This is a genomic window from Streptomyces sp. WAC04114, from assembly GCF_019733245.1.
GTDB lineage: Bacteria > Actinomycetota > Actinomycetes > Streptomycetales > Streptomycetaceae > Streptomyces > Streptomyces massasporeus_A.
Map to the genome: position 1 here is coordinate 1 of NZ_JAIGQA010000003.1, position 113,941 is coordinate 113,941.

At 69.5% G+C, this 113,941-nt stretch carries 102 protein-coding genes, 2 tRNA genes, 1 pseudogene and 1 riboswitch (1 of these 106 cut by a window edge); of the genes and pseudogenes, 47 read left to right on the top strand and 58 right to left on the bottom strand.

What is annotated here, in order from left to right:
* A pseudogene (locus K4G64_RS01720) lies at nt 1-235 on the top strand (serine/threonine protein kinase); the annotation flags it as partial.
* A gap of 27 nt (nt 236-262) precedes the next feature.
* Here K4G64_RS01720 and K4G64_RS01725 read toward each other — a convergent pair.
* Together K4G64_RS01725 and K4G64_RS01730 are read right to left on the bottom strand one after the other, a co-directional pair.
* A complete protein-coding gene (locus K4G64_RS01725) occupies nt 263-1,540 on the bottom strand; it encodes a hypothetical protein (protein WP_221754240.1) in 1,278 nt (425 codons plus the stop codon).
* Between the two features lie 221 nt (nt 1,541-1,761).
* Nucleotides 1,762-1,890, bottom strand: coding sequence for a DLW-39 family protein (locus tag K4G64_RS01730; protein WP_003999697.1), 129 nt, complete (start codon nt 1,888-1,890; stop codon nt 1,762-1,764).
* 338 nt (nt 1,891-2,228) lie between these two features.
* Here K4G64_RS01730 and K4G64_RS01735 point away from each other — a divergent pair, with 338 nt between their 5' ends.
* Entirely contained in the window at nt 2,229-2,603 is a 375-nt protein-coding gene (locus tag K4G64_RS01735) for a DUF6344 domain-containing protein (protein ID WP_221754241.1), read from the top strand.
* Between the two features lie 98 nt (nt 2,604-2,701).
* Here K4G64_RS01735 and K4G64_RS01740 read toward each other — a convergent pair whose 3' ends face one another.
* From K4G64_RS01740 to dnaA, 10 genes are all read right to left on the bottom strand, one after another.
* The gene (locus tag K4G64_RS01740; RefSeq protein WP_221754242.1) at nt 2,702-3,196 is read right to left on the bottom strand and encodes a hypothetical protein; all 495 of its coding nucleotides are present in this window, start codon (nt 3,194-3,196) and stop codon (nt 2,702-2,704) included.
* An 82-nt stretch (nt 3,197-3,278) separates the two neighbouring features.
* Nucleotides 3,279-3,355: transfer RNA gene (locus K4G64_RS01745), tRNA-Ile, on the bottom strand.
* Nucleotides 3,356-3,465: 110 nt separating this feature from the next.
* Nucleotides 3,466-4,272, bottom strand: coding sequence for a DUF3566 domain-containing protein (locus K4G64_RS01750; protein WP_221754243.1), 807 nt, complete (start codon nt 4,270-4,272; stop codon nt 3,466-3,468).
* A 19-nt stretch (nt 4,273-4,291) separates the two neighbouring features.
* Nucleotides 4,292-6,886 carry a DNA gyrase subunit A gene (gene gyrA, locus K4G64_RS01755; protein WP_031105342.1) on the bottom strand — a complete coding sequence of 865 codons (2,595 nt, stop codon included), beginning with the start codon at nt 6,884-6,886 and terminating at the stop codon, nt 4,292-4,294.
* A 42-nt stretch (nt 6,887-6,928) separates the two neighbouring features.
* Nucleotides 6,929-8,989: a DNA topoisomerase (ATP-hydrolyzing) subunit B gene (gene gyrB / locus K4G64_RS01760; RefSeq protein WP_221754244.1), complete on the bottom strand. Its 2,061-nt coding sequence runs from the start codon at nt 8,987-8,989 to the stop codon at nt 6,929-6,931.
* 432 nt (nt 8,990-9,421) lie between these two features.
* Entirely contained in the window at nt 9,422-9,985 is a 564-nt protein-coding gene (locus tag K4G64_RS01765) for a DUF721 domain-containing protein (RefSeq protein ID WP_221754245.1), read from the bottom strand.
* Complete coding sequence (recF, locus tag K4G64_RS01770; protein ID WP_142161934.1) at nt 9,982-11,103, bottom strand: DNA replication/repair protein RecF; 1,122 nt, start codon at nt 11,101-11,103, stop codon at nt 9,982-9,984. The genes K4G64_RS01765 and recF overlap by 4 nt, the downstream gene beginning before the upstream one ends.
* Nucleotides 11,104-11,134: 31 nt before the next feature.
* Complete coding sequence (gene gnd / locus K4G64_RS01775) at nt 11,135-12,010, bottom strand: phosphogluconate dehydrogenase (NAD(+)-dependent, decarboxylating) (RefSeq protein ID WP_097217915.1); 876 nt, start codon at nt 12,008-12,010, stop codon at nt 11,135-11,137.
* 206 nt (nt 12,011-12,216) lie between these two features.
* Nucleotides 12,217-13,347, bottom strand: a complete 1,131-nt coding sequence (dnaN, locus tag K4G64_RS01780; protein ID WP_221754246.1) for a DNA polymerase III subunit beta — start codon at nt 13,345-13,347, stop codon at nt 12,217-12,219.
* A 1,058-nt stretch (nt 13,348-14,405) separates the two neighbouring features.
* Nucleotides 14,406-16,526: a chromosomal replication initiator protein DnaA gene (gene dnaA, locus K4G64_RS01785; RefSeq protein WP_221754247.1), complete on the bottom strand. Its 2,121-nt coding sequence runs from the start codon at nt 16,524-16,526 to the stop codon at nt 14,406-14,408.
* A 374-nt stretch (nt 16,527-16,900) separates the two neighbouring features.
* Here dnaA and rpmH point away from each other — a divergent pair, with 374 nt between their 5' ends.
* From rpmH to K4G64_RS01830, 9 genes are all read left to right on the top strand, one after another.
* Nucleotides 16,901-17,038, top strand: coding sequence for a 50S ribosomal protein L34 (gene rpmH, locus K4G64_RS01790; protein WP_005482975.1), 138 nt, complete (start codon nt 16,901-16,903; stop codon nt 17,036-17,038).
* 21 nt (nt 17,039-17,059) lie between these two features.
* A complete protein-coding gene (gene rnpA / locus K4G64_RS01795; RefSeq protein ID WP_078615240.1) occupies nt 17,060-17,431 on the top strand; it encodes a ribonuclease P protein component in 372 nt (123 codons plus the stop codon).
* The gene (yidD, locus tag K4G64_RS01800; RefSeq protein WP_221754248.1) at nt 17,428-17,802 is read left to right on the top strand and encodes a membrane protein insertion efficiency factor YidD; all 375 of its coding nucleotides are present in this window, start codon (nt 17,428-17,430) and stop codon (nt 17,800-17,802) included. Before rnpA ends, yidD begins: the two co-directional genes overlap by 4 nt.
* A gap of 3 nt (nt 17,803-17,805) precedes the next feature.
* The gene (gene yidC / locus K4G64_RS01805) at nt 17,806-19,098 is read left to right on the top strand and encodes a membrane protein insertase YidC (RefSeq protein ID WP_221754249.1); all 1,293 of its coding nucleotides are present in this window, start codon (nt 17,806-17,808) and stop codon (nt 19,096-19,098) included.
* Nucleotides 19,099-19,113: 15 nt separating this feature from the next.
* On the top strand, nt 19,114-19,626 hold the full coding sequence (locus tag K4G64_RS01810; RefSeq protein ID WP_185008428.1) for a R3H domain-containing nucleic acid-binding protein: 513 nt from the start codon (nt 19,114-19,116) through the stop codon (nt 19,624-19,626).
* 125 nt (nt 19,627-19,751) lie between these two features.
* On the top strand, nt 19,752-20,468 hold the full coding sequence (gene rsmG / locus K4G64_RS01815; protein ID WP_221754250.1) for a 16S rRNA (guanine(527)-N(7))-methyltransferase RsmG: 717 nt from the start codon (nt 19,752-19,754) through the stop codon (nt 20,466-20,468).
* A 265-nt stretch (nt 20,469-20,733) separates the two neighbouring features.
* The gene (locus K4G64_RS01820; RefSeq protein WP_221754316.1) at nt 20,734-21,810 is read left to right on the top strand and encodes a ParA family protein; all 1,077 of its coding nucleotides are present in this window, start codon (nt 20,734-20,736) and stop codon (nt 21,808-21,810) included.
* Nucleotides 21,807-22,907, top strand: a complete 1,101-nt coding sequence (locus K4G64_RS01825; RefSeq protein WP_221754251.1) for a ParB/RepB/Spo0J family partition protein — start codon at nt 21,807-21,809, stop codon at nt 22,905-22,907. Before K4G64_RS01820 ends, K4G64_RS01825 begins: the two co-directional genes overlap by 4 nt.
* Nucleotides 22,908-23,231: 324 nt before the next feature.
* Nucleotides 23,232-23,849: a GNAT family N-acetyltransferase gene (locus K4G64_RS01830; protein WP_221754252.1), complete on the top strand. Its 618-nt coding sequence runs from the start codon at nt 23,232-23,234 to the stop codon at nt 23,847-23,849.
* 88 nt (nt 23,850-23,937) lie between these two features.
* Here K4G64_RS01830 and trxA read toward each other — a convergent pair whose 3' ends face one another.
* The 7 genes from trxA to K4G64_RS01865 all read right to left on the bottom strand — a co-directional run bounded on the left by trxA (nt 23,938) and on the right by K4G64_RS01865 (nt 33,711).
* On the bottom strand, nt 23,938-24,270 hold the full coding sequence (gene trxA / locus K4G64_RS01835) for a thioredoxin (RefSeq protein ID WP_097217897.1): 333 nt from the start codon (nt 24,268-24,270) through the stop codon (nt 23,938-23,940).
* A gap of 45 nt (nt 24,271-24,315) precedes the next feature.
* A complete protein-coding gene (gene trxB / locus K4G64_RS01840) occupies nt 24,316-25,284 on the bottom strand; it encodes a thioredoxin-disulfide reductase (RefSeq protein WP_221754253.1) in 969 nt (322 codons plus the stop codon).
* 166 nt (nt 25,285-25,450) lie between these two features.
* Complete coding sequence (locus K4G64_RS01845) at nt 25,451-26,368, bottom strand: anti-sigma factor (protein WP_221754254.1); 918 nt, start codon at nt 26,366-26,368, stop codon at nt 25,451-25,453.
* Complete coding sequence (gene sigM, locus K4G64_RS01850; protein ID WP_221754255.1) at nt 26,365-27,090, bottom strand: RNA polymerase sigma factor SigM; 726 nt, start codon at nt 27,088-27,090, stop codon at nt 26,365-26,367. Before sigM ends, K4G64_RS01845 begins: the two co-directional genes overlap by 4 nt.
* A gap of 27 nt (nt 27,091-27,117) precedes the next feature.
* Nucleotides 27,118-28,812, bottom strand: coding sequence for a protein kinase family protein (locus tag K4G64_RS01855; RefSeq protein WP_221754256.1), 1,695 nt, complete (start codon nt 28,810-28,812; stop codon nt 27,118-27,120).
* Nucleotides 28,813-28,952: 140 nt separating this feature from the next.
* Nucleotides 28,953-31,247, bottom strand: a complete 2,295-nt coding sequence (gene murJ, locus K4G64_RS01860) for a murein biosynthesis integral membrane protein MurJ (protein ID WP_221754257.1) — start codon at nt 31,245-31,247, stop codon at nt 28,953-28,955.
* A 43-nt stretch (nt 31,248-31,290) separates the two neighbouring features.
* Complete coding sequence (locus K4G64_RS01865; protein ID WP_221754258.1) at nt 31,291-33,711, bottom strand: DUF6049 family protein; 2,421 nt, start codon at nt 33,709-33,711, stop codon at nt 31,291-31,293.
* A gap of 280 nt (nt 33,712-33,991) precedes the next feature.
* Here K4G64_RS01865 and K4G64_RS01870 point away from each other — a divergent pair, with 280 nt between their 5' ends.
* Nucleotides 33,992-35,437, top strand: a complete 1,446-nt coding sequence (locus tag K4G64_RS01870; protein WP_221754259.1) for a CCA tRNA nucleotidyltransferase — start codon at nt 33,992-33,994, stop codon at nt 35,435-35,437.
* A 117-nt stretch (nt 35,438-35,554) separates the two neighbouring features.
* Here the strand turns inward: K4G64_RS01870 and K4G64_RS01875 are convergent, their stop codons facing one another.
* From K4G64_RS01875 to K4G64_RS01890, 4 genes are all read right to left on the bottom strand, one after another.
* Nucleotides 35,555-36,067 (bottom strand): hypothetical protein, encoded by a 513-nt coding sequence (locus K4G64_RS01875; protein WP_221754260.1) that lies wholly within the window; start codon nt 36,065-36,067, stop codon nt 35,555-35,557.
* Nucleotides 36,068-36,190: 123 nt separating this feature from the next.
* Nucleotides 36,191-37,453 (bottom strand): MFS transporter, encoded by a 1,263-nt coding sequence (locus K4G64_RS01880; protein ID WP_221754261.1) that lies wholly within the window; start codon nt 37,451-37,453, stop codon nt 36,191-36,193.
* Nucleotides 37,454-37,540: 87 nt separating this feature from the next.
* Complete coding sequence (locus K4G64_RS01885; protein WP_221754262.1) at nt 37,541-38,623, bottom strand: inositol-3-phosphate synthase; 1,083 nt, start codon at nt 38,621-38,623, stop codon at nt 37,541-37,543.
* A 44-nt stretch (nt 38,624-38,667) separates the two neighbouring features.
* Nucleotides 38,668-39,354 carry a PadR family transcriptional regulator gene (locus K4G64_RS01890; protein ID WP_221754263.1) on the bottom strand — a complete coding sequence of 229 codons (687 nt, stop codon included), beginning with the start codon at nt 39,352-39,354 and terminating at the stop codon, nt 38,668-38,670.
* Nucleotides 39,355-40,140: 786 nt separating this feature from the next.
* On the opposite strand from K4G64_RS01890, the gene K4G64_RS01895 reads away from it, so the two are divergent.
* Complete coding sequence (locus tag K4G64_RS01895) at nt 40,141-42,417, top strand: transglycosylase domain-containing protein (RefSeq protein ID WP_221754264.1); 2,277 nt, start codon at nt 40,141-40,143, stop codon at nt 42,415-42,417.
* A gap of 124 nt (nt 42,418-42,541) precedes the next feature.
* Nucleotides 42,542-44,056 (top strand): glycosyltransferase family 87 protein, encoded by a 1,515-nt coding sequence (locus K4G64_RS01900; RefSeq protein ID WP_221754317.1) that lies wholly within the window; start codon nt 42,542-42,544, stop codon nt 44,054-44,056.
* A 102-nt stretch (nt 44,057-44,158) separates the two neighbouring features.
* On the opposite strand, the gene K4G64_RS01905 is transcribed toward K4G64_RS01900, so the two are convergent.
* The 3 genes from K4G64_RS01905 to K4G64_RS01915 all read right to left on the bottom strand — a co-directional run bounded on the left by K4G64_RS01905 (nt 44,159) and on the right by K4G64_RS01915 (nt 46,866).
* Complete coding sequence (locus tag K4G64_RS01905) at nt 44,159-45,190, bottom strand: alanine racemase (RefSeq protein WP_030847092.1); 1,032 nt, start codon at nt 45,188-45,190, stop codon at nt 44,159-44,161.
* Nucleotides 45,191-45,271: 81 nt separating this feature from the next.
* Nucleotides 45,272-46,393 carry a peptidoglycan bridge formation glycyltransferase FemX gene (femX, locus tag K4G64_RS01910; RefSeq protein WP_030847094.1) on the bottom strand — a complete coding sequence of 374 codons (1,122 nt, stop codon included), beginning with the start codon at nt 46,391-46,393 and terminating at the stop codon, nt 45,272-45,274.
* Between the two features lie 167 nt (nt 46,394-46,560).
* Nucleotides 46,561-46,866 (bottom strand): hypothetical protein, encoded by a 306-nt coding sequence (locus K4G64_RS01915; protein WP_221754265.1) that lies wholly within the window; start codon nt 46,864-46,866, stop codon nt 46,561-46,563.
* Between the two features lie 263 nt (nt 46,867-47,129).
* Here K4G64_RS01915 and rpsF point away from each other — a divergent pair, with 263 nt between their 5' ends.
* The 4 genes from rpsF to rplI all read left to right on the top strand — a co-directional run bounded on the left by rpsF (nt 47,130) and on the right by rplI (nt 48,832).
* Complete coding sequence (gene rpsF / locus K4G64_RS01920) at nt 47,130-47,420, top strand: 30S ribosomal protein S6 (RefSeq protein ID WP_030847098.1); 291 nt, start codon at nt 47,130-47,132, stop codon at nt 47,418-47,420.
* A 71-nt stretch (nt 47,421-47,491) separates the two neighbouring features.
* Complete coding sequence (locus K4G64_RS01925; RefSeq protein WP_221754266.1) at nt 47,492-48,085, top strand: single-stranded DNA-binding protein; 594 nt, start codon at nt 47,492-47,494, stop codon at nt 48,083-48,085.
* Between the two features lie 45 nt (nt 48,086-48,130).
* Nucleotides 48,131-48,367 (top strand): 30S ribosomal protein S18, encoded by a 237-nt coding sequence (gene rpsR / locus K4G64_RS01930; RefSeq protein ID WP_003949403.1) that lies wholly within the window; start codon nt 48,131-48,133, stop codon nt 48,365-48,367.
* 18 nt (nt 48,368-48,385) lie between these two features.
* Nucleotides 48,386-48,832, top strand: coding sequence for a 50S ribosomal protein L9 (gene rplI, locus K4G64_RS01935; RefSeq protein ID WP_190900757.1), 447 nt, complete (start codon nt 48,386-48,388; stop codon nt 48,830-48,832).
* 196 nt (nt 48,833-49,028) lie between these two features.
* On the opposite strand, the gene K4G64_RS01940 is transcribed toward rplI, so the two are convergent.
* Nucleotides 49,029-50,366 (bottom strand): MATE family efflux transporter, encoded by a 1,338-nt coding sequence (locus K4G64_RS01940; RefSeq protein WP_221754267.1) that lies wholly within the window; start codon nt 50,364-50,366, stop codon nt 49,029-49,031.
* Nucleotides 50,367-50,826: 460 nt separating this feature from the next.
* On the opposite strand from K4G64_RS01940, the gene dnaB reads away from it, so the two are divergent.
* The 3 genes from dnaB (at nt 50,827) to K4G64_RS01955 (ending at nt 53,276) form a co-directional block, all read left to right on the top strand.
* On the top strand, nt 50,827-52,308 hold the full coding sequence (dnaB, locus tag K4G64_RS01945; RefSeq protein ID WP_221754268.1) for a replicative DNA helicase: 1,482 nt from the start codon (nt 50,827-50,829) through the stop codon (nt 52,306-52,308).
* 230 nt (nt 52,309-52,538) lie between these two features.
* The gene (locus K4G64_RS01950) at nt 52,539-52,841 is read left to right on the top strand and encodes a hypothetical protein (protein ID WP_221754318.1); all 303 of its coding nucleotides are present in this window, start codon (nt 52,539-52,541) and stop codon (nt 52,839-52,841) included.
* Nucleotides 52,842-52,880: 39 nt separating this feature from the next.
* Nucleotides 52,881-53,276, top strand: coding sequence for a hypothetical protein (locus K4G64_RS01955; protein WP_221754269.1), 396 nt, complete (start codon nt 52,881-52,883; stop codon nt 53,274-53,276).
* Between the two features lie 91 nt (nt 53,277-53,367).
* Here K4G64_RS01955 and K4G64_RS39755 read toward each other — a convergent pair whose 3' ends face one another.
* Nucleotides 53,368-53,496: a hypothetical protein gene (locus K4G64_RS39755; protein ID WP_260459868.1), complete on the bottom strand. Its 129-nt coding sequence runs from the start codon at nt 53,494-53,496 to the stop codon at nt 53,368-53,370.
* Nucleotides 53,497-53,547: 51 nt separating this feature from the next.
* Here K4G64_RS39755 and K4G64_RS39760 point away from each other — a divergent pair, with 51 nt between their 5' ends.
* On the top strand, nt 53,548-53,946 hold the full coding sequence (locus K4G64_RS39760) for a hypothetical protein (protein ID WP_260459869.1): 399 nt from the start codon (nt 53,548-53,550) through the stop codon (nt 53,944-53,946).
* Between the two features lie 75 nt (nt 53,947-54,021).
* A complete protein-coding gene (locus K4G64_RS01965; protein WP_221754271.1) occupies nt 54,022-55,407 on the top strand; it encodes a serine hydrolase in 1,386 nt (461 codons plus the stop codon).
* A 57-nt stretch (nt 55,408-55,464) separates the two neighbouring features.
* Here K4G64_RS01965 and K4G64_RS01970 read toward each other — a convergent pair whose 3' ends face one another.
* Both K4G64_RS01970 and K4G64_RS01975 read right to left on the bottom strand, forming a co-directional pair.
* Nucleotides 55,465-55,917 carry a GNAT family N-acetyltransferase gene (locus K4G64_RS01970; protein WP_221754272.1) on the bottom strand — a complete coding sequence of 151 codons (453 nt, stop codon included), beginning with the start codon at nt 55,915-55,917 and terminating at the stop codon, nt 55,465-55,467.
* Between the two features lie 57 nt (nt 55,918-55,974).
* Nucleotides 55,975-56,439 (bottom strand): MarR family winged helix-turn-helix transcriptional regulator, encoded by a 465-nt coding sequence (locus tag K4G64_RS01975; RefSeq protein WP_221754273.1) that lies wholly within the window; start codon nt 56,437-56,439, stop codon nt 55,975-55,977.
* Between the two features lie 142 nt (nt 56,440-56,581).
* On the opposite strand from K4G64_RS01975, the gene K4G64_RS01980 reads away from it, so the two are divergent.
* Both K4G64_RS01980 and K4G64_RS01985 read left to right on the top strand, forming a co-directional pair.
* The gene (locus K4G64_RS01980) at nt 56,582-57,790 is read left to right on the top strand and encodes an MFS transporter (protein WP_221754274.1); all 1,209 of its coding nucleotides are present in this window, start codon (nt 56,582-56,584) and stop codon (nt 57,788-57,790) included.
* 69 nt (nt 57,791-57,859) lie between these two features.
* Nucleotides 57,860-58,282: a heme-binding protein gene (locus K4G64_RS01985; RefSeq protein ID WP_221754275.1), complete on the top strand. Its 423-nt coding sequence runs from the start codon at nt 57,860-57,862 to the stop codon at nt 58,280-58,282.
* Nucleotides 58,283-58,366: 84 nt separating this feature from the next.
* On the opposite strand, the gene K4G64_RS01990 is transcribed toward K4G64_RS01985, so the two are convergent.
* Nucleotides 58,367-59,230, bottom strand: a complete 864-nt coding sequence (locus K4G64_RS01990; protein ID WP_221754276.1) for a GNAT family N-acetyltransferase — start codon at nt 59,228-59,230, stop codon at nt 58,367-58,369.
* A 594-nt stretch (nt 59,231-59,824) separates the two neighbouring features.
* Here K4G64_RS01990 and K4G64_RS01995 point away from each other — a divergent pair.
* Nucleotides 59,825-61,426: a globin domain-containing protein gene (locus K4G64_RS01995; RefSeq protein ID WP_221754277.1), complete on the top strand. Its 1,602-nt coding sequence runs from the start codon at nt 59,825-59,827 to the stop codon at nt 61,424-61,426.
* 8 nt (nt 61,427-61,434) lie between these two features.
* Here K4G64_RS01995 and K4G64_RS02000 read toward each other — a convergent pair whose 3' ends face one another.
* The 5 genes from K4G64_RS02000 to K4G64_RS02020 form a co-directional block, all read right to left on the bottom strand.
* Nucleotides 61,435-61,917 (bottom strand): NUDIX domain-containing protein, encoded by a 483-nt coding sequence (locus K4G64_RS02000; protein ID WP_031102717.1) that lies wholly within the window; start codon nt 61,915-61,917, stop codon nt 61,435-61,437.
* A gap of 122 nt (nt 61,918-62,039) precedes the next feature.
* Nucleotides 62,040-62,945: a LysR family transcriptional regulator gene (locus K4G64_RS02005; RefSeq protein WP_221754278.1), complete on the bottom strand. Its 906-nt coding sequence runs from the start codon at nt 62,943-62,945 to the stop codon at nt 62,040-62,042.
* A gap of 197 nt (nt 62,946-63,142) precedes the next feature.
* On the bottom strand, nt 63,143-64,282 hold the full coding sequence (locus K4G64_RS02010) for a cystathionine gamma-lyase (RefSeq protein WP_221754319.1): 1,140 nt from the start codon (nt 64,280-64,282) through the stop codon (nt 63,143-63,145).
* A gap of 104 nt (nt 64,283-64,386) precedes the next feature.
* A complete protein-coding gene (locus K4G64_RS02015) occupies nt 64,387-64,881 on the bottom strand; it encodes a low molecular weight protein-tyrosine-phosphatase (RefSeq protein ID WP_221754279.1) in 495 nt (164 codons plus the stop codon).
* Nucleotides 64,882-64,887: 6 nt separating this feature from the next.
* Nucleotides 64,888-65,265 (bottom strand): phage holin family protein, encoded by a 378-nt coding sequence (locus K4G64_RS02020; protein ID WP_221754280.1) that lies wholly within the window; start codon nt 65,263-65,265, stop codon nt 64,888-64,890.
* Nucleotides 65,266-65,325: 60 nt separating this feature from the next.
* On the opposite strand from K4G64_RS02020, the gene K4G64_RS02025 reads away from it, so the two are divergent.
* The 4 genes from K4G64_RS02025 (at nt 65,326) to K4G64_RS02040 (ending at nt 67,607) form a co-directional block, all read left to right on the top strand.
* Nucleotides 65,326-65,643: a cupin domain-containing protein gene (locus K4G64_RS02025; protein WP_221754281.1), complete on the top strand. Its 318-nt coding sequence runs from the start codon at nt 65,326-65,328 to the stop codon at nt 65,641-65,643.
* Nucleotides 65,644-65,807: 164 nt separating this feature from the next.
* Entirely contained in the window at nt 65,808-66,020 is a 213-nt protein-coding gene (locus K4G64_RS02030; RefSeq protein WP_020271174.1) for a DUF5326 family protein, read from the top strand.
* Between the two features lie 320 nt (nt 66,021-66,340).
* Nucleotides 66,341-67,075: an IclR family transcriptional regulator C-terminal domain-containing protein gene (locus tag K4G64_RS02035; protein ID WP_308122193.1), complete on the top strand. Its 735-nt coding sequence runs from the start codon at nt 66,341-66,343 to the stop codon at nt 67,073-67,075.
* A gap of 97 nt (nt 67,076-67,172) precedes the next feature.
* Nucleotides 67,173-67,607, top strand: coding sequence for an SsgA family sporulation/cell division regulator (locus K4G64_RS02040; protein WP_030849994.1), 435 nt, complete (start codon nt 67,173-67,175; stop codon nt 67,605-67,607).
* 151 nt (nt 67,608-67,758) lie between these two features.
* Here the strand turns inward: K4G64_RS02040 and K4G64_RS02045 are convergent, their stop codons facing one another.
* Nucleotides 67,759-69,456: a YibE/F family protein gene (locus K4G64_RS02045; protein ID WP_221754282.1), complete on the bottom strand. Its 1,698-nt coding sequence runs from the start codon at nt 69,454-69,456 to the stop codon at nt 67,759-67,761.
* Between the two features lie 72 nt (nt 69,457-69,528).
* Nucleotides 69,529-69,718, top strand: a riboswitch (TPP riboswitch).
* Here K4G64_RS02045 and thiC point away from each other — a divergent pair.
* Entirely contained in the window at nt 69,711-71,513 is a 1,803-nt protein-coding gene (gene thiC / locus K4G64_RS02050; protein WP_260459872.1) for a phosphomethylpyrimidine synthase ThiC, read from the top strand. It overlaps the preceding riboswitch by 8 nt.
* A gap of 185 nt (nt 71,514-71,698) precedes the next feature.
* Here the strand turns inward: thiC and K4G64_RS39765 are convergent, their stop codons facing one another.
* Nucleotides 71,699-71,902, bottom strand: coding sequence for a hypothetical protein (locus K4G64_RS39765; protein ID WP_260459873.1), 204 nt, complete (start codon nt 71,900-71,902; stop codon nt 71,699-71,701).
* A gap of 207 nt (nt 71,903-72,109) precedes the next feature.
* Between K4G64_RS39765 and K4G64_RS39770 the strand changes: the two genes are divergently transcribed.
* Nucleotides 72,110-72,238, top strand: coding sequence for a hypothetical protein (locus K4G64_RS39770; RefSeq protein ID WP_260459894.1), 129 nt, complete (start codon nt 72,110-72,112; stop codon nt 72,236-72,238).
* A gap of 191 nt (nt 72,239-72,429) precedes the next feature.
* Here the strand turns inward: K4G64_RS39770 and K4G64_RS02060 are convergent, their stop codons facing one another.
* From K4G64_RS02060 to K4G64_RS02070, 3 genes are all read right to left on the bottom strand, one after another.
* Nucleotides 72,430-73,296, bottom strand: a complete 867-nt coding sequence (locus K4G64_RS02060; RefSeq protein ID WP_221754283.1) for a hypothetical protein — start codon at nt 73,294-73,296, stop codon at nt 72,430-72,432.
* 182 nt (nt 73,297-73,478) lie between these two features.
* A complete protein-coding gene (locus K4G64_RS02065; protein WP_260459874.1) occupies nt 73,479-74,570 on the bottom strand; it encodes a metallophosphoesterase in 1,092 nt (363 codons plus the stop codon).
* Nucleotides 74,571-74,847: 277 nt separating this feature from the next.
* Entirely contained in the window at nt 74,848-75,960 is a 1,113-nt protein-coding gene (locus K4G64_RS02070) for a LacI family DNA-binding transcriptional regulator (protein ID WP_221754285.1), read from the bottom strand.
* Between the two features lie 431 nt (nt 75,961-76,391).
* Here K4G64_RS02070 and hisC point away from each other — a divergent pair, with 431 nt between their 5' ends.
* Complete coding sequence (gene hisC / locus K4G64_RS02075) at nt 76,392-77,471, top strand: histidinol-phosphate transaminase (protein WP_221754286.1); 1,080 nt, start codon at nt 76,392-76,394, stop codon at nt 77,469-77,471.
* 73 nt (nt 77,472-77,544) lie between these two features.
* On the opposite strand, the gene K4G64_RS02080 is transcribed toward hisC, so the two are convergent.
* Nucleotides 77,545-77,937 (bottom strand): cyclophilin-like fold protein, encoded by a 393-nt coding sequence (locus tag K4G64_RS02080; protein WP_221754287.1) that lies wholly within the window; start codon nt 77,935-77,937, stop codon nt 77,545-77,547.
* 149 nt (nt 77,938-78,086) lie between these two features.
* Here K4G64_RS02080 and K4G64_RS02085 point away from each other — a divergent pair, with 149 nt between their 5' ends.
* The 4 genes from K4G64_RS02085 (at nt 78,087) to K4G64_RS02100 (ending at nt 85,605) form a co-directional block, all read left to right on the top strand.
* Nucleotides 78,087-79,595, top strand: coding sequence for a cytochrome ubiquinol oxidase subunit I (locus K4G64_RS02085; RefSeq protein ID WP_221754288.1), 1,509 nt, complete (start codon nt 78,087-78,089; stop codon nt 79,593-79,595).
* 20 nt (nt 79,596-79,615) lie between these two features.
* Nucleotides 79,616-80,620 (top strand): cytochrome d ubiquinol oxidase subunit II, encoded by a 1,005-nt coding sequence (cydB, locus tag K4G64_RS02090; protein ID WP_221754289.1) that lies wholly within the window; start codon nt 79,616-79,618, stop codon nt 80,618-80,620.
* A 12-nt stretch (nt 80,621-80,632) separates the two neighbouring features.
* Complete coding sequence (gene cydD / locus K4G64_RS02095) at nt 80,633-84,121, top strand: thiol reductant ABC exporter subunit CydD (RefSeq protein ID WP_221754290.1); 3,489 nt, start codon at nt 80,633-80,635, stop codon at nt 84,119-84,121.
* Nucleotides 84,122-84,531: 410 nt separating this feature from the next.
* A complete protein-coding gene (locus K4G64_RS02100; RefSeq protein WP_221754291.1) occupies nt 84,532-85,605 on the top strand; it encodes a M23 family metallopeptidase in 1,074 nt (357 codons plus the stop codon).
* A gap of 18 nt (nt 85,606-85,623) precedes the next feature.
* Here K4G64_RS02100 and K4G64_RS02105 read toward each other — a convergent pair whose 3' ends face one another.
* The 4 genes from K4G64_RS02105 to K4G64_RS02120 form a co-directional block, all read right to left on the bottom strand.
* Complete coding sequence (locus K4G64_RS02105) at nt 85,624-86,493, bottom strand: HAD hydrolase family protein (RefSeq protein ID WP_308122190.1); 870 nt, start codon at nt 86,491-86,493, stop codon at nt 85,624-85,626.
* A 154-nt stretch (nt 86,494-86,647) separates the two neighbouring features.
* On the bottom strand, nt 86,648-87,550 hold the full coding sequence (locus tag K4G64_RS02110) for an LLM class flavin-dependent oxidoreductase (RefSeq protein ID WP_221754293.1): 903 nt from the start codon (nt 87,548-87,550) through the stop codon (nt 86,648-86,650).
* A 110-nt stretch (nt 87,551-87,660) separates the two neighbouring features.
* Nucleotides 87,661-88,209 carry an RNA 2'-phosphotransferase gene (locus K4G64_RS02115; protein ID WP_221754294.1) on the bottom strand — a complete coding sequence of 183 codons (549 nt, stop codon included), beginning with the start codon at nt 88,207-88,209 and terminating at the stop codon, nt 87,661-87,663.
* 165 nt (nt 88,210-88,374) lie between these two features.
* Nucleotides 88,375-90,132 carry an SDR family oxidoreductase gene (locus tag K4G64_RS02120; RefSeq protein WP_221754295.1) on the bottom strand — a complete coding sequence of 586 codons (1,758 nt, stop codon included), beginning with the start codon at nt 90,130-90,132 and terminating at the stop codon, nt 88,375-88,377.
* A 179-nt stretch (nt 90,133-90,311) separates the two neighbouring features.
* On the opposite strand from K4G64_RS02120, the gene K4G64_RS02125 reads away from it, so the two are divergent.
* The 6 genes from K4G64_RS02125 to K4G64_RS02150 all read left to right on the top strand — a co-directional run bounded on the left by K4G64_RS02125 (nt 90,312) and on the right by K4G64_RS02150 (nt 94,543).
* Nucleotides 90,312-91,280 carry an ABC transporter ATP-binding protein gene (locus K4G64_RS02125; RefSeq protein WP_189590592.1) on the top strand — a complete coding sequence of 323 codons (969 nt, stop codon included), beginning with the start codon at nt 90,312-90,314 and terminating at the stop codon, nt 91,278-91,280.
* Nucleotides 91,270-92,187 carry an ABC transporter permease gene (locus K4G64_RS02130; protein WP_221754296.1) on the top strand — a complete coding sequence of 306 codons (918 nt, stop codon included), beginning with the start codon at nt 91,270-91,272 and terminating at the stop codon, nt 92,185-92,187. The genes K4G64_RS02125 and K4G64_RS02130 overlap by 11 nt, the downstream gene beginning before the upstream one ends.
* Nucleotides 92,184-93,095 carry an ABC transporter ATP-binding protein gene (locus K4G64_RS02135; protein ID WP_221754297.1) on the top strand — a complete coding sequence of 304 codons (912 nt, stop codon included), beginning with the start codon at nt 92,184-92,186 and terminating at the stop codon, nt 93,093-93,095. The genes K4G64_RS02130 and K4G64_RS02135 overlap by 4 nt, the downstream gene beginning before the upstream one ends.
* Before the next feature lie 9 nt (nt 93,096-93,104).
* On the top strand, nt 93,105-93,824 hold the full coding sequence (locus K4G64_RS02140) for an ABC transporter permease (protein ID WP_221754298.1): 720 nt from the start codon (nt 93,105-93,107) through the stop codon (nt 93,822-93,824).
* Nucleotides 93,825-93,924: 100 nt separating this feature from the next.
* A complete protein-coding gene (locus K4G64_RS02145) occupies nt 93,925-94,152 on the top strand; it encodes a hypothetical protein (RefSeq protein ID WP_190900694.1) in 228 nt (75 codons plus the stop codon).
* A 304-nt stretch (nt 94,153-94,456) separates the two neighbouring features.
* Nucleotides 94,457-94,543: transfer RNA gene (locus K4G64_RS02150), tRNA-Ser, on the top strand.
* A gap of 60 nt (nt 94,544-94,603) precedes the next feature.
* On the opposite strand, the gene K4G64_RS02155 is transcribed toward K4G64_RS02150, so the two are convergent.
* The 9 genes from K4G64_RS02155 to K4G64_RS02195 form a co-directional block, all read right to left on the bottom strand.
* Nucleotides 94,604-95,422: an HAD family hydrolase gene (locus tag K4G64_RS02155; RefSeq protein WP_221754299.1), complete on the bottom strand. Its 819-nt coding sequence runs from the start codon at nt 95,420-95,422 to the stop codon at nt 94,604-94,606.
* Entirely contained in the window at nt 95,419-96,696 is a 1,278-nt protein-coding gene (gene serS / locus K4G64_RS02160; protein ID WP_221754300.1) for a serine--tRNA ligase, read from the bottom strand. The genes K4G64_RS02155 and serS overlap by 4 nt, the downstream gene beginning before the upstream one ends.
* Nucleotides 96,697-97,237: 541 nt before the next feature.
* On the bottom strand, nt 97,238-98,170 hold the full coding sequence (gene pheA, locus K4G64_RS02165) for a prephenate dehydratase (protein ID WP_031104065.1): 933 nt from the start codon (nt 98,168-98,170) through the stop codon (nt 97,238-97,240).
* Nucleotides 98,171-98,232: 62 nt separating this feature from the next.
* Entirely contained in the window at nt 98,233-99,522 is a 1,290-nt protein-coding gene (gene efeB, locus K4G64_RS02170) for an iron uptake transporter deferrochelatase/peroxidase subunit (RefSeq protein WP_221754301.1), read from the bottom strand.
* 6 nt (nt 99,523-99,528) lie between these two features.
* Nucleotides 99,529-101,610, bottom strand: coding sequence for a copper resistance protein CopC (locus tag K4G64_RS02175; protein WP_221754302.1), 2,082 nt, complete (start codon nt 101,608-101,610; stop codon nt 99,529-99,531).
* Between the two features lie 13 nt (nt 101,611-101,623).
* Nucleotides 101,624-102,103 (bottom strand): copper chaperone PCu(A)C, encoded by a 480-nt coding sequence (locus tag K4G64_RS02180; protein ID WP_221754303.1) that lies wholly within the window; start codon nt 102,101-102,103, stop codon nt 101,624-101,626.
* The gene (locus tag K4G64_RS02185) at nt 102,100-102,753 is read right to left on the bottom strand and encodes an SCO family protein (RefSeq protein ID WP_221754304.1); all 654 of its coding nucleotides are present in this window, start codon (nt 102,751-102,753) and stop codon (nt 102,100-102,102) included. Before K4G64_RS02185 ends, K4G64_RS02180 begins: the two co-directional genes overlap by 4 nt.
* 89 nt (nt 102,754-102,842) lie before the next feature.
* Complete coding sequence (locus tag K4G64_RS02190; RefSeq protein WP_221754305.1) at nt 102,843-103,586, bottom strand: YcnI family protein; 744 nt, start codon at nt 103,584-103,586, stop codon at nt 102,843-102,845.
* 166 nt (nt 103,587-103,752) lie between these two features.
* Nucleotides 103,753-104,574, bottom strand: a complete 822-nt coding sequence (locus K4G64_RS02195) for a hypothetical protein (RefSeq protein WP_221754306.1) — start codon at nt 104,572-104,574, stop codon at nt 103,753-103,755.
* A 244-nt stretch (nt 104,575-104,818) separates the two neighbouring features.
* Between K4G64_RS02195 and K4G64_RS02200 the strand changes: the two genes are divergently transcribed.
* A complete protein-coding gene (locus K4G64_RS02200; RefSeq protein WP_185008317.1) occupies nt 104,819-105,283 on the top strand; it encodes an ATP-binding protein in 465 nt (154 codons plus the stop codon).
* Nucleotides 105,284-105,344: 61 nt separating this feature from the next.
* On the opposite strand, the gene K4G64_RS02205 is transcribed toward K4G64_RS02200, so the two are convergent.
* Nucleotides 105,345-108,338, bottom strand: coding sequence for a glycine--tRNA ligase (locus tag K4G64_RS02205; protein WP_221754307.1), 2,994 nt, complete (start codon nt 108,336-108,338; stop codon nt 105,345-105,347).
* Between the two features lie 200 nt (nt 108,339-108,538).
* Here K4G64_RS02205 and K4G64_RS02210 point away from each other — a divergent pair, with 200 nt between their 5' ends.
* Nucleotides 108,539-109,441: a triphosphoribosyl-dephospho-CoA synthase gene (locus tag K4G64_RS02210; RefSeq protein WP_221754308.1), complete on the top strand. Its 903-nt coding sequence runs from the start codon at nt 108,539-108,541 to the stop codon at nt 109,439-109,441.
* Here the strand turns inward: K4G64_RS02210 and K4G64_RS02215 are convergent.
* Nucleotides 109,431-110,921, bottom strand: a complete 1,491-nt coding sequence (locus K4G64_RS02215) for an aminopeptidase P family protein (protein WP_221754309.1) — start codon at nt 110,919-110,921, stop codon at nt 109,431-109,433. The genes K4G64_RS02210 and K4G64_RS02215 overlap by 11 nt on opposite strands.
* Nucleotides 110,922-111,007: 86 nt before the next feature.
* Complete coding sequence (locus K4G64_RS02220) at nt 111,008-112,522, bottom strand: PP2C family protein-serine/threonine phosphatase (protein ID WP_221754310.1); 1,515 nt, start codon at nt 112,520-112,522, stop codon at nt 111,008-111,010.
* A 502-nt stretch (nt 112,523-113,024) separates the two neighbouring features.
* On the opposite strand from K4G64_RS02220, the gene K4G64_RS02225 reads away from it, so the two are divergent.
* Both K4G64_RS02225 and K4G64_RS02230 read left to right on the top strand, forming a co-directional pair.
* Nucleotides 113,025-113,690 carry a bifunctional DNA primase/polymerase gene (locus K4G64_RS02225; protein WP_221754311.1) on the top strand — a complete coding sequence of 222 codons (666 nt, stop codon included), beginning with the start codon at nt 113,025-113,027 and terminating at the stop codon, nt 113,688-113,690.
* A gap of 55 nt (nt 113,691-113,745) precedes the next feature.
* Nucleotides 113,746-113,941 carry the 5' end (the start) of a hypothetical protein gene (locus K4G64_RS02230; RefSeq protein ID WP_221754312.1) on the top strand. Its footprint extends 467 nt past the window's final position, so 196 of the gene's 663 nt are visible here — the first part of the coding sequence; the start codon lies at nt 113,746-113,748; the stop codon falls past the right edge of the window.

Here is a 113,941-nt window from a genome sequence, read left to right on the forward strand (position 1 = left end):
CCCGCCGGTGTACTCCGGCCCGCCCTTGCCCCCTGCGGAGCAGTACCGCACGGAAGCCTCCACGGCGTCGTACACCGCCCGGAACCCGCAGACCCAATCGGTCGGCCAGACACCGTCACGGCACCGGGCACAGCGGCGTTCCCACGCCGGGCCTCCGGCCAAGGTGGCGGTGCCGCTGCTGCTCCTCGCGCTGGCCTGCTACGCGGTGGGCTTCTGGGCCCTCACCCGCATCTGAGGGGCCCTGCGACAGACCGGGGGCCTCTTACGTCGTGGTCCTCCGCCTGACCATCACGGTCCACACCCCGAGCCCCACGAGCAGGGCGCTCCCGGTGCCGATGCCGCCCACGGCGAGGGCCCTCATGGCGGTGTCGTCGCCCGCGGCCACACCCTCCGCGGCCGCCTCCCGGTCGTCGTCCGAGACCTCGAAGACGCCGTTGGGCACGGACTCCCCCGCGTAGTCGGGCCCGCTCCGGGGCTCCCCGCTCGTGCGGACGCGCAGTGTCATCACGAACGGCCCGTCCCCGAAGGTGTCCGCGACGGCCTCCGAGAGGTGGGCGACGAGGTAGTAGGAACCGGCGAAGCGCAGCGCTCCGACCTGTGAGGTGGCGGCGTAGCGGTTGGCGTGGTCGACCGGTGGAAGGGGAGGCAGGCTTCCGGCCTTCTGGTCGCCGTCGTAGAAGACCCCCACGTCGGCGACGCGACCGCGAGCGGGGTTGTAGAGATCCAGGTCGAGCGCGTCGGACGTGTAGCCGGTGCCGCCGGAGTCCGAGCTGCCGAGCTCCGCGGTGACGGACACCTGCTGCCCCCAGTCGACCGGCACCTCGTAGAAGAGGGTCTGGCCGGGCCGGATGTCGTCCCGCCAGACTCCCTGGTCGATCGGGGTCGCCGCGCTGAATCCCGCGCCGCCCTTCCGGCGCTCGGGCTCCCCCTGGAGCGGCTGGGGCGTGGCGGAGTTCCACGCCTCGGGCGCGCTGGTCGCCCCGGTCTTCGCCTCCGCGGGTTCCGTCATCGCGAGGAGTTCCAGATCCCAGGTGTCCGGCGAGGACCCCTCACCGTCGGGGTCGGCGCGCTCCACGGACACGAAGTAGGCGCCGGCCTTCCGGCACAGCGGCCTGCCGGTGTCGCGTCTGCCCCAGGCCGCGATGGGGTGGGGGCTGCGGGCGGCCCCGAATCTCGCGGTGTCGACGGAGCAGGTGTTGCCCTCGGCGTCCTGCACGGTCACCTTGACCCCGTCGATGACGGAGACCGTGCTGCCGGGTGAGGGGACGGCGGTGACGGAGACGTACGCGTTCGACGTGGCGTCGAGGTCGAGGCGGTAGCTGACCTTGCCGCTGCTCGGCAGGGAGCTCCGGTAGGTCTCGCCGGGCTTCAGCAGGGCGGCGTCTCCGGTGCTGCGCGCTCCCTCGACGCTCTGCGCGCCGTCGGCGAAGGCGTACGGGCTCGGTGTGCCGGCGGCTTCGCCGGCGGCGGCGGCCTGTCCCGGCACCATGGCCACTGTCGTCCCCAGCACGACCGCCGCGGCGCCGACGCGCAGGGCCACCGCCGGACTGCTGCGCCACGCCCCCGTGCGCCGACCCCACGCCGTACGACACCGTCCCGTACGACACCGACCCCTCACGCGCCACCCCTCACCGTCGCCGGTCCCGAAGCCGTGCCACCGTGGCCCATCCTGCCGCGCCGGCCGGGTTCACGACCGGCCCTCGGCACACAAAACCCCGACCGCGAGGCGGCCGGGGTGTGCTCGGTCTGGGTTGGGGTGACTCACGAACCCGTGGGCACGGAGTCAGTCGCCTCCGTCCACAGATCCTGCTCGGCGCGATCCGCCTGGATCTGGCGGTACACGAGGAGCCCGCCGATGGCGGCCAGTGCGACCAGGAGAAGCTTCTTCACCGCGCGACCTCGTCTTTCGTTGACGTAGGGGACCTCTGGCGCCCGACTATACACACCGACCGATACCGATCGGTGACCTGAGTCGGCCCTCAACTCCCGTCCCGGTGACCGGGATAGGAAGCGGAGCACACCGCTCCGATCGGAGGGTGATCACACCCTCACGGACGGTTACTTTGGCCCCTCTTCTCTACTCTCCTTACCTTTTCTCCGCTCTTGGGGCCATCCGGGTGGTGTTCATCTGAACATCGACGCGCCACGGGTCAAGGTCCACCACTTCTCGACCCTCATACACATGATGAGGAAAGTACGCAAATCGCCCAACCCGAAAGTGAGGGGCCATGGCCCGGAACAAGGTCATGAAGGTGTGGACCGCCATCGTCACCGCATTCATCGCGCTGTGCACGGCGCTCGGACTCGTCACCACGACCGCCGCCGCGGCCGTACCGCAGACCGAGCAGAAGAGCAACAGCAACGGCAACGGCAACGGCGCGAGCATCCCGCAGCAGCGGACGGCGGCACCGGCGACGTTCCCCCGGTCCTCCCCCAGGGCCCTGCCCCCCACGATGAAGCAGCGCATCCGCGCCGAGGCCCACGGCAAGACCCCCCGCTGCCGACACCGCTCGCCCGCGGACACGGCGTCCTCCCCCGGCACCGACTGCACCGACGAGGACCCCGACGCCGACGCGGACCATCTCACGCCCCTGAAGCGCTGAACCCCGGAACACGACCCAAGCGATCTGCGTACAAAGCCCGGCAGCTCGACAGAGCGGCCGGGCTTACGCATGTCCTGCCGCAGGGACCGGGCCCTGGATCAGGACGTGCGATCAGAACACTTAAAACTGAACCCCAAAGCGCTCATCAACGCTTGCACCAGGTCTTCCGCGAAAGGATCCGCCTCGGCGGCGAGCACCGCAGCCACCGCATCGGTGTCTGGTTCACGGCCGGCCTCTCTCGCCCAGTCTGCTGCGAGGGGGGCGGCGTCCTTGTTCCGTTTCAGCACCTGCTCTGGAGCGCCGTACGAGTCTCGCGCCATCTGCGGCGACAGCACGCACTCCCACCTCGGCCCCTTCGGGCTGGCTGCCTCCACCGCCGCCACATCACTGTCAAACACCTGGGCGACGAGCACGGGGGCCTGCGTCTCCTGCGCGATCGAGTCGGCGGGTCTCCCACCGCCGTGGAGTTGCACGATCTGCCAGGCACCGTCTTGAGCCGACCAGGACAGGTCACCGCCTGCCTGCCGCATCGCAGGCAGCTCTGCCAATGGCCCCTCGCACCGGGCCACCACGAAAGATCCGAAGAATCCCATGAGCCATCGGCTGACCGTCGCTGTCGGTGTCAACCGGAGGTGCCAAAAGACCCCCAGCCGTATCGACTGGGGGTCTCTTCGCTGGTGGGGCTAACAGGATTTGAACCTGTGGCCTCATCCTTATCAGGGATGCGCTCTAACCAACTGAGCTATAGCCCCGCCGCGCTCTGCGGTGTGTCCCGCGCGCTGACTCCTGAAGATTAGCGCACGACATGGGCAGTCCCAAAATCGGTTGTCGGGGCACCGTCAGGGCAACGACAGAGGTGACGTCACTCGTCCTCGGCGAGGGTCAGCTCGACACCGCCCACGAAGCCCGCGGACAGGTTGTAGATGAACGCGCCGAGTGTCGCGAGGGCGGTCGCCAGGACGACGTCGATGACCGCGATGATCGACGCGAACATCAGGACGTTGGGCAGCGACAGGAAGGCCTGCAGGTCGAAGCCGTTGGACTCGTTCGAGCCGGTGGCCTCGGAGATCGTGCCGCCGACCGTCGAGAAGACGCCCATCGCGTCCATGACCATCCACAGCACGGCGGACGCGACGATCGTGCAGATGCCCAGGGCGATGGAGAGCAGGAAGCTGACCTTCATCACCGACCACGGGTCGGCCTTCGCCACCCGCAGTCGCGCCTTGCGGACGCGCGGAGTGGTGCGCGCCCCCGTGCGAGGGCGCCGTACGGCGCCGGCAGCGGCGCCCCCGGCCGCCCCGGCCGCCGCCTGCTGCGCCGGGTAGGCCTGCGGCGGGTGGTACGGCCCGGCCTGCTGCTGCGCCTGCCGTTCCCCGGGCAGGGGCGAGGCCGTGGCCGGCTCCTGCGCGGCCGGCTGCGGCTGCGCGGCGGAGGCGGACGGGCCCGAGCCGGGCTTGTTCTTCTGGGTCTGCGGACCTCGGGTGTCCGTCACAGTTCCCCCCTGTGATTCATGCGCGTCAGGCGAGGGCGTGTCCTTGGTCGGGGACTTGATCGCCTTCAGGTTGGTCGTGTGCGGGTCCGCCGCACGCGCGGCGGAGCCACGGCCGCCGTCGTCCGCTTCCGTACCCCTCGGGGTTCCGGCCGGTCCGGCGCCCGTGGCTCCGCTCACGCTGACTCACTCCTCGTGCCTACTCGGCCGAGGGCGCCTCACCCTCGTCCGTGCCGGTGGTCACGGCGCCTTCGGCGGTCTCGTCGACGACCACGTCGCCGTCGACCTCCTCCGCCTCGCGCCCCGCCTCGGCGTTGCGAGCGATGCCCACGACGGCATCGCGCTTGCCCAGATTGATCAGTTGGACGCCCATGGTGTCACGGCCGGTTTCCCTGATCTCGTTGACTCGCGTACGAATCACACCGCCCGACAGCGTGATGGCGAGGATCTCATCGGTCTCCTCGACCACCAGCGCGCCGACGAGGGAACCGCGATCCTCGACGATCTTGGCGGCCTTGATACCGAGGCCGCCGCGACCCTGGACGCGGTACTCGTCGACGTTGGTCCGCTTCGCGTACCCGCCGTCTGTGGCAGTGAACACGAACGTACCGGGTCGAACAACATTCATCGAGAGCAGCTCGTCTCCCTCGCGGAAGCTCATGCCCTTGACACCCGAGGTGGCACGGCCCATGGGTCGCAGGGTGTCGTCCGATGCGGTGAACCTGATCGACTGCGCCTTCTTGCTGATCAGAAGCAGATCGTCGTCTGCCGAGACCAGTTCGGCTCCGATCAGTTCGTCGTCCGAACCGTCCTGACCCTCGCGCAGGTTGATGGCGATCACACCGCCGGAACGGGGCGAATCGTAATCCTTCAGAGGCGTCTTCTTCACAAGACCGGCCTTGGTGGCGAGCACGAGGTAGGGAACCGCCTCGTAATCGCGGATCGCCAGGATCTCGGCGATCGCCTCGTCCGGCTGGAAGGCGAGCAGGTTCGCGACGTGCTGACCGCGCGCGTCCCGGCCGGCGTCGGGCAGCTCGTAGCCCTTCACGCGGTAGACGCGGCCCTTGTTTGTGAAGAACAGCAGCCAGTGGTGCGTGGTGGACACGAAGAAGTGGTCGACGATGTCGTCTTCCTTGAGCTTCGTGCCGCGCACGCCCTTGCCGCCGCGCTTCTGGGCGCGGTAGTCGTCGGTCTTGGTGCGCTTGATGTAGCCGCCCCGGGTGACCGTGACGACGATGTCCTCCTCGGCGATCAGGTCCTCGATGGACATGTCGCCCTCGTAGGGGATCAGCGTCGTCTTGCGGTCGTCGCCGAACTTCTCGACGATCGCGGCCAGTTCGGCGCTGACGATGCCGCGCTGGCGGACCGGGGAGGCCAGGATCTCGTTGTACTCGTTGATCTTCGCCTGGAGTTCGTCGTGCTCCTGGACGATCTTCTGGCGCTCCAGGGCGGCCAGTCGGCGCAGCTGCATCTCGAGGATGGCGTTGGCCTGGATCTCGTCGATCTCCAGCAGGCTCATCAGGCCGCCGCGGGCGATCTCGACGGTGTCGCTGCGCCGGATCAGCGCGATGACCTCGTCGATGGCGTCCAGGGCCTTCAGCAGACCGCGCAGGATGTGCGCCCGCTCCTCGGCCTTGCGCAGCCGGAAGCGCGTACGGCGGACGATGACCTCGATCTGATGCGTCACCCAATGGCGGATGAACGCGTCGAGCGAGAGCGTGCGCGGCACGCCGTCCACCAGCGCCAACATGTTGGCGCCGAAGTTCGTCTGCAGGTCGGTGTGCTTGTAGAGGTTGTTCAGCACGACCTTGGCGACCGCGTCCCGCTTCAGCACGATGACCAGACGCTGGCCCGTGCGCGAGGAGGTCTCGTCACGGACGTCCGCGATGCCGCCGATCTTGCCGTCCTTGACGAGGTCGGCGATCTTCTGGGCGAGATTGTCCGGGTTGACCTGGTACGGGAGCTCCGTGACCACCAGGCACTGGCGGTTCTGGATCTCCTCGACCTCGACGACCGCGCGCATGGTGATGGAGCCGCGGCCGGTGCGGTACGCCTCCTCGATGCCCCGGCGGCCGACGACGAGCGCGCCGGTCGGGAAGTCCGGGCCCTTGATGCGCTCGATGAGCGCGTCCAGCAGCTCCTCGTGGGAGGCCTCGGGGTTCTCCAGGTACCACTGGGCACCGGCCGCGACCTCGCGCAGGTTGTGCGGCGGGATGTTGGTGGCCATGCCGACCGCGATACCGGCCGAGCCGTTGATCAGCAGGTTCGGGAAGCGGGCCGGCAGAACGGTCGGCTCCTGGGAGCGGCCGTCGTAGTTGTCCGTGAAGTCGACGGTCTCCTCGTCGATGTCGCGGACCATCTCCATCGACAGCGGCGCCATCTTGCACTCGGTGTACCGCATGGCCGCGGCCGGGTCGTTGCCCGGGGAGCCGAAGTTGCCGTTGGAGTCGACGAGCGGCATGCGCATCGACCACGGCTGCGCGAGGCGGACCAGGGCGTCGTAGATGGAGGAGTCGCCGTGCGGGTGGTAGTTGCCCATGACGTCGCCGACGACGCGGGCGCACTTGTAGAAGCCGCGCTCGGGGCGGTAGCCGCCGTCGTACATGGCGTACAGGACACGGCGGTGGACGGGCTTGAGGCCGTCGCGGACGTCCGGCAGCGCACGCGAGACGATGACGGACATCGCGTAGTCGAGATACGAGCGCTGCATCTCCGTCTCGAGCCCGACGGGCTCGACGCGCATGGCCAGGGCGTCACCCTCGGGCGTCGTCACGGGAGTGTTCTCGTCGGTCATTGCTGGTGAAGGTCCTTCCTGGTGCGGTCAGCTGAGACCGACTCAGATGTCGAGGAAGCGGACGTCCTTGGCGTTGCGCTGGATGAACGCGCGGCGGGCCTCGACGTCCTCGCCCATGAGGACCGAGAACAGGTCGTCGGCCTGGGCGGCGTCGTCGAGGGTGACCTGGCCGAGGACGCGGTGCTCCTGGTCCATGGTCGTGATGCGCAGTTCCTCGGCGTTCATCTCGCCGAGACCCTTGAAGCGCTGCACCGAGTCGTCCTTGATGCGCTTGCCCGCGTTGCGGCCCATTTCGATCAGGGCGTCGCGCTCGCGGTCGGAGTACGCGTACTCGAAGTCGTCCTTCCCCCACTTGATCTTGTAGAGCGGCGGGCGGGAGAGGTACACGTGCCCGGCCTCGACCAGGGGCCGCATGAAGCGGAACAGGAAGGTCAGCAGCAGGGTGTTGATGTGCTGGCCGTCGACGTCGGCGTCGGCCATCAGGATGATCTTGTGATAGCGCAGCTTCTCGATGTCGAAGTCCTCGTGGACTCCGGTGCCGAAGGCCGAGATCAGCGCCTGGATCTCCTGATTCTGCAGGATCTTGTCGATCCGCGCCTTCTCGACGTTCAGGATCTTGCCGCGGATCGGGAGGATCGCCTGGTACTGCGGGTTGCGGCCGGACTTGGCCGAGCCGCCGGCGGAGTCACCCTCGACGATGAAGATCTCGCACTTGTCCGGGTCGTTCGACTGGCAGTCGGAGAGCTTGCCCGGCAGGGACGCGGTCTCCAGCAGGCCCTTGCGGCGGGTGAGGTCACGGGCCTTGCGGGCCGCCACGCGCGCGGTGGCCGCCTGGATGCCCTTGCGGATGATGTCCGCGGCCTCGTTGGGGTTGCGGTCCAGCCAGTCCGTGAGGTGCTCGTAGACGACCTTCTGCACAAAGGTTTTGACCTCGGTGTTGCCCAGCTTGGTCTTCGTCTGACCCTCGAACTGGGGCTCGCTCAGCTTGACCGAGATGATCGCCGTCAGGCCCTCGCGGATGTCGTCGCCCGTGAGGTTGTCGTCTTTCTCGCGCAGCAGCCTCTTGTCGCGCGCGTACTTGTTGATCAGCGAGGTCAGCGCGGCGCGGAAGCCCTCTTCGTGCGTACCGCCCTCGTGGGTGTGGATGATGTTGGCGAACGAGTAGACACCCTCGGTGTAGCCGCCGTTCCACTGCATCGCGACCTCGAGGGACAGGCTCTTGTCCTTGTCCTCGGCCTCCAGGTCGATGACGGTGGGGTGCACCAGGTCTCCCTTGCGGGAGTTGAGGTACGTCACGAAGTCGACGATGCCGCCCTCGTAGTGGTACGAGACGCTCTTGACCTCGTGCTTCTCGTCCTCGCCCGCCTCGTCCGCGCCGGCGGTGGCCTTCGCCGACTCGCGCTCGTCGGTGAGGTTGATGCGCAGGCCCTTGTTGAGGAACGCCATCTCCTGGAAACGCCGCGACAGCGTCTCGAAGGAGTAGTCGGTGGTCTCGAAGATGTCCGGGTCGGCCCAGAAGGTGACCGAGGTGCCGTGCTCGTCCGTGGCCTCGTGCTTGGCGAGCGGGGCCGTCGGGACGCCCAACTTGTATTCCTGGGTCCAGCGGTAGCCGTCGGTCTTGACCTCCACCGCGACCCTGGTGGACAGGGCGTTGACGACGGAGACACCCACGCCGTGCAGACCGCCGGAGACCGCGTAGCCGCCGCCGCCGAACTTGCCGCCCGCGTGCAGGACCGTCAGCACGACCTCGACGGCCGGCTTGCCCTCGGAGGGGACGATGCCGACCGGGATGCCACGGCCGTTGTCGACGACCCGCACGCCACCGTCGGCGAGGATCGTGACGTCGATGGTGTCCGCGTGCCCGGCGAGCGCCTCGTCGACGGAGTTGTCGACGACCTCCTGCACCAGGTGGTGGAGTCCGCGCTCACCGGTCGAGCCGATGTACATACCGGGTCGCTTGCGGACCGCGTCCAGACCCTCGAGGACGGTGATGGCGCTGGCGTCGTACGAGGCGGTCACCTCGCCGTTCGACGAGGTGACCGCGCCGGTGGTGCCGGCGTCGGTGGACGGAATGTTCTCGTTGGGGTTGCCGGAATCGGCCACGAAGCGCCCTTTCTGGCACAGCACGAGCCAGGCTCGTCGGCGGGTTGCCGGAGCGGCTGCGGCATGTTGCGTTGGTAAGCCTTGATCAGCGTTGCTCAGCTTTTCCCGGACGGTCCCCAGCGAGTGGGGCGGGATTGCTTCCAGTCTACCGGTAGCACTGACACTGATGGGGGTTTGCCGGTACCTGAGTCCGCATGTGCCGCCCTCGACGGGTCTTGTCCGACTCCCGATATGCGGATGGGGGCTCCAAGAGGCTCACGGAGGCACTCAGCGCTTCCGGCCGTCAACCCTTGGCTACTTCGGAGTCAGGTCGCGATTCGCAACCGTGTGCGGGCACACGACGAACGGGCCGCCGACGCTCCCAAAGAGCGGACGGAAGCCGTTGATGTGATGTCAGTCACGTGCTGTCGACGGGCGGGAAACCGGTGGAGATCAGCCGTAGGTATCGCCCGGACCGGTGCTGCCGGGGGCACGCAGCGGGCCGTAGCGGCGGGCCGGGCCGCCGGGGCCCTGCACCTTGATCAGCGTCACCCTGCCGTGGCCCAGGTCCTCGTTCAGGCGCGCGACCAGCGTGGGCGCGAGCAGCCGGAGATTGGTCGCCCAGGCCGTCGAGTCGCAGCGCACCGTCAGGACGCGCTCGTCCTCGTCGTACTTCTCCGGCACACAGTGCTTGGCGACGTCCTCACCGACGATCTGCGGCCAGCGGCCCATCACACCGCCCACCGCGGCCGGCGCCTCCCAGCCGCGCTCGGTGATCAGCCGGTTGATCGCGGAACCGAGCGCCATGGGGTCGCGCCCGTCAGCGCGCGCGCCGGAGCGCAGGCCGCCGCGGCGCGCCTGCTTCTTCTGCTGCGCCGCGTCTCCCCGCGCGCGTGCGGCCTCCTTGGCGGCGCGCAGGGCCACGCGCGCGAGGTCGACGCCGGAAGGCTCGGGCGACTTGGAGGGCCCAGCGGACGTGGAGGGCTCGGGAGCGCCGCCGGATGTGTTCTCCGTCATACCCGCTCCACCGTCCCCTCGGACACGGCGAACCGCGTCCCGGACAGCACATGCGGTACGTCGTCGTCGACCGCGGCCGTCACCAGGACCTGCTCGCCGGGCGCGACCAGCTCGGCGAGGCGCTCACGGCGACGGGTGTCCAGCTCGGCGAAGACGTCGTCGAGCACCAGCACCGGCTCGTTGCCCTCCGCCCTGAGAAGGTCGTACGAGGCCAGGCGCAGTGCCAGCGCGTAGGACCAGGACTCCCCGTGGGAGGCGTAGCCCTTGGCGGGGAGCTGGCCGAGCTTGAGCTGGAGGTCGTCGCGGTGCGGGCCGATCAGGGTGACGCCGCGCTCGATCTCCTGCTTGCGGGCCTCCGCGAGCGCGGCCATCAGCTGCTCGAAGAGGTCCTCGCGGGTGTGCGCCTCGCCCGGCGCGGACGGCTTGTACTCCAGCGCGATCGGGCCGCCACCGGGGGCGAGTTGCTCGTACGCCTTGTCGGCCAGCGGCTGGATCGTGGCGATCAGGTCCAGGCGCTGGGCGAGCAACTCGGCGCCCGCGCGCGCGAGATGCTGGTCCCACACGTCCAGGGTGGACATGTCCATGGTGCGGCCGCCGTGCCGGCGGGCCAGCGCCGCCGACTTCAGCAGGGTGTTGCGCTGCTTGAGGACCCGGTCGTAGTCGGAGCGGACCCCGGCCATGCGCGGGGAGCGCGCGGTGATCAGCTCGTCGAGGAAGCGCCGCCGCTCACCGGGGTCACCCTTCACCAGCGCGAGATCCTCGGGCGCGAACAGCACGGTCCGCACGATCCCCAGCACGTCACGCGGCCTGACCTGCGAGGACCTGTTGATCCGGGCCCGGTTGGCGCGCCCCGGGTTCAGCTCCAGCTCGACCAGTTGCTGCCGTTCGCCCTGCCGCACCTGGGCCCGGATGATCGCGCGCTCGGCGCCCATGCGGACCAGGGGGGCGTCGGAGGAGACCCGGTGGCTGCCGAGGGTGGCGAGATAGCCGACGGCCTCGACGAGGTTGGTCTTGCCCTGCCCGTTCGGCCCGACGAAGGCCGTCACCCCGGGGTCGAGCGGGACCTCGACCCGGGGGTACGAGCGGAAGTCGGCCAGCGACAGATGCGTGACGTGCATGGTCGTTTCGCCGACCTCCCTGGTTACTCGGTTACTTCTTCTCGACCGCGTGGCCGCCGAACTGGTTGCGCAGCGCCGCGATCATCTTCATCTGGGGCGAGTCCTCCTGGCGGGAGGAGAACCGCGCGAACAGCGACGCGGTGATCGCCGGCAGCGGCACCGCGTTGTCGATGGCCGCTTCCACAGTCCAGCGTCCCTCGCCGGAGTCCTGTGCATAACCCCGCAGCTCGTCGAGGTGCTCGTCCCCGTCGAGCGCGTTGACCGCGAGGTCGAGCAGCCAGGAGCGGATGACCGTGCCCTCCTGCCAGGAGCGGAAGACCTCCCGGACGTCGGTCACGGAGTCGACCTTCTCCAGGAGCTCCCAGCCCTCGGCGTAGGCCTGCATCATCGCGTACTCGATGCCGTTGTGGACCATCTTGGCGAAGTGGCCCGCGCCGACCTTGCCGGCGTGCACCGAGCCGGAGTCGCCCTCCGGCTTGAGGGCGTCGAAGACCGGCTGCACCTTGGCGACGTTCTCCTTGTCGCCGCCGTACATCAGCGCGTAGCCGTTCTCCAGGCCCCAGACGCCGCCGGAGACTCCGCAGTCGACGAAGCCGATGCCCTTGGCCGCCAGCTCCTCGGCGTGCTTCTCGTCGTCGGTCCAGCGGGAGTTGCCGCCGTCCACGACGACGTCTCCGGGCTCCAGCAGCTCGGCGAGCTGGTCGATCGTGGTCTGCGTGGCCTCACCGGCCGGGACCATCACCCAGATCACGCGCGGGCCGCTGAGCTTGCCCACCAGCTCTTCCAGGCTGTGGACGTCGGCGAGGTCCGGGTTGCGGTCGTATCCGAGAACGGTGTGGCCTGCGCGGCGGATCCGCTCGCGCATGTTGCCGCCCATCTTGCCGAGGCCGACGAGACCGAGCTCCATCAGTTGTGTTCCTTAGGTTCTGCGACGTGGCGTGGCGGCACGTGCGTACCGCGAGGCACTTTCGTACCCGCGTCCGAGCCTAAACCCGGACGCTCGCGCACATCTGTGGGCATACGCGCTCAGTCGTACGCCCTCACCTGCGGCTTTGTCCTCAGCCTGTGGACAACCGTTGATGATCCTCAGCGTCTCACCGGCCCCGGGTGGGCTCAGCCGCTGAGGCGCACCGGCATGATCAGGTACTTGTAGGCCTCGTCCGCCTCGGCGTCCAGCGCCGGCCTGCCGCTGAGCAGCGCGGGCTTGGTGGACGTCGTGAACGACAGCTGGGCCACCGGGGAGTCGATGGCGCTCAGGCCGTCCAGCAGGAACGTCGGGTTGAAGGCGATCGAGATGTCGTCGCCCTCGAGCTGGGCGTCCACCCTTTCCACAGCCTGTGCGTCGTCGCTGGAACCGGCTTCCAGGATGAGCACGCCCTGCTCGAAGCTGAGTCGCACCGGGGTGTTGCGCTCGGCGACGAGGGCCACGCGCTTGACGGCCTCCACGAAGGGGGCGGTCTCGATGACGGCGACGCTGTTGAACTCCGTCGGGAACAGCGTGCGGTACTTCGGGAGGTCGCCCTCCAGCAGGCGGGTCGTCGTACGGCGGCCGGCGCCCTCGAAGCCGATCAGGCCCTCGCCGGAGCCCGAGCCGGACAGCGCAAGGATCACCTGGTCGCCGCTGGTCAGGGCCTTGGCGGTGTCCAGGAGCGTCTTGGCGGGCACCAGGGCGACGGCGGAGGCGTCGGGGTTCTCCGGCTTCCACAGGAACTCTCGGACCGCGAAGCGGTAGCGGTCGGTGGACGCCAGCGTGACGGTGTCGCCCTCGATCTCGATGCGGACACCGGTGAGGACGGGCAGCGTGTCGTCACGGCCGGCGGCGATGGCGACCTGGGCGGCGGCGGAGGCGAAGACCTCGCCGGGGACCGTGCCCGTCGCGTTCGGCATCTGGGGCAGGGCCGGGTACTCCTCCACAGGCAGGGTGTGGAGTGTGAACCGGGACGAGCCGCAGACCACGGTCGCCCGTACACCGTCTGTGGAAATCTCCACCGGCCGGTTCGGCAGCGCGCGGCAGATGTCCGCGAGCAGACGGCCGGAGACCAGGACCGTGCCCTCCTCGTCGACCTCGGCCTCCACGGACACCCGTGCGGAGACCTCGTAGTCGAAGCTGGACAGGCTCAGCTGGCCTTCATCGGCCTTCAGCAGCAGGCCGGCGAGGACAGGCGCCGGCGGACGGGCCGGGAGGCTGCGTGCCGCCCAGGCCACTGCCTCCGCGAGTACGTCGCGTTCCACCCGGATCTTCACTGTTGCCGCCTCCTGCTGTTGCCGGCGCTTCTCGCTCTGCCTGGCCCTCGTCGTCTGTCTCGGTGTCGACGGTCCCTGTGAGGGGGAGGACACCGGGGACCAGTCTGACGCACGGCACTGACAGTAGGTGCCTCTCGGGGTCAAGTCGTGACGAGGGGCAGCCGGGCACCGAAGAGCGAGTTGTGCACAGGGCCCCCTTCGAAACGGATTCCCAGCTCTCTCTAGTCGGGAGTAGTAGTAGGGGCTGTGGATACCGTGGATAACCTCGTTTGCCCAGCTCAGGGCAGGAATTTTGTCCACGGGGCCTGTGGGTGGAGGCGGTGGACAACCGGGCGTATCTGTGGAGAACAGAAAGTTCTGCACACGCCGTGCACAGGGTGAGGCGAGTTCTCCCCAGCGCTGTCCCCAGCTTTACCCACCTTTCCCACAGCCCAACCCGGCACCTTCGTGTGAGGCCTTTCACTCGACTCGGTGAGGAGGCGCGTCGTGTTGCCGAACAGTGGACAGGCATGTGGAGAAGCGACCGTTTGCTGGGGACAACGGCCCCCAGCCTGTGGGCAGCCGGTGGACAACTTGGTGCACAGCCTGTGGATCATCTCGTCATCCACAGGCTGTGGAGATCCTTCGTCCACGAATCCACAGCCACCTGAGCTGGTCTGATGGTCTATCAACAGGGGCTGCTGTGGACACGATCTGGACAACTCCCCGGTCCCCAGGATGTGGACGGCAGAAAGTCCCCGAATCTGTGGAGGGAGGCCGTAACCCGGCGGTTAATCGAACAGCGGGTTGCGGTGAGGGTGCGGCGGGGTGCGCGCCGCGGGAGTCGGTGAGGGGGCTCGGCGGCCCGGAATCCGCGCCGTATGGCTGCCGCGGCGACCGGACAGGGCCCTGCGACACAGCGGTCCGCGGTGAGTGGCAGTAAGCGGCGGCAGTGAGCGGCAGTGCGCCGCAGCGAGCCTCGGCACAAGAAGTGGCGCGCCTCGGCACACGAAGAAGGGCGCTCCCGGAGAGTTCCGGGAGCGCCCTCAGCAGCGTTCTGCGGCGTGTGGCCGCCGCCGTCAGCCGTTCTTGATGCGGTTGGTCAGCTCCGTGACCTGGTTGTAGATGGAGCGGCGCTCGGCCATCAGGTTGCGGATCTTGCGGTCCGCGTGCATGACCGTGGTGTGGTCGCGGCCGCCGAACAGCGCGCCGATCTTCGGCAGTGACAGGTCCGTCAGCTCACGGCACAGGTACATGGCGATCTGCCGGGCAGTGACGAGGGCGCGGCCGCGCGAGGTGCCGCACAGGTCCTCGACGGTCAGCCCGAAGTAGTCCGCCGTCGCGCCCATGATGGCCGTCGAGGTGATCTCGGGTGCCGAGTCGTCGCCGCCGGGGATGAGGTCCTTGAGGACGATCTCCGTCAGGCCCAGGTCCACCGGCTGCCGGTTGAGCGAGGCGAACGCCGTGACCCGGATCAGCGCGCCCTCCAGCTCACGGATGTTGCGCGAGATCCGGGACGCGATGAACTCCAGCACCTCCGGCGGCGCGTTCAGCTGCTCCTGCACCGCCTTCTTGCGGAGGATCGCGATGCGCGTCTCCAGCTCCGGCGGCTGGACGTCCGTGATCAGACCCCACTCGAAACGGTTCCGCAGCCGGTCCTCCAGCGTCACCAGCTGCTTGGGCGGCCGGTCGGAGGAGAGCACGATCTGCTTGTTGGCGTTGTGGAGCGTGTTGAACGTGTGGAAGAACTCCTCCTGCGTCGACTCCTTGTCCGCGAGGAACTGGATGTCGTCGACGAGCAGGATGTCCATCTCGCGGTACCGCTTGCGGAAGCTGTCGCCCTTGCCGTCGCGGATGGAGTTGATGAACTCGTTGGTGAACTCCTCCGAGCTCACGTACCGCACCCGCGTGCCCGGGTAGAGGCTGCGCGCGTAGTGCCCGATCGCGTGCAGCAGGTGCGTCTTGCCGAGCCCGGACTCCCCGTAGATGAACAAGGGGTTGTACGCCTTCGCCGGCGCCTCGGCCACGGCGACCGCGGCCGCGTGCGCGAAACGGTTGGAGGCGCCGATGACGAAGGTGTCGAAGAGGTACTTCGGGTTCAGTCGCGCGGTGGGTTCGCCCGGGCCGGTCGCCGGCGCGGGCTGCGCGGCCAGCGGGCCGGGGGCACCGGTCGTCGGCAGGTTCGGGCCGACCGGGCCGCCCCGGTGGACGTGCCCGGAGCCGGCCGGCGGCTCGGGCAGCTCCCGGCGCACCGGGTCGCGCTGGTCGTAGTCGCCGCGCGACGTGTCGTAGTCGGGACGCTGCTGCTCATAGGAGGGGCGTTCCATGGGCTGCGGGCGGTAGTCCTGCGAGGGGGAGCCGTAGGCGTCCTGGGAGGGCGGGCCGTAGGAGTCCGAGGAGCCGTACGAGTCCTGCGAGCCGTACGAGTCCTGTCCGGGTGACGCGTACGGGTCACGCTCGGGAAAGCCGAGGCGCTGCTGCTGCCAGCCGTACTCGTCCTGCTGCGCGGGCCGCGGCCAGGCACCGGGCTCGGGGCGCTGGTACTCGGAGGGGTACGCGGGACGGGCCGTGGGAAGTTGATCTGCGCGCGTAGGCGGAAGCTGCTCGCCGCGGGTGGGCGGGAGCTGGTCACCGGCCGTCCCGGGCAGCTGCTCGGCACGGTGGCGGCCGTACCCCTCGTACCCGTCACGGTCCTGGCGGTCGTAGGGGCCGCGTTCCTGCCGGTCGTATCCGTCGCGTTCCTGCCGGTCGTACCCGTCGCGCTCGGGCCGGTCGTACCCGTCGCGCTGCTCGGCACGGTCATATCCGTCACGGCCGTCACGGTCCGGACGGTCGTATCCCTCGCGGTCCTGGCGCGCGGCCGGGAGCTCGGGCTCCTCGTAGCGCGGCTGGGGGCGCGGCGCCGGCGGGGCGGGGGGCTCGCCCGCGGAGTCGTCGACGGTGATCGCGATCCGGATCGGGCGGCCGCACTCGCGGCTCAGCGTCTCACTGACGATCGGCGCCAGCCGGCCCTCGAGTACGCCCTTCGCGAATTCGTTCGGTACGGCGAGCAGAGCGGTATCCGCGACGAGCGCGAGCGGCTGGCAGCGCCGGATCCAGTGCTCGTCCTTCCCCTCGACCCCTTGGACGCGGCCCTCCCCGAGGAGCTGCTCCAATACGCGTGGCCACACTGCGGCAAGATCGGCAGGTACGTCAGCCACAGGGCACGCTCTCTCACAGGTCCCACGAACGTGTGGTTCTGGGACGGCTCGGGATGTAAATCGGGTGGGGCAGGGATAAGGGAACGAATCGGAGTTCCGTCACGGTAGTCAGGGCGGCCGGTACGGTTCAAGTTGTTGTCCCCAGCCTGTGGACAAGTGTCTCCCGGCGACTCCTGGTTTGACCGGATGGCGTAGCCGCGCGTACCGTAACCAGGTCGAGTTGTCGATGGCTGCTGCCGCCTGCCTCCGATGGGCACAGATCATTTGGGTGATCGGTCAGCGGTGCACTCGGGCGTAACTGCGAGCTACTCGTGGGCGCACGGTGACAGCCAGGACGGCACCCCGCAACTACCGATTTCTTCTGGAGCCCCCGAGTGAGCAAGCGCACCTTCCAGCCGAACAACCGTCGTCGCGCGAAGACCCACGGCTTCCGCCTGCGGATGCGTACCCGTGCCGGTCGCGCGATTCTCGCGAACCGCCGCAGCAAGGGTCGCGCCAGCCTGTCCGCCTGATCCTGATCAGGTCGTGACGTCGTGCTGCCTACCGAGCATCGGCTGAGGCGGCGCGAGGACTTCGCGACCGCGGTACGACGAGGACGCCGGGCCGGACGCCCGCTCCTCGTCGTCCATCTACGTAGCGGTTCCACGGACCCGCACGCGCCTGGGGAGAGCGCTCCCCCGACGCGTGCGGGTTTCGTCGTGAGCAAGGCAGTGGGTGGTGCGGTCGTGCGGAACAAAGTGAAGCGCAGGCTTCGCCACCTGATGCGGGAGCGAGTCGCCCAGCTGCCCCCCGGTAGCCTGGTAGTCGTACGAGCGCTGCCCGGATCGGGCGACGCCGACCATGCACAGCTGGCCCGAGACCTGGATGCCGCTCTCCAGCGGTTGCTGGGAGGGGGCGCGCGATGAAGTACCCGCTGCTGGCTCTGATCAAGCTCTACCAGTGGACGATCAGTCCGCTGCTCGGGCCGGTCTGCAAGTACTACCCGTCGTGCTCCCACTACGGCTTCACGGCCATCGACCGGCATGGTGCCATCAAGGGAACGGCACTCACGGCCTGGCGCATCCTGCGATGCAATCCGTGGTCGCTGGGCGGTGTGGATCATGTCCCGCCGCGCAAGCGCCCGCGGTGGCACGAAATGCTGCGTAACACGTGGCGTGCACGCAAGGGCGGGCCCTCCGCCGCCGGACCGGCCACCGGGGGACAGACTTCTCCCACAAGTCCGTCCAGTCCTTCGGGCCCGGCCGCAGAGACACCGTCCCATGCCCAAGGAGCATGATTAGTGGACACGATTGCCAGCCTCTTCAGCTTTATCACCACACCCGTCTCCTGGGTCATCGTCCAGTTCCACTCGGTGTACGGCGCCATCTTCGGCCCCGACACCGGCTGGGCCTGGGGCCTGTCGATCGTGTCCCTGGTGATCCTCATCCGTATCTGCCTGATCCCGCTCTTCGTGAAGCAGATCAAGGCGACTCGGGCCATGCAGACGCTCCAGCCCGAGATGAAGAAGATCCAGGAGCGTTACAAGAACGACAAGCAGCGTCAGTCCGAAGAGATGATGAAGCTGTACAAGGAGACGGGTACCAACCCGCTGTCCTCGTGCCTTCCCATCCTGGCGCAGTCCCCGTTCTTCTTCGCCCTGTACCACGTGCTCAACAGCATCGCGTCGAACGACACCATCGGCGTGATCAACGAGAACCTGCTGCAGAGCGCGCAGAAGGCCCACATCGTCGGTGCGCCGCTTGCGGCCAAGTTCACCGACAGCGCGTCGAAGGTGGAAGCACTCGGTGCCTCCCTCACCGACGTCCGTGTGGTCACCGCCATCATGATCGTCCTGATGTCGGCGTCGCAGTTCTTCACCCAGCGCCAGCTGATGACGAAGAACGTCGACACCACGGTGAAGACCCCGTTCATGCAGCAGCAGAAGATGCTGATGTACGTCTTCCCGGTCATGTTCGCCGTCTTCGGCATCAACTTCCCGGTCGGTGTCCTCGTCTACTGGCTGACCACCAACGTGTGGACCATGGGCCAGCAGATGTACGTGATCCACAACAACCCGACCCCGGGTTCCAAGGCCCAGGCCTCGTACCTCGACCGTCTGACCAAGCACATCACGCAGCACAACAAGGTCGGCAAGCGCCGCGACCGGGCCATCGTCAAGGCGATCGTCGCCAAGGGCCGCGACCGCAACGAGTTCGAGCGCAAGTTCATCAACGGCCTGAGCAAGGCCGGCCTCGTCGCCCAGGCCGACGGCACCGTGATCAAGAGCGACAGCGCGGCCACGGCCCAGGCCGAGGACGGCACGCCGACCACCGCCGGCGGTGCCCCGAAGCGTCAGCAGCCCAAGCGGCAGAGCAAGTCGCAGCGGCAGCACGGCGGAGCCGGCGGCGCCAAGGCGGCCGGTGAGACCGACGTGCCGAAGACCTCGCTGACCAAGTCCGGCGAGCCCGAGGACACCAAGCCCGCCGCCGCTGCCAAGAAGGGCGGCGCGAAGCCCGCAGGCGGTACCCGCAGCAAGGCCCAGTCCGGACAGCGCAAGGGTCCGCAGCGGCCCAAGTCCCCGTCCAAGAAGTAAGAAGGAGTCCATCCCGTGACGGAAGGCACCACCTCCGCCGCTGCCGAGGGTGCAGACACCCTGACTCGCCTGGAGCAGGAAGGCGAGATCGCGGCGGACTACCTGGAGGGTCTGCTCGATATCGCCGATCTCGACGGCGACATCGACATGGACGTCGAGGCCGACCGTGCCTCCGTCTCGATCATCAGCGACTCGGGCGGCCGTGACCTGCAGAAGCTGGTCGGCCGTGACGGCGAGGTACTGGAGGCGCTCCAGGAGCTCACCCGTCTGGCCGTGCACCGGGAGACCGGCGACCGCAGCCGTCTGATGCTCGACATCGCGGGGTACCGGGCACAGAAGCGCTCGGAGCTGTCCGAGCTGGGCGCCAAGGCCGCCGCGGAGGCCAAGAGCAGCGGTGAGGCCGTGAAGCTGAAGCCGATGTCGCCCTTCGAGCGCAAGGTCGTGCACGACGCGGTCAAGGCCGCGGGTCTGCGCAGCGAGTCCGAGGGCGAGGAGCCGCAGCGCTTCGTCGTCGTGCTGCCCGCCTGATCGGCCTCTACTTTCCCCGGCCCCGTCTGTTGAGCAGGCGGGGCCGAACTTTGTCAGCCTGATAGTTCTGGTGGTTCTGGTGTCGGCGCCGGGTGCGCTGACGCGGTACGGAAGGACGGTCCCCCGTGACGGAGGCAGCGGAGCTTCCCCCCGCGCCCGAGGAGGCGCGCGAGGTGTTCGGTGATCGCTTCGCGGATGCGGTGCGGTACGCCGAGCTGCTCGCTGAGGCCGGCGTGCAGCGCGGCCTCATCGGCCCGCGCGAGGTGCCTCGCCTGTGGGAGCGGCACCTGCTGAACTGTGCGGTGCTCTCTGAGGTCGTTCCCGACGGAGTGACCGTGTGCGATGTCGGCTCGGGCGCCGGGCTCCCCGGCATTCCGCTGGCGCTGGTTCGCACCGACCTGAAGATCACGCTCCTGGAGCCGCTGCTGCGGCGCACCAACTTCCTCACCGAGGTCGTGGAGCTGCTCGGCCTCGATCATGTGACTGTGATGCGCGGCCGGGCCGAGGAGGTCATGGGGAAGATTCAGCCCGTGCATGTGGTGACGGCGCGAGCCGTCGCACCGCTGGACCGGCTCGCCACCTGGGGCATTCCGTTGCTGCGACCGTACGGGGAGATGCTCGCGCTCAAGGGCGACACCGCCGAGGAGGAGCTGAAGAGTGCTTCGGTGGCGCTGAGCAAGCTGGGTGCGGTGGAGACGTCCATCCTGCATGTGGGTGACGGCGTGGTGGACCCGCTGTCCACCGTCGTGCGGGTCGAGGTCGGTGAAAGTCCGGGCGGTGTGCGCTTCGCCGCGAAGCGCGCCAAGGCGGCACGCACGGGGCGGACGCGTCGGCGACGCTGATCCGTCCTGAGGACGAGACGTACTCCACACAAGCTGCCAAACCTATGCATGCCGGAGTGTCGCGGCAGTCCGGCCACGGCTGCTGTGCATCGTGTTTCACGTGAAACGTCGCTCACTGCTGCACGGCATCATCAGTCGTGGCCGCGCTGCGGCCGAACCCCGCGACCGAAAGCCTCTTGGTTCACTCGATGAGGGACCCGAGGTATCCACAGAGGTGGATTTCTCCACAGAACGCCAGGCCTCACTGGTTCACGACCCCGAAGACATGGGAGGCTCTGTTCATTGCGAGCCTGAAGTCGAGGAGAGTGAATCCTTGCGGTCCGACGCCAACATCGCGGGACCGATGACCGATCCGGTCCCCGGTCCCCGTACCGAGTCGATGGGGGCGGATGTTTCACGTGAAACACCGCCTCCGATGGACGACACTCCCATCGGTCGTGCTGCCCAACTGGCGGTGGAGGCTCTGGGTCGTGCCGGCGAGGGCTTGCCACGGCCCGAGCAGACCCGAATCATCGTGGTCGCCAACCAGAAGGGTGGTGTGGGCAAGACGACGACGACCGTCAACCTTGCCGCATCACTGGCGCTGCACGGTGGCAGGGTCCTCGTGGTCGACCTCGACCCGCAGGGCAATGCGTCCACCGCACTGGGTATCGACCACCACGCCGAAGTGCCCTCCATCTATGACGTGTTGGTGGAGAGCAGGCCTCTCTCCGAGGTCGTCCAGCCGGTTCCCGATGTCGAGGGCCTCTTCTGTGCCCCTGCCACGATCGATCTCGCCGGTGCGGAGATCGAGCTGGTGTCCCTGGTGGCACGGGAGAGCAGGCTGCAGCGCGCGATCCAGGCGTACGAGCAGCCGCTGGACTATATCCTCATCGACTGCCCGCCCTCACTCGGTCTCCTGACGGTCAACGCCCTCGTGGCGGGCCAGGAAGTGCTGATCCCCATCCAGTGCGAGTACTACGCGCTGGAAGGCCTCGGTCAGCTGCTGCGCAACGTCGACTTGGTGCGGGGGCACCTCAACCCCTCCCTGCATGTATCGACCATCCTGCTCACGATGTACGACGGCCGGACGCGTCTCGCGTCGCAGGTCGCGGAAGAGGTGCGCACCCACTTCGGCGACGAGGTGCTGCGCACGAGCATCCCCCGTTCCGTCCGTATCTCGGAGGCGCCGAGCTATGGGCAGACGGTCTTGACCTACGATCCAGGATCGAGTGGTGCCCTCTCCTACCTTGAGGCGGCACGCGAGATCGCGCTGAAGGGCGTTGGCATCAGCTATGACGCCACGCACGCCCATATCGGCGTACAGCAGAACGACCCGAGCATGGTGGAGGGCATCCAGTGAGCGAGCGACGAAGGGGGCTGGGCCGTGGTCTCGGTGCACTGATCCCTGCCGCACCGACGGAGAAGTCGGTGGCCCAGGCCGCGGCGGGGAACGCTGCTCCCGCGTCCCCGGCGGCAGTGCCTGTGCTGCCGAGCGATCGTGGGGTGGCCGCGGCGAAGGTGGCAACCCTGCCGACTGTTTCACGTGAAACAGAGGAGCCGGCGCAGCCGAGTGCCCCTGCCACGCCTGCGGCGCCCATCGGCGCGCACTTCGCGGAGATCCCCCTCGACTTCATCACGCCGAACCCGCGTCAGCCTCGTGATGTCTTCGACGAGGATGCGCTGTCCGAGCTCATCACCTCCATCAAGGAAGTAGGGCTCCTTCAGCCGGTCGTCGTGCGGCAGGTGGGTGTCGACCGCTACGAGCTCATCATGGGTGAGCGCCGCTGGCGGGCCTGCCGCGAGGCGGGGCTGGAGGCGATCCCGGCGATCGTGCGGGCCACCGAGGACGAGAAGCTCCTCCTGGACGCACTGCTGGAGAATCTGCACCGTGCGCAGCTGAACCCGCTGGAAGAGGCAGCTGCCTACGACCAGTTGCTCAGGGACTTCAACTGCACGCACGATCAGCTGGCGGACCGCATCGGCCGATCGCGCCCGCAGGTTTCCAACACCCTGCGTCTGCTGAAGCTCTCGCCGGCCGTGCAGCGCCGGGTCGCCGCCGGGGTGCTCTCCGCCGGCCACGCACGGGCACTGCTCTCCGTCGAGGACTCGGAGGAGCAGGATCGGCTGGCTCACCGCATCGTGGCCGAGGGCCTCTCGGTGCGGGCCGTCGAGGAGATCGTGACCCTGATGGGGTCGCGGCCTCAGAAGGCTCAGAAGCCCAAGGGCCCGCGCGCCGGCGCCCGGGTCTCTCCGGCCCTGTCCGACCTCGCCACACGGCTCTCGGACCGCTTCGAGACGCGAGTGAAGGTCGACCTGGGGCAGAAGAAGGGCAAGATCACCGTCGAGTTCGCCTCGATGGAGGATCTTGAGCGGATCCTCGGCTCACTCGCTCCTGGCGAGGGGCCGGTCCTGCAGAACAGCCTCTTGGAGGGCGACGCCGAAGAGCGCGCGTCCTGAGCCTCCGGCATGGAGCCTCTGCTGTGCAGGGAAACAGAGCGGGCCGTGTCCGGTGTGTGCCGGAACATGGCTCGCTCTTTCCTTTCTGGCGGTATCGATGGAATCGCATCGTGGATACGATGCGTCAGGTACGGCGCAACCACTCGGCAGCACCTCTGAAAGGGAGGCAGGGGCCATGCGAACCATGAGCCGCACCGGACTGGTGAGCGCCGGTTTGGGACTGGGAGCGGTCGGTGGGTTCATCGGCAGTCTCCTCAGGGAACGGAGCGCTCTGACAGCCGCCCGCGACGCGGTGGCGGGCGAAGGAAGCGAGGATCAGCCTTCATGGGCCGCCGGCTCGTACCGCTCACGCTGGACAACCTCCAGGACCTTCCCAAGCGTTGTCGCTCGTGTGTCTTCTGGGAGCTCGACGCAGTCAGCGGTGAGGCCGCGGTAAAGGAGGGCACCTCCGCCCCGGAGAAGGAAGCCTGGATCTCAGCGGTTCTGCTGGACTGGGGCTCCTGCGGCCGGGTCGTGTACGTCGACGACATGCCGGTGGGGTATGTGCTCTACGCCCCGCCCGCTTACGTCCCCCGTTCCACGGCGTTCCCCACGAGCCCCGTATCCCCTGACGCGGTGCAGCTGATGACCGCGTTCATCGTGCCCGGTTACCAGGGGCAGGGGCTGGGCAGAGTGATGGTTCAGACGGTCGCCAAAGATCTGCTGCGGCGGGGGTTCAAGGCGATCGAGGCCTTCGGAGACGCGCGCTGGAAGGAACCAGCCTGTGTGCTGCCCGCCGACCATCTTCTGGCGGTGGGCTTCAAGACGGTCCGCCAGCATCCCTCCCATCCGAGGCTGAGGCTGGAACTGAGGTCGACGCTCTCCTGGAAGGAAGACGTCGAGATGGCCTTGGACCGGCTCCTGGGAGCCGTGCAGAAGGAGCCGGCGCTGCGGCCGCTGTGAGCAGACAAACGAATGGGCCCACCCGGAAGGGTGGGCCCATTCGTGTTTCACGTGAAACACGCACCGTCGGTGTGACGCTGCAGCCGATTCACTCGGCGATGAACTCCTCGAGGTCGCGAACGATCGCGGCCTTCGGCTTCGCGCCCACGATGGTCTTGGCGACCTCGCCACCCTGGTAGACGTTCAGGGTCGGGATGGACATGACGCCGTACTTGGCGGCCGTACCCGGGTTCTCGTCGATGTTCAGCTTGACGATCTCGATCTTGTCGCCGTACTCGGCGGCGATCGCCTCGAGGGACGGAGCGATCTGGCGGCAGGGACCGCACCAGGCGGCCCAGAAGTCCACCAGAACAGGCTTGTCGCTCTTGAGGACGTCCTGCTCGAAGGAGTCGTCGGTCACATTCTTCAGGGTGCCGGCCACGGCGGGCTCCTTAACTGGTTGGTGCGTGGGGCGGGTAGGGGGAGGTCAGACGGAGGTCTTCTCGGGCTCGGGCTGCTCCTCGTCCGCCAGGGCGGCGAGGTAGCGCTCGGCGTCGAGAGCTGCGGAGCAGCCGGTCCCGGCCGCGGTGATCGCCTGACGGTAGGTGTGGTCGACCACGTCGCCGGCGCCGAAGACACCGGTCACGTTCGTGCGCGTCGACGGCGCGCTCACCTTCAGGTAGCCCTCTTCGTCCAGGTCAAGCTGGCCCTTGAAGAGCTCGGTGCGCGGGTCGTGGCCGATGGCGATGAAAAGTCCGGTCACCGGCAGGTCCGAGAGCTCACCGGTCTTGAGGTTGCGCAGCTTCAGACCGGAGAGCTTCGGGTCGCCCTGGATCTCGGCGACCTCGCTGTCCCACACGAAGGAGATCTTCGGGTCGGTGAAGGCGCGCTCCTGCATGGCCTTGGAGGCGCGCAGGGTATCGCGGCGGTGGACGATGGTCACCGACTTGGCGAACCGCGAGAGGAAGGTGGCCTCCTCCATCGCGGTGTCGCCACCACCGATCACGGCGATGTCCTGGTCCTTGAAGAAGAACCCGTCACAGGTGGCGCACCAGGACACACCGCGGCCCGACAGGGCGTCCTCGTTCGGCAGTCCGAGCTTGCGGTGCTGCGAGCCGGTGGCGACGATGACGGCCTTCGCCCGGTGCACGGTGCCGGCCGTGTCCGTGACAGTCTTGATCTCACCGCTCAGGTCGACGGCCACGATGTCGTCCGGGACGAGCTCGGCTCCGAAGCGCTCCGACTGGGCACGCATGTTGTCCATGAGCTCGGGGCCCATGATGCCGTCCCGGAAGCCGGGGAAGTTCTCGACGTCGGTGGTGTTCATGAGCGCACCACCCGCGGTAACGGCGCCCTCGAACACCAGTGGCTTCAGCGACGCGCGCGCGGTGTAGAGCGCCGCCGTGTAGCCGGCGGGCCCGGAGCCGATGATGATCACGTTACGGACGTCGCTCACGGCTTGTTTCCTCGTCTCTGGACTGCGTCGGTCGAGCGGTGGGAGTTCTCTTTGACCTCTCACCCCACCCAACGGATCCTAAGGGGCGCGCATTCCCGCTGTGTCCGGGCACACGGAGATGCTTCGCCCTGCGGTGACCCCGCACGGCGAAGGCGATGCCGTTCGTTCAGGCAGACGGGTAGGTGCGCTCCAGGAGTACCTTGCCGACGGCGGTGGGCCCCTCGTGATCCACACAGGTCGCGTCGACGATGTAGGCGGTGACCCGAGTGGCGTCGGCGGCGTCGGGAAGCAGTACGAGCATGGCCTTCTTCCCTTGATAGGTTCCGTTCTCGGTGGCCAGGGCCGCGTCGTCGCGCCCGATGCCGTCGCGGACGCAGCCGGGCACCACGACTTCCCTGAAGACCTTCGGCTGGTTGGTGCCGGGAGCCGTCGCCGCACCGAAGGGCGTGCGGGAGCCACCCTCCTTGGTCTTGTTCTCGGCGAGGAGCCCGGTGACCTGTTCCTTCAGCTTCCCCTCGGAGAAGGTGTCCGCGGCCGTGGTCTGCCGTTCACCGGCCGTGTCGGGCTTGTTGTCGCCGAGCGACGACAGCAGGACGGATCCCAGACCCAGGGCGGCCACCGTGAAGACGGTCCCGAGGACGGCGATCCGGCGGCGTCCGCTGCGTGTGCGGCTCTTACGGCCCGGCCCGGTGATGGAGGAGCGGGGACGTCCGGCAGGCCGGTCGAGGGGCGTCGATGTTTCACGTGAAACATGTGCATCGCTGGCGTCCTCGGAGGCGGAACCGGGAACGCTCACCGGCTCTGGGCTCTCTGCGGCCTCCGGTCCCGCGGCGTTCAGCAGGGCCTCGGCGGCGAGAGCGGCATCGATGCGGCCCGCGACGTCGGCGGGCATACGCGGCGGACCCGGCAGCGTGCCGAGCAGCCCGCGGATCTCCTCCAAGGAGGCGTAGACGTCCGCACAGAGTTCGCAGTCGTCCAGGTGTCGGCGCAGTTCGGTGGACCGGGCCGGTGGGAGGAGACCCTCGGCGAGGTCGGAGATCTCCGCGACGTCCGGGTGCCCGGCCATGTCTGTCGTCGACGTCACGCTCGTCCACCTCCGCCCTTCACCGCAGCTGAGTCGCTCGGTCCTGTGTCCGGGGGTTCCGCTCGACGCGGTCCCGCTGCGGGTGGGACGGTCGGCCCCTGCGTCCGGTTCCGTTCTCCGCCCGGGTTCTTGCCCTCACCACTGTGGTCCGGCCTGAGATGGGTGAGCAGCGGAAGGAGTCTGGCTCTGCCGCGCGCACATCTGCTCTTCACCGTGCCGGTCGGCACGTCGAGCATGCGGGCGGCTTCCGCGACCGGGTAGCCCTGCATGTCCACCAGGACGAGAGCGGCGCGCTGGTCGGTCGGCAGGGTTCCCAGGGCCTCGATGAGCTGCCGGTGGAGATCGTTGCGCTCGGCGGGGGCCGAAGCCGACTCGTGTGGCTCCAGCAGCTGCTCGAGGCGCTCGGTGTCGTCGACGGGAGAGGTCTTCCGGGAGGCTGCCTTGCGGGCGCGGTCCAGGCAGGCGTTCACCGTGATCCTGTGCAGCCACGTCGTGACGGCCGACTGGCCCCGGAAGGTGTGAGCGGCCCGGTAGGCGGACACGAGGGCGTCCTGCACGGCGTCAGCGGCCTCCTCGCGGTCTCCGAGCGTCCGCAGGGCGACGGCCCAGAGCCGGTCGCGATGCCGCCGCACGATCTCACCGAACGCGTCGGGGTCGCCTTCGACGTGCCGTGCGAGCAGATCCTGATCGCTCACTCCGTCATGTCCGGTGCCGTCTGCCATCGGCCTCCTTCCTCGAGGCAGATGCCGTCAGCTGGTCACCTTGATGTCCGCCACCCTGCCGCGCCACTTGCCGTCGTCCGGCTGCAACGGCAGCTTCGTCAGCCACACGAGGAGGTACCGGCTCTTGAGCGACTTGCCGGGCTTGAGCTGAACAGTCGTCCCTGAACCTTCGGCGACCTTGGTGTAGGCGTCGAGGGAGGTCGGCTCCGATCCCGCGCCCGAGCTCGCGCTGCGGAGCTCGACCGAGGTGTCCCCCACGAACGTGACGGTCACCTTCCCGACCTGTTGCGTCTTGCCGAGGTCGAGGATGATGCCGACGCCCGACTTGAGCCTTCCGAAGTCCGGGCTCAGGTAGAAGTCCGTCTGCCAGTAGGTGGCCGTGCTGTTGTCGTAGACCTTCCCTATGTCGGACGGCTTCTCCGTCTGGTCCCCGAGGGGATCGAAGTCGCGGGCAGCGCTGATGGTGATCGGCTTGCTGACCGGCTTGTTCGGGCTCTTGTCGTTCCCGTCGTTCGTCTGTGTCTGGCCCGGGTCCTCGCTCTTGCCGCCCTGGTCCATCAGTGCGTCCGCCAGCTGCCAGCTGCCGAGGCCCAGCGCGGCGATCAGGAGTGCGGAGACGGCCCACTTGAGGGCCTTGCCCGTGCGGCTCTGGAGCGGGGGCGGCGGAGTCGGGACCGGCTGGGTGACGCCGGGACGCGGGGCCTGACGGCCGTACGTGCCCTGCTGGTACGTCGTGCGCTGGTACTCGGGCGGGGCGGTGAACGCCGGCTCCGGCGGACGGATGCGGGGCATCTCGCCGATCGCCTTCACCAGCTCCTCCGGCGTGGTGCACGGCGACTCGTGCCGGGACGCGGTGGCACCGTCGTTGACGAGCGCGCGCATGGAGAGCTCGGACAGACCGCGGTGCACACCGGCCCGCACCTGGTCGGGCGCGATCAGGCCGATGTCCTTCGGCAGGCCAGACAGGCCGTAGGCGTCGCTCTCGTACGGCCAGCGCTGGGTGAGCGCCGCGTACAGCAGGGCGCCGATGGCCTCGGTGTCCGTGCGCTGCGGAGTGTCGGACGAGACGCCGCGCAGGGCGGCGTTGACGGCGAGGCCGCGGATGCGCCACTGGCCGGTCGAGGCACGAAGCACGGCGTTGGGGTTCAGCCGCAGATGGGCGAGGCCCTCACGATGGGCGGCGGCCATGGCGGAGGAGACCTGACTGACCATCTGGTAGGCGTCGTAGGGCTCCAGGGGCCCGGAGGCGAGGAGCGTGGTCAGTTCTGTCGCGTCGGGAAGCCATTCGTGCACGACGTAGACGACGTCGTTCTCCTCCACCGCGTCCAGCACCTGGACGAAGCGTGGGTCACCGAGGAGGGCGGACGAGCGGGCGGCCGCCAGGACGGAGCGGGCCCGAGAGTGGTTGGCGGGCAGGATGTGCACTCCGACGGCACGCCGGAGCTTCTCGTCCACGGCACGCCAACTGCTGAAACCGTCCAGACGGGTGACGCACTCCTCGAGGCGGTAGCGTCTGGCGAGTTTGTGACCACTGTGCAGTTCGGGCGGCGAGGTCGTTCCGGCACCGTCGGTCCTGGTGCTCTCCTGTACCTCGTCGCTGTCCGTGTCCCGCTCCCGGTTCTTGGCCACCCCGTCGGCCGTGGACTGGTCCGCCTGTGCGGTCAGCGACGACTCGTCGCTGTTGTCTGCCACGTCGACGGCAGCCGTACTCCGTTCCGCCACCGTCGTCCCTGCCTCCCCATCCATTACGCGCCGGCCGGCGTCCCGTGCATGCCGCCCGACGCCGAAACCAATTGTGCCCACAGTCCGCCGCTATGCACGACACGCGGTGGCTGACGATGGTTGTGCGCCTACCCCCCGACTCAACGTCCCAGGCGTCCGCGGACCATGCCGACCAGCGAGTTGAGTTCCTCGATGCGCATGCGGCGGGCGGCGACGAAGAAGATTCCGAGCAGAACGGCGCCGCCGGCCAGGACCGCGGCAAGTGAGCCGGCCGGGCCCTGTCCGAGCGAGTGGCCGATGCCGTAGCAGGCCGCGCCACTGAGCAGGGCGGCCGGGACCGACGCGATGCACAGCCGGGCGTAAGTCCGCAGGACGCGGGCGCCGTCGAGGTCCCCGCCGAGCCGCTTGCGCAGCCGGCGCCAGGCGACGCCGACGCCGATCGCGTAGGCGAGGCCATACGAGGCGGCCATGCCCACCACGGCCCAGCGCGACGGGATGACGAAGTAGCAGATCGCCGAGGCGCCCGCGTTGACCGCGGCCACGATGACCGTGTTGTAGAAGGGAGTTCGGGTGTCCTCATAGGCGTAGAAGGCACGCAGGACCACGTACTGCACGGAGTACGGGATCAGGCCGAGACCGAACGCCATGAGCATGAAGCCCATGTTGGTGGCCTCGCTGGTGCCCGAGGAGCCGAACATCAGCGTGCACATCGGGATGCCGAGGGCGAGGAACCCGAACGCGATCGGCACGATCGCCACCGCCGTGGTGCGCAGGCCCTGGGAGATGTCGTCGCGGACGGCGCCTCCGTCGCCCTCGGCCGCCGAGCGCGACAGGCGCGGCAGCAGAGCGGCCATGAGGGAGACCGTGATGATGGCCTGCGGCAGACCCCAGATGAGCTGTGCGTTGGCGTAGGCGGCGAAGCCGGTGCCGTCCACCGGCGAGGCCTTGCCCGCCGCGGTGGACAACTGGATGACGATCATGGCGCCGGCCTGGTTGGCGAGGACGAACAGCACCGTCCACTTGGCCAGCGTGACGGCCTTGCCGAGGCCCTGGCCCTTCCAGTCGAAGCGCAGCCGCAGCCGGAAGCCGGTCTCGCGCAGGTAGGGGATCATCGCGAGCGCCTGGACCACGAGACCGAGCAGGACGCCGATGCCGAGCAGGCGCTGGCCCTCCGGCGGGATGTTCGCGGCCTTCATCCCGGAGTCGGCCGCGGTGCCGTAGACGTAGATGAACATGCCCAGCGTCACGATGATGACGATGTTGTTCAGGACCGGGGTCCACATCATCGCGCCGAACTTGCCACGGGCGTTGAGGATCTGGCCCATCACCACGTGGATGCCCATGAAGAAGATGGTGGGCAGGAAGTACTGGGCGAAGGTGACGGCGACCCCGTTCGCCGCCGGGTCGCTCGCCACCGGGTCCGACAGCAGGCGGATCAGAAGCGGCGCGCCGAGGACGGAGAGCGCGGTGAGTCCGCCCAGCGTCACGATGACCAGGGTGAGCAGGCGGTTGGCGTACGCCTCCCCGCCGTCGTCGTCCTCCTTCATGGCGCGCACGAGCTGCGGCACGAAGACGGAGTTGAGACCACCGCCGACGGTGAGGATGTAGATCATCGTCGGCAGCTGGTAGGCGACCTGGAAGGTGTCACCGAGGAGGCCGACGCCCAGCGCCGACACGATCAGCGCGGAGCGGATGAAGCCGGTGAGGCGGGAGACCATCGTGCCCGCAGCCATCACAGCGCTGGACTTCATCAGGCCCGCGGCGCGGCCGGTCTTCTTCGGAGCGGGTGCGGCGGCCGGCTCGGGGGCCGGCGCCTCGTCCATCACGGGCGGTGCCGCCGCGGTCCGGCCGGGCTCCGCGTACTGACCCTGCGGTGCGTACGGGCCCTGTGCCATCTGCCCCGGGGCCGGGGACGGGCCGGGGACCGCCGGCGACTCATACGAGGGGTGACCGCTGCCCTGCTGCTGATCCCGGAAGAGGTGCGCGAAGGCGTCCGGCTCCTGGCGCGGCTCGCCCGCCTGGGAGACGAGGTCGTCCACGCCGACGAACTGGGTGGTGCGGGGGTCGTCGCCGTACGGCAGATGCCGCGTCGGGCCCTCCGGCTCCGGCGCGGGTGTCTGCGCCCACACCTGCGGGTCGGGCGCGTAGGGCGAGTGCGGCGGCTGACCGTACAGCTGCTGCTGCGGCTGGTACGTGCCTGGAGCGGGCGGCGGGTGCGCGGAGCGGTCGTAGAGCGCCTCGCCGACCGGGTCCTGGGCGGAGAGGTCCTGTGCCCGGTAGGGGTCCTGGCCGTAGGCGTCCTGAAGATAGATGTCCGCGGGCGGCTGCGGCGGCACCTGGCCGTGCTCGGGCGGTGAACCCTCGGGCCCGCCCGCGTCGGGGTAGCCCGAGTTGCCCGCGGCACGGCCGCGGTCACCGTCGTACGGCGCGTTCATGGTTACCCCACCTCATCGTCCCGGGCCCACCGGCCACGATTTCTCAACGGTCCACTCTCTCACCCGTCCCGGACGGGTCGGCGCTTTCCGCTGCGGTGTCCGGGGCCAGGTCACTCGGCTGCTCGGAGGCGTCTGCCCCTGAGCCGGCCGCGGCCTCTTCCTTGAGACGTGCGCCGGAGGGCTCCGGGTTCTGCGGAGCGTCCTCCCGGTTCTGCGGAGCGTCCTCCCGGTCGTGCGGGCCGTCGTTCTCGCCGTCCGCCTCGGTGGTGTCGTCCTCGGCAGCCTCACGGGCGGCGGCGCGCTTGCGGTGGGTGTACATCCGGAAGCCCGCGAGGACCAGGAGCAGCACGCCACCGCCGATGACCAGCATGACAGTGGGTGTGACCTCGGTTACCTTCACGTCGAAGGTGACCGGGGCGCCGTACCTCTGGCCGTCCTCCGTGTACAGCTGGGCGACGACTTCGGCCCGGCCGTTGGCGTTGGCCGACGTGGGGAACTTCACCGACTGGGCGTGGCCGCCGTTGACGGTGACGCGCTGCTCCTCGTAGGCGTCTCCGCCGATCTTGAGGCGCGTGGGGTTCTTTGATGTGAGTCGCAGCCTCAGGTGCTCGACACCCTGGACCAGGTTGTTCTGCACGGTCACGGGGATCGTGGCACTGCGGCCGGAGAGCTTGGTCTCCGACTTCTGGATCAGCTTGACCCCGTCGATGAGCCCGTTGAGGTACGACTCGATGCCGTCGCGGTATCCGACCGCCGCGATGCCCCGGCCGCGCCACGACGTGGACATCTCGCGGTTCATGGCCCGCCCGAACGGGGTCACCACCCGGGACTGGCGGGTGAGGATCACCTTGAACTTGTCGAGCTTGCCCTTGGTCTGGGCGATCTGCTCGAAGGCGGCCCGCGGCAGCTCTTGCTTGCGCAGCGAGGAGGGGTAGGCCGACGGCACCCGCGTGTTGGCTGCCGGGTCGGGCTTGTCCTTGGTGGCGGCCGTGAGGTCCTGCGATTCGGACCAGTTCCCGCCCTGGAGGGCTTCCAGGGCTTCGGCCATGGCCTGTGCCTGGCTCACGGACGGCATGCGCTGCGGGGCGACGACGACACTGCGCTGCTTGCCGGTCTGCAGGCCGAGCGTGAGGCTCTGCGCCAGGAAGCGCTGCACGGCGAGGGTGGAGGCGGAGGCCCTGCTCAGGTCGCCCTGGAAGGCCGTCGACATCCGGGAGTCCGCGACGACGGCCGTGGTGCCGCCGCCGATGGGCCGGGCCGCGGAGGGCGTGTACGACAGGTTGTCCTGGAGGCTGTCGCTGCGGGTGATCACCTTGTCGGCGCCCGCGGAGGTGGCGACCTTCACGATCGACGGGTCGATGGCGCCGTCCACCGGCCAGACGAAGTCCGTGGACGGTTTCACGTGGAGGATCGTGTTCACCGTCTCGTCGGCGACGTCGGTGGCCTCCTTGAGGTGGCCCAGGGAGCCCGTGACGTTCGTGCCGTTGTGGGCGAGGGAGGCCAGGTCCGGGTCGCCGAAGGGCAGGGCGGCCACCTCGTTGCCCGTGACCGCCTGCTGGAGCTCGGCCAGCCAGTGCTTGGCGACCTCCTGGTTCTTGCCGGACGTGGTGCTGCCGTCCGCGGCGCGGACCTGGTAGCTCCGCGTCATCGCGTCGACGGACGCCAGCAGGTCCGGGTCGACGACCCAGGTGACGTCGAGGCCCTTGCCCAGCGACACCATCTGGTCGAGGCGGCCGCCCGGGGAGATCTCCTCGGCGAGTTCGTCGTCGCGGAAGACCGGTGTCTGCTGCTCGTTCGACCCCGTCTCGGCCGCCATGTGGGCGCTGGAGACGAGCGGCCACAGGAAGGTCGTCTTCGTCTTGGTGTCGGCTTCCTCCGGCTGCCAGGGCAGGAACGTGCGCTGGACGCCGAGGACCTGGTCCCAGGGCTGTGCCGAGGTCTCCCCGGAGAGCGAGACGGCCAGCTGGTAGACGCCGTCACGGCCGAGGTCGAGTTTGTCGGCCGGTACGGAGATGCTGAAGGGCTCCGCGACACCGGGGGTGAGCGCGGAGTACTTCTCGGTGTACTTGCCGCCGACCTTCTCGCCGGAGGGTCCCTGGAGATCGTTGCTCTTCTTGGCGAGGGTGTCGATCGACGAGCGGGTCTCGAGAGGGGGCCCCACCTGGAGGTCTACGTGGGCGCCGGTGACCGTCTGCTTGCCGTTGTTCGTCACTGTGCCCGACACGGTGACCGTGTCCCCGTCGGAGGGGGCGCTGGGCGTGAGCGAGTCGACCGCGACCGATACCGAGCCCGCGCCGGCGGCAGCCTGCAGGGACTCCTGCCCGGCCGCGTCCGCCGGCGTCGCGGCGGGCAACTGGAGGAGTCCGGCCAGCAGCGGCGCGCCGGTGAGCAGTGCCCCGGTGCGCCGCAGCCAGCGGCGGGCAGGTGAGGCACTGGTCCCCTGGAAGTCTGCCGCCTCGGCCACGCGCTCGTCCGTCCCTCGTCGTCGTCAGTGGTCGTCGGAATGTGCGTCCAGGCATGGTAACGATGTGCGCTGAGGGGAAGTGCCGCGGTCCGCTCCACAAGATCGCCGGGCCGACTCCTTGCTGCCCGGTATATGACTCTATGCGCGGGAGCGGTTCTTTACGGCTCAGGAGCTGAGCTTGTGCGCCCATGACGGACGTGTCCCCCATGCATCTGCGTGAGGAATGGCGGGCGGAATAGGAGGAGCTCTCGGTGGCCCGGGCCACGTACCCTCTTCTGTTGTGCCGAACGCCAACGAAGAAACGTCCAGTGCCCTGAGCCAGGTGCAGCACCGCGCGGTGAGTGAACTGTTGCGGGTCGCTCCTGTCGCCGACGACCTCGCCCGCCGCTTCCAGGAGGCCGGCTTCTCACTCGCCCTCGTCGGCGGGTCGGTACGGGACGCGCTGCTGGGCCGGCTCGGCAACGACCTGGACTTCACGACCGACGCCCGCCCCGAGGACGTCCTCAAGATCGTGCGCCCGTGGGCGGACGCCGTCTGGGAGGTCGGAATCGCCTTCGGCACGGTCGGTGCCCACAAGGGTGGCTACCAGATCGAGGTGACCACCTACCGCTCCGAGGCCTACGACCGCACCTCGCGCAAGCCCGAGGTGTCCTACGGGGACTCCATCGAGGAAGACCTCGTCCGCCGTGACTTCACGGTGAACGCGATGGCGGTGGCCCTGCCGGAGAAGGAGTTCATCGACCCGCACGGGGGGCTCGAGGACCTCGCGGCGCGTGTGCTGCGTACTCCCGGCACCCCGGAGGAGTCGTTCTCGGATGATCCCCTGCGGATGATGCGAGCCGCGCGCTTCGCGGCTCAGCTCGATTTCGAGGTCGCCCCCGAGGTCGTCACGGCGATGACGGAGATGGCCGGGCGCATCGAGATCGTCTCGGCGGAGCGGGTGCGGGACGAGCTGAACAAGCTGATCCTCTCCCAGCAGCCGCGCACGGGCCTGACGCTGCTCGTCGAGACGGGCCTCGCCGAACGCGTGGTGCCCGAGCTGCCGGCCCTGCGCCTGGAGCGTGACGAGCACCACCGCCACAAGGACGTCTACGACCACTCGCTGATCGTCCTGGAGCAGGCGATGGCTCTGGAGGAGGACGGTCCCGACCTCACCCTCCGCCTGGCCGCCCTCCTGCACGACATCGGCAAGCCGCGCACGCGCCGGTTCGAGAAGGACGGCCGGGTCTCGTTCCACCATCACGAGGTGGTGGGGGCGAAGATGACCAAGAAGCGTATGACCGCTCTGAAGTACTCCAACGAGCTGGTGAAGGACGTCTCACGTCTGGTCGAACTCCACCTGCGCTTCCACGGTTACGGCACCGGTGAGTGGACGGACTCGGCGGTCCGCCGTTACGTCCGTGACGCCGGTCCGCTCCTGAACCGCCTCCACAAGCTGACCCGCTCGGACTGCACCACGCGCAACAAGCGCAAGGCGGCGGCTCTCTCCCGTGCCTACGACGGGCTGGAGGAGCGGATCGCCAAGCTGCAGGAGCAGGAGGAGCTGGACTCGATCCGCCCGGACCTCGACGGCAACCAGATCATGGAGATCCTCGGCGTGGGTCCCGGCCCGGTCATCGGCCGTGCCTACCAGCACATGCTGGAGATGCGGCTGGAGAACGGGCCGATGGAGCACGACGCCGCGGTGGCCGCGCTCAAGGAGTGGTGGGCCGGGCGGGAGGGCTGAGCTGTGAAACGGGGTCATGTTTCACGTGAAACATGACCCCGGTGCAGCGCGGCGGCCTTCCGGAGACAGACCGAGGGGCGGTGTTTCACGTGAAACACCGCCCCTCGTCACGTCTGCCTACTTCTTGTAGTCCTTCAGGCAGAGCAGGAAGTCCTTGCCGTCACCGCTCTCGGTGTACGTGTACTGGAAGTCTTTGGCCTCGGCCTCACACTTGCTGGAGGCCAGCGTCTGCGTGAGGTATGAGCCCTCGATCTTGGCCAGTACCTTGTACTGGGCCTTCGCGTCGCTGCACTCGACGACCTCGAGGTCCGGGTTGTTGTCGCTGGCGCTGCCGCGGTGCATGCAGTCGCCGACGGCCGCCGTGTTGGCGTCGTCCCGGCTGGCCAGGTAGCCCCCGATGGCCACGCCCGCCACGGCGATGACGACGACGATGTTCTTGATCGTCTTGAAGCTGAGCTTGCGGCCGGACGGCTGCGGGGGAACCGGAGCGTACGGAGCGGCGCCCTGGGGCGGGAAGCCGGGCTGTCCGGGCTGCTGGGGGTAGCCGCCCTGGGGCGGGACCGGAGCCTGGGGTGCAGCCGCGGGCTGGCCCTGTGCGAATGGATTGCCCTGGGGCGGCGGAGTAGTCACTTGGGGGTCCCCCTAGAACATGGTGAGTGACGCGAACATGTCGCGAGATAAGACCCACGTAAGGTAGCGGTCCGCACTGACAACGCAGTAGCCAGAAGTGGCTCTGTGTCATTGATGTGACACTTACTGGCGGCCAAACCGGCCCATAGCCACAGCTACTGCCGCGTAGATAACGGAGATCGTGATCACCAGCGGGACGGACCGGCCGTCCGGCGGCAGCATCACGGCGGCCACGGCGGCCGCGCCGACGAAGGAGACGTTGAAGAGGACGTCGTAAACGGAGAAGATCCGGCCACGGAATCCGTCCTCGACCGAGGACTGGACGATGGTGTCCGTGGCGATCTTCGCGCCTTGGGTGGTCAGACCCAGGACGAAGGCCGCGGCCAGCAGCGGGGCGGTGGCGAACGGTAGTCCGAGCGCGGGCTCCAGCAGCGCCGCGGCTCCCGCGCACACGACGATCCAGCGGCCCGGCCCGAGCCGCCCCGCGGTCCAGGGGGTCACCACGGCAGCCGCGAAGAACCCGGCGCCGGAGAAGCCCAACGCCAGTCCCAGCAGAGCGAGTCCGTCGTCCGTGCTCGAGGTGAGCGCGTACCGGCACAGCATCAGCAGCATGACCAGCAGAGCGCCGTAGCAGAACCGCATCAGCGACATCGCCGTGAGCGCCCAGGCGGCTTCCCGGCGCTGCGGCGCGGCCAGGTGACGCACGCCCGCCGCCAGGTCGCGGGCGGTGCCCGTGAGAGCCGTCCCGATCTGCGCGCGGGGCAAGGGCCGGTCAGGGCCGAGGAGTTCCCGCGCCATGCTCAGCGATGCGAGCGCGGCGCACAGATACAGTCCGGCTCCCACGAGCACCACTGCGGCGTCCGAGTCAGCCACCGCCAGGCGCACGACGAAGGCGAGTCCGCCGCCCGCGATCGCGGCCAGTGTCCCGGCCGTCGGGGAGAGGGAGTTGGCGATGACCAGGCGGTCGGCGTCGACCACACGCGGCAGGGCGGCGGAAAGGCCCGACAGGACGAAGCGGTTGACGGCCGTGACGCACAGGGCCGAGACGTAGAAGAGCCAGTCCGGTGCGGGACTGAGGATCAGCAGGGCCGTCGCAAGGGCCAGCAGGGCGCGCAACAGGCTGCCGAACAGCAGGACCTGACGGCGCCTCCAGCGGTCCAGCAGCACGCCGGCGAAGGGACCGACGAGGGAGTACGGGAGCAGCAGCACGGCCATGGCGGAGGCGACCCCGGCCGCCGAGGTCTCCTTCTCCGGCGAGAAGACCACGTACGCGGCGAGCGCGACCTGGTAGACGCCGTCGGCACCCTGCGACAGCAGACGTACGGCGAGCAGGCGCCGGAAGCCCTGGAAGCGCAACAGGACGCGCAGGTCACGGACGACGGCCATGGGGCCCACCCTCACATATGGGGAGGGTCCCCGGGTCGTGCGACCCGGGGACCCTCACAGCCCTGGCAGGAGCGACTGTTGTGCGCGTCAGCGCTCGACCTCACCCTTGATGAACTTCTCGACGTTCTCACGGGCCTCGTCGTCGAAGTACTGCACGGGCGGGGACTTCATGAAGTAGCTCGACGCGGAGAGGATCGGACCGCCGATGCCGCGGTCCTTGGCGATCTTCGCGGCGCGCAGGGCGTCGATGATGACGCCGGCGGAGTTCGGGGAGTCCCAGACCTCGAGCTTGTACTCCAGGTTCAGCGGGACGTCGCCGAAGGCACGGCCCTCGAGACGGACGTAGGCCCACTTGCGGTCGTCCAGCCAGGCGACGTAGTCGGACGGGCCGATGTGAACGTTGCCCTCGCCCAGCTCGCGGTCGCGGATCTGGGAGGTGACGGCCTGCGTCTTGGAGATCTTCTTCGACTCGAGGCGGTCGCGCTCGAGCATGTTCTTGAAGTCCATGTTGCCGCCGACGTTCAGCTGCATCGTGCGGTCCAGGACGACGCCCCGGTCCTCGAACAGCTTGGCCATCACACGGTGCGTGATGGTGGCGCCGACCTGGGACTTGATGTCGTCACCGACGATCGGGACGCCCGCCTCGGTGAACTTGTCCGCCCACTCCTTGGTGCCGGCGATGAAGACCGGAAGGGCGTTGACGAAGGCGACCTTGGCGTCGATGGCGCACTGGGCGTAGAACTTCGCCGCGTCCTCGGAGCCGACGGGCAGGTAGCAGACGAGGACGTCGACCTGCTTGTCCTTGAGGACCTGGACGACGTCGACCGGCTCCTCGGCGGCCTCCTCGATGGTCTCGCGGTAGTACTTGCCGAGGCCGTCGAGGGTGTGGCCGCGCTGCACCGAGACACCCGTGCTGGGGACGTCGCAGATCTTGATGGTGTTGTTCTCGGAGGCGCCGATGGCGTCCGCCAGGTCGAGACCGACCTTCTTGGCGTCCACGTCGAACGCGGCAACGAACTCGATGTCGCTGACGTGGTAGTCGCCGAACTGGACGTGCATCAGGCCCGGCACCCTGGACGCCGCGTCGGCGTCCTTGTAGTACTCGACTCCCTGCACCAGCGATGCGGCGCAGTTGCCCACACCGACGATGGCTACGCGAACCGAACCCATTCCGGTTGCTCCCTGTGTGTACGAGTGAGGCCCTGAGTGGGCTCTCACGTGGCGGTGTCGTCGGGCGTATCCGGACGGGGGCCGTCCCCCGGCCGGGGCAGGCCGCCCGACGCTCCAGATGTGGTGTCACGCGAGGCGGGCTCTCCGGAGGCCGGACCCTTGAGGTCCCGCCCCGCCCGCTCGCTCTCGATGAGCTCGTTCAGCCAGCGCACCTCGCGCTCCACGGACTCCATCCCGTGGCGCTGGAGCTCTAGCGTGTAGTCGTCGAGGCGCTCCCGGGTCCGGGCCAGGGACGCGCTCATCTTCTCCAGCCGCTCCTCCAGCCGGCTGCGGCGGCCTTCCAGCACGCGCATGCGGACATCGCGTGAGGTCTGGCCGAAGAAGGCGAAACGGGCCGCGAAGGTTTCGTCCTCATACGCGTCGGGCCCGGTCTGTGAGAGCAGCTGCTCGAAGTGCTCCTTGCCCTCCGCTGTCAACCGATAGACGATCTTGGCGCGGCGCCCCGCGAGGGGGGCGGCGAGGGCTTCCTCGGGGGTGGCACTCCCGGATTCCTCGATCAACCAGCCGTTGGCGACCAGCGTCTTGAGGCAGGGGTAGAGCGTCCCGTAGCTGAACGCACGGAAGACGCCCAGCGATGTGTTGAGCCGTTTACGCAGCTCATAGCCGTGCATCGGAGATTCGCGGAGCAGGCCGAGTACGGCGAACTCGAGGATCCCGGAACGCCGGCTCATCGTCGCCTCCTCTCGCCGCGGTGCGCATGTATCAGTCCGATGTGTCGGGCCGATGTGTCGAGCTGATGTATCGACTCGATACATCACGACGATAGAACGGCCTTCCGGATGCGACAAGAGGGGGGTGGGTGAACGGGATCACATCACCGATTCATCGGACACGAGTTGCCTGATTTGAGGTGAACTTCGGGGCTCGGCGGGTTTTGGCGGTGCGTAGTCTGTGCGCCATGCACATCACCGGGAACCGAGTGACACCTGAGAGCGTCGTCGTCTTCGGTGTAGTACGGGTGCATGCGGGACCGATGAATGCGGAGCCGACCGCATCCGTACTTCGGGGGGACCGGAAACTAGCCGCCGTTTCCAGGCGCGCAGGGGTGCGCCTGCCCGAGGAGTAGTCGTTCGATGAGCGAGCACCGTCGCAAACCGCCGCAGCCGCAGGGAGGCGGACGTGCCGCGGCCCGACGCGGCCAGTCCGGCTCGTCCCCCGGCCGCCGTGCGGCACCGCGAGGCGCCACCGGGTCTCCGTCCGACTCCTATGGGTCGGACGCTTTCGACTCAGGGGGTGAGGAGCGTCAGTACGGCGGCCGTGCCGAGGCCCGCCGTGCTGCGCAGAGAAGTACGGGTGGCAGTCGCCGCAGAGCGGCCGAACCGACCCGAGGTGGCCGGCGTGCCGCCCCTGGCGGGCCGAACGGGCCCGGCCGGGGCAGAGGCCGCGCCGCCGCCGTCCCAGACAAGAAGCGGCTGATCGACTATCCGCGGGCCGGCAAGTACGGCTGGCAGCGATGGATGCCGTCCTGGAAGCTCGTCTCCGGCCTGTGCATCGGTTTCATCGGCAGCCTGATGGCCGTGGCGGGCATCGGCTACGCCATGGTGGGCGTTCCCAACGAGGAGAACGCGGCGGCCCTGTCGCAGAACAACGTCTACTACTGGGCCGACGGCAAGCAGATGGTCGCGGCGGGCAGTGGTCAGAACCGGCAGAACGTCACGATCGACCGGATCCCCAAGGCCATGCAGTGGGCGGTGATCTCGGCCGAGAACAAGAGCTTTTACCAGGACAAGGGCGTCGACCCCATGGGTATCGCCCGCGCCCTGGCCAACATGGCTCGCGGTGGCAACACGCAGGGCGGTTCGACGATCACGCAGCAGTTCGTCAAGAACACCTACCTGAGCCAGGAACAGTCGCTCAGCCGTAAGTTCAAGGAGATGTTCATCTCCATCAAGGTGGGCACGAAGGTCTCCAAGCCGGTGATCCTCCAGGGTTACCTGAACACCTCGTACTACGGCCGTGGGGCCTACGGCATCCAGGCCGCCGCCCAGGCCTACTACGGCAAGGAGGCGAAGGACCTCGAGCCGAGCGAGTGTGCCTTCCTCGCCGCCCTGCTCAAGGGTCCGACGTACTACGACCCCGCGGGTAATGACGGCATCGACAAGACGGCGACCAAGGAGGCCAACACCGAGCGTTCCAAGGAGCGTTGGAGCTGGATCCTCGAGCAGATGCACAACGACAAGAGGATCACGGACGCGGAGTACCAGGAAGCGATCAAGAAGTACCCGATGCCCCAGGACCGCAAGGCCTCCAAGGGCATGACCGGCCAGATCGGGTACCTGGTGGACACGGCCAAGAAGTACGTCCTGAGCCACTCCAACATCTCCGAGAAGCAGTTCGACCTGGGCGGCTACCAGATCAAGACGACCTTCAAGAAGGCCAACGTCGAGGCGCTGGCGAAGGCGGTCAAGAAGGTCGAGAAGGAGAAGCTCGACCCGAAGAACCGTGAGCTGGACAAGCACGTCCAGTTCGGCGCGGCGTCGGTGAAGCCCAAGGACGGCGCGATCGTCGCGCTCTACGGCGGTGCGGGGTACGAGAACGGCCACTTCAACAACAACGCGGACACCTCGGGTGTCCCCGTCGGTTCGACGTGGAAGCCGTTCGTGCTCGCTGCGGCGATGGAGCACGGCACGTATCGGAGCGACGGAGCCGGGGTCTCGCCGCTGAGCAAGTACAACGGCAACGACCATCTCAAGGTCAGGAACAACGACGGCACCTACGTCCTGAAGAAGGACAACACCCCGTTCTTCCAGGAGAACGAGAGCGACCGCCCGTGGGGCTACATCTCCCTGCGCAAGGCGATGGAGCAGTCGGTCAACACGCCGTTCGTGCAGCTCGGCATGGACGTGGGGATGAGGAACGTACGGGATGTGGCCGAGAAGTCCGGCATCCTGGACGCCAGCTTCGCCACGCTCAACCCGTCGTTCGCGCTCGGTACGTCGACCCCCAGTGCGATCCGTATGGCCGACGCCTACGCAACGTTCGCCGCATCGGGTAAGCAGGCCGCCCCGTACTCGGTGACCAGCGTCAAGTTCAACGGCCAGGAGATCGACGGCTTCGACAAGCCGAGGATCACGCAGGCGATGCCGGAGAACGTGGCCAACAACGTCACCGACACTCTGGAGAACGTCATCCAGAACGGTACGGGCAAGAATGCGCTGGCCCTGGGCCGTACGGCGGCCGGCAAGACCGGTACCACGGACGAGAACAAGTCCGCCTGGTTCGTCGGCTACACCAAGCAGCTGTCGACCTCGGTCGCGATGTTCCGCGAGGATCCCAAGAGCGCCAAGCTGCTCTCCATGAACGGCACGGCGGGTGAGGAGTCCATCCACGGTGGTGACACTCCCACGCAGGTGTGGACCGAGTACATGAAGGCCGCGCTCAAGGGCAAGCCCGACCTCGGCTTCCCCGAGGCCGAGGAGATCGGCGAGATTCAGGACGCGGTGGGTGCTCCCTCGCCGAAGCCGACGCCCAGCGTGGAGCCCAGCGAGACCGTGACCGAGTCGCCGAGCCCGACGCCCACCGAGAGCTCGAGCCCTTCGCCCACGCCGAGCAACACCTGTGGGTTCTTCGGCTGCGAGAACGACGGCGGTACGGAGAACGGTGGTAACACCGGCAACGGAGGCACAGACGGAGGGGCTTCCACCGAGCCCACGCCAACCGATACCAACCTGGATAGCGGCGGCAACACCAGAGGCAACGGCAACGGAGGCATCTTCGGAGGCCCCGAGGGATAGCCGCAGCCAGATCGCCCGGCTTGGGTGTTTCACGTGAAACGCGAGGGCGTTTCACGTGAAACAAGGGCCGCCGTCCCACTCGGGTACGGCGGCCCTCGGCGTATTGCCAGACTCGTACGGCAGGATGTGCGGCATGGCCAGTGCAGAATCGACGCAAGCGAGCGTCCATGAGCGGGAGCCGGTGCGGCCGACCAAGGAGGACGAGGTCGCCGCGGCCGGCAGCGAGCTGATCGGTGGTCCGCTCGGGCGGCGTGCCCTGCTCGGGTCGTCCTGGTGGACTCCCGTGCGGGTGATCGCGTTGGTGGCGATCGGCATGTTCGCCCTCGGCCTGGTCCAGAAGGCGCCCTGTTACAACGGCGCCTGGTTCTTCGGCGCCAGCTCCCAGTACACGCACGCGTGCTACTCGGACATCCCCCACCTCTACCAGGGGCGGGGCTTCGCTGATGGGCTCGTGCCGTATTTCGACCGGCTTCCCGGCGACATGCAGTACCTGGAGTACCCGGTGCTCACCGGTGTCTTCATGGAGGTCGCCTCCTGGCTCACGCCCGGCAGCGGCACCATCCAGTACCAGGAGCAGTGGTACTGGATGGTCAACGCCGGAATGCTCATGGTGTGTGCGGCCGTCATCGTCGTCTGCGTGACCCGCACCCACGCCCGGCGTCCCTGGGACGGTCTGCTGGTCGCCCTGGCGCCTGCCGCAGCGCTGACGGCGACCATCAACTGGGACCTGCTCGCCGTGGCTCTGACGGCGGCGGCGATGCTGATGTGGTCACGTGGCCGTTCCCTCGCGTTCGGCGTTCTGCTGGGGCTGGCCACGGCCGCCAAGCTCTACCCCTTCCTGCTCCTCGGGCCGCTGATGGTGCTGTGCTGGCGCACGGGCAGGTGGCGCGAGTTCGGGAAGGCTCTGGGGGGCGCGATCGTCGCCTGGGCCGTCGTGAACGGGCCGGTGATGCTCTTCGCTTTCGATGGCTGGTCGAAGTTCTACACGTTCAGCCAGGAGCGGGGCGTCGACTTCGGATCCTTCTGGCTGATCATGGCCCAGAACTCGGACGATCCGCTCAGCACGGACACCGTCAACACCCTGGCCACGCTGCTGATGCTGGTGTGCTGTGCGGCCGTCGCGGCGCTCGCACTGACCGCCCCGCGCCGCCCACGTTTCGCCCAGCTCGCCTTTCTGATCGTCGCGGCGTTCATCCTCACCAACAAGGTCTACTCGCCGCAGTACGTCCTGTGGCTGGTGCCGTTGGCCGCTCTCGCCCGGCCGAAGTGGCGGGACTTCCTGATCTGGCAGGCCTGCGAGGTGGCGTACTTCCTGGGGATCTGGCTGTACCTCGCGTACACGACCAGTGGAGACGCTCACAAGGGGCTGCCCACGGACGGCTACCACTGGGCCATCGGCCTGCATCTGCTCGGGACGCTGTATCTGTGTGTGATGGTCGTGCGGGACATCTTCATGCCGGACCGGGACCCGGTGCGGCGTTCCGGCGACGACGATCCCTCGGGCGGAGTGCTGGACGGCGCCGAGGACGTCTTCGTTCTCGGCCCGGCGGCTCGCCCCCGCCGGCACGTGGTCGATGCCCGGTTCGACGGGCCGCCGGTCGAGTGGGGCAAGCCGGGTCCCACGGGCGGTTCGCTCTGAGCGAACCGCACGAGAGGCCGTAGCCGGGAACGCCGAAGGCCGTACACGGAACACCGTGTACGGCCTTCTTGCTGTGCTGTGAAGGGTGGTGCGACGCCGTGGTCAGCGGTCCATGATCCGGTCGAACTGCGTGGTGGTGTGCCGCAGATGGGCCACCAGCTCATCGCCGACCTTCGGCTCGGGCGCGTCCGCCGGCACGAACAGGATCGAGACCTGCATGTGCGGCGGCTCCGCGAACCAGCGCTGCTTGCCGCCCCAGACGAACGGAGAGAGGTTCCGGTTCACCGTTGCGAGGCCGGCGCGGGCGACGCCCTTGGCGCGCGGCATGACGCCGTGCAGTGCCTTGGGGGCCTCCAGACCCACTCCGTGCGACGTACCGCCCGCCACGACCACCAGGAAGCCGTCGGAGGCCGCCTTCTGCTGCCGGTAGCCGAACCGGTCGCCCTTGGCGACGCGCGTGACGTCCAGGACCGCGCCGCGGTACTCGGTGGCATCGTGGTCCCCCAGCCACAGCCGTGTGCCGATACGGGCCCGGAAGCGGGTCTGCGGGAACTGCTGCTGGAGCCGCGCGAGTTCCTCGGCCTTGAGGTGGCTGACGAACATGGTGTGCAGGGGCAGCCGGGCGGCACGCAGCCGGTCCATCCAGCCGATGACCTCCTCGACGGCGTCCGAGCCGTCGGTGCGGTCCAGCGGCAGGTGGATGGCGAAGCCCTCCAGACGGACGTTCTCGATGGCGGCGTGCAGCTGCGCCAGGTCCTGCTCGCTGATGCCGTGCCGCTTCATCGAGGACATCACCTCGATCACCACACGGGCACCGACCAGGCCGTACACACCGTCTATCGACGACACCGAGCGGATGACCCGGTCCGGCAGCGGCACCGGCTCCTCGCCTCGCCGGTAAGGCGTCAGCACCAGCAGGTCCCCGCCGAACCAGTCCTTGATCCGGGCGGCCTCGTAGGTGGTGCCGACGGCGAGGACGTCCGAGCCCAGCCGCGTGGCCTCCTCCGCCAGGCGCTCGTGCCCGAAGCCGTAGCCGTTGCCCTTGCAGACCGGCACGAGGCCCGGGAACTGCTCCTGCACGTGCTTGTGGTGCGCACGCCAGCGCGCGGTGTCGACGTAGAGCGTGAGCGCCATGACCGGACCTGGAACCTTTCTCGCGGTGCCGTGTAGCGGCGGTTGCCGTGTATCAGGGGTATAGAAGCACTGAACGGGACATCAGCGGCGCGACATGTAGATGTCGAGCGCCTTGTGGAGCAGCTTGTTCAGGGGGAAGTCCCACTCGCCGAGGTACTCGGCCGCCTGGCCGCCGGTACCCACCTTGAACTGGATCAGGCCGAAGAGGTGGTCGGTCTCGTCCAGCGAGTCGGAGATGCCGCGCAGGTCGTAGACGGTGGCGCCGAGCGCGTAGGCGTCGCGCAGCATTCGCCACTGCATCGCGTTCGAGGGGCGGACCTCACGGCCGATGTTGTCGGAGGCGCCGTAGGAGTACCAGACGTGTCCGCCTACGATCAGCATCGTCGCGGCCGACAGGTTCACGCCGTTGTGGCGGGCGAAGTACAGCCGCATGCGGTTGGGGTCCTCGGTGTTGAGGGCCGTCCACATGCGCTGGAAGTACGACAGCGGGCGCGGCCGGAAGTGGTCGCGCACGGCAGTGATCTCGTACAGCCGCTGCCACTCCTCGAGGTCCTGGTAGCCACCCTGGACGACCTCGACGCCGGCCTTCTCGGCCTTCTTGATGTTGCGTCGCCACAGCTGGTTGAAGTTCTTGTGGACCTCTTCCAGGGAACGGTTCGCCAGCGGCACCTGGTACACGTAGCGGGGCTGGACGTCGCCGAAGCCGGCACCGCCGTCCTCGCCCTGCTGCCAGCCCATGCGGCGCAGCTTGTCGGCAACCTCGAAGGCGCGCGGCTCGATGTGGTCGGCCTCGATGTCGCGCAGGCGCTTGACGTCCGGGTTCTGGATGCCCGCCTTGATGGAGGGGGCCTCCCAGCGCCGGATGATCACCGGCGGGCCCATCTTCACGGAGAAGGCGCCCTGCTGCTTCAGGTGCGCGAGCATCGGCTCGAGCCAGTCCTGCAGATTCGGCGCGAACCAGTTGATGACCGGGCCCTCGGGCAGGTAGGCGAGGTAGCGCTTGATCTTGGGAAGCTGCCGGTAGAGGACCAGACCGGCACCGACCATCTCGCCCGTGCGGTCGTCGAACCAGCCGAGGTTCTCGGAGCGCCACTCCGCCTTGACGTCAGCCCAGGCCGGGACCTGCATGTGGCTCGCCGACGGCAGGCTCTGGATGTAGGCCAGATGCTGCTCGCGACTGATGGTCCTCAGGGTCAGGCTCATTTAGGGGCGCTCCTCGGGCTGGTGTGTCCCCATGGGTACAGGGGCTCCGGCTCTCGCGCGAAGCCTACTGCGCCGTGGAAGCGCGCCGGTTGGGCGTACGGAACTCACGCCCCGGCCCGAGGCCGGCCGGGGCGTGACCCGGTGTTCAGATGAGGGGTGCCCTGGCGTCAGCCGATGAGGCCGCCGTGCGCCATGCCCAGGAAGAACCCGACGCCCGATGCGCCCAAGCCGAGGATCAGGCCGAAGCGCTCCCGGGTCGTCTCCGAGATCCACTGGCCGTACGCGCCCGTGAAGATGCCCACGAGACCGGCCCAGGAGCTGAGCAGATGCAGGTCCTCGTCGATGATCGCCGAGAGGAACGAGGTGAGGCCCAGCACCAGGGTCACCGCGAGCAGCGCGTCCTGGAGGGGATGGGGCTTGCCGTCCGTGGCGAAGAGGCCGCCGGCGGTGTTGGGTCGCAATGCCTGTGCCATAGGGCACCTCCTGCGAAAGTCGGCGCATCGTAGCGCCATACACACCCGATGTGTACAGATTGGCTGCCCTGGCGGCCGGATTTCAACCGCAAGCCGCTGTGCGGGTACTCTGTACTGTCCGCACCGGTGTCTGCCCACGTCATGGCAGGGGCTTCTCGCCAGAAGCCCCGACTGTCAGTGGTGGCCGATACCGTTGCTACGCATCACAACCCTCCTGCCACGGAACGACCGTGGCCGCTGAGTCCAAAGGAGGTGGGTTCCACATGCGTCACTACGAGGTGATGGTCATCCTCGACCCCGAGGTCGAGGAGCGCGCTGTCTCTCCGCTGATCGAGAACTTCCTCTCTGTCGTCCGTGACGGCGGCGGAAAGGTCGAGAAGGTCGACACCTGGGGCCGTCGTCGTCTCGCGTACGAGATCAAGAAGAAGCCCGAGGGCATCTACTCGGTCATCGACCTGCAGGCCGAGCCTGCGGTCGTCAAGGAGCTCGACCGCCAGATGAACCTGAACGAGTCGGTCCTCCGGACCAAGGTCCTCCGCCCCGAGACCCACTGAGCTTCCCAGCTCAGCTGATCCCGGGATTCGAGTAGCAAGCAGCCAGAGCAAACCCGCCGAGAGGTTCCCCCATGGCAGGCGAGACCGTCATCACGGTCGTCGGCAATCTTGTCGACGACCCCGAGCTGCGCTTCACCCCCTCCGGTGCGGCGGTCGCGAAGTTCCGTGTCGCGTCCACCCCCCGCACCTTCGACCGCCAGACGAACGAGTGGAAGGACGGCGAGAGCCTCTTTCTGACCTGCTCGGTCTGGCGTCAGGCGGCGGAGAACGTCGCGGAGTCGCTCCAGCGAGGCATGCGCGTCATCGTGCAGGGCCGGCTGAAGCAGCGGTCCTACGAGGACCGTGAGGGTGTCAAGCGCACGGTCTACGAGCTGGACGTCGAGGAAGTCGGCGCCAGCCTGCGCAACGCCACGGCCAAGGTCACCAAGACCACCGGCCGCGGTGGCCAGGGCGGGCAGGGTGGTTACGGCGGCGGCCAGGGCGGCCAGGGTGGCGGCGGCTGGGGCGGCGGCCCCGGTGGCGGCCAGCAGGGCGGCGGCGCTCCCGCTGACGACCCGTGGGCGACCGGCGCTCCCGCCGGTGGCAACCAGGGCGGTGGCGGCGGCTGGGGTGGAAACTCCGGCGGCGGCGGTGGCGGCGGCTACTCGGACGAGCCCCCCTTCTAGGGGCGGGTTCGCACTCACACTTCTTGATCACACAGGAGAAACACCATGGCTAAGCCGCCTGTGCGCAAGCCGAAGAAGAAGGTCTGCGCATTCTGCAAGGACAAGGTCACGTACGTGGACTACAAGGACACGAACATGCTGCGGAAGTTCATTTCCGACCGCGGCAAGATCCGTGCCCGCCGCGTGACCGGCAACTGCACGCAGCACCAGCGTGACGTCGCCACGGCTGTCAAGAACAGCCGTGAGATGGCGCTGCTGCCCTACACCTCCACCGCGCGATAAGGGAAGGGTGACCGACTCATGAAGATCATCCTCACCCACGAGGTCTCCGGCCTCGGTGCCGCGGGCGACGTCGTCGACGTCAAGGACGGTTACGCTCGCAACTACCTGATCCCGCGGAAGTTCGCTATCCGCTGGACCAAGGGTGGCGAGAAGGACGTCGAGCAGATCCGTCGTGCTCGCAAGATCCACGAGATCCAGACCATCGAGCAGGCCAACGCTGTGAAGGCCCAGCTCGAGGGCGTCAAGGTCCGTCTGGCCGTTCGCTCCGGCGAGGCCGGTCGTCTCTTCGGTTCCGTCACCCCGGCCGACGTCGCTTCCGCGATCAAGGCCTCCGGTGGTCCCGAGGTCGACAAGCGTCGCATCGAGCTCGGCTCGCCGATCAAGACGCTGGGCGCTCACGAGACGTCCGTGCGTCTGCACCCCGAGGTTGCCGCCAAGGTCAACATCGAGGTCGTCGCGGCCTGAGTGCCGCGTCTGCTGAAGCAGTAAGCGAAGGGGCCGCATCCTGGAGGGTGCGGCCCCTTTCGTGTCTGTCGGACGTCTGCACAGAGAGGCGCGATGCGTGTCTCAGGTCGGCCGCGTCTCTGTTTCACGTGAAACACCGCGTTCTGTGGAGCACACCGCGTTTCACGTGAAACAGGCAGCGTTTCACGTGAAACGGTCAGCGGGTCGCGCCTGTCACGATCCAGCGCCCCGAACGTGCGCGGATCCACAGCGTCAGCATTCGCACGGTCATCATCAGCGTCATCGTCGCCCAGAGGGCGGTGAGCCCACCGCCCAGTACGGGGACCAGCAGGGCCGCCGGCGTGAACACCGCCAGCGTGAGCAGCATGGCCCAGGCGAGGTACGGGCCGTCGCCGGCGCCCATCAGGACTCCATCCAGCGTGAAGACGATGCCGGAGATCGGTTGGGAGAGAGCGACGATGATCAGGGCGGGCAGCGCCACATCCTTGACCCCAGGGTCACTGGTGAACAGCGGCAGGAATACCGGTCGGGTGATGACTACCAAGACGCCGAGGACGACCCCGACGGCGATGCCCCACTCCACCATGCGACGGCACGCGTCCCGGGCGCCCTGGGCGTCACCGGCTCCGAGGTAGCGACCGATGATGGCCTGCCCCGCGATGGCGATGGCGTCGAGGGCGAAGGCCAGCAGGCTCCACAGGGAGAGGATGATCTGGTGGGCGGCGATGTCGGCGTCCCCTAGGCGGGCGGCGACCGCCGTGGCGATCATCAGGATGGCCCGCAGGGAGAGGGTGCGGACCAGCAGGGGCACACCGGCTTGGGCGGACGCCCTGATCCCGGCGGCATCCGGGCGCAGCGAGGCACCGTGCTTTCGCGCTCCTCGCAGAACGACCGCGAAGTAGACCGCGGCCATGCCGCACTGCGCGATGACGGTGCCCCACGCGGAACCGGCGATCCCCAGACCGGCGCCGTAGACGAGGCCAGCATTGAGGGCGCCGTTGGCGACGAAGCCGACGATGGCGACGTAGAGGGGGGTCTTCGTGTCTTGCAGGCCGCGCAGGACGCCGGTCGCCGCGAGGACGACGAGCATGGCCGGTATGCCGAGCACGGAGATGCGCAGATAGGTGATCGCGTAGGGGGACGCCGCGTCCGAGGCGCCGAAGAGGTCGACGATGTGGGGTGCCGTGGGCAGCGCGACGGCCACGACGGCGGCGCCGAGGAGCAGTGCCAGCCAAATGCCGTCCATGCCTTGCCGGATGGCGGCCTGGAGGTCGCCCGCTCCGACACGGCGGGCAACCGCCGCTGTTGTGGCGTAGGCGAGGAAGACGAAGACGCTCACGGCGGTCATCAGCAGGGCCGAGGCGATACCGAGGCCGGCGAGTTGGGCCGTGCCCAGATGGCCGACGATGGCGGTGTCGGTCATGAGGAAGAGGGGTTCGGCGACGAGGGCGCCGAAGGCCGGAAGGGCCAGTGCGACGATCTCGCGGTCGTGCTGTCTCCGACCGGCTCGGCGGCGCACGGGGGCCTGTGTCATGTGCACCAATCTAATCGTCCACAGGTAAGAGATGCAAAGCTTTCACGACCCTTACTTTTCGTCCTGGGGTGCGCACTGCTGTGCACTGTTCGAAGCGATCTTGGGTCAGCTGGGGAAGTTTTTCTTCTGCACAGCCGGTGGACGGCGAAGTCGCAGGTCAGGGGGGTTCATCTGGGGAAGGGCGCTGCTTGTTCACAGGCCTGTCCACCGGGTCGTGCACAGGTTTCGCGGAGTTCTCCACAGCATCTGGGCCGTCGTCCACATGGCCTGTGGATAACCAGATTGGCTGACGGTGCCGAGGGGCCTACGGTAGTCCGGCGCCCGCTCCGTCCGCCGGTTTTCAAAACGCCACAAAACCGGCGCGTGCCAACCGGAGTTGGGCCTCTTATTTGTCAGTGCCGTGCCGTAGAACAGAGGGGCACGGCTAGGTCTGCTTCGGCGGACGGGAGGAGGTGGCTCGGTGAGCATTTCCGAGCCCTTGGACGACCCGTGGGCCGACAGCGGGCCCGGTGATCGTCTGCCCGCCTCCCGTCGGCGGGGTGACGGAGCCCGGGGCCGTGACGAACAGCACGAGCGCGGCAGGGACAACGGGGCGTGTGACGGCGGATCGGCCCCCTCGTTCGAGCGGGTCCCCCCGCAGGACATCGACGCCGAGCAGTCCGTCCTCGGCGGCATGCTCCTGTCCAAGGACGCCATCGCCGATGTCGTCGAGATCCTCAAGGGCCACGACTTCTACAAGCCGGCCCACGAGACGATCTACCAGGCCGTTCTCGACGTCTATGCCAAGGGTGAGCCGGCCGACCCCATCACGATCGCGGCCGAGCTCACCAAGCGCGGCGAGATCAACAAGGTCGGCGGGGCCTCGTACCTGCACACCCTCGTCCAGATGGTGCCCACGGCGGCCAATGCGGCGTACTACGCGGAGATCGTCCATGAGCGGGCCGTACTGCGCCGCCTGGTCGAGGCCGGAACTCGCATCACACAGATGGGATACGCGGCCGACGACGACGTCGACGAGATCGTCAACCGTGCCCAGGCAGAGGTCTACGCGGTCACCGAGCAGCGCACCAGCGAGGACTACCTGCCGCTCGGCGACATCATGGAGGGCGCGCTCGACGAGATCGAGGCCATCGGCTCGCGCAGCGGCGAGATGACCGGCGTGCCCACCGGATTCACCGACTTCGACTCGCTCACCAACGGTCTGCACCCCGGGCAGATGATCGTCATCGCGGCCCGTCCCGCCATGGGCAAGTCGACGCTGGCCCTGGACTTCGCCCGGGCCGCGTCGATCAAGCACAACCTGCCCAGCGTCATCTTCTCCCTGGAGATGGGGCGCAACGAGATCGCGATGCGTCTGCTGTCCGCGGAGGCCCGCGTCGCCCTTCACCACATGCGGTCCGGCACCATGACGGACGAGGACTGGACGCGTCTGGCGCGCCGGATGCCCGAGGTGTCGTCCGCACCCCTCTACATCGATGACTCCCCGAACCTGTCGATGATGGAGATCCGCGCGAAGTGCCGTCGGCTGAAGCAGCGCAACGACATCAGGCTCGTGATCATCGACTATCTCCAGCTGATGCAGGCCGGAGGCTCCAAGCGCTCCGAGAGCCGCCAGCAGGAGGTCTCGGACATGTCCCGGAACCTCAAGCTCCTGGCCAAGGAGCTGGAGGTTCCGGTGATCGCGCTCTCCCAGCTCAACCGTGGTCCCGAGCAGCGCACGGACAAGAAGCCGATGGTGTCCGACCTGCGTGAGTCGGGCTCCATCGAGCAGGACGCCGACATGGTGATCCTTCTGCACCGCGAGGACGCGTACGAGAAGGAGTCGCCCCGCGCGGGCGAGGCGGACATCATCGTGGGCAAGCACCGAAACGGCCCGACGGCGACGATCACCGTCGCCTTCCAGGGCCACTACTCGCGGTTCGTGGACATGGCGCAGACCTGACCCGTTCCGATGCAGGGCCTCATAGTTCATGCAGGAACTCTGATGGACACCGATGACCTATGCGGTCGAACGGCCGGCGGCAGCCAGTCGGGCACGACCTTGATCGTCACCAGCGGCCAGGCCCATCCAGCAACTGCTCGACCGATCCGCGGGGTTCGCCGCCCAGCCATGAGATCAAGCGGAGTAGCGCGGCGCATCTGGCCCGGCATCATGTCCTGGTGACCACATGGATGCGCTGCTATTGGGACGAGGAAGACGTCTGGTTCTCCTTCGAGGTCGACGCGGATGGCTGGGTAACCAGGCAAGTCGAACTCCAAGGGCCTGAGCTCACACCGATCGCAGCCGCCTCCCTCGCCGCATGGCAGCAGGCCCACGAAGCGGGCCGCCTCGATGAGTACGACAGCAGGTTCGGGATCACGGCCGAGTTGCCCGTCTCGGAATGGGAAGGCCACGGCCCCCAACAACTCACCTCCGAGGAGTTCGAGGAAATGTGGCGAGCTGCCCGTCGGGAGATCGCATCCCAGCCCAGCTGACCTCTCGGCTCTGCGGAAGCTTCTTGGCATCATCTCGGCATGACCCCGACCCTTCCCCGCACCGTCCGAGCCGTCGACACCGCTCAGCTTCTGGACCTGGCTCAAGAGGCCGCCGTGTACAGCTTCAGCCAGCGGCTCCCGGTCGACTGGCTCCGGGAGCACCTCGCCGCAGATGCCACGCACTACCTGTTCACGGCACTCGTGCAGCGGCTCACGCACCGGCCCGAGACGCCGCTGCAGTGGAGGTGCCAGCAACTGCTGACCGTCAGCACCGGCGAACAAATCTGGGGTCTGCTCGACGTCCTTCCCGACACCTTCGACAAGATCCCGGAGACCTTGGACACGGCGTCCAAGAAGGACATTGTCAGGCGCATCGAGCGAGCGGTGACGGTGCGTGAGTGGGAGGAAAGGATGGCTGCCGATACAGGTTCGTGACGGGTGGGATACTTGCCCCGTGGACGCATCGAGGGCTTCCTGGGTCAACACGACACACGATTGGTCCGATTTGATCGATGCGGATCACCTGTCACATATCAGGCGACGTCCCGATGAATTCGCTCCGGGCGGGCCTTGGCACCTCGCCCTTGAGGTTCTCGCCTATGCCGCCGACGAAGCGGCGAGCAGGGGTGAGGGACGATGCGTCGTCGTTCTCCATCCTGATGGTTCCCTGTCTGTACGGGACGACGGACGGGGCACGGACACTCGTGTGGACGAGCACGGACAGATTGTCAAGAAGCCGGTCATGGCCACGAAGGATCTCCGGTTCTTCGACTTTCCTGAGGCCGAGGTACTGCCTGACGGCTGTCCACGGCGTGGCATGTCCGTGGTCGCGGCACTCAGCACCTGGCTCGTCCATACCAACCGGCGCCTCAATGGGGCCTGGACGCAGCGCTACGAACACGGCGTTCCCGGCAGTGACCTCGAACCCGTCGAGGTCGATGGCACGACCGGGACGCTGGTCCATTTCAAGCCGGATGAGTCGGTGGGGTCGGCGACCCCACCGAGCCATGGTGATCTCTCGCGCTTGGCCACAGCCTGGCCTCATCTGAAGGTTCAGGTCACTGACCAGCGGCTGCGGCGGGACCGGCCGATGTCCGCCGACTAGAGCCGCCGTCAGTCTCACCGGCCCTGCCCTCGAATGTGCTCGACGAGGGGGTGTCGGGCCAGGTGGACTGGGCCCATGACGACATCTCAGGGGGAATTGCTTCCCGGCACGCGTCGCGCTCTGTTGCACCGCATCGCCGTCGCGCAGGCCGAAGGACGGGCCCCGTCGCTCGTCGCGGCCGTGGTGCGGGACGGGACCACGGTGTGGACGGGCGCACGGACTTCGGTGGATGGGCACGCCCCGGACGAGAACGTGCAGTACCGGATCGGTTCGATCACCAAGACCTTCACGGCTGTTCTCGTGCTGCGGCTGCGCGACGAGGGCGTACTGGATCTCGGGGACCCACTCGAGAAACACCTGCCGGGTACCGGCGTGGGGGAGGCGACCGTCGCCGAGCTCCTCGCGCACACCGGCGGGCTGGCGGCCGAGACCCCGGGGCCGTGGTGGGAGCGGAGTGCCGGATCCCTGCGGCCCGAGCTCGCCGACGTGCTGGGCGAGCGGCCTCTGCTGAGTCCGCCGGGCCGCCGGTTCCACTACTCGAACCCGGGCTATGCCCTGCTCGGCGCACTCGTCGAGAAGCTCCGGGGGGCTGCCTGGGAGGACGTGCTTCGGCGTGAAGTGCTCGAACCTCTGGGGCTGCATCGCACGAGCTCGCGACCGCGGGCGCCCCACGCGGGCGGCTGGGCCGTTCATCCCTGGGCCGATGTGATGCTTCCCGAGCCCACCGAGGATCTGGGGCGCATGGCGCCGGCCGGTCAACTCTGGTCGACGACCGGTGACTTGGCGCGGTTCGCGGCCTTTCTGATCAATGGCGACGAGGGGGTCCTGAGTGTCGACTCGCTGCGGGAGATGAGGACACCGGCCGCGCCTCACGAAGCGGCGGACGTAGCGAGCGGGTACGCCTATTGCCTGGGTATGGAGATCCGGCGACGGAACGGACGGTCCCTCGTCGGACACACCGGTTCACTGCCCGGATTCCTCGCGTGCCTCATGATCAGCGTCGAGGACGACGTTGCGGCGATCGCGCTGGCCAACTCCACGTCCGGACCGCTGCTGTTCTCCGTCGCCGCCGACCTGGTCCGTATCGTCGCGGATGCGGAGCCGCGCATCCCGGCACCGTGGAAGCCGCTGGGTGAGGTCGACCCCTCGCTGCTGGAGCTGACGGGGCAGTGGTACTGGGGGACGCACGCCTTCGCGCTGCGGCTGACGGCCGACGGTCTGGTCTCGCTCGGGCCGCTGACCGGCGCCGGCCGTAGCTCGCGGTTCCGCCCGAACGGTGACGGTACCTGGACGGGACTGGAGGGCTACTACGCCGGCGAGCTCCTGAAGGCTGTATGGCGGCCGGACGGGACTGTGAGCCATCTGGACCTCGGCTCGTTCGTGTTCACGCGTCAGCCGTACGACGAGGGGGCTCCTGTGCCGGGTGGCGTCGATCCCGAGGGATGGCGCGGCATCGGTTAGGCGGTGAGGTGCGTGGGCGCTCTGTTTCACGTGAAACAGAGCGCCCACGGATATCGGTCACAGTTGGAGTTTGAAGCCGGTGTGGGAGCCGGTGAACCCGAGCCGTTCATAGAAGCGGTGGGCGTCGGCGCGGGTCTTGTCGGAGGTCAGCTGGACCAACTGGCATCCCTGGCCCCGGGATACTTCGATCGCCCACTCGATGAGCTCGGTTCCCAGGCGGCTGCCGCGCTCGTCCGCGTGGATGCGCACCCCTTCGACGATCGACCTGGTGGCGCCGCGCCGGGAGAGTCCGGGAACGATCGTGAGCTGGAGCGTGCCGACGATCCTGCCCTCCCTGACCGCCACCACCAGGCGCTGATTCGGGTCGGCGCTGAGCCGCTCGAGCGCGGACAGGTAGGGGGCGAGGTCGTCCGGTGACTCGCGCTGTGCGCCCAGTGGGTCGTCCGCGAGCATGGCGACGATCGCCGGTACGTCGTCAGCGACGGCGGCACGTATTTCAAGATCTCCCATGGCCGCACCCTACGCAGGGACAGTCGCCCGTGGAGAGGTGATCACGCAGGGCGCGTTCTAGGCGGGCACCGGAGCCTTCAGTGTCTCCACGACCCGGACCAGCGGGGCCAGCTCGGGGTTTTTCGCCGCATCGTCGAGGGCCTCGCGCAGGGCGGTGTCATTGGTCGGCCGTGCCGCTTCCAGCAGCTCAAGACCTGCCGCGGTGACGTTCGTGTAGATGCCCCGGCGGTCGGTGGGGCACAGGTAGCGCTCCAGGAGACCGCGGTCTTCCAGTCGGGTGACCAGGCGTGTGGTGGCGCTCTGACTGAGGACGACCGCGTCGGCGACCTGCTTCATCTGCAGGTGCCCGCCGTCCCCGTCGTGCTGCCTGCTCAACACGTCCAGCAGGGAGTACTCGCGCGCGCTGAGGTCGTGCCCGGCCTGCAGGGCGCGCTCGATGTGGGCCTCGATCCTCCCGTGGAGCAGGGAGAGGGCGCACCAGCTCTGGGCGAGAGCGGTGAGCGCGGGGTCCGTCGCTGTCATTGGCGTTTCCTCCGTCCCGGAGTGGCTGCCACCCAGGATAGAGCACACCCCGCAATTGACGGCGGTTGCATATAACCCGCGTCTGCAACTATTGTGGACGCACGCAAAGTGCTCCTGCAATCGTCTGGGAAGGTACCCCTCCATGCCTCTCGCGCTTCTGGCCCTCGCGATCGGGGCCTTCGGGATCGGAACGACGGAGTTCGTGATCATGGGCTTGCTGCCCGAGGTCGCGGGCGACTACGGGGTCTCCATCCCCACGGCCGGATACCTGGTGACGGGCTACGCGCTCGGCGTCATGTTCGGCGCCCCGCTGATGACCGTGCTCGGCACCAAGATCTCCCGCAAGCGGATGCTGATGCTGCTGATGGGCCTGTTCATCGCCGGCAACCTGCTCTCGGCACTCGCCCCGGCCTTCTCCGTCATGCTGATCGGCCGGATCGTCGCCTCGCTGGCCCACGGTGCCTTCTTCGGTATCGGCTCGGTCGTCGCAGCCGACCTCGTCGCCCCCGACAAGAGGGCCGGAGCCATTGCGATGATGTTCACCGGTCTGACCGTCGCCAATGTGGTCGGCGTTCCGCTGGGCACGCTGGTCGGGCAGTCCGTCGGCTGGCGGGTGACCTTCGGCCTTGTCGCCGCCCTCGGCGTCATCGGCCTGGCCGGCATCGCCCGGCTCGTCCCCGACATGCCCAAGCCGGAGGGCGTGCACCTGCGGCACGAGCTGGCCGCGTTCAAGAACGTGCAGGTCCTGCTCGCGATGGCCATGACCGTCCTCGGCTTCGGCGGCGTCTTCGCGGCCATCACCTACATCGCGCCGATGATGACCCACGTCGCAGGCTTCGCGGACGGCTCCGTCACCTGGCTGCTGGTCCTCTTCGGCCTCGGCATGGTCGGTGGCAACCTCGTCGGCGGCAAGTTCGCCGACCGCGCCCTGATGCCCATGCTGTACGTCTCCCTGGGCGCCCTGGCCGTCGTCCTGGCGCTGTTCACCATCACCGCCCACGACAAGCTGCTGTCGGCGATCACCGTCGTGCTGATCGGCGCTTTGGGCTTCGCCACCGTGCCGCCGCTCCAGAAGCGGGTCCTCGACCAGGCGCACGGTGCCCCGACGTTGGCCTCCGCCGTGAACATCGGCGCCTTCAACCTCGGCAACGCGCTGTCCGCATGGCTCGGCGGCCTCGTGATCGCGGCCGGTCTCGGCTACACCGCCCCCAACTGGGTCGGTGCCGTCCTGGCCGCCGGGGCGCTGGTCCTGGCGTTCCTCTCGGCCGCCCTGGAGCGCCGTGCCGGTGGCTCCACCACCGTCGTCACGGGATCCGCGCCGGCAGAGCAGAGGGCCACTGCCCACCACTGAACAACCGGATCAGCCCGCCACACCCCACGATCCGGCACTACCAGCAAGTCATAAAGGAGAACCCCCCTCATGAGCACCACCACCGCTGTCGCCCCGCTGACCACCCATGACGCAGACGCCCTCGTCGCCGCCGCCCACCGTGCCGCGGAGGCCGCAGGCGTCACCGTCAGCGTCACCGTCCTGGACGCGGGCGGCCATCTGCTCGCCTTCCGGCGCGACGACCGCGCGGTACTGATCTCCGGCGAGACCAGTACCCGCAAGGCCTACACGGCCCTCCAGCTGAACGCGCCCACGGCCGACCTGGTCGACGCGGTACAGCCCGGCGGCCTCTTCCACACGCTGCCGACCGCGCTCGACCGCCCCCTGCTGTTCATCGCGGGCGGTGTGCCGGTGCACCGCGACGGCCGCCTGATCGGCGCGATCGGCGTCGGCGGCGGTGCCCCGGAGCAGGACCACGGCTTTGCCACGGCCGCCGTGGAGGCCCTCGCCTGACCGGGCTCCTTCAGCGCGAGGCCCCTCAGTGCAGCGGCCCCGGCTCCCCGATCCCCGGAGAGCCGGCGCCGCCGTATCGGCTCGTCAGCCCGCCGCGACCGTGACCGGCGCGAACCGCCGGGTCCAGTCTCCGGGCAACTCGGTGATGCCGTACGCCATCACCGAGTTGAAGGCCACGGGCTCCAGACCGCGCTCCTTCACCCATGCCAGGAGTTCCTCATGCCGCACGTCGATGTCGGTGCGCAGGGGGCGGTCGGTGTGGGCGGCCAGGGAGGCGATGAGCGCCTGGGCCACCGATGTGTCGCGTGCGATGAGCGGGCCGACGACGTGGGTATTCATGTTGGGCCATGCGCCCGCGTACCCGACGATCCGCCCGTCCTCCTCGGCCACCCGCAACTGATCGGCGAAAGCGGGAAGGCGGGTGACGATGTGCGTGCGATCGGTCCCGAACACCTGCTCGTCGAGGCGGAGGATCTCGGTGAGGTCCTCGGCGGTGGCGGCCCGAGTGGCGACCCGCGGCTCCGGTCCACCGGGAGTGAAACGCCCGATGACCATCTCGGCCCGTCCGGTGACCTTGAATCCCAGTTCCTCGTAGAGGGGGCGGCCGTTCGGCGTCGCGTGCAGGGTGAGGGGCGTAGTGCCCACCGCGGAGATGACGTGACGCATCAGACGACGTCCCACACCCTGCCGTGAGTGCCGACCGGCGACCAGGACCATGCCGATCGCGGCGAGGGAGGGGTTCTGGGGGCCGTACTCGGTGACGACGCAGGCGCTCACGAGACCGCCTTCGGGGTCGTCGATGCCGTAACCCTTCCCGGCTGTGAGGAGGAAGCCCCACTTGTGCTCCTCCCGTGGCCACCCCCGGTCCTCGGACAAGTCGGAGCAGGCAGCTTGATCGCGGAGCGTCAGACGGCGGATGGGCAATGAGGCAAGGGAAGGAGTCGACACGCAGGTCAGGCTGTCTGACATGGCCCCCCGGCGTCCACCTCTTTCAGAGGAGTCATGCGAGCTTCTGGCCAGTTGTCGCCGACCGCACACGTCGCGGACCACCGCTGCATGTTTCACGTGAAACACGTAAGAACACCGGATGTCGGATCGAGGCGCTGAACGGGGTCTTCTTGTCCCATAGTTGACGGACTTGATGGTTCGCCGCGTGCCCGTATTCGTGACGAGGCGAGGGGGGACTTGTGTGCGCGGCGGTGGCCGGTAGGGTCGACTCCGGTTCGCATCCGGGATGGGACGACGCATCCCGCGCGGGCCGAGTGAAGGGCAACGCAGCCTAACGGGACGGAGAGATCGAAGACCCGCGTTTCCGGTTATGCGACGGAAGCGTCATGGCGAGTGGGAAGCTCGATGAGAGTTGCTGCGGCCAGTGTCACACTCTCGCCTTACTTGTCCGTACGGAGCCGGAATACGGGTTGAATGTGGCCGCATTGGCCGCGACAGGGATGGGAACACAGACCGTCCACGGGGGAAAGCAGGCACCTTCCGACCTGGGGAAGTGCGCAGACCGACCGAAAGATGCTCGAGGCGAGGCACACCATGGACGCTCCGACCACCACGTCGGCCGACAACGGCACTTCTGGCGGCGGGGGCGGCTGGTTCACACCCCGCAAGAACCCGACGGCACCGCCGGACAGCGACGCCGGAACCGCGGACAGGCCGGCAGAAGGGCGTCGACCGGCCGCGATACGCCCGGTCGGCAGGCCCGGCGCCGCCTCGGAAGGACCGGCAGACGACACCTCCGCGCCCACCGACGGCGCGAGCAGGGGCGCGCCGGAGGGGGGTGGAGCTCCGAAGTCGATACCCCGGTCCGCCCCTCCTGCCGCGCAGCACGCCCCTTCCCCAGCGGTCTCGAGCCTTGCCACCGCTCCGTCGCCGGGCCCCGTACCGACAGCGCTCACCCCGACGCCCTTCGCCTCCACCGTGGCTCCACCGCCCACGGCTGCCGCCGAGGAGCAGGTTCCCGCCCAGCGGCCCGCCCCGATCCCGCGCGCAGAAGAGGTCACCCCCACGCCGGCCGAAGCGGGGTCCCCGGACGCCGTCCTCATTCGCCGCGCCATGGCCGAGGTCGCCCCGGTCTCCGACAAGGTGACCTCGTACTTCTACGCCCTGCTCTTCGTCCGCCACCCCGATCTTCGGTCGCTGTTCCCGGCCGCGATGGACACCCAGCGGGACCGGCTGCTCAGAGCGCTGCTCACGGCCGCCGAACACATCGACAACAAGGAAGTCCTCGTCGACTACCTGCAGAACCTCGGCCGGGGCCACCGGAAGTACGGCACACGGGCCGAGCACTATCCGGCCGTCGGCGAGTGCCTGATCGGCGCACTGAGCAAGTACGCCGCCGGAGTCTGGAACCCGGAGATGGAGGCGGCCTGGGTCCGGGCCTACACCACGATCTCCCAAGTCATGATCGACGCGGCGGCCGCGGACGAACTGCGTTCGCCGGCCTGGTGGTACGCCGAGATCGTCACGCACGACATGAGAACCCCGGACATCGCGGTCGTCACCGTCCGCCCCGACCAGCCGTACCCCTTCCTCGCCGGGCAGTACACCAGCCTGGAGACCCCCTGGTGGCCGCGGATCTGGCGGCACTACTCCTTCGCCTCGGCGCCCCGCTCCGACGGTCTGCTGTCGTTCCACGTGAAGGCCGTCCCGGCGGGCTGGGTCTCCAACGCCCTGGTGCACCGTGCCCGCCCCGGCGACATCATCCGCCTCGGCCCGCCGGCGGGTTCCATGACCGTGGACCACACCACCGACAGTGGTCTGCTCTGCGTGGGCGGTGGCACGGGCATCGCGCCCATCAAGGCCCTGGTCGAGGACGTCGCCGAGCACGGTGAACGCCGGTCCGTCGAGGTCTTCTACGGAGCCCGCACCGACCACGACCTGTACGACATCGACACCATGCTCCGCCTCCAGCAGACCCACCCGTGGCTGGCGGTCAGAGCGATCATCGACCAGCAGGCGCACCAGCAGTTGCCGGACGCGGTACGCGCCTACGGACCGTGGAACGAGTTCGACGCCTACCTCTCGGGTCCGCCCGGGATGATCCGCAGCGGTGTGAACGCCCTGCGGGACAGCGGCATCCCGTCGGACCGCATACGGCACGACTCCGTCGAGGAACTGGTCGCTGCCGGAAGCTGATCCGCGTCTCAGCCCAGGTCGGGCGCATGCATCGCCAGGACGCCCTCGATGTTGCCGTCGAGGTAGTGCCGCAGCGACAACGGCACGAGATGGACGGAGGCGATCCCGACCCGGGTGAAGGGCACGCGCACGATCTCGTACTCGCCGACCGGCGCGTCGACCTCGGGGCCGTGGCGCAGAGACGGATCCATGGACTCCAGACGGCAGACGAAGAAGTGCTGCACCTTCACGCCCGTCGCGCCGCCGTCCTCCCCGATGTGCTCCATGGTGTCCACGAAGCAGGGCACCACATCGGTGATCTTCGCGCCGAGTTCCTCGTACACCTCGCGGTGCAGGGCGTCGACGACGGTCGAATCGCTGGGTTCGACTCCACCGCCGGGGGTGAGCCAGTAGGGATCCACACCCGGCTTGGTGCGCTTGATCAAGATCAGGTCGGCGCCGTCCAGCAGAATGGCGCGGGCGGTGCGCTTGACCACGGGTCGGACGGTCATGAGTGAAATGTGGCCCGGCTGGTTCCACGTGAAACATCGCGAAACGTCACCGGCCGAGCTCCCAGAGTGAAGTGGGCTCCCGAGCGCCCCGGCCCGTCGGCCGAAGCCCGCCCCTGAAGGCCTCAGCACCAGTCGGCCGAAGCCTGCTGCAACCACTCGTGAGCCCGCGCGATATGAGGCATGGCGAGCGTCCCGGTGCGGACCACGAGGAAGTACGTGCGCAGCGGCGGCACGGCGGGCTCGTACAGGGAGACGACATCGCCCCGCTCCAGCGCCGCGGCGCAGAGGTAGCGGGGCAGCACCGCCAGTCCGGCGCCCGCGACCGCGCAGGCCAGGACCGCACGCAGGTCGGGGACGATCACTGTGCCCGGGGCGGCCGGGGGCGAGTCGAAGACGGAGGCCCAGTAGCGGGAGACGAACGGCAGCGACTCGTGCACCTCCACCACAGGCACCTTCTCGAGGGCCGGATCCGGCCTGTGGTCCGGCTGACCGGTGCCGATCTGCTCGGCCCAGCGCGGTGCGGCGACCAGGACGTGCTCCTCGTCGCAGAGCGCAGTCGCCGTGAGCAGCGGGCCGCGAGGCTGGGCGGTGCTGATGGCCAGATCATGATGTCCGGCGGAGAGCCCCTCCAGGGTTTCCTCGGCGTTCCCGAAGGACGCGCGCAGGGCGAAGCCCTGGCCGTCCTCGCCGGTCAGCTCGGTGAGGGCGGGCAGGGCTCGTTCGGCCGTGAATTCGGGTGGGCCTGCGAGGTGCAGCGTCCGTAAGGAGGATTCGTCGTCGAGGCCGGTCTCGGTGATCTCCACCAAGGCGTCGAGATGAGGTGCGGCCTTGTGGGCGAGTTCGTCGCCGATGCTCGTGGGGGTCACGCCTCGGGCCTGTCGCAGGAACAGGGGGCGGCCCAGCTGCCGCTCCAGTGTCCGTATCTGCGAGGTGACGGCAGGTTGGGAGAGACCGAGCAGAGCGGCGGCGCGGGTGAAGGAGCCGGCCCGGTGCACGGTCACGAAGGTCCGCAGCAAGGCCAGATCCACCGCACACACTCCCTCTTCGGCCCCCGCTCCAGCCCCCCCGGCCGCGCTCAACTATAAATAAGTCGATAGGTCTCTGTCGCTACTGTGATTGGACACTGACAGAGAGTCAACTAGCCTTGGTCGCGCGGTTCTTGCGCGCGGAACCGGGGGACGGTCCGAGCCACGAGGGGGGAGGCTCGGACCGTCCGTGACGAGGGTCAGGCGGCCGACGCGTCCAGCGCCCGCAGCACATCCGCCACCAGGTCCTCCGGATCCTCGGCGCCGACCGACAGGCGGACGAAGCCCTCCGGCACCGCGTCCCCGCCCCAGCGTCCACGCCGTTCGGCGGTGGACCGCACCCCGCCGAAGCTCGTCGCGTCGTCCACGAGCCGCAGCGCGTCGAGGAAGCTGTCGGCACGCTCGCGCGTGGGCAGCGTGAACGACACCACGCACCCGAAGCGCCGCATCTGGCGCGCGGCGATCTCGTGCGAGGGGTCGTCCGGAAGTCCCGGGTAGCGCAGCCCCGTCACGTCGGGTCGCTCGCGCAGCGCCTCGGCGACCGCCAGGGCCGTCGCGCTCTGCCGGTCGACCCGCATCTGGAGCGTCGCGATCGAGCGGTGCGCGAGCCAGGCCTCCATGGGCCCGGGAATGGCGCCGACGATCTTGCGCCAGCGACGCACGGCGGCCATGGCCTCGGCGTTTTGGCCGACGACATAGCCCAGGAGGACGTCACCGTGGCCGGTGAGCTGCTTGGTGCCGCTGGCCACCGCGAAGTCGGCGCCGAGCTCCAGCGGACGCTGGCCGAGCGGTGTCGCGAGGGTGTTGTCGACGGCCACCAGGGCACCACGCGCGTGTGCCGCCTCGGCGAGCCGCCTGATGTCGCACACGTCGAGCCCGGGGTTCGACGGGGTCTCGATCCACAGCAACCGTGCCCCGTCGAGGACGTCCAGCTGGGCGTCGCCGCCCGTCGGCGCGGTGCGCACCTCGATGCCGTACGCCTCCAGCTGTGCACGGACCAGCGGCAGCGCCTGGTAGCCGTCGTCGGGCAGGACGCACACGTCACCGGTGCGCAGCTGGGAGAAGAGCACGGCCGAGATCGCGGCCATGCCGGAGGCGAAGACGAGCGTTTCGGCACCCTCCTCGCCAGGCGCCTCCAGCTCGCCGACGGCGCGCTCCAGCAGCGTCCAGGTCGGGTTCTCGTCGCGGCCGTAGGTGTAAGGGCCGGTGGGGTCGCCCGGCAGGTGGAAGTGGGCGGCGAACACGGGGCCGGGCAGCGTCGGCTCGTGCTTGACGGGCTCGGGCAACCCGGCTCGCACCGCGCGCGTACCGTCTCCGGCGCCCGCGGCCGACTGGCCCATGGAGCCCGTCGGCTGGGCTGCGGCGGCCGTCACCTCGTCCGCAGCGCGCGTCGCCTCGTCCGCGGCGCCCGCCGGGTTGTCTGCGGCTCCCGTTGCGGAATCGCTCATGCCGTCTGTGCCTCCACGTCCTTGCGCACTGCGGCGAGCAGACCGGTGCTCGCCGCCTCCACCATCTCAAGACACTCCTCAAAGCCGTCCATGCCCCCGTAGTAGGGGTCTGGTACGTCGAGGTCGTCGTCGCCGGCGGCGGGGTCGTACGAGCGCAGCAGCCGCACCTTCTCCGCGTCCTGCTCCGTGGGCGCGAGCCGGCGCAGGGCCCCGAGGTGGCCGGAGTCGAGGGCGATCACCAGATCGAGGCGGGAGAAGCAGGACGATCGGAACTGCCGGGCCGTGTGGTCGCCGGTGTAGCCGTTGTCCTCCAGGACGGCCACCGTACGCGGATCGGCTCCGTCGCCCTCGTGCCAACCGCCCGTGCCGGCGCTGTCGACCTCCACGAGCTCGTCGAGCCCCGCCTCCGCCACCCGCGCGCGGAAGACGATCTCGGCCATCGGGGAACGGCAGATGTTGCCCGTGCAAACGAAGCAGACCCGGTACTTCATGTCCGCTCAGTCCCCGTCGGGCAGCACGACGTGCAGCGCCCAGGAGACGACCGAGATGATCAGACCGCCCACGACGGCCGTCCAGAAGCCCTCCACGTGGAAGCTCAGGTCGAGCGTGTCCGCCAGCCACGAGGTGAGCAGCAGCATCAGCGCGTTGACGACCAGCGTGAACAGACCGAGCGTCAATATCAGCAGCGGCAGACTGAGGAGCTTGACGAGCGGCTTGACCAGGAAGTTCACCAGGCCGAAGAGCAGCGCGACGATGATCAGCGTGCCGACTTCCTTGACCGTGCTGTCACCGGTCAGGGTGATCTTGTCGAGCAGCCATACGGCGACCGCCAGGGCGCCCGCGTTGGCGACTGTCTTGACTACGAAATTCTTCATGTGTCTGATCGTGGCAGACCTGATCGGACGCGGGCACAAGAGGCAGGGGCGGACAAGGCGATGAAGGCATTCCGGCTGGATGAACTGGAGGCGGAGCGCGCCGCCAACGAGGGCGCCTACCTGCAGTTTCTGCGAGAGCAGAACATGTCGGTCGGCTTGTACGCCCTGGACGCGGGCGAGCAGGATCCACAGAAGCCGCACAATCAGGACGAGGTCTACTTCATCGTGAGCGGCCGTGCGGCGATCACCGTCGGTCTGGAGACGACCCAGGTGGCGCGCGGCAGCGTGGTCTACGTGCCGGCGGGCGTCGCCCACAAGTTCCACCACATCACCGAGGACCTGAGGGTGCTGGTGGTGTTCTCTCCGCCCGAGAGGTGACGGGCCGCCTCAGGGTTCCCTAGGGGTTCGGTCAGGGGAGGACAAGGGGTGCGAGGCGCCCGTTCGCCCCCTCCCGGACCTAGCATCGAGTGCAGGACATCAGAGATCCAGAAGGACCGACAGGACCCGGCACTCGAACGGGCGGAGAGGTAAGGACGAGGGCGATGCGAGAGATCTTCACGGGACTGCCGTGGTGGGTGAAGTGGATCGCGGTGCCGGTCATCGCCCTGGTCGTGTTCGGCGGGCTGATCGCCAGTGTGGTCGGGTTCGTCATCGGACTGCTCTTCAAGGTGCTGGTCTTCGTGGCACTGGTCGGCGGACTGATCTACGTCGTACGGAAGTTCACATCGAGCTCTTCGTCGCGCAGCGACTGGTGAGGCGCGTGGGAAACCGGTGGGGGTAGCGGGAAACGCCTGGAATCACCGGTTCCCTCGGGCGGGGGAAGTTTCCCGGCGGGGTCCTGTGCACGCGGTGGCAGGCGAATAGAGTCCGGAACTCGACGCGGGGACTTCCCCGCGAGCGGCATTCACCCCCACCCGTGTTCCTCCGCACGGGCTGCCCCCTCGCGCTTCGGGAGAGCCCCTTGGTCCCGGCTGACACCGCCCCCGTTCACCTCCGCACCGTCCCCGCGCAACCTCGCTCGGCGGCACCTCCAGGTCCACCGCCCCCCTCCGCACCACCACCTCCGCCGACCCTCATCGGATCCGTGCAGCGCGCGATGCGCCTGCTGGAGACCGTCGCCGGGCACGAGTACGGCGCCCCCGCCAAGCAACTGGCCCGCGAGACCGGGCTGGCACTGCCCACGACCTACCACCTGCTGCGCACGCTCGTGCACGAGGGCTATCTACGCCGGGACAAGGGCCTGTTCTTCCTCGGTGCGGCCGCCGAGCGGCTGAGCAGCAGCGGAGCGCGGCAGAAACGTCGCAGCACGGTCGTCGACGCGCTCGCCCACTGGCGGGACGTCCTGGGCGTGCCCGTGTACTACGCGGTCTACCGCGAGGGCGAGATCGAGGTCGTGTGCGTCTCCGACTCTCCTGGCACCCCGGCGGTCGAGGAGTGGGCCGACTTCCGCGAGACCGGGCACGCACACGCCGTCGGCCAGTGCCTGCTGTCCCAGCTGGACGAGGAAGCCCGCCGGGACCACCTCGACCGCTACCCGGTGCAGCCCCTCACGCCGTACACGGTGCGCGACACCCACAGCCTGCTCCGGCGCCTGGAGCGCATCCGGCGCATGGAACCGGTGACCGAACGTCAGGAGTACGCCCTGGGCACCGTCTGCGCCGCGATTCCGCTCACGCTCGGCACCACGGCAGCGACGATGGCCATCTCACTCCCCGCACACCAGGCCGATCGTCTGCTGCCCGCGGCGCGGCAGTTGCAGGCCGAGATCGGGGCGATGCTCGGCTCACTCGCGCTCTGTATCAGTATGTGAAAACTCACTCCTTGTGATCTGCTGTGTACGTTCAGCAAGATTCCACAAGTGTCAGAGGTTCGTTCCCGGCCAGTCACGGCGAATGACGGGGTTATCGATGCGCGAGTCCGTGCAAGCAGAGGTCATGATGAGCTTCCTCGTGTCCGAGGAGCTCTCCTTCCGCATTCCGGTGGAGCTGCGCTATGAGTCCAGTGATCCCTATGCCGTCCGGCTGACGTTCCATTTGCCCGGTGATGCCCCGGTGACATGGGCTTTCGGGCGGGAGTTGCTGATCGACGGTGTGGGCCGGCCGTGCGGGGAGGGCGATGTGCGGGTCACGCCCGTCGACCCCGACGCGCTGGGCGAGGTGTTGATCCGGCTTCAGGTGGGCAGTGACCAGGCGTTGTTCCGGTCGTCGACGGCACCGCTCGTCGCTTTCCTCGACCGTACGGACAAGCTGGTGCCGCTGGGGCAGGAGGGCTCGCTCGCCGATTTCGATGCGCACCTCGACGAGGCGCTGGATCGCATCCTCGCCGAGCAGGGCGCTGGTTGAGACATGGGCCCGGCGGCACGGTGGAGTAACGCTTCACCGGATGCCGCCGAGCTGTGCAGGAACGCTTCTTCCTGCGATCTTCGTATGACCGGGCGATCCTCTTGCGGGCCGGGCGGCGGAGGACGGGGCGCCGTCGTCGGCCAAGGGGGCGTCAGCGCTTGCGGCGTCGGCCCCTGCCGGCGCGCGCGGGGACGGCAGATGCTTCCACGGCCGGCTCCGCGCCGGGGCGGTCGGCGGAGACCACCAGCGCCGCCAGAGCCGTGGTGACCGGCACCGAGGCGACCAGGCCGATCGAACCGACCAGCGTGCGCACGATCTCTTCCGCGACCAACTCGCTGTTGGCGACCGTCCCCACGCTGCTCTGCGCGATCGAGAACAGCAGCAGCAGCGGCAGTGCGGCACCCGCGTAGGCGAGGACGAGCGTGTTGACGACCGAGGCGATGTGATCGCGGCCGATCCGGATGCCCGCGCGGTAGAGCCCGCGCCAGCCCATCGAGGGGTTGGCCTCGTGCAGTTCCCAGACCGCCGAGGTCTGCGTGACCGTCACGTCGTCGAGCACGCCCAGCGAGCCGATGATGACGCCGGCGAGCAGCAGACCGCTCATGTCGATCGTCGGGTAGAGGCCGTGGATCAGGCCGGTGTTGTCGTCGGTGTTGCCGCTCAGGGCCGCCCAGTCGATGAACACCGAGCCCAGGATGCCGATCAGAAGCAGCGAGATCAGGGTGCCCAGCACGGCCACCGATGTCCTGGCGGACAGGCCGTGGCACAGATACAGAGCGATGAGCATGATGGCGCTGGCGCCCACCACGGCCACGACCAGTGGGTTCGAGCCCTGCAGGATCGCGGGCAGGATGAAGAAGTTCAGCACCATGAAGCTGATGGCCAGCGCGACCAGGGCCATGACGCCCCGCAGTCGTCCGACGACCACGACGGCGATCGCGAAGATGCCGGCGAGCAGCCCCATGGGCAGACGGCGGTTGATGTCGGTGACCGAGTACTGCAGGTCCTTCGGCGCCGAGGGCTCGTAGGCGACCACGACCTCCTGGCCCTCGTGCAGCTGGCGGGACTGGTCGGGCTGGACGATCTCGGTGAACGTACGGCCCTTGTCGTCGCCGCTGTCGACCCGGATCGTCGCCCGCTTGCAGGTGCCCTGCTCCTGCTGCACCGCTGAGGAACCCTCGGCGGTGGAGGTGTCGCCGGTCGGCGGGACGCCCGAAGCGCCGGCCTCCTTGCAGCTCACCTCGACCACCTTGGTGACCGTGGCGTCCTGGGTCTGCCGGTCGAAGCCGACGCCGGTGCGCTCGTGCGACGGAGCGCCGCCCGGCCACAGCACGGCGAGGCCGACCAGGACCGCCGCGGCGAACGGGATCAGGATCGCCGCGATGACCTTGCGCAGGTGCCGGGATACGGGCGTGGCCGGGCCGTGGCTGTGGGAGTGCCCGTGCCCGCCACCCGGGGCGGGACCGGGCCCGTGACCGTGTCCGTCGCCACCGCCGTGCCCGCGTCCGTCGCTTCCGCCCTGACCGTGCCCGCCACCTCCACGAGGTCCGGAGCCGTGCCCGTCACCGGGGCCCTGCCCACCGGCGGGGCCGCCAGGGCCGCTGTGGCCACCGGAGGGACCGGCACCCTGGCCGCCACCGGCGCCCGGCCCGTACTCACCACCGGGGCCCGAGCCGGGGCCGAAACCCGCGTCACGCCCGTACTCGAGCCCGGGGCTCCGCCCCCCGGTCGGCCCGTGTCCGGCCGGGGCGGCGAAATCATGGCCGTCACCGCGGCCGTTGCCGTTTCCGGTGCCGGACCGGCGGGGCGGTTCGGGCGGTGGGTAGGGGGGACGCTGCGTCGTGGTCACCGCCCGATCATCGCAAGAACGAGGGGGGCCCTCTGTTCACCGCGCCAGAATTGCCGCTAGCGTGGAGGCACCTTTTGTACACGCGGGAGCTCGGAGCACCGGGCTGAGAGGGCGCTGACCTCCGTCCCAGCGATGTTTCACATGAAACATCGCCGGACTCGAGTGATGTTTCACACGAAACGTCGCCGGACGGAAATCGCTGCGTCGACCGCCGAACCTGTTACCGGGTAATGCCGGCGTAGGGAGTAGGTCTCATGACCAGCAAGGACGCACGCACGCCTGCCTCCGTTCAGGACGAGAAGTCCGAGGAGGCCGGGAAGTCCATCGGCTGGCACAAGGCGTATGTCGAGGGCACCCGCCCCGACCTGCGCGTGCCGGTCCGTCAGGTGCACCTCACCAACGGCCAGTCGGTCACGCTGTACGACACGTCGGGCCCGTACACCGATCCGCTCGTCGACACCGACGTCCGCAGGGGCCTGTCGCCGCTGCGCGAGAACTGGATCATCGCCCGCGGCGACACCGAGGAGTATGCGGGCCGTCCCGTCCGCCCCGAGGACGACGGCATCAAGCACACCTCGCCCCGTGGCGGCCTCCGCAACCTGGACGCGGTCTTCCCCGGCCGGCCCCGCCAGCCGCGCCGCGGGAGGAACGGCGAGGCGGTCACCCAGCTCGCGTACGCCCGTCGCGGCGAGATCACGCCCGAGATGGAGTACGTCGCCATCCGGGAGAACGTGGCGCCGGAGGTAGTGCGGGACGAGATCGCCGCGGGCCGTGCCGTGCTGCCGGCCAACGTCAACCACCCGGAGATCGAGCCGATGATCATCGGCAAGCGGTTCCTGGTGAAGGTCAACGCCAACATCGGCAACTCGGCGGTGACGTCCTCCATCGAGGAAGAGGTCGAGAAGATGACCTGGGCGACCCGCTGGGGCGCCGACACGGTCATGGACCTGTCCACCGGCCGCAACATCCACACCACGCGCGAGTGGGTGCTGCGCAACTCCCCCGTCCCCATCGGCACCGTGCCGCTCTACCAGGCCCTGGAGAAGGTCGACGGCCGGGCGGAGGAGCTGACCTGGGACATCTACAAGGACACGGTCATCGAACAGGCCGAGCAGGGCGTGGACTACATGACGGTCCACGCGGGAGTGCGCCTGGCGTACGTGCCGCTGACGGCGAACCGCAAGACCGGCATCGTCTCCCGCGGCGGCTCGATCATGGCCGCCTGGTGCCTCGCACACCACAAGGAGTCGTTCCTGTACGAGAACTTCGAGGAGCTCTGCGAGATCCTCGCGGCCTACGACGTCACGTATTCGCTCGGCGACGGCCTCCGGCCCGGCTCGATCGCGGACGCCAACGACGAGGCGCAGTTCGCGGAGTTGAGGACGCTCGGGGAACTCAACCGGATCGCCAAGCGTTTCAACGTACAGACCATGATCGAGGGCCCGGGCCACGTCCCGATGCACAAGATCAAGGAGAACATCGACCTTCAGCAGGAGATCTGCGATGAAGCTCCGTTCTATACGCTCGGCCCGCTGACCACGGACGTCGCACCGGCGTACGACCACATCACCTCCGGCATCGGTGCCGCGATGATCGCCTGGTGGGGCACGGCGATGCTGTGTTACGTCACGCCCAAAGAGCACCTGGGCCTGCCGAACCGTGACGACGTCAAGACCGGCGTCATCACCTACAAGATCGCCGCCCACGCAGCCGACCTCGCCAAGGGACACCCGGGTGCGCAGGAGTGGGACGACGCGCTGTCCGACGCCCGGTTCGAGTTCCGGTGGGAGGACCAGTTCAACCTGGCCCTCGACCCGGACACGGCACGGGAGTTCCACGACGAGACCCTGCCCGCCGAGCCGGCCAAGACGGCTCACTTCTGCTCGATGTGCGGTCCCAAGTTCTGCAGCATGAAGATTAGCCAAAGCATCACAGAGCGGTTCGGTGGTGCGGCGGCTGAGGGAGCCTCGTCCGAGGAGATCGCTGAAGGGATGCTCCGGAAGTCGAAGGAGTTCGCGGCGAGCGGGAACCGGGTCTACCTGCCGCTGGCGGATTAGTCGGAGCCGTGTGGGACGGCCCGCGGCTCGTGTAGTCGTGGGCCGTTCTGTCCGGCCTGCAGGGCACGGATCTGCCTACGTGCGCAACGGCAGAGCGTCTGTTGAAGGGCTGGACGACGACGTCAGTCCCCTGGTCGTGGACCGGGCGCGATTCCTGTGAGCCGGCTCCTGGATCTCGACTCCATCTAGTCGCCGGCTCCGAGATAGAGCCTCGCCAGACGGGGCAGTCGCCGATACATCTCATTCGCGTCGTCGAAGTCGAAGTCTTCCCCCATGTCTGTTGCATCGACGTCCTGATGAGCAGCTGACCGGTACCCGGCCCAAGCCTCGTTGAAGGCATCCGGGTTTCCCGTAAGGCGTTCGAAGGCGCCATCGGCGGCGTAGTTCACGTCCTCGTAGAACAGTGCCTCGTCACGGTGGCTGCTCGCGGCTGCGATGACAGCACCAGGGCCTCGTCGAACGGCACGCCAGAGATGGCGGCCGACGAACGCGCGGATTCGATAATGCTCCAGAACCGGTCAGTATTCATGGCGGTGCACTGTGCCATCCGGGTACGACAACGGGGTGGCGGTGACTCCGGTCTGGACTTGTTCAGCATGAAGATCTCGCAGGACATCCGCCGTGAACACGGCGGCACCCGGAACGAGATCGAGGAGGGCATGGCCCTGAAGTCGAAGGAGTTCGCGGCGAGCGGGAACCGCGTGTACCTGCCCATCGCGGACTGACCCATCGCGGACTGACTCGGCCGCGCACAGGCCCGGGGCCGTTGGTCCCCCGGCCTGTGGGTCCGCCCGCTCGGGTCCCGGGTCCGCCCGTTCGGACGCGCCCACGCCGACGGCCCACGCGGATCCGCCCACTCGATCCGCCCACTCGATCCGCTCGATCGAGCCGCGAGGTCGGAGGGGCACGACGGGGCTTACTCCTGCTGGTGCTCCGGCCCGCCGAAGTCCGGGCTGCTGTAGTCCGGACTGCTGAAGCTGGGGCGCGAGCCGCGGTCGCCGTCGTCCGGGCTGGTGAACCCCGGCCGTCCGTAGCCGAGGTGCGGCATGCGGCTGACCGGCGTGGACGAAGGCGTGTGGTGCAGTGCTGTCGCCGCGCCGGGGTCGACCAGAGCCTCCCGCAGGAAGGGCAGGATGCCGCGCTCCAGCAGGGCCTCGTGCCAGGCCTCCTTGGCCTGGGCCACCTCGCCCCGCAGTTCGCCGTACGACCCGCCTTCGGCCGTGGGCTTGTTGCGCAGGGCGGTGAGCAGCAGCCCCACGGCGGCGACGAGGATCGCGACCGCGGTCACGGCGCCGAACACCCAGCCCGTGGTGAGCATGGTCCGGGCGAACCCCTGCTCGGGGTCGAGCATCCGCAGAATGTAGCCGACGAGCAGGAAGATCGCCGCGGCCGTTCCGGCCAGGACGGGTGCGAGCACGGCGACGACGGCGACGGCACCCGCGCCGGCGGTCTCGGCGACCCCTCCCGTGGTCGCGGCGAGCCCCGACACGTCCGTACCCGGCTCGGAGGAACGGGATTCACGCAGGGCCGGTGAGCCGGCCGATGCCGGTTGCCGCAGTTCGTCGCGGACCTTGACGTAGTGCTGGTACTCCGTCGACGCGGCCGCCGTGATGAGCGCGGTGGCGTTCAGCGCCATGGTGCGCAGCTGTTCGGAGTTGAGGCGCTGTCCTACAGCGGCCAGTTCCGGACGGTGTGGTGCGGAGCGCAGCGCCTCATCGAGGATCCGCTCGTATTCCTGGCGGTCCTCGCTCAGCAGGTGCTGCGGAACGCTGTTCATGTGCATCCCCCGATGCTCCGTAGGGCTTGGGGCTCGGCATGCTGACGAGCCGTCGGGCAGAAACGGAGGGGAGCCTGCTACGGATAAGCCGATGGTAGAGCGGCGACGGTATGCGGTGACAGGGGGTTTACCGAAATTGGCTCCTCACCGGCCCGTCCTCCGACCGGGAGCGCCGGCCCGGTGAACGTTCACGTATCCAGCGGCAGTTGCTGGACCAGCAGCTTTCCGGCCATGGTCACGCCGCCGTCCATGGCGATGGCGAGTCCGTCGGCGTAGACGTGCGGTCCCTCGATCACGGGGTCGCGGTTGTCCTCGTCGTCCTCGGAGCCGACCTCGCCCAGCAGATACGGAATCGGGCTGTGCCCGTGAACGATGCGGGTGCCGCCGTACGTATCGAGCAGGGAGCGCACGGCGTCGGCGCCGCCCTCGTCGCGGAAGGAGAACCGTTTGGTGAACTTGCGGAACAGGTCCCAGACCTCGTCCGCGTCGTTGCGGGTGATCGTCTCGCGGACTGTGTCGTTGACCTCTTCGATGGAGCGGCCGTAGTCGAGGTAGGCGGTGGTGTCGGAGTGGACGAGCAGGTGGCCGTCGACCTCCTCGATGGCGTCGAGGCGGGACATCCACTGCAGGTGGTGGTCCTGGAGGCGGTCCATGTCGGTCTTCTGGCCGCCGTTGAGCAGCCAGGCCGCCTGGAAGGTGGCGGTGCCCGCGCCGGAGTTGACGGGGGTGTCGCCGAACCGCTTCGCGCCGAGCAGCAGCAGCTCGTGGTTGCCCATGAGCGCCTTGCAGTAGCCACCGGCCGCGGCGGCCTCGGCGGACAGCCGCATCACCAGGTCGATGACGCCGATGCCGTCGGGGCCGCGGTCGGTGAAGTCGCCGAGGAACCACAGCCGGGCGGTGCCCGCGCACCAGTTGCCGGCGGCGTCGAGCAGGCCCTTCTCCTGGAGGGCCGACACCAGCTGGTCGAGGTAGCCGTGCACGTCACCCACGACGTACAGCGGGCCCTGCCCGGTGGAGGTCTGCGGGGCGGCGGCGGTCTCGGGGTCCACGGTCACCTGGACAGTGTCACCCCGATTGACGACGGGAAGGTCGCGCTGGGTCGGCGTGTACCCCTCGGGGTAGGCCTCCTCGCGCGGCGGGGCGACCTCGCCGGGGTGGACGCTGTGGACGTGCGGACCGGCCTCGTGGACGTACGCGGGCACCCGGAAGTCGCGCAGCGTCGCCGTCCGCTCCACCTCGGGTCCCTGACCGGCCCCCTGAGTCATCGACCCCTCCACCATCGCGCCGCTTTGCACCGCATCGGACTGCCTGGTCGTAGCGGCCCGCGGGTGTCGTGGGCCCATCATAGGAATGCGGATCGCGCCATGTGATGACCCAGGGGTGGTGAATCAGAGCAAGAGTCCAGTTCACCGCGGCTTTCGCCCCGATTGGGCCGGGCTTTGACCACCGTGTGACCGTCCTCGCTCTTCTTCTCTTCGCGAGAACGATCCCTTCTCTCCGGGGGACCGGCCCTGTTTCTCCCCAGGAGTACGACCTTCCATCGACCCGGGTGGGGGTCTACGTCCCCTCGGGTGAACGCGGCGGGCTGACCGTCGTGCGCGGCGGGCGTCGCTGGGACGAGGTGCGCACGATCAGCTCCGTCGGTATCACCTGCTCCACCGTGTGGTCGGAGTCCACTCCCTCGATGGCGTCGATGAGGAGCTGGACCACCGCCGTGCCGATGCGGCGCGGCTTCAGGGAGAGCGTGGTGATGGGGGGCTCGGTGTTGGCGTACACCGTGGACTCGCTGCAGCAGACCAGCAGCAGGTCCTCGGGGACGCGCAGGCCGTAGCGGCGGGCGGCGGCGAGCAGATCGGTGCCGTTCGGGTCGAACAGTCCGTAGACCGCGTCGGGCCGGTCGGGCCGGGCTAGGAGCCGGTCGGCGGCGACGGCGCCCGCGCACGGATCGTGCGCCGGGTAGGCCTCGTACACCGGATCCTGGCCGACGCGCTCGCACCAGCGCAGGTACGCGGTGGTCGACAGGTGGGTGTACGTGTCCGTGGACGTGCCGGTCAGCAGGCCGATGCGGCGGGCGCCGGCGTCGGCCAGGTGGTCGAGGATGCCGAGGACGGCGGCCTCGTGGTCGTTGTCGACCCAGGCCGTGACCGGCAGCGCCCCGGCCGGGCGGCCGTCGGAGACGACCGGCAGCCCCTGCCGGACGAGTTCGCTGACGACCGGATCCTGGTCGGAGGGGTCGATGACGACCGTGCCGTCCAGGGCGACGTTCGACCACACGTCGTGGCGGGACGTCGCGGGCAGGATGACGAGGGCGTAGCCGCGGGCGAGCGCGGCTGAGGTGGCGGCCCGCGCCATCTCGGCGAAGTACGCGAACTCCGTGAAGGTGAAAGGTTCATCCCCGTACGTGGTCACGGTCAGGCCGATGAGTCCCGACTTGCCGGTACGGAGGGTCCGGGCCGCGGCTGAGGGCCGGTAGCCCAGCCGGTCGGCGACTTCCCGGACATGGCGCCGGGTGGCGTCCGGGAGCCGGCCCTTGCCGTTGAGGGCGTCGGAGACGGTCGTGATGGAGACTCCGGCGGCGGCGGCCACGTCTCTGATGCCGGCCCGACCCGGCCGACTGCCTCGCCGTGAGGTTTCCGCGCGGCTCACCTGGTGCTTCCCTGCTGCTGTCATGGCGAGCCGATAGTAGGGCTCATGCGGTGGGGTAGTGCGGACGCATATGCACGCCTTGACAGGCACGTTTCTGCATGATCATTTAACCCCAATTGCTTGCGAAACCAAGGGTGTTGAGCGCTCTCAAGCCAATACGTGTCTTGTCGGCACGCACAGGCCTGTCGAGGGGTCGATGTTGCGAAGAGGTCTCAACTCACCTGCACGGGGGATGCGCGCCACGGCGTACACCACCGGCGCATAGATATATGTGCAGCGCGCCCCCGGATTCGTACGCCTTGGTGTGGTGATGCCCCTGATGCCGGTGGTACGGACGAGGCCGGAGCCGGCCGCTCGGCCGTGGCTATACGCAGCGGCGCTGAATCCTCATATGGTGAGCAGTATTGGATGTCGGTGGCGGTCATGGGCCGCCGGTCTTCACGAGGAGGACTGCGGTGAGCGAGACGAGCCCCAAGCTGCGCGCCGAGCTGGAGGGGATCCCCACCTACAAGCCGGGCAAGCCCGCCGCGGCAGGTGGTCCGGTGGCCTACAAGTTGTCCTCCAACGAGAACCCGTATCCGCCGCTGCCGGGCGTGATGGAGAGCGTGACGGCGGCGGCCGGTAACTTCAACCGCTACCCGGACATGGCCTGTACGGGGCTGATGAACGAGCTGTCCGAGCGGTTCGCAGTGCCCCCCTCCCACCTGGCCACCGGCACCGGCTCGGTCGGCGTCGCCCAGCAGCTGATCCAGGCCACCGCAGGCCCCGGCGACGAGGTCATGTACGCCTGGCGGTCCTTCGAGGCGTACCCGATCATCACGCAGATCAGCGGCGCGACGTCGGTCCAGGTGCCGCTGACGGCCGGTGATGTGCACGACCTCGACGCGATGGCCGACGCGATCACCGACCGCACGCGGCTGATCTTCGTCTGCAACCCCAACAACCCGACCGGCACGGTGGTACAGCGGGCTGAGCTGGAACGCTTCCTCGACCGGGTGCCGAGCGATGTGCTGGTGGTCCTCGACGAGGCCTACCGCGAGTTCATCCGCGACCCCGAGGTGCCGGACGGTCGCGAGATCTACCGCGACCGGCCGAACGTCTGCGTCCTGCGGACCTTCTCCAAGGCGTACGGCCTCGCCGGCCTGCGCGTCGGTTTCGCCATCGCCCACGAACCGGTTGCCGCGGCGCTGCGCAAGACGGCGGTGCCGTTCGGCGTGAGCCAGCTCGCTCAGGAGGCGGCGATCGCCTCACTGCGGGCCGAGGACGAACTGTTCGGCCGGGTCGGCTCGCTGGTGTGCGAGCGCACGCGCGTGGTCGACGGGCTGCGCTCGCAGGGCTGGACGGTGCCCGAGACCCAGGCCAACTTCGTGTGGCTGCGGCTGGGGGAGCGCACGATCGCGTTCGCGCAGGCGTGCGAGCAGGCGGGCGTGGTGATCCGGCCGTTCCCGGGCGAGGGTGTGCGGGTGACGGTCGGGGAGGCCGAGGCGAACGACATCTTCCTGAAGGTGGCGGAAGGGTTCCTCAAGGAGCAGTAGGGCTCGGCGAGGGCCGAAGGTCCCCAAGGAGTGGTGAGGCTCCGCAGGAAGGTGCAGGGCCCCGCGAGTCAGGTCAGGCGTCCAGGAGTTCCACGCGTACGGGGTCGCCGTCCCGCACGGTCGCGAGCAGGCCGGGGTCGCCGTCGAGGTGGCCCAGGACGTTGCACGGGCCGGCGAGGCGGCACTCGTCGCCCCGGGAGATCGGCGTGGGTCCGTAGGGGAGGGCGAGGGCATCGCCGTCGGTCCAGAAGGCGACGGTGCCCGGCTCGACGACCTCACGGGCGTCTGTTTCACGTGAAATCGACACCCCTGTGTCGAAGTACACCTCCTCGCCCCAGGTGCGGGCGGTGGAGACGAGGGGCAGCGCTTTGACCAGGACCTGGCTGGTCGGGGTGTCGACGAGCGACGCGTCGAGATGGCCGGCCGGCCAGGAGATCCGTATCTGTACCGATGTCGGTGTCCGCATGCTGTCGATTCAACAGTATGTTGAAGTTCGGGCCAAGAGGTCGACTGTGACGGGGGAGACAGGGGACCCCCTCCAGGGCTCGAAAGTCCGTGCTGCATAATGGCTTGTGAATGTGAACGCTTTCACAAGCGTAGGTAAGGAGCGGCGACGTGGACCTGGCTCTGGCGCCGGAGACCCTGGCGCGATGGCAGTTCGGCATCACCACCGTCTACCACTTTCTGTTCGTCCCCCTGACGATCTCGCTGGCTGCGCTCACGGCCGGTCTGCAGACCGCCTGGGTGCGGACGGAGAAGGAGAAGTACCTCCGAGCGACGAAGTTCTGGGGCAAGCTCTTCCTGATCAACATCGCGATGGGCGTGGTCACCGGCATCGTGCAGGAGTTCCAGTTCGGCATGAACTGGTCCGACTACTCGCGCTTCGTCGGTGACGTCTTCGGTGCGCCGCTGGCCTTCGAGGCCCTGATCGCCTTCTTCTTCGAGTCGACCTTCATCGGCCTGTGGATCTTCGGCTGGGACAAGCTGCCGAAGAAGATCCATCTGGCCTGTATATGGCTGGTCTCGATCGGCACGATCCTGTCGGCCTACTTCATCCTCGCGGCCAACTCCTGGATGCAGCACCCGGTGGGCTACAAGATCAACGAGACGAAGGGCCGGGCCGAGCTCACCGACTTCTGGCTGGTGCTCACCCAGAACACCGCGCTCGCCCAGGTCTTCCACACGCTGACCGCGGCCTTCCTGACCGGTGGCGCCTTCATGGTCGGCATCGCCGCCTTCCACCTGGTCCGCAAGAAGCACGTCCCCGTGATGAAGACCTCGCTGCGGCTGGGCCTCGTCACCGTCGTGATCGGCGGCCTCCTCACCGCGATCAGCGGCGACGTGCTCGGCAAGATCATGTACCAGCAGCAGCCGATGAAGATGGCCGCGGCCGAGGCGCTGTGGGACGGCGAGAAGCCGGCGCCCTTCTCCATCTTCGCCGTGGGCGACGTCGACAAGGGCCACAACAAGGTCGCCATCGAGATCCCCGGCCTGCTGTCCTTCCTCGCGAAGGACGACTTCACCTCGTACGTGCCTGGCATCAACGACGTCAACAAGGCCGAGCAGGAGAAGTACGGCCCCGGCGATTACCGGCCCAACATCCCCGTGGCCTACTGGGGCTTCCGGTGGATGATCGGCTTCGGCATGACGTCGTTCGCCATCGGCCTGGCCGGGCTCTGGCTGACCCGCAAGAAGTTCATGCTGCCGCAGCACCTGAGGGTGGGCGACGACGAGGTGCCGCATCTCGTGCTGCTGCCCAAGAAGGCCCTCGGCCCCACCCTCACCAAGTGGTACTGGCGCATCGCGATCCTCACCCTGGGGTTCCCGCTGATCGCCAGCTCCTGGGGCTGGATCTTCACCGAGATGGGCCGCCAGCCGTGGGTCGTCTACGGCCTCTTCCAGACGCGTGATGCCGTCTCCCCCGGTGTCTCCCAGGCCGAGGTCATCACCTCGATGGTCGTCTTCACCACGCTGTACGCGATCCTCGCCGTCATCGAGGTCAAGCTGCTGGTCAAGTACGTCAAGGCGGGCCCGCCGGAGCTCACCGAGGCCGACCTCAACCCGCCCACCAAGATCGGCGGCGACTCCCGTGACGCCGACAAGCCGATGGCCTTCTCGTACTAGGCCGAGGGAGCTGCACAGTCATGGAACTGCACGACGTCTGGTTCGTCCTGATCGCCGTCCTGTGGACCGGCTACTTCTTCCTGGAGGGCTTCGACTTCGGGGTCGGTGTGCTCACGAAGCTGCTGGCGCGCAACCGGCCCGAGAAGCGGGTGCTGATCAACACCATCGGCCCCGTCTGGGACGGCAACGAGGTGTGGCTGCTCTCGGCGGGCGGCGCGACCTTCGCCGCCTTCCCCGAGTGGTACGCGACGCTCTTCTCCGGCTTCTACCTGCCCCTGCTGCTCATCCTGGTCTGCCTGATCGTCCGGGGTGTCGCCTTCGAGTACCGGGTGAAGCGGCCCGAGGAGAATTGGCAGCGCAACTGGGAGACGGCGATCTTCTGGGCCTCGCTGCTGCCCGCGTTCCTGTGGGGCGTGGCCTTCGCCAACATCGTGCGGGGCGTGAAGATCGACCAGGACTTCAATTACGCCGGTGGCGTCCTGGATCTGCTCAACCCGTACGCGCTGCTGGGCGGTCTGGTCACGCTGTCGCTGTTCACCTTCCACGGGACGGTGTTCGTCGGGCTCAAGACCGTCGGGGACATCCGGGAGCGGGCGCGGAAGCTGGCGCTGCGCGTCGGGCTGGTGACCGCTCTGCTGGCGCTCGTCTTCCTGCTGTGGACGCAGTCCGACCGGGGCGACGGGGCATCGCTCGTGGCGATGGTCGTGGCCGTGGCGTCGCTCCTCGTGGCCCTGGTCGCGGCCCGGGCCGGCCGTGAGGGCTGGGCGTTCGCCCTGTCGGGGCTGACTATCGTGGCAGTGGTGGCGATGCTCTTCCTGACGCTCTTCCCGAACGTCATGCCGTCGACGCTGAACCCGGACTGGAGCCTGACGGTCACCAACGCCTCGTCCAGCCCGTACACGCTGAAGATCATGACCTGGTGTGCCGGGATCGCCACTCCGGTCGTCCTGCTCTACCAGGGCTGGACGTACTGGGTGTTCCGCAAGCGGATCGGTACGCAGCACATCGCCGAGACCGTGCACTGAGGTGTGTTTCACGTGAAACCAATCGATCCGCGCCTGCTCCGGTACGCCCGTGCCACCCGGGTCTTCCTGGTGGCGGTCGTGGCCCTGGGGGCCGTAGGGGCGGGCCTGGTCATCGCGCAGGCGATGCTCATCGCCGAGGTGGTGGTGGGGGCGTTCCAGCACCGCATGGCGGTGTCCGAGCTCGCCACTCCCCTGCTGCTGTTGGCCGCCGTCGCGGTCGGACGGGCGCTGGTGGGCTGGCTCACCGAGCTCGCCGCGCACCGGGCGAGCGCGGCGGTGAAGTCCGAGCTGCGGGGGCGGTTGCTGGAGCGTGCCGCAGCGCTGGGGCCGGGCTGGCTGAGCGGGCAGCGGACCGGTTCGCTGGTCGCCCTGGCCACCCGGGGCGTGGACGCCCTCGATGACTACTTCTCGCGGTATCTGCCGCAGTTGGGGCTCGCGGTCGTCGTGCCGGTGGCGGTCCTGGCGCGGATCGTCACCGAGGACTGGGTGTCGGCGGCCATCGTCGTGGGCACCCTGCCGCTCATCCCGGTCTTCATGGTGCTGATCGGTTGGGCGACCCAGTCCCGGATGGACCGTCAGTGGCGGCTGCTGTCGCGGCTGTCCGGGCACTTCCTGGATGTCGTCGCCGGGCTGCCGACGCTGAAGGTCTTCGGGCGGGCCAAGGCGCAGGCCGAGTCCATTCGACGCATCACCGGCGCATACCGGCAGGCGACCATGCGGACGCTGCGGATCGCCTTCATCTCCTCCTTCGCCCTGGAACTGCTCGCGACGATCTCGGTGGCGCTGGTCGCCGTCACGATCGGCATGCGGCTCGTGCACGGCGAGATGGACCTGTACATCGGCCTCGTCATCCTGGTCCTCGCGCCCGAGGCGTATCTGCCGTTGCGGCAGGTCGGGGCGCAGTACCACGCGGCGGCGGAGGGGCTCGCCGCCGCAGAGGAGATCTTCGAGGTCCTTCAGACGCCCGTCCCGGCGTCCGGCTCCGCGGGCGTGCCGGAGGGTGCGCTGTCGTTCGAGGGCGTGACCGTCCGGTACCCGGGGCGGTCCACGGACGCCGTCTCGAACGTGTCCTTCGGTGTCGCGCCCGGGGAAACGGTCGCGCTGGTGGGGCCGAGCGGCGCCGGCAAGTCGACGCTGCTGAGCGTCCTGCTGGGGTTCGTGCGACCGGCCGAGGGGCGGGTGCGGGTGGGGGAGGTCGACCTCGCCGATGCCGACCTTCACGAGTGGCGCTCCCGGATCGCGTGGGTGCCGCAGCGTCCGCATCTGTACGCCGGGACGATCGCCGAGAACGTACGCCTGGCGCGGCCCGGCGCCGACGACGACTCCGTACGGCGGGCCCTGCGAGACGCCGGGGCACTGGACTTCGTCGACGCGCTGCCCGAGGGCGTCGACACCGCGCTCGGCGAGGACGGCGCGGGCCTGTCCGCCGGGCAGCGGCAACGGCTCGCGCTGGCCAGGGCGTTCCTCGCGGACCGGCCCGTGCTGCTGCTCGACGAGCCGACGGCGGCGCTCGACGGGGCCACCGAGGCCGAGGTCGTGGCCGCGGTGCGGCGCCTCGCGGCCGGCCGAACGGCCCTGCTGGTGGTGCACCGCCCGGCGCTGCTGGAGGTCGCGGACCGGGTGGTGCGGCTCGAGGAGTCCGCGACCAGCGCTGCCCTGCCCGTGGTGCCCGCCGTGGCCCGGGGGGCCGGAACGCGATCCGACGAGGTCGAGGTGCGCGTCCCGGCCGAGCCCGTCGAAGAGCCGGCTTCAGGCGATGTCCTCGCACGCGTCCGCGCCATGTCCGGCGCCCGGCGCGGACGCCTGGGACTCGCGCTGCTGCTCGGGAGCCTCGCGCTGGGCAGTGCCGTGGGGCTCATGGCCACCTCCGGGTGGCTGATCTCGCGGGCCTCCCAGCACCCGCCCGTGCTGTATCTGATGATGGCCGTCACCGCGACGCGGGCGTTCGGGATCGGGCGGGCCGTCTTCCGGTACGCCGAGCGGCTGGTGTCGCACGACGCCGTGCTGCGGATGCTGGCGGACACCCGGGTCGCGGTGTTCCGCAGGCTGGAGCGGCTGGCGCCGGCCGGGCTGCGCCGGGTCCGCCGGGGCGATCTGCTGTCCCGGCTGGTCGCGGACGTGGACGCGCTGCAGGACTACTGGCTGCGGTGGCTGCTGCCCGCCGGGGCGGCCGTCGTCGTGTCGGCCGCGTCGGTCGGCTTCACGGCATGGCTGCTGCCCGAGGCCGGCGCGGTGCTCGCGGCGGGGCTCCTGGCGGCGGGGGTCGGCGTGCCGCTGATCACCGGCGCGGTGGCCCGGCGGGCCGAGCACAGGCTGGCGCCCGCCCGCGGCGTGCTCGCGACGCGGGTGGCCGACCTGCTCACCGGCACCGCGGAACTGACCGTCGCCGGTGCACTGCCCGCACGGACCGCCCGGACGCGCGAGGCCGACGGGGTACTCACCCGGGTCGCCTCGCGCGCCGCCACCGCCACGGCCCTGGGCGACGGCCTCACCGCGCTGATCTCCGGACTGACCGTCACAGCGGCCGCCCTGGTCGGCGCGCAGGCGGTCGCCGCCGGGCGGCTCGACGGTGTGACCATGGCCGTCGTCGTCCTCACCCCGCTCGCCGCCTTCGAGGCCGTGCTCGGGCTGCCGCTCGCCGTGCAGTACCGGCAGCGTGTGCGGCGGAGCGCGGAGCGGGTGTACGAGGTGCTGGACGCCCCGGAGCCCGTGCGGGAGCCCGAGCGGCCCCGGCAGGCGCCCGCGACACCGTTCCCGCTTGTCGTCACGGGGCTGACCGCCCGGCACGCCGGGCAGGACCGGGACGCGCTCGCCGGGCTCGACCTGACCCTCGAGGAGGGCCGCCGGATCGCCGTGGTCGGCCCTTCCGGCTCGGGCAAGACCACGCTGGCGCAGGTGCTGCTGCGCTTCCTGGACGCGCAGGGTGGCACGTACACGCTGGCGGGCGTGGACGCGTACGGGCTGCGCGGTGACGACGTCCGGGGCCTCGTCGGGCTGTGTGAGCAGGACGCGCACCTCTTCGACAGTTCTCTGCGCGAGAACCTTCTGCTAGCCCGGAAGGACGCCGGCGAGGAGCACCTGCGCGCCGTGCTCGGCCGTGCCCGGCTGCTTGACTGGGCCGACAGCCTGCCCGACGGGCTCGACACGCTCGTCGGCGAGCACGGGGCGCGGTTGTCGGGAGGGCAGCGGCAGCGGCTGGCGCTGGCCCGTGCGCTGCTCGCCGACTTCCCCGTCCTGGTGCTGGACGAGCCCGCCGAGCACCTCGACCTGCCGACCGCCGACGCGCTCACCGCCGATCTGCTGGCCGCCACCACGGGCCGGACGACGCTGCTGATCACGCACCGGCTGGCGGGTCTCGAAGCGGTCGACGAGGTGATCGTGCTGGACGAGGGACGGGTGGTGCAGCGTGGACCGTACGCCGAGCTGCTGGCGGCGGACGGGCCGCTGCGGGGGATGGCGGAGCGGGAGTCGGCGGCGGAGTCGCTGGTGGGGGCACGGTAGGACCTCGGCCTCGACGCCTTGAAGTCGGCGCCCCCGGCCGGGCGCGTGACGTCGGCGCCCTCGGTCTCGGCCCTGACGTCCGCGCGTCCTCTACCCCGGTGTCTTGGACGCGTGACGTCGGCGTCCTCTACCCCGGCGTCTTGGCTCCGGCGCCCTGACCTCGGCTGCCGTCGTTCTCGGCGGCCTCGGCCCCGGCGCCTGACGTTCGCGTCCACTACCCCGGCGTCTGACGTCCACCCACCCTCTACCCGGCGTCCTGGCTCCTGCACCCTGACCTCGGCTGCCCTCGGTCCCGGCGCCCTCGGCCGACGGCCGGAATCGGCGCGCGCTGGGCCGTTCGGCGCAGCCGGTCCCCCGGCCGTACGACGTGAACAGGACCGGGTCGGCAGTGCTGGGTGACGATCGCTGACATGCGCTCATATCGCCGTCATCGGCTGCTGGTTCCGGTCTTGCTGTGCGCGCTGGCCGTGCTCGCGGCCCGGCCGACGGCGGCCGGCAAGGATCCCGGGAGCGACACCGGCACCGGCATCGGCCCGGTCACCGGCCTCAGCGCCGAGGTCGTGCGGCTGTACGAGGAGGCCGCGGTGGCGACGCAGCAGTACGAGGCCGGGCGCAAGGAGGCCGAAGCTCAGCGAGCCGAGGCCCAGCGTGTGGAGGCCCTCCTGGACGCGCAGCGGCGGCACATCGCCGCCCTGCACGAGGATCTGGGCCGGATCGCGCGGGCGCAGTACCGCAGCAGTGGGGGTCTGCCGGTGGCCGCCCACATGATCCTGGCCGACAGTCCCGAGAGCCTGATGCGAGGTCAGCACGCCTTCTCGCAGGCGGATCTCGCGGTGAACAACGCGATCTCCAAGAATAAGCGGGCCGAGGCCCGGCTCGCGGCGGACGAGGCCAGGGCCGCGGCCCAGTGGCAGGCGCTGGAGAAGCGCAATGTCCAACTCGCCGCTCTGAAGGCGGACATCGAGCAGAAGCTGGAGACGGCCCGCTCAGAGCTCCAGGGGCAGGCGGACGCGGCGGTCGCCGCCGGGGCGTGCCGCGGGGCCGTCCGGCTCGATCAGCCGGCGACGGGCTTCGCCGATGGCGACTGGGTCGCGCCGGTCGAGACGTACGAGCTGTCGGCGTCCTACGGCAGCGGCGGTGCGCGGTGGTCGAACCGGCACACCGGGCAGGACTTCGCGGTACCGATCGGCACTCCGGTGCGGGCGGTGGGCGCGGGCCGGGTCGTGAAGGTGTCCTGCGGCGGTCCCTTCGGCATGGAGATCGTGCTCAAGCACGCAGGCGGCTACTACACGCAGTACGCCCATCTCGCGTCCTCGGCGGTCCACCAGGGGGAGCGCGTCAGCCCCGGGCAGTGGATCGGCCAGTCGGGCACCACAGGCAACTCCACCGGGCCGCACCTGCACTTCGAGGCCAGGGTCACACCGGAGTCGGGCTCGGCGGTGAACCCGGTGTCGTGGCTGTCGGCGCGCGGGGTGTCCCTCTGAGACACCCCGCGCCCGCGGCTACGGCAGTTCCGTCAGCAGCTGCTCGATCACGACGGCCACCCCGTCGTCGTTGTTCGCGACCGTCCGGCCCGAGGCGGCCGCGATCACGTCCGGGTGCGCGTTGCCCATCGCGTACGACCGGCCCGCCCAGGTCAGCATCTCCACGTCGTTCGGCATGTCGCCGAAGGCCACGACCTGCTCGTGCGAGATGCCGCGCTCGGCACAGCACAGGGCGAGGGTGCTGGCCTTCGAGACCCCGGGGCCGCTGATCTCGAGCAGGGCGCTGGGGCTGGAGCGGGTGACGTTGGCGCGGTCGCCGATGGCGAGACGGGCCAGGGTCAGGAAGGTGTCGGGGTCGATCTCGGGGTGGTAGGCGAGGATCTTCAGCACCGGTTCCGCGGCGGCCGGGTGGTCCGGGCCCAGCAGCTCCTCGGCCGGGGCGAGGCTGTCCGGTATCTCCATGTGGAGCTTCGGGTACGCCGGCTCCTGGTAGAAGCCGTAGGTCTGCTCCACCGCGTACACCGTGCCCGGCGCCGCGTCACGCAGCAGCCGTACGGCGTCCAGGGCGTTCTCCCGGGCCAGCTCGCGCACCATCACGAACCGGTGGGCGCCGGGTCCGCCGTGCAGGTCGACCACGGCGGCGCCGTTGCCGCAGATCGCCAGGCCGTGGCCGTGCACGTGGTCGCTGACGACATCCATCCAGCGGGCCGGGCGGCCCGTGACGAAGAAGACCTCGACGCCCGCCTCCTCGGCGGCGGCCAGCGCGGCGACCGTGCGCGGCGACACCGACTTGTCGTCGCGCAGCAGGGTGCCGTCGAGGTCGGTGGCGATCAGGCGCGGCGGGAGTGTCTCGGCCGCGGTCTCGTGCTGTCGGGTCGCTGAGGTCACCCGGCCATTGTCCCGCACATGCCTGCACGGGCGTGCAGGGCTCCGCACAGGTGAGTGGATACCGTCCTCACCAGGATCTCTTCACCGGCCGGCCCTTCACCGGCAGTCCTTCACCAGGGGCCCTCGCCTGAGCCCCCGGCACATCCCTTCGCGCTCAGCGCAGCTGCGCCGGCGCCTCCATCGCGATCTGCTCGAAGACCTTCTCGTCGGTTGCGAACGGCGAGTCGGGGATCGGCCAGTGGATCACGATCTCCGTGAAGCCCAGCTCCGCATGCCGCCCGGCGAAGTCCACGAACGCGTCCAGGGACTGCAGCGGGGCGACGCGGTCCGGCGTGAATCCGGTGAGCAGGACCCGGTCGAGATCGGTCATGTCCCGGCCGACCTCGGCGCAGATGTCGTCGAGCCTCTCCGCCTGCCCGCGAATGGCCTGAATCGACTGTTCAGGCGTGCCGTTCTCGTACAACTTGGGATCGCCGGTCGTCACCCACGCCTGCCCGAACCGGGCGGCGAGCCGCATCCCGCGCGGCCCGGTGGCGGCCACCGCGAACGGCAGCCTGGGGCGCTGCACACAGCCGGGGATGTTCCGTGCCTCGTGGGCGGAGTAGAAGTCACCCTCGTACGAGACGGCGTCCTCGCTGAGCAGCCGGTCGAGCAGCGGGACGAACTCGGCGAAGCGGTCGGCACGCTCGCGCGGCGTCCACGGTTCCTGGCCGAGCGCGGTGGCGTCGAAGCCGGAGCCACCCGCGCCGATCCCCAGCGTGACCCGCCCGCCGGAGATGTCGTCGAGGGAGATCAGCTCCTTGGCGAGGGTCACGGGGTGCCGGAAGTTCGGCGAGGTCACCAGGGTGCCGAGCCGTAGCCGTTCGGTGACGCCCGCGGCGGCCGTGAGGGTCGGTACGGCGCCGAACCACGGCCCGTCCCGGAAGGTACGCCAGGACAGGTGGTCGTAGGTGTACGCGGTGTGGAAGCCGAGCTGCTCGGCACGTGTCCAGGCCGAACGGCCGCCTTCGTGCCAGCGGCGGTACGGGAGGATCACGGTGCTCAGACGCAGACTCATGGCATCGAGCGTAAGGGAGCGCCGAGGGTGAACCGTGTTTCACGTGAAACAGTCACCATGCGTGCTCGGGTGAACACGGCAACAGTGCGCGGTCGGCCGGATGCGGCGGGTCAGTGCCGTTCGGGGAAGCGCAGATACCGGGTCGGGACGGCTTCGGTCAGCCACACCCCGTTCGCGCTCATGTGAAAGACATGGCCGTCGCGGTGCATGGCGCCCGCTTCCACCGTCAGTACGACCGGCCGGCCCCGGCGAGCGCCGACACGAGTAGCCGTCTCCCGGTCGGGTGAGAGGTGCACGGCGTGCCGGTTCATCGGCCGGAGTCCCTCGGCCCGGATGGCGTCCAGGCTGCGGGCGACGGTGCCGTGGTAGAGGTGGGCGGGCGGGATGGCCGGCGCCAGCCCGAGGTCGACCTCCACGCTGTGGCCCTGGCTGGCGCGGATCCGGGTGCCTTCGACGGCGAAACGCCGCTTGTCGTTGGTGGCGACGACCTGGTCCAGTTCCTTGCGGGTGAATCGGAAGCCGTGGGCGCCGGCCGCGGCGATCAACGTGTCGATCTCGACCCAGCCGGCCTCGTCGAGGGTGAGCCCGATGCGTTCCGGCTGGTGGCGCAGGTGCTTCGACAGGTACTTCGACACCGTCACGGTGCGTCTCTCGTCCATCCCACCAGAGTGCGTGAGAGACGGGAATCACGCGATCGAGTTTCACTTCCCAGGTTTGGTCCACAACCAAGTGTGGTTATCCACAGGGGAATTGGCGGTTCTGTGGACAACCGGCCCTCAGTGAAGGGACTTTGAGTCCTGGCCCCACGCCAGCGGCTTCAGCCCTCACACCGGCGGCTTCACCCGCGCGAGGCCCCTCAGCGCCCCCGGCGCCCACCGCGACAGCCAGCGCGCGCCCCGCGCCTCCGGAGTCACCGGCACCACCGCCTCGTCGCGCGTCACCGCCCGCAGGATCGCGCGGGCGACCTTCTCAGGCGGATAGTTCCGCAGCCCGTACAGGCGGGAAGCGCGCTTCTGCAGCCGCTTCTCCTCCAGGGCGTCCGCCCCGGCGAACCGCGCCGTCGACGTGATGGCGGTGTTCACGATGCCGGGGCAGACCGCCGTCACGCCGATCCCCTGCCCGGCGAGTTCCGCCCGCAGGCACTCGCTGAGCATCAGCACGGCCGCCTTGGAGGTGCTGTACGCGGGCAGCGCCCGGGACGGCTGGTACGCCGCGGCCGAAGCCACGTTGACGATGTGGCCGCCCTGCCCGCGCTCGGCCATCCGCCGGCCGAAGAGCCTGCAGCCGTGGATGACACCCCACAGATTGACGTCGAGGACCTTCTTCCAGTCCTCCGGTGTGGTGTCGAAGAAGGACCCGGACAGCCCGATCCCGGCGTTGTTCACAAGGACGTCCACCACTCCGTACTCCGCGGTGATCTTGTCCGCGAGCTTCTCCATGGCCTGTTCGTCGGAGACGTCGGCCGTCTCCGCCCAGGCGTCGGGTGCGCCCAGCAGACGGGCCGACTCGGCGGTGCGGGCCGCGGCCTCCGCGTTCCGGTCGACGGCCACCACCCGCGCACCGGCCTCGGCGAACGCGAGCGCCGTCGCCCGCCCGATGCCGCTGCCCGCCCCGGTGACCAGCACGAGCTGCCCGCCGAACCGCTCGGCGTGCTCGCCGTTCGCCGCCACCGGGGACCGCCCGCTCTCGACGGACGTCACGAACTCCTCGATCCAGTGGGCCAGCCGGTCCGGGCGGGTCCGCGGGATCCAGTGCCCCGCCTGGATCGTCCTGCGGGTCAACTGCGGAACCCACTGCTCCAGTTCGTCGTGGAGCCGCTCCGAGAGGAACCGGTCCTCCAGGGGTGTGATGATCTGCACGGGCGCGTGGGCGTGCGCGTCCGGGCGCGGCCCGCGCAGCCGGGGCCGGACGTTGTCCCGGTACAGCCAGGCGCCGTGGGCCGCGTCCGACGGCAGGGACGCGGTGGGGTAGTCGCCCCGGGGCACCTTCTCGACGCGCTCCAGCATCCGAGGCCAGCGCTTGCCGAGGGGGCCGCGCCAGGCCAGCTCGGGCAGGACGGGCGTGTGCAGCAGGTACACGTACCAGGACCGGGCGCCTTGCCCGAGGAGCTGCCCGACCCGGCGCGGGGTGGGACGCTGCACCCGCTTGCTGATCCAGTGGCCGAAGTGGTCGAGGGACGGCCCGGACATCGAGGTGAAGGAGGCGATGCGCCCTTCGGTGCGCCGGACGGTGGTGAACTCCCACGCCTGCACCGAACCCCAGTCGTGCCCGACCAGATGCACCGGCGCGTCCGGACTCACTGCGTCCGCCACGGCCAGGAAGTCGTCCGTCAGCTTCTCCAGCGTGAACCCGCCCCGCAGCGGCCGCGGGGCCGTCGACCGGCCATGGCCGCGAACGTCGTACGCCACGACGTGGAAGCGGCCGGCGAGCCGCTCGGCGACCTCGGACCACACCTCCTTGCTGTCGGGGTAGCCGTGCACCAGGACGACCGTGGGCCGCCCGGGGTCCCCCATCTCGGCCACGCACAGCTCGACTTCGCCGGCCCGCACCCTGCGCTCCCGCGCACCCGTCAGCAACGTCATCCGGCGAATCTGGCAGTTGTTAGAGAGTTCGTCAATAGGGCTCCGCCCCGGCCCCACCCGGCCTGGTAACTCTCGAGAACCAGCTCCCCTAGGGGCCCGTAATACTCAGGGCTGATCCGAAGACAGCTCTGCGGAGTGATGCCCGCCACGCCCACGGCCCCTAACTTCGAAGGGTGACTGTGATCGCGACCGAAAGCCTGAGCAAGCGGTTCCCCCGGGTGACCGCTCTTGACCGGCTCTCCGTGGACGTCGGACCCGGTGTGACCGGACTCGTCGGAGCCAACGGAGCCGGCAAGTCCACACTGATCAAGATCCTGCTGGGTCTGTCCCCCGCCACCGAGGGCCGCGCCGAAGTGCTCGGTCTCGACGTCGCCACCAAGGGCGGTGCCATCCGCGAGCGGGTGGGCTACATGCCCGAGCACGACTGCCTGCCGCCGGACGTCTCGGCCACCGAGTTCGTCGTCCACATGGCGCGCATGTCCGGTCTGCCGCCCACGGCGGCGCGCGAGCGCACGGCCGACACCCTGCGCCACGTCGGGCTGTACGAGGAGCGCTACCGCCCCATCGGCGGCTACTCGACCGGCATGAAGCAGCGCGTCAAGCTCGCGCAGGCCCTCGTCCACGACCCGCAGCTGGTCCTCCTGGACGAGCCGACCAACGGCCTCGACCCGGTCGGCCGTGACGAGATGCTCGGGCTCATCCGCCGGATCCACACCGACTTCGGCATCTCGGTCCTGGTCACGTCCCACCTGCTGGGCGAACTGGAGCGCACCTGCGACCACGTCGTCGTCATCGACGGCGGCAAACTCCTGCGCTCCAGCTCCACCACGGACTTCACGCAGATCACCACCACCCTCGCGATCGAGGTCACGGACACCGACGAGCACCCGGACGGCACCCGCGCGGTCCGCGAGGCGCTGCATGCGCGCGGGGTGAGCGTCGAGGACGGCAGCGGCCTGCCGGGCGCCGGCCACGTCCTGCTGCTCACTGCGCAGGGTGAGGAGACGTACGACGTGGTCCGGGACGTGATCGCGGACCTCGGACTCGGCCTGGTGCGCATGGAGCAGCGCCGGCACCACATCTCCGAGGTCTTCACCAGCACCGACGAGCGCGAGCAGCGGAAGGAGGCGGTCGGCCATGGCGGTTGAGCACTCCACGGGGACAGCCGCCCCGGCACCGGGCGACCAGACCCGCATCCACAACATCGGCTACCGCAACTACGACGGCCCCCGCCTCGGCCGCGCCTACGCTCGCCGCTCCCTGTACTCGCAGTCCCTGCGCGGCTCCTACGGCCTCGGCCGCTCGGTGAAGTCCAAGGTGCTGCCGATGCTGCTCCTCGTGGTGATGTGCGTGCCCGCGGCCATCATGGTCGCCGTCGCGGTCGCCACCAAGGCCAACGCCCTGCCCGTCGACTACACGCGCTACGCGATCATCATGCAGGCGGTCATCAGCCTCTACGTCGCCTCGCAGGCACCCCAGTCCGTCTCGCGCGACCTGCGCTTCAAGACGGTGCCGCTGTACTTCTCGCGGCCCATCGAGACCGCCGACTACGTCCGCGCCAAGTTCGCGGCGCTGGCCTCGGCACTCTTCATCCTCACCGCCGGCCCCCTGCTCCTGCTCTACGTGGGAGCGCTGCTGGCCAAGCTCGACTTCGCCGACCAGACCAAGGGATTCGCACAGGGACTCGTCTCGGTGGCACTGCTCTCACTGCTCTTCGCCGGCATCGGCCTCGTCATCGCGTCCTTCACCCCGCGCCGCGGCTTCGGCATCGCCGCCGTGATCGCCGTACTGACCATCACCTACGGCGCGGTCTCCACCCTCCAGGCCATCGCCGACGCGCAGGGCAGCGGCGACGCCGTGCCGTGGATCGGGCTGTTCTCCCCGATCACGATCATCGACGGTGTGCAGTCCGCGTTCCTGGGCGCGACGTCCGCCTCCCCCAGCGGGGTGGGCCCGAGCACCGCCGAGGGCATCGTCTACGTCGTCGTCGCCCTGGGCCTGAACGCGGCGAGCTACGGCCTCCTGATGCGCCGCTACAAGAAGGTGGGACTGTGACCACGCTCAACATCGACCACGTCTCCCGCTGGTTCGGCAACGTGGTCGCCGTCAACGACATCACCATGACCATCGGCCCCGGCGTCACGGGCCTGCTCGGTCCCAACGGCGCCGGAAAGTCCACCCTCATCAACATGATGGGCGGCTTCCTGGCCCCCTCCACCGGCACGGTCACCCTCGACGGCCAGGAGGTGTGGCGCAACGAGCAGATCTACAAGCACATCGGCGTCGTCCCCGAGCGGGAGGCGATGTACGACTTCCTCACCGGCAAGGAGTTCGTCCTCGCCAACGCCGAACTGCACGGCCTGGGCGCCAAGGCGGCGCAGAAGGCCCTGGGCACGGTCGAGATGGAGTACGCGCAGGACCGCAAGATCCAGACCTACTCCAAGGGCATGCGCCAGCGCGTGAAGATGGCGAGCGCTCTGGTCCACGACCCGTCGCTGCTGCTGCTCGACGAGCCCTTCAACGGCATGGACCCCCGTCAGCGCATGCAGCTGATGGACCTGCTGCGCCGCATGGGCGACGAGGGCCGCACGGTGCTGTTCTCGTCCCACATCCTCGAAGAGGTCGAGCAACTCGCCTGGCACATCGAGGTCGTCGTCGCCGGCCGGCACGCCGCCAGCGGTGACTTCCGCAAGATCCGCCGCCTGATGACCGACCGGCCGCACCGCTACCTGGTGTGTTCCAGCGACGACCGCGCCCTCGCGGCCGCGCTGATCGCCGACCCGTCGACGGCCGGCATCGAGGTCGACCTCGCCGAGGGCGCGCTGCGCATCCAGGCCGTCGACTTCGGCCGCTTCACGGCCCTGCTGCCGCGGGTGGCCAGGGACCACGGCATCCGGCTGCTCACGGTCTCGCCGTCCGACGAGTCCCTCGAGTCCGTCTTCTCGTACCTCGTCGCGGCGTAGGAGGCCCTGATGTACGACCCCACAGTCGCCCGGCTCACGTACCGGGCCCTGCTCGGCCGGCGCCGGGCCCTCATCCTCGGCGCCCTGCCGATGCTGCTGATCGTGATCGCCGTGGCGGTGCGCGGCCTGGCCGGGGCGGACGACCAGACCGCGGCCGACCTGCTGGGCGGCCTCGCCCTCGCCACGATGGTGCCGATCATCGGCGTCATCGCCGGAACGGGCGCGATCGGGCCGGAGATCGACGACGGCTCGGTGGTGTACCTGCTGTCGAAGCCGATCAAGCGGCCGACGATCATCTTCACCAAGCTGATCGTCGCGATCGCGGTGACCATGGTGTTCTCAGCGGTGCCGACGCTCATCGTCGGCTTCATCCTGAACGGCAACGGCCAGCAGGTCGCCGTCGCCTACACGGTGGCCGCGCTGGTCGCGTCCATCGCCTACGCGGCCCTGTTCCTGCTGCTCGGCACGGTCTCCCGGCACGCGGTGGTGTTCGGTCTCGTCTACGCGCTGGTCTGGGAGGCCCTGTTCGGCTCCCTGGTGCCGGGTGCGCGCACGCTGAGCGTCCAGCAGTGGTCGCTGGCGGTGGCCCAGAAGGTGTCCGGAGGGGACCTGGTCTCCTCGGACGTGGGTCTGACCACGGCGACGGTGCTGCTGCTGGCCGTCACGGTGCTGGCCACCTGGTTCGCCGGACAGAAGCTGCGCTCCCTCACCCTCGCCGGCGAGGAGTGACGTGCCCCGGCACTGACGGAGCCTTCACCTCTGTCCGGGCACACTGGGCGAACGGGATGTAGGGGAATCACACGGGAGTTGGACGGCTGGGAGGACCGGGATGGCGGACGAGAGAGCTCAGGACGAGACCCGGGACGACCTCGACGGGGTCGTACTGGACGAGGACTTCATACGCTCCGCCGGGACCTCCGAGCCGTCCGCCCGTGCCCGGATGCTCGCCGCGAAGTGGCGCCGTGAGGAACCGGAGCCGCAGCCCTGGCGCTCCGACGAGCCGCCCGCGGGCTGGTTCTTCAGCAAGGTCCGGCGGCGCAGGTGGCGCAGGAAGTAGCCGGTGACGCAGGAAGGTAGCCGGCCGCGCCGCGGCGATCCGTCCGCCGATTTAATCAGTGGCGTCCAATTCGCCCGGCAGGCAGAGTGGTTGTCGTCACTGCCGGGCGGAGAGCCCGGCGCCACGTTCTGGGAGAGGAGCGGGACGATGTCCATGCACGGCAGTACGTCCAGCTCCCTTCAGGGCAGCCCGCGGCGGGATCCGGAGTAGCCACTACTCCTCCGTCGAACCCGCCCCACACGGGGAGCTGCCCGGGGCGGCCGCTTCGAGCACGCGAATCGCACATCGCGTGGGCCGCCCACCCGGAGGATTGGCCGAGTGGTAAGGCACCGGTTTGCTAAACCGTGGTCGGGTCGAAAGGCCCGCGCACGTTCGATCCGTGCATCCTCCGCCGAGCACCACCCAACGCCGGGCGACCGGCCCCACACCGAGCCGGGCGAAGGCCCGACGCTCAGCCCAGCAACCGCTCCAGCACCACCGCGATGCCGTCCTCGTCATGGGAGGACGTCACCTCGTCGGCCACCGCCTCCAGTTCCTCGTGGGCGTCCGCCATCGCGACGCCGTAGGAGGCCCAGGCGAACATCGGTATGTCGTTGGGCATGTCGCCGAAGGCGATCGTGTCGGCTGCCTTCAGGCCCAGCCGACGGGCCGCCAGGGACAGCCCCGTGGCCTTGGACAGGCCGAGGGGCAGCAGCTCGACGATGCCCGCGCCCGCCATGGTGACAGTGACGAAACCGCCGGCGATGCGGGTGGCGGCCTCGCACAGCTCGTCGTCGGACAGGGTCGGGTGCTGGATGTACAGCTTGTTCAGGGGCGCGGTCCACAGATCCGACGCGTCTGTGAACGGCGTGGCGGGCAGCGTGCCCTGGACCACGTAGCCCGGGCCGACCAGCACCTCGCCGTCGAGGCCGTCGCGGCTCGCGGCCAGGTACAGCGGGCCGACCTCCGCCTCGATCTTGGCCAGCGCCACCCCGGCCAGCTGCCGGTCCAGCGTCACCGACGTCAGCAGGCGGTGCGCGCCGGCGTCGTAGACCTGCGCGCCCTGGCCGCAGACGGCCAGGCCCTGGTAGCCGAGGTCGTCGAGGATGTGCCGGGTCCACGGGACCGCGCGACCGGTGACGACGATGTGCGCGGCGCCCGCCGAGGTGGCAGCGGCGAGCGCGTCACGGGTGCGCGGTGACACCGTGTCGTCGGAGCGCAGCAGCGTGCCGTCGAGATCGGTGGCGACGAGCCGGTACGGGAAGCTTCCGGGGGAAGCCGTGTCGCTCACTTGGACACCGGCTCCAGGAACTCCCGGCCGCCCAGGTACGGACGCAGCACCTCGGGCACGCGCACCGAGCCGTCGGCCAGCTGGTGGTTCTCCAGGATCGCCACGATCGTGCGCGGGACGGCGCACAGCGTGCCGTTGAGCGTGGCCAGCGGGCGGACCTGCTTGCCCTCACGGACGCGGATCGACAGGCGGCGGGACTGGAACTCGCCGCAGTCCGAGGTCGAGGTCAGCTCGCGGTACTTGCCCTGGGTGGGGATCCACGCCTCGCAGTCGAACTTGCGGGCGGCCGAGGCGCCCAGGTCGGCGCTCGCCACGTCGATCACGCGGAACGGCAGCTCCAGCGAGGTCAGCCACTGCTTCTCCCACTCCAGCAGGCGCTGGTGCTCGGCCTGCGAGTCCTCGGGAGCGACATAGGAGAACATCTCGACCTTGTCGAACTGGTGCACGCGGAAGATGCCCCGGGTGTCCTTGCCGTGCGAGCCGGCCTCGCGGCGGAAGCAGGGCGAGAAGCCCGCGTAGCGCAGGGGCAGGCGGTCGGCGTCGAGGATCTCGTCCATGTGGTACGCCGCGAGCGGCACCTCGGACGTGCCGACCAGGTAGAGGTCGTCGTCGGGGAGGTGGTAGACGTCCTGGGCGGCCTGGCCGAGGAAGCCGGTGCCCGCCATGGACTGCGGTCGCACCAGCGCCGGGGTCAGCATCGGGGTGAAGCCGGCCGCGGTGGCCTGGGCCATCGCCGCGTTCACCAGGGCGAGCTCCAGGAGGGCGCCCACGCCCGTCAGGAAGTAGAAGCGCGAGCCGGAGACCTTGGCGCCCCGCTCTACGTCGATCGCGCCGAGGATCTGGCCGAGCGCCAGGTGGTCCTTGGGCTCGAAACCCTCGGCGGCGAAGTCGCGGATCGTGCCGTGCTTCTCGAGGGTGACGAAGTCCTCCTCGCCGCCCACGGGCACGTCCGGGTGGACGAGGTTGCCGAGCCTCTGGAGCAGCTCCTGGGTCTCGGTCGCGGCGGCGTCGCGCTCGGCGTCGGCCGCCTTGACGTCGGCGGCGAGCTGGCCCGCCTTCTTCAGCAGCTCGGACTTCTCTTCGCCGGTCGCCTTGGGGATGAGCTTGCCGAGCGCCTTCTGCTCGGCGCGCAGCTCGTCGAAGCGGACGCCGGACGACCTGCGCCTCTCGTCGGCAGACAGGAGGGCGTCGACGAGCGCGACGTCCTCTCCACGGGCGCGCTGCGACGCGCGCACACGGTCGGGGTCCTCACGGAGCAGGCGAAGGTCAATCACGCGCCCAAGGCTACCGGTGCGGGGTGACCGCCCACGACTCACTATTCCGAGAGCGACTTACGTACCGTTATGGGCGAATTGCGCACAGTGTCAATAAAGATGACGCCTCTCCCCGGAACGAGGCATCCGGCAGGCGCGGCCTTGACTCGAATCCCTTGCGGGAGAAGGGACTTGGGCTTCGGTTGTCCACAGGGATCCACACCCTGGCGAGAGTTATCCACAGGCTGTGTGCAAGATCTGTGGACTTCGGAATTGATCACTCCGGGTGGCGCGGCCACCCTGTGAATTCCCTCCACAAACCCGCTCTACCCTCGCTTTCGAGTGGAAAAAGGTCACCCCGAAGAGTTACGGAAGGGGAAGCGGTGGACGAAGGGTGACCTGCCCGGCGATGGGCGCATCAGGGGCTTGTAGGGCGATTTGTCGACTGACTCACACTTCGTTGTCGACTTGTCCCCAGGTCGAGAAGCGGACCTGTGGATAACTTCTGTGGATAACGACTATCGGCAGGTACGACCGGCCCGGGAACAGGCTCGGGACGCGGTCAGAAACGCCCGTCCTGGCACCGCGCGACCCAGTCCGCCGCCCCCGCGAACTCCTCGTCGGAGGTCCCCAGCCGCGGCGGCTGCACGTCCCCGGGTCGCATGTCCGCGCGCGGGTAGGAGCCGAGGTAGCGCACCTGGAGGCAGATCCGCTTCAGGCCCATCAGGGCGTCGGCCATTCGGCGGTCGGAGATGTGGCCCTCGGCGTCGATGCAGAAGCAGTAGTTGCCGATGCCCGCGCCGGTGGGCCGGGACTGGAGCAGCATCAGGTTGATGCCGCGGGTGGCGAACTCGCCGAGCAGGTCGCGCAGGCCGCCGGGGTGGTCGTCGCGCTGCCACAGCACGATCGAGGTCTTGTCCGCGCCGGTCGGCGCGGCGGGCCGGGCCGGGCGGCCCACCAGCACGAACCGCGTCTGGGCGTTCTCCGCGTCGTGGATCCCGGTCTCCAGTGCCTCCAGGCCGTAGCGGGCGGCCGCGAACTCACCCGCGAAGGCCGCGTCATACTGGCCCTCCTGGACCAGGCGGGCTGCGTCCGCGTTCGAGGCGGCGGACTCCCAGTGGGCGTCCGGGAGGTGCTTCTTCAGCCAGTTGCGCACCTGCGGCTGCGCGGCCGGGTGAGCCGAGACGGTCTTGATGTCCGACAGCTTCGTGCCCGGGCGGACCAGTAGCGCGAAGGTGATCGACAGCAGCACCTCGCGGTAGATCATCAGCGGTGCGCCGGCGACCAGCTCGTCGAGGGTGGTGGTGATGCCGCCTTCGACGGAGTTCTCGATCGGCACGAACGCGGCCTCGGCCTCGCCGGCGCGTACCGCGTCGAGCGCGGACTGGACCGACACGTACGGGATCAGCTCCCGGGTGGCCGCCTCGGGAAGCGTGCGCAGGGCGACTTCGGTGAACGTGCCCTCAGGACCGAGATACGCATAGCTCGCTGGCATGACCTCACCCTAATGGGCCCGGGGAAGCGCTATCCCCCACAAGCCCGTACAGGGGTGAACTCTCACCCCTCCAGCAACTTCTGCCCCACGTACTCGCCCTCCGCCGCCCCGCCGGGCACCGCGAACAGTCCGCTCGCCTCGTGGCGGATGAACTGCGACAGGGCGTCACCGCGGTCGAGCTTGCGCTGCACCGGCACGAATCCGCGCAGGGGATCGGCCTGCCAGCAGACGAAGAGCAGGCCCGCGTCGGGCACCCCGTCGGTGTCGATGCCGTCATGGAAGGAGAACGGGCGGCGGAGCATGGCCGCGCCGCCGTTCTGGTCCGGCCGGGTGATGCGCGCGTGGGCGTTGATCGGGACCACCAGGTTGCCCTTGGCATCCGTCTTCTCCAGGTCCATCGCGGTCGTCTCCGTGCCCCCGGACAGCGCCGACCCGTCGGACTTCCGGCGCCCGATCACGTCCTCCTGCGCCTTGACGGAGAGCTGCTCCCAGTCGTCGAGGAGCATGCGGATGCGGCGTACGACGGCGTAGGAGCCGTTCGCCATCCAGGCAGGTTCGGCCTTCTCCGGGACGAAGATGCGCTGGTCGAAGTCGGCTTCGCCCGGCTTCGGGTTGCGGGTGCCGTCGATCTGGCCCATGAGGTTGCGGGCCGTCATGGGGTGCGCGGTGGCGCCCGGGGAGCGGTTGAAGCCGTTCATCTGCCAGCGGACCCTGGCCGCCCGGCCCGCGTCCTTCTGGATCGCGCGCAGGGCGTGGAAGGCGACCAGGGCGTCGTTGGCGCCGATCTGCACCCACAGATCGCCGTTGCTGCGGTTCTTGTCGAGGTGGTCGGAGGAGAACTCGGGCAGCGGGTCCAGGGCGGTGGGGCGCTGCTTCTCCAGACCCGTCCGGGCGAAGAAGCTGTGGCCGAAGCCGAAGGTGATGGTCAGCGACGAGGGGCCGGCGTCGCGGGCCACGTCGGTGTCGTCGTGGCCGCTCGGTTCGCCCGCCATCAGCCGTCGGGCCGTGTCCGACCAGCGGCGGAGCAGGGCCGTGGCTTCCTTTCGGCCAGCGCCGGCCGAGAGGTCGAAGGCCACGAGGTGACCGCGGGCCTGGAGGCCGTCGGTGATGCCGGGCTGATGTTTCCCGTGAAACATTGCCCGGTCCGTGCCGAGCGAGGTGAGCGGAGCGGCCGCCTCGGAGGGGGCGGCGGCGTAGCCCACGGCGGCACCCGTCGTGCCGAGGACGAGCCCGGTGGCACCCGCGGTGCCGAGCAGCCGCCGCCGTGAGACGCCCTGGGGGGCGGGGGCCGCTTCGCTCTGCGCCGTGGTGGCCTCGGGGGTGCGGGCCTTCGGAAGGGACTGGTCAGGCATGGTCGTTCAGCCGATCTGCGCGTTCTTGGAGACGGTCACCTCGTCGATGTCGGAGGTCCGCACGGTCACGTCGACCTGCCAGTCCCCGGCCATGGGGATCTGCACTCCGTTGGCCGACCAGTGTCCGGTGGCGATGTGGTCGGGGACGACGGGCAGGGGCCCGATGTCCTTGGCTTTCAGGGTGAACTCGACCTTCACCTCGGGGATGTCGAAGGCCCGGCCGTTGGGGCGTTCCACGTAGACGTGCATCTCGTTGGCGCCCACGCGGGCGGGGTCGACGTCGATGGTGACGATGCCCTTGCCGTCCTCGCCGCCGGTGTCGAACGGCATGTTCAGGGTCAGTGCCCCGGACGCGCCCGTGTCGGCGGAGGAGGACGCGGAGGCCGCGGTGGCCGCCTTGGCCTCCTGTTCGGTGCGCCCCGGCTCGGTCTGCGTCAGGACGGTGGTCACAGCGAGGAGGACGACCGCGATACCGGCCTCGGCCAGCACGGAGCGGCGCAGCCCGAAGCGGTTGGGGTCCGCGTCGCGCATCCGCTTCTGCTGGGCAGCGTCCCGGGCGGCCTGCTGCCGGGCGAGCTGCGCGGCGCGTTCGGAGTCGGCGGGCTCGGCGGGCTCGGCGGGTCCGGCGGGCTTGGCGGGTCCGGCGGAGTCGGTGCCGGGCTGTTCGTCGGTGTCGAGGCCGCTCTCGCCCTCGCTCTCCGCACGGGCGTCACCGTCGCCGACGGCAGCGGCTTCCCCGGCGCCGTCCGCCCTAGCGCCGACCCGCGCCTTCTCCCGTCCCGCCGATGCCTCGACCGGCACCGTCTGTGCCAGCCGCCCGGTCCAGCGGCGCGAGATCCAGGCGACGCCGACCAGGACGACCACGAGGGCGATCTTGGCCAGGAGGAGCTGCCCGTAGCCGGTGTCGGTGAAGGCCGACCAGGAGCCGAGCTGGCGCCAGGACTGGTACGTCCCGGTCGCGATCAGGGCGAGGACGCTGCCGAAGGCGACCTGGGAGAAGCGGCGTACGGCAGGTGCGTCGATGGGCGTGTCGGCGGGTGCGCGGTACAGGGCGACCAGCAGCGCTCCCAGCCCGCCGAGCCAGGCGGCGACGGCCAGCAGATGCAGCACGTCGACCGGCATGGCGATGCCCGCCTGGAGGCCGACCGAGGCGTGCTCGGACATTGCCCAGCTCGCCGCGAGCCCGGCCGCCACCACGACGCCGCCGATCGAGAGCCCGAAGGTCAGGTCCCGCTTCTCCTCGGTGTCTTCGCTTGGATCAGGATGTCGGCGCGAAGCGCCGTCGGTCAGGGTGGTGGTGGGAGACGGGCGGGCGTAGGCGCCGAACAGCACGGCAATGAACAGGGCCGCCGCGGCGAGCAGCAGCAGCCGGGACACCAGGGCCGCACCGCTCTTGGTCTGCAGCACCTGCCCGAGCAGGGACAGGTCGAAGATGTCGGAGACCTTCCCGGAGCCCGTGAAGGAGCCGCGCAGAAGCAGCAGGGCGAGGGTCGACGCGGTGAGCGCGACCCATCCGGAGACGACGAACCGCTGCACGGGCCGCACCCCGGCACCGCTCCGCCAGCAGGCGAGCACGAAGGCGGCGCCGCCGGCCATCACGATGAACCCGGCGTACGACACATACCGTCCGAAGCCGTACAGCCATCCCACGACCCCGTCGTCGGTCGACTGCCCGGACACCGACACGGACGTCTTGGAGGGGGCGCCGATGGAGAAGGTGTAGGCACCCGCGACGGGATGGCTGTCCGCCGAGACAACCTGGTAGGCCACCGTGTATGTGCCGTCGGGCAGGCCCGAGTGCAGGGGCACGGCGTATGTCGTGCCACTGGCGGTGGCCGGTTCGGCCGTGTCGACGCGCTTGCCCTGGGGGTCGAGGACGCGCAGCGAGTCGTCGGACAGCGCGACCTGTTCCGAGAAGGTGAGGGTGATCCGGGCCGGGGCCTTGTCGACCACCGCCCCCTGCCCGGGGTCGCTGCCGGTCACGGCGGCGTGCGCGGAGGCCGGGCCGGCTCCGGCGAGGAGTGCGCAGGCCGCGGCCAGGAGCAGCAGCACCAGTGTCCGGACGCGGGGGGCGATGGTCTGCGTCACAGGGGTCCCTCCCTCAGTGTCCGGTCTTCGGGGTGTAGGTCGCCGGCTTCACCGGCATCTCGACCGTCATGGGGCCGGAGTGGGCGAAGTGCAGTTCGACGGAGACCGTCTGACCTTCCTTCGGCTTGCTCTTCAGCTGTTCGAACATCAGGTGGTCGCCGCCGCTCTTCAGCTCCAGCCGGCCGCCCGCGGGGATCTTGAGGCTCTTGACCTCCTGCATCGCCCCGTCGACGGTCTCGTGCACGGTGACCTGCCCGGCGATGTCGCTGGTGACCGAGGTCAGCTCGTCGGGCGCACCGCCCTTGTTGGTGACGGTGAGGAAGCCGGCCGCCATGTCGCCGGACACCGGCTGCGGCATGTACGCGGAGCCGGCGGACAGTTCCGCCTTCCCGGAGCCGTTGTCGCCGGAGTCGCCCGAGCCCGAACCGCCGCAGCCCGCCAGGGCGAGGGCTCCGGCTATGGCCAGGGCCGCCGGGCCGAGCCGTCGCCTCACGGGTTCTCCCCCTTGATGATCTCGGGGAGGTCCTTGGTGTAGTCGTCGACGTCGGCGTCCTCGCCGTAGAGCACGTAGCCGCCGTCGGTCTTCGGGGAGAACGCGATGACCTGGGTGCCGTGCTCGGAGATCAGCTTGCCGTTCTTGTCCTTCCGCGTCGGCTCGATGGAGATGCCGAGGGTGCGGGCGCCTGCCTGGATGGTCGCGAAGTCGCCGGTGAGGCCGACGAACTCGGTGTCGATGCCCTTGAGCCACTTGCCGAGCTCGGCCGAGGTGTCGCGCTTGGGGTCGGTGGTGACGAACACCACGCGCAGCTCGTCCTGTTCGGCCTTGGGCAGCTGCTTCTTGGCGACGGCGATGTTGTTCATCGTCAGCGGGCAGACGTCGGGGCAGTGGGTGTAGCCGAAGTAGATCAGCGTGGGCTTGCCCGCGGTCTCCTTGCGGAGGTCGTACTTCTTGCCCTGCGTGTCGGTGAGGACCAGGTCCGGCTTCTCGAACGGCTTGTCGAGGACGGTGGCCGCCTTGCCGGTGCCGGCCTCCTCCGACACCACGGCGACGGGCTTGTCGCTGCTGTCGCCGCTGCCGCAGGCGGTCAGGGTCAGGGAGGCGGCGGCGAGGAGAGCGGCCGCGGCGAAGGTCTTGGTGCGCATAGAAAAATGTCCCAGATGTCGGTGACCCGGCGCGCATCGGGGGCCCCGCAGGGAGCGGGGATCCGGTGCGCGCCGTCAACGGAAGCGGCTCAGGCGTTGGACCGCCGGCGCCCGGCGAGCACGCCGTAGGCGACACCCGCGGCGCCGACCACGATGCCGACGGTGCCCAGCACGCGGGCGGTGGTGTCGGTGCCGTCGGAGGCGGCGGAGTCGTCGGCGGCGGTGTGGGCGGAGGCCTTCTCGGCCGACTTGGAGTCGGAGTCGTCATCGGCCGCCGAGCCGTGGTGCCCGTCCTCGGAGGCGGCGGACAGCTCCAGCACCGGGGCCGGGTTGTCGGGCTCCTCCTTGCCCTCCTGCGGCACCTCGATCCAGCGGACGACCTCCTTGTTGGAGTACGTCTGCAGGGCCTTGAAGGCCAGCTGGTCGGTGTCCTCGGGGAGCTGGCCGACGGAGAGCGGGAACTTCTCGAAGTAGCCGGGCTCGATGCCCTTGCCGTCGGCGGTCCAGGTGACCTTGCTGACGGCCTCGGTGATCTTCTCGCCGTGCATCTCCAGCGGCTTGTCCAGCTTGGACTTGGTGACCTCGATCTTCCAGCCGGGCATGGGCTCCGGCATGACGGAGGCCAGCGGGTGGTCGGTGGGGAAGTTGATCTCGAGCTTGGTGGTCGAGGCGTTGTCGCGCTCGTTGGGGACCTTGAAGTCGATGACCGCGTAGCCGCCCTTGGCGGCCGTTCCCTCGGGCTGCACGGTGACGTGCGCGAAAGCGGGGGCGGACAGGGCGAGAACGGTGACGCCGGCGGCGGCACCGGCCGCGACGATTCGGGAAGCCTTCATGGAAGGAGCACTCCGCTGTGAGTCGGTCTGGATGAGGAAGGAGGGATGCGCGCCCACGCGCGTGCCGCACGACGGCGGCCCCTCCTCCGCGGGATCCAGTAATCCGGAGCTCCGACAAGGAGGTCCCGGGCGTCCGAGGGGCGGAAGTGGTGGTGGTCGCGTCGCGTCAGGCGGCGAGGGCGAGTGCGGCTGCGAAAGCCGGGGCGGCCGGGGGGCCGCGCCGGATCACCGAGTGCTGGAGTGCCATGGTGCGCGGCATCGGAGGCGCGGACCGGGCGGTGTGCGCCGGGCGCGGGTGGGCCTGCGGCGCTCCCGGAAGCCCGGCGCGCAGGGCGCGTACCAGCGCGAGAGCGGCCCGCAGAGAGCGCACCAGCGCTCCCTCGGTGACTCCCTGCGCCGACAGTTCGGTGAGCCGCAGCAGCGCCAGGTCACCGTGGCGCAGCAGCCAGCCGGCGGCGAAGGCCGCGAGGACGTGTCCGAGCAGCATCGGCAGAGACGGCCACAGCGAGGCGGCGGAGCCGGGGACGGCGTCCGCGGCCAGATGCGTGTGGGGCCCGGTGGGCGGCTGGATCCGGGCGTCGGCGAGGATCTTCTGCGCCTGCACCGGGCTGATCGCCGCCGCCGTGGTGCCGCACACGAACCGCGCGGCCTGCTGGATCAGTGCGGCGTCGCTCCCGCCCGCGGGCACCGAGGACGTGACGGCGGCCGTACCGTGCTGGCCGAGGCCGAACAGCGTGTGCAGCACCGTCTGACCGGCCGCGAGCAGCGCCGTGATCCCGACCAGCGAGCGCACGCGCCCGGCGAGCGGAGCGGCCACGGCGGCCGCCCCGAGGAACCCGGCGCCCAGCGTCCACAGCGGGACGCCGTCGCAGGAGGCGAGTGCGTGACCTGCCCCGGCCAGCACGACACAGACCGCGGCGAACACCGCGGCCCGCAGGATCCGGAGCGTGTGTCCGGAGCGCGTCGCGCGCGCGTGGGGGGCAGTCATGGCGGGCTCATCATCGCACTGGCTCCGCACGCCCCGTGCGGCAGGTCCACAAGATGCCGTACGACCGGAACGTCACGCTCTGGCCCCGCGCGCCCCTGGATGCGCCGAAGTCTGCCCCCACATACACCGATCAGGACCAGCACGCATCCGCCGTATGGGCGGCGTCACGTCAACTTCACGCTTACACACGGGCACGGAGGGCAATACGTAACGGTATGTCGAGCCGCAGCCAGGAGGCTGGAGCATGAGCATCTGGTGGTCACTCCATCTGCGGCGCGAAGCTGCGAGCGTGCCGCTCGCCCGCCGCCTGCTGATCGGCACGATGGAAACCGCGGGCGTCGACCCGGACATCTCCTACGACCTTTCCGTCGCCCTCAGCGAGGCGTGCGCGAACGCCGTGGAGCACGGTGGGGACACAGGGCGCGGCCCCGGCTCGGAGGCGTACCGGGTCACCGCGTACCTCGACGGCGAGAAGTGCCGGATCGAGGTCGCCGACGCCGGCCCGGGCTTCCCCGGGGCGTCCGCCGGCCGGTCCCGTCCGCCGATCCGCCCCGCGCACTCCGACGCGGAGAACGGCAGGGGGCTGTGCCTCATCGAGGAGCTCGCCGATCACGTCCACATCGGCAACAAGCCGGGCCGGGGTGGAGCCGTGGTGAGCTTCGACAAGGTCCTGAAGTGGCGTTCCGGCGCACCGCTGATGGCGGTCTGACGTTCCCGACGGGGCGGTGCTTCAGGTGTTTCACGTGAAACACCGCCCGTGACCGGTCGCCCTAAAGCGCGCTCCAGTCCAGCGTCGTACGCGCCAGCCCCGCCACCTCCGTCAGCAGCGCCAGCCGCGCCGCCCGGACCGCGGGCTCGGGGTCCATCACCAGTACCTCGTCGAAGAACACGCCGATCGCGTCGACCAGCGGGGCGGAGACCTCGATCAGCGCGCCGAGATCGTCCTCGCGGCCCTGCAACGCCTGGCGCACGGCCTGCGCGCTCTCGGCGAGGCGCAGTTCGGCGGGGGCGGTCAGCAGCGACGCGTCCGCCGCCTCGACACCGCCCTCGGGCAGGATGCGCACCACCCGCTGGAACGCGGCGGCGAGCGCCTCGAACGCCTCGCTGCCGACATGCCGCTCCAGCGTGGCCAGCGTGCGATCGCCATGGGCGGGCCGGTCGGCCCAGACCAGGACGGCTTGGACGAGCCGGTGCTCGTGCCCGGCGTCCGTGAGCTGCTGCTCGTAGCGCCGGGTGATGAGCTCGGCGGCCTCGGCGACCCGCTCGGCGGGCACCTCGACGCCCTGCGCGGCATACCGTACGGCCGCCGCGCGCAGCCCCTCGCTCACCCGTACCCCGGCCACGGCGGGCAGGCTCCGCAGCACGTTGAGCAGCCCGATCGCGGCCCGGCGCACCCCGTACGGGTCGGAGCTCCCGGTGGGTGCGGCGCCGATCAGGAACATGCCCGTCACCAGGTCGAACCGGTCGGCGAGGGACAGCACGGCCCCCGCGTCCCCGGCGGGCAGAGCGCCACCGGCGGACCGGGGCAGCTCCATCTCGGCCAGCGCCCGGGCGACCTCCGGGGACTCGCCGGCCCGGCGGGCGTACTCCTCGGCCATGACCCCGGCCAGCCCGGAGAACTCGATCACCATCTGCGAGGCCAGGTCGAACTTGGCCAGCGTACCGGCCCGCCGTACGACCTCCACCGACTCCTCCGGGAGCCCGGCCCGTCCGGCCAGGTCCTGGGCGAGGGAGGCGAGCCGGACGGCACGGTCGGCGACCGTGCCCAGCCGGTCCTCGAAGGTCAGCTTGTCCAGCCGCCGCCGGAACTCCTCCGGCGCCACCTTCAGGTCCGCCCGCCAGAAGAACGCGGCGTCCTCGTAACGGGCCCGCAGCACCGCCTCGTTGCCCGCCCGCACCACGTCGTCGTCGCACAGGGCGTTGGCGAAGGTCACGAAGTGCGGCATGAGCCGGTCGCCGTCCAGCACCGGCAGATAGCGCTGGTGCTTGCGCATCACGGTGGTAAGGACGCTCGCGGGCAGTTCGAGGTAGCGCTCGTCGAACGACCCCCGCACGGCGTAGGGAAACTCCAGGATGTCGGTGATCTCGTCGATCAGCCCGGCCTGGCCCTCGACGTCGATGCGCCCGTCCACCTCGGCGGCGGCCTCCAGGGCCCCGCGCACGACCGCGCCGCGCCGGGCGTCCCGGTCGAGCAGGATGCCGTGCATGTGCAGGAAGTGCGGATAGCCCTCGGCGGAGGTCACCCGGACCTCCGGGTAGGGGGCCTGCCGCTGCACCCGCGTGGTGTCGCCGGCCGACAGCGAGGAGACCACCACGGGCAGGGGAGTACGGCCCAGCAGCGCGAGCAGCCAGCGCACGGGGCGCGAGAACGACAGCCCCGGGTCGCTCCAGCGCATGTTGCGTCCGGCCCGCAGCCCGGAGACGACCTCGGCCAGCAGATCGCTGAGCACCTCGACGGCCGGGCGGCCCTCCTCGTGCCGGGTCAGGGCCACGTACTCGACCCCGTTGACCTCGACGATCCGCACGTCCGTCGGTTCGGCGCCCTGGCTGCGGGCGAAGCCCAGCAACGCGGGGGTGGGAGCGCCGTCCTTGAAGGCGGCGGCGACCTTGGGCCCGCGCACGGTCTTCATGGTGTCCCGCTCGCGCGGCTGCACCCCGTCGACGGTGATCACGATCCGGCGCGGGGTGGCCAGCACGTTGATCGCGCCGTGCCCGAGCCGGGTCGCTGCGAGCTTGGCGGTGACCGACTCGCGCACCGCCTCGGTGGTCGCGGGGACGTCGGCGTAGGGCAGCTCTTCCACGCCGATCTCGAAGAGCAGCGTCTCGACGCCGGGCACCTTGGGCAGCATGGCCCGCGCGGCCGGAGCGGGCGCCGCCGCCCGCCCGAGCGGATGTTCCAGCGCCGCCCGCCGCCGCTCCCACAGCTTGGCCGTCTCGTGGGTCAGACCCCGCATCAGCGAGAACGCCTTGGCCCGCTCGGTGGTGCTGATCGCACCGCGCGCGTCGAGCACGTTGAAGGTGTGGCTGCACTTGAGCACGTAGGTGTACGCCGGGACCGGCAGCTCCAGGTCCAGCAGGCGCCGGGCCTCGGCGGCGTACGACTCGAACAGCCGGTGGTTGGTGTCGATGTCGGCGTCGTCGAGGTAGTAGCGGCTCATCTCGTACTCGTTCTGCCCGAACACCTCGCCGTAGGTGATGCCCGGCGCGTACGCGATGTCCTTGAAGTGAGACACGCCCTGAAGGTTCATCAGGATGCGTTCGAGGCCGTAGGTGATCTCCACCGACACCGGGTCCAGGGCGACGCCGCCGACCTGCTGGAAGTAGGTGAACTGGGTGATCTCCATGCCGTCCAGCCAGACCTCCCAGCCCAGCCCCCAGGCGCCGAGGGCGGGCGAGGCCCAGTTGTCCTCGACGAACCGCACGTCGTGCGCGTTCAGGTCGACGCCCAGGGCGCGCAGGCTGCCCAGGTAGAGCTCCTGCGGGTTGCCCGGGTCGGGCTTGAGGATCACCTGGAACTGGGTGTGGGTCTGGAGCCGGTTGGGATTCTCGCCGTAGCGCGAGTCGTCGGGCCGCACGCTCGGCTCCACGTAGGCGACGCTCCACGGCTCGGGGCCGAGCACCCGCAGCGCCGTGGCCGGGTTGGCCGTACCGGCTCCGACCTCGGTGTTCAGCGGCTGCGTGATCATGCATCCGTTGTCGCTCCAGTACTTCTGGAGGGTGAGGATGGCGTCCTGCATGGTCAGCGCCGTCGATACGTTCTTCATGATGATCGCGCCTGTTCCCCGAGTCGGACCGGCAAGGTCGGCCATGATCTCATACGTCAACTAGCGCTGACCTGCTGTTTCTTGACCGAACGGTCGGACGTGTGCTGGGAGGGGCGGTAGGTACCCCAGGGGGCGATGTAAAGGGGGCTCACAGCCGGGACTCATCCGTCTCATGGGTGGCACCCCTACATTCCCGGCCCATGACGGGAACGCAGTACGGGAACGGCCGTGAGGACGAGGTACTCGCGCAGGCCGCCGTCGACGCCCTGGTCGGGCAGCTGGCCCTGGCGCCCAAGCCGGGCCTGCCCGATCCGCGGGCGCGCACAGGCCGGGACCACAGTGACCTGCGGTGGTCGGCTCAGGCACTGCTCCCCGGCCTCACGGCGATGGCCGCCACAGCCCGACGCACGGGCGAGCCGGGTCCCCGCCTCCGCGCGGACCTGGGCGCGATCGGCCGCTCCACAGAGCACACCGTGGGGCTGGCGGGCGGCGGCCACAGAGGAGCCTTGTGGACACTCGGGCTGCTGGTGGCGGCAGTGGCACTGCGGCCGGGAGCCGGACCGGCCGACACCACGGTCCTGGCCAAGCAGCTGGCCGCCCACCCGGACCGCCGCGCCCCGCACCACCCCTCACGCGGTTCCACGATGTCGGCCCGCTACGGCGCGGCCGGCGCGAGGGGAGAGGCCAGAGCGGGCTTTCCGCACGTCCGCCGTGCCCTGACCGCCCTCACGACAGCACGCCGTCAGGGCGCCACCGAACCCCAGGCCCGGCTGGACGCCCTGCTCACGGTGATGTCCACCCTCCAGGACACGGAACTGCTGTACACGGCAGGGCCGATGGGGCTGCGCCGCGTCCAGGCGGGCGCGCGCGGTGTCCTGGACGCGGGCGGTACGGCGACGGAGCCCGGCGCGGCGGCGCTGACAGCCCTGGACGCCGACCTCACGAAACGCGCCTGGGCCCCGAGGGGCAGCGCACCCCTGCTCGCAGGCGCCCTGTTCCTGGACGCCCTCGAGCCTGCAAGGGCGCGGGGTCGAGTCACTGTGCGGCTCCGCCGCGGAGCGCGACCAGCCCCCACACACCCGCGGACACCACTCAGCCCTTGAGAGCGGCCATCCACGCCTCGACCTCGTCGGACCGCCGAGGCAGCGCCGCACTGAGGTTCCGGTTGCCGTCCTCGGTGACGAGGAGGTCGTCCTCGATCCGAACCCCGATACCCCGGTACTCCTGGGGCACGGTGAGGTCGTCCGCCTGGAAGTACAGCCCCGGCTCCACGGTCAGGCACATCCCCGGCTCGAGGACACCGTCCACGTACGCCTCGACCCGCGCGGCCGCGCAGTCGTGCACGTCCATGCCCAGCATGTGACCCGTGCCGTGCAGCGTCCAGCGCCGCTGCAGCCCGAGCTCCAGCACCCGCTCCACGGGCCCCTCGACGAGCCCCCACTCGACGAGCTTCTCGGCCAGCACCCGCTGCGCGGCGTCGTGGAAGTCGCGGTACTTCGCGCCGGGCTTCACCGCCGCGATCCCGGCCTCCTGGGCCTCGTACACGGCGTCGTAGATCTTGCGCTGAAGATCGCTGAACCGCCCGTTGATCGGCAGCGTGCGGGTCACGTCGGCCGTGTAGTACGTGTGCGTCTCCACACCCGCGTCGAGCAGCAGCAGTTCGCCCGCGCGGACCGCCCCGTCGTTGCGCACCCAGTGCAGCGTGCAGGCGTGCGGCCCGGCCGCGGCGATCGTGCCGTAGCCGACGTCGTTGCCCTCCACGCGCGCGCGGAGGAAGAACGTGCCCTCGATGTACCGCTCGGAGGTCGCCTCGGCCTTGTCCAGGACCTTCACCACGTCCTCGAAGCCGCGCACGGTCGAGTCGACCGCCTTCTGCAGCTCGCCGACCTCGAAGTCGTCCTTGACCAGGCGGGCCTCGGAGAGGAAGACCCGCAGTTCCTCGTCGCGCTCGGCGGTGACCTTGTCGGTCAGGGCCGCCTCGATACCGGCGTCGTAGCCGCGCACCACCCGCACCGGTCCGGTGGCCTCGCGCAGGGCGCCGGCCAGCTCGCGCACATCGGAGGCGGGGATGCCGTACAGCGTCCCGGCCTCGGTGAGGGAGTGCCGACGGCCGACCCACAGCTCGCCCTGGCCGTCCAGCCAGAACTCGCCGTTCTCCCGGTCGGAGCGCGGCAGGAGGTAGATCGTCGCCTCGTGGCCCTCCTCCTTGGGCTCCAGGACCAGGACGCCGTCCTCGGTCTGGTTGCCGGTGAGGTAGGCGTACTCGACGGAGGCGCGGAAGGCGTACTCGGTGTCGTTCGAGCGGGTCTTCAGGTTGCCTGCGGGGATCACCAGGCGCTCACCCGGGAAGCGCGCGGAGAGCGCGGCCCGGCGGGCGGCGGTCTCGGCGGCCTGGGGGATGGGCTCGAGGTCGCGCAGCTCGGTGTCGGCCCAGCCGCTCTTCATGTTCTCGGCAAGCTCGTCGGACACGCCGGGGTACAGTCCGTTCTTCCGCTGCTTGATCGGCTTTTCGCTCTCGTCCGGGCCCGCTGCGTCAGCAGCAGAATCAGGCACTGCCGGGGTGAGCTCCTCAGCCACGGTCATCCTCCTCGATACGGCACTGGACCGTCCTCCACTGTACGGCGGCGCGGAAGCGGGCCCAGGCCCATGACGAGGGACGACGAGCAGGCCTACTCGAATCGCACCGCCAGCAGCACGACGTCCTCCGCACCCTCTGCCGCGTCCAGCCCGTCCGGCAGCACGCTGCGCAGAACGTGGTCGGCGATCGTGCCGGGGTCGCCGCGCAGGGCCCGGGGCACTCCGGCCGCCGCCGCGTGCAGCCGGGCGAAGGCGCGGTCGGTGGTCTCGCCGGCGCGGTGCAGCAGCCCGTCGGTGTAGAGCAGAACCGTCTCTCCGGGTTCGGCGAGGATCTCCACGCTCGGCGCCTCCCAGCAGGCGAGCATGCCCAGCGGGGCGGAGACGGACGTCTCCACGAACTCCGTGCGGCGCTGTCCGATCAGCAGCGGCGGGCTGTGCCCGGCGCCGGCCAGCGTGATCTTGCGGGCGGCCGGTTCGCAGTAGCCGAACAGGGCGGTGGCCGAGCGGGCCGGCTCGGTCAGCCGCAGCAGCAGCTCCAGGTCGCTCAGGACGGCGACCGGGTCCTCCCCCTCCATCACGGCGTAGGCGCGCAGCGACGCCCGCAGTCGTCCCATCGCGGCGACCGCGCTGGGGCCCGAGCCGGTGACCGATCCCACGGCGAGGCCGAGGGCGGCGTCGGGCAGCGGCAGCGCGTCGTACCAGTCGCCGCCGCCGCGCGGGCCGGTGCGGTGCCGGGCGGCGAGCTGGACACCGGCGACCCGGGGCAGCCGCGCGGGCAGCAGTTCCTCGGACATCGTGGCCATGGACGAGCGCGTGCGTTCCAGTTCGAGCAGCCGGGCCAGGTGCTCGGCGGCGTAGCGCGCGTAGAGGCCGGCGAGGTGGCGTTGCCGCTCGCCCGGTTCGGCGGGCTCGTCGTAGAGCCACACGGCGGCGCCGAGGCGGCCGGCGGTGTCGGTGGCCAGGGGGAGGGCGTAGCTGGCGGCGTAGCCGAGGCGGGCGGCGACCTCGCGGTGGCGGGGGTCGAGCCCCTCCTCCGCGAACAGGTCGGGCACGGCGATGCCGTCCTCGCCGCCCGGCAGGCCTTCGAGGATCCGTCCGTAGGACAGGGCGCTGCGCGGCACCGTCTCGATGTGGCCGAGATCGGCGCGGGCGAGACCCAGGCCGATGGTGGTGTCCGGGCCGAGTCCGTCGCCCGGTTCGAGGACGACGAGGCCGCGCCGGGCACCCACCAGGGCGGCACCGGCCCCCAGCAGTTCCTGGAGCGCTTCGTCGAGCGTGGCCGTGCGGGCCAGGCGTTCGGTGAGTTCGTGCAGGGTGGTGAGGTCGGAGACCCAGCCGGCGAGGCGGTCCTGGAGGACCGCGCCGGGAGGGGCCGGAGGAGGTGCGGGGGAAGCCGGGGACGACGCCGCGGCCACGGGCGCGACAGTGTGTGCGGGTGCCGGAACCGTTGAATCGATTCCAGCCACTTTCGGAGGGTGCGGAGCGTTCATGGCGTCCGGCCTTCCAACCGGTACGTACTGCTCAAAAGCATCGCAAACCCCCATGTCATTCTGCGTCGCTAGCAGTGTCTCCACATGTACACGCACTCGTGAGGAGATGTCCAGCATTGTCCTGCCGGGATTCCTGGTGTCCGTGAGGTGCGAGGGAACAACTCCCCTTCCTCTTGCGGAAATGCAAAGTTGGCTTAAAACTGCCTCAGGGGACGGCTTATTGCGGTCGACTGGGCTTGCTCGACGGAGCGTCACAACGGTCGTGATGGGTACGTACTCGGTAAAGGCCAGGGGTGGTTGGGAACCACCCGGAACCTGGTGACGGAACCGGGCGTCCTATCCACCGACGACCGTGCCCCATCCTCCCGTGGCGGAGGCGGAGAGAAATACGCGCGACGGCAAACGCCATACTTCGCCACCCCTACGCCACGCCCGTGCTTTCGACAGACGCAGTATGGGCGGGACGGCCGCGGAGGCAGCCCAAAGCTCGACCCATAGGGGTTCCCCTTGCTTCAGGCAGGGGTGTGATGCGCCAACAGGTACGCACAGTGAAGCGATCGACACATGATGTGACGGACCACGGTGTTGCCAGGCGTGCAACGGAAAGGAACGAGCGCACATGCGCGAGATCCTCGGAAGGCGACGCAGGCTCTTGTCCCAGCGCAGCGACGGGAAGCCTGAGCTGATCGACGCGGCCCTGACCTACGCGACGCAGTGGCGGTGGCCCGTACTCCCGGGCGTGGCGGCGGACCCGCAGGGGCACTCCCGCTGCAGCTGCCCCGACCCCGATTGCACGGTGCCCGGCGCGCATCCCTTCGACCCCGCTCTCCTCGCGGCCACCACCGACGCACGCATGGTGCGCTGGTGGTGGGGCAACCGGCCGACGGCGCCGATCGTCCTGGCCACCGGCGGACAGGCCCCCTGCGCGGTCTCCCTGCCGGCGCTGCCGGCCGCCCGCGCCCTCAAGGCGCTCGACCGGATGGGCATGCGGCTCGGCCCGGTCGTCGCCTCCCCCGCCCGCTGGGCGATCCTCGTCAAGCCGTACTCCATGGAGCAGCTCGGCGAGCTGCTCTACGCCAAGGACTTCGTGCCCGGCTCCCTCCGCTTCCACAGCGAGGGCGGGTACCTTGCCCTCCCCCCGTCCGAGACCGGTCGGGGCGAGATCCGCTGGGAGCGCGCGCCGCTGCCCGGCTCGGCCTCCCCGTGGGTGCCCGATGTCGAGGCCGTGGTGGACGCCGTGGTCGAAGCCCTCACTCGTACGGGTGTGAGCGCGCCCGAGTTGTAGGGCCGTCGGGCGCGCCGAGCCCGGCGCCCGCCCCGGCGCGTTAAGTTCCGGAACCATGCGGCGACATGCCCGGGGCCGCTCCCGGGACTCCCGAAAGACCAGACTTCTCGCCCTCGCGGGCGTCGTGGCGGCGTGCGCGATCGCACTGCCGCTGGCGGCGGCGTCCGCGGGGCCCACCGGGTCCGCGGGACCCAAGGGCACCGTGGGATCCAAGGACGCCATGGGTTCCAAGGGCGCGGTGGGTTCGGTGG

Excerpts from the sequence above, each read along its gene's own strand:
- K4G64_RS02185 (WP_221754304.1), bottom strand. The coding sequence starts at position 102,753 with ATGCGCACCAAGACCTTCGCCGCGGCCGCTCTCCTCGCCGCCGCCTCC.
- K4G64_RS01980 (WP_221754274.1), top strand. The coding sequence starts at position 56,582 with ATGCCTCTCGCGCTTCTGGCCCTCGCGATCGGGGCCTTCGGGATCGGA.
- K4G64_RS02020 (WP_221754280.1), bottom strand. The coding sequence starts at position 65,265 with ATGAAGAATTTCGTAGTCAAGACAGTCGCCAACGCGGGCGCCCTGGCG.
- K4G64_RS01820 (WP_221754316.1), top strand. The coding sequence starts at position 20,734 with ATGGGAGGCTCTGTTCATTGCGAGCCTGAAGTCGAGGAGAGTGAATCC.
- K4G64_RS01905 (WP_030847092.1), bottom strand. The coding sequence starts at position 45,190 with ATGGCGCTCACGCTCTACGTCGACACCGCGCGCTGGCGTGCGCACCAC.
- K4G64_RS01765 (WP_221754245.1), bottom strand. The coding sequence starts at position 9,985 with ATGACGGAGAACACATCCGGCGGCGCTCCCGAGCCCTCCACGTCCGCT.
- pheA (WP_031104065.1), bottom strand. The coding sequence starts at position 98,170 with ATGCCAGCGAGCTATGCGTATCTCGGTCCTGAGGGCACGTTCACCGAA.
- K4G64_RS02145 (WP_190900694.1), top strand. The coding sequence starts at position 93,925 with ATGGCGGACGAGAGAGCTCAGGACGAGACCCGGGACGACCTCGACGGG.
- K4G64_RS01895 (WP_221754264.1), top strand. The coding sequence starts at position 40,141 with ATGCCGTCCTGGAAGCTCGTCTCCGGCCTGTGCATCGGTTTCATCGGC.
- K4G64_RS02200 (WP_185008317.1), top strand. The coding sequence starts at position 104,819 with ATGAGCATCTGGTGGTCACTCCATCTGCGGCGCGAAGCTGCGAGCGTG.
- K4G64_RS02065 (WP_260459874.1), bottom strand. The coding sequence starts at position 74,570 with ATGGTGGAGGGGTCGATGACTCAGGGGGCCGGTCAGGGACCCGAGGTG.
- K4G64_RS01965 (WP_221754271.1), top strand. The coding sequence starts at position 54,022 with ATGACGACATCTCAGGGGGAATTGCTTCCCGGCACGCGTCGCGCTCTG.
- K4G64_RS02000 (WP_031102717.1), bottom strand. The coding sequence starts at position 61,917 with ATGACCGTCCGACCCGTGGTCAAGCGCACCGCCCGCGCCATTCTGCTG.
- cydB (WP_221754289.1), top strand. The coding sequence starts at position 79,616 with ATGGAACTGCACGACGTCTGGTTCGTCCTGATCGCCGTCCTGTGGACC.
- K4G64_RS01950 (WP_221754318.1), top strand. The coding sequence starts at position 52,539 with ATGCGCTGCTATTGGGACGAGGAAGACGTCTGGTTCTCCTTCGAGGTC.
- K4G64_RS01955 (WP_221754269.1), top strand. The coding sequence starts at position 52,881 with ATGACCCCGACCCTTCCCCGCACCGTCCGAGCCGTCGACACCGCTCAG.
- K4G64_RS02030 (WP_020271174.1), top strand. The coding sequence starts at position 65,808 with ATGCGAGAGATCTTCACGGGACTGCCGTGGTGGGTGAAGTGGATCGCG.
- K4G64_RS02040 (WP_030849994.1), top strand. The coding sequence starts at position 67,173 with ATGCGCGAGTCCGTGCAAGCAGAGGTCATGATGAGCTTCCTCGTGTCC.
- K4G64_RS39755 (WP_260459868.1), bottom strand. The coding sequence starts at position 53,496 with ATGGAGAACGACGACGCATCGTCCCTCACCCCTGCTCGCCGCTTCGTC.
- K4G64_RS02070 (WP_221754285.1), bottom strand. The coding sequence starts at position 75,960 with ATGACAGCAGCAGGGAAGCACCAGGTGAGCCGCGCGGAAACCTCACGG.
- K4G64_RS01995 (WP_221754277.1), top strand. The coding sequence starts at position 59,825 with ATGGACGCTCCGACCACCACGTCGGCCGACAACGGCACTTCTGGCGGC.
- K4G64_RS01890 (WP_221754263.1), bottom strand. The coding sequence starts at position 39,354 with ATGAGCCGGCGTTCCGGGATCCTCGAGTTCGCCGTACTCGGCCTGCTC.
- K4G64_RS02130 (WP_221754296.1), top strand. The coding sequence starts at position 91,270 with ATGGCGGTTGAGCACTCCACGGGGACAGCCGCCCCGGCACCGGGCGAC.
- K4G64_RS02140 (WP_221754298.1), top strand. The coding sequence starts at position 93,105 with ATGTACGACCCCACAGTCGCCCGGCTCACGTACCGGGCCCTGCTCGGC.
- K4G64_RS39770 (WP_260459894.1), top strand. The coding sequence starts at position 72,110 with ATGAAGATCTCGCAGGACATCCGCCGTGAACACGGCGGCACCCGGAAC.
- K4G64_RS01985 (WP_221754275.1), top strand. The coding sequence starts at position 57,860 with ATGAGCACCACCACCGCTGTCGCCCCGCTGACCACCCATGACGCAGAC.
- K4G64_RS02080 (WP_221754287.1), bottom strand. The coding sequence starts at position 77,937 with ATGCGGACACCGACATCGGTACAGATACGGATCTCCTGGCCGGCCGGC.
- K4G64_RS02015 (WP_221754279.1), bottom strand. The coding sequence starts at position 64,881 with ATGAAGTACCGGGTCTGCTTCGTTTGCACGGGCAACATCTGCCGTTCC.
- rplI (WP_190900757.1), top strand. The coding sequence starts at position 48,386 with ATGAAGATCATCCTCACCCACGAGGTCTCCGGCCTCGGTGCCGCGGGC.
- K4G64_RS02220 (WP_221754310.1), bottom strand. The coding sequence starts at position 112,522 with ATGCTGGACATCTCCTCACGAGTGCGTGTACATGTGGAGACACTGCTA.
- K4G64_RS02210 (WP_221754308.1), top strand. The coding sequence starts at position 108,539 with ATGACGGGAACGCAGTACGGGAACGGCCGTGAGGACGAGGTACTCGCG.
- efeB (WP_221754301.1), bottom strand. The coding sequence starts at position 99,522 with ATGCCTGACCAGTCCCTTCCGAAGGCCCGCACCCCCGAGGCCACCACG.
- thiC (WP_260459872.1), top strand. The coding sequence starts at position 69,711 with ATGACCAGCAAGGACGCACGCACGCCTGCCTCCGTTCAGGACGAGAAG.
- K4G64_RS02100 (WP_221754291.1), top strand. The coding sequence starts at position 84,532 with ATGCGCTCATATCGCCGTCATCGGCTGCTGGTTCCGGTCTTGCTGTGC.
- gyrA (WP_031105342.1), bottom strand. The coding sequence starts at position 6,886 with ATGACCGACGAGAACACTCCCGTGACGACGCCCGAGGGTGACGCCCTG.
- K4G64_RS02225 (WP_221754311.1), top strand. The coding sequence starts at position 113,025 with ATGCGCGAGATCCTCGGAAGGCGACGCAGGCTCTTGTCCCAGCGCAGC.
- recF (WP_142161934.1), bottom strand. The coding sequence starts at position 11,103 with ATGCACGTCACGCATCTGTCGCTGGCCGACTTCCGCTCGTACCCCCGG.
- rpsR (WP_003949403.1), top strand. The coding sequence starts at position 48,131 with ATGGCTAAGCCGCCTGTGCGCAAGCCGAAGAAGAAGGTCTGCGCATTC.
- K4G64_RS02060 (WP_221754283.1), bottom strand. The coding sequence starts at position 73,296 with ATGCACATGAACAGCGTTCCGCAGCACCTGCTGAGCGAGGACCGCCAG.
- femX (WP_030847094.1), bottom strand. The coding sequence starts at position 46,393 with ATGAGCCTGACCCTGAGGACCATCAGTCGCGAGCAGCATCTGGCCTAC.
- K4G64_RS02195 (WP_221754306.1), bottom strand. The coding sequence starts at position 104,574 with ATGACTGCCCCCCACGCGCGCGCGACGCGCTCCGGACACACGCTCCGG.
- gnd (WP_097217915.1), bottom strand. The coding sequence starts at position 12,010 with ATGGAGCTCGGTCTCGTCGGCCTCGGCAAGATGGGCGGCAACATGCGC.
- K4G64_RS02215 (WP_221754309.1), bottom strand. The coding sequence starts at position 110,921 with ATGACCGTGGCTGAGGAGCTCACCCCGGCAGTGCCTGATTCTGCTGCT.
- K4G64_RS01885 (WP_221754262.1), bottom strand. The coding sequence starts at position 38,623 with ATGGGTTCGGTTCGCGTAGCCATCGTCGGTGTGGGCAACTGCGCCGCA.
- rpsF (WP_030847098.1), top strand. The coding sequence starts at position 47,130 with ATGCGTCACTACGAGGTGATGGTCATCCTCGACCCCGAGGTCGAGGAG.
- murJ (WP_221754257.1), bottom strand. The coding sequence starts at position 31,247 with ATGAACGCGCCGTACGACGGTGACCGCGGCCGTGCCGCGGGCAACTCG.
- yidD (WP_221754248.1), top strand. The coding sequence starts at position 17,428 with ATGAAGTACCCGCTGCTGGCTCTGATCAAGCTCTACCAGTGGACGATC.
- K4G64_RS01915 (WP_221754265.1), bottom strand. The coding sequence starts at position 46,866 with ATGGCACAGGCATTGCGACCCAACACCGCCGGCGGCCTCTTCGCCACG.
- K4G64_RS01740 (WP_221754242.1), bottom strand. The coding sequence starts at position 3,196 with ATGGGATTCTTCGGATCTTTCGTGGTGGCCCGGTGCGAGGGGCCATTG.
- K4G64_RS02025 (WP_221754281.1), top strand. The coding sequence starts at position 65,326 with ATGAAGGCATTCCGGCTGGATGAACTGGAGGCGGAGCGCGCCGCCAAC.
- K4G64_RS01900 (WP_221754317.1), top strand. The coding sequence starts at position 42,542 with ATGTGCGGCATGGCCAGTGCAGAATCGACGCAAGCGAGCGTCCATGAG.
- K4G64_RS02115 (WP_221754294.1), bottom strand. The coding sequence starts at position 88,209 with ATGGACGAGAGACGCACCGTGACGGTGTCGAAGTACCTGTCGAAGCAC.
- K4G64_RS02120 (WP_221754295.1), bottom strand. The coding sequence starts at position 90,132 with ATGACGTTGCTGACGGGTGCGCGGGAGCGCAGGGTGCGGGCCGGCGAA.
- K4G64_RS01975 (WP_221754273.1), bottom strand. The coding sequence starts at position 56,439 with ATGACAGCGACGGACCCCGCGCTCACCGCTCTCGCCCAGAGCTGGTGC.
- K4G64_RS01735 (WP_221754241.1), top strand. The coding sequence starts at position 2,229 with ATGGCCCGGAACAAGGTCATGAAGGTGTGGACCGCCATCGTCACCGCA.
- K4G64_RS01830 (WP_221754252.1), top strand. The coding sequence starts at position 23,232 with ATGGGCCGCCGGCTCGTACCGCTCACGCTGGACAACCTCCAGGACCTT.
- K4G64_RS01940 (WP_221754267.1), bottom strand. The coding sequence starts at position 50,366 with ATGACACAGGCCCCCGTGCGCCGCCGAGCCGGTCGGAGACAGCACGAC.
- K4G64_RS02010 (WP_221754319.1), bottom strand. The coding sequence starts at position 64,282 with ATGGGCCAGTCGGCCGCGGGCGCCGGAGACGGTACGCGCGCGGTGCGA.
- K4G64_RS01970 (WP_221754272.1), bottom strand. The coding sequence starts at position 55,917 with ATGGGAGATCTTGAAATACGTGCCGCCGTCGCTGACGACGTACCGGCG.
- K4G64_RS02190 (WP_221754305.1), bottom strand. The coding sequence starts at position 103,586 with ATGAAGGCTTCCCGAATCGTCGCGGCCGGTGCCGCCGCCGGCGTCACC.
- sigM (WP_221754255.1), bottom strand. The coding sequence starts at position 27,090 with ATGGCAGACGGCACCGGACATGACGGAGTGAGCGATCAGGATCTGCTC.
- K4G64_RS02110 (WP_221754293.1), bottom strand. The coding sequence starts at position 87,550 with ATGAGTCTGCGTCTGAGCACCGTGATCCTCCCGTACCGCCGCTGGCAC.
- K4G64_RS01925 (WP_221754266.1), top strand. The coding sequence starts at position 47,492 with ATGGCAGGCGAGACCGTCATCACGGTCGTCGGCAATCTTGTCGACGAC.
- K4G64_RS01880 (WP_221754261.1), bottom strand. The coding sequence starts at position 37,453 with ATGGCCGTCGTCCGTGACCTGCGCGTCCTGTTGCGCTTCCAGGGCTTC.
- K4G64_RS02205 (WP_221754307.1), bottom strand. The coding sequence starts at position 108,338 with ATGAAGAACGTATCGACGGCGCTGACCATGCAGGACGCCATCCTCACC.